The organism is Bradyrhizobium yuanmingense (assembly GCF_025200905.1).
Classification (GTDB): Bacteria; Pseudomonadota; Alphaproteobacteria; order Rhizobiales; family Xanthobacteraceae; genus Bradyrhizobium; species Bradyrhizobium yuanmingense.
Genome location: NZ_CP104173.1, coordinates 5,739,667 through 5,855,009, shown reverse-complemented (window position 1 = coordinate 5,855,009; position 115,343 = coordinate 5,739,667). Strand labels below are relative to the sequence as shown.

Sequence of the window (115,343 nt, the reverse complement as noted above, 5' to 3'; positions counted from 1 at the left end):
GCTCGGCACTGGTCGCTCTTTCTCTACTGATCCTTACCGCCTACTTGATCGACGGCGGCATCACCGGGCTGGTGATGCGGATGGTCAACAGTGCTGAGATGGAAATCCTGCTGGGTGCCGGGCATGAGGTATCTCGTATGTTTCGGATCAACGGGCTCGCCACCAGTCACTTGCAATTTGCTATCGCTGTGTTGATGGCAATCGCTCTTCTGCTCAACATTCTCATGAGAGGTGCGCACAAGTTGCTCGTATCGCTGACTCTGGCTGCGGCCTTGATCTTAACGATCGCGATTGCGCTGCTGGGGACCGATCCGATCAGCATCAAGCCCTCGACCCTGTTCCTGGTGTCGGCCTTCACATGCCTTGGCGCGGTGTTCTACCGTGAGGGATTGGTTCTGCGCACCCAGACTCCCGGCAGCATCGCTCTGGCGCTCACCTTCTTGGTCCTGCCACACCTGTTCGCACTAGGCTCCAACATCGATTATTGGCTGCTGGCTTCGATGGCCGCCTTGTTCTGGGTCCTCGCGGTCGTCGCTTTCCTGAGCCCACTTGCGCAACAGCGACGCAGCATCGCCACCCTACTGCCTCTGACGGTGTTGGCACAGTTGCTCACTGCATCAGTCGTAAATGGCGGCCTCCTCAAGCCGTTCCGTCAGGTGAAAGATCTGCGCACTTATACCGCTGTCACGACGATGCCAGGTGGTGGAAAATTGGTGCTCTCGCAATCCTTCCACGACTATCTGTCCACGGCTAGAGCCCAGGCTCGCGCGGCAGGCCTTGAAGTCGGTACCCCGGTGGTCGATCTCTCGGGCCGCTCGCCGGGCCTACTGTATGTGCTCGAGACGCGAGCGCTCGGTTTACCATGGTTGATCGGGACATTTCCCCGCGGTACGGGGAATTGGCTCGGTCTACCATCGTTGATCCAGGGATATCCCGGCACTAACGCTGTCGCGGTGAAAGCGCTCGCATTTGAGGACTGCATTGATCTGGCTAAAGCGTGGGTACTGATAGAGCCAGAAGGCCCGCGTCATCTTGAACAAGTCGGTGTCATGGCCTCCTTTGGAGCCGAGCAGGCGGACTACGTCGCCGCTACTACCTTCGAAACCCCCGTGAACGACGGGGAGTTTCCGAACTCTTACAAGCAGTTCTTGTTGAAGCCCGTGCGCCCAGCCGCGCTGGGGGAGCAATCCTGCCGGGAAGCCAGGCGACAACGACCGCATAGCCAGACATGGAGGCAATGGTGAAAGCAGTGATCCTCGCGGGTGGCCTTGGCACCCGAATTTCCGAGGAAACCGATCGTCGGCCCAAGCCCATGATCGAGATCGGCGGCAAGCCGATTCTGTGGCACATCCTCAAAATCTATTCGCACCATGGCATCAACGACTTTGTCATCTGCTGCGGCTATAAGGGCTATCTGATCAAAGAATACGTCGCCAACTACTTCCTGCACATGTCGGATGTCACCGTTGACATGACGAATAACCGCATGGAGGTTCACCAGCACCATGCCGAACCTTGGAAGGTGACGCTGGTCGATACGGGCGAGAAGACCATGACCGGTGGTAGGCTTAAGCGGGTTGCTAATTACCTGACCGATGACGACACCTTCTGTTTCACTTATGGCGATGGTGTGGGAGACGTCGACATAACCGCATTGGTCGCCTTCCACCGTCGCCAAGGTACGCTCGCAACTTTAACTGCTACCTATCCGCCTGGCCGTTTCGGCGCCCTCGAAATTGGTCCTGATCACCATGTCGCGACATTCAGGGAAAAACCCCGGGGTGACGGGGGGATGATCAATGGTGGCTTCTTCGTGCTCTCGCCGAAAGTGATCGACCTGGTGGTGAATGACTCCACTGCTTGGGAGCGCGAGCCGCTCGCAGCCTTGGCTGAGCAGCAACAGCTTTCGGCCTACCAGCACCACGGCTTCTGGCAGCCCATGGATACTCTGCGCGACCAGAGATTCCTTGAAGCGCTCTGGGTTGAGGGCAAAGCTCCATGGAAGGTGTGGGAGAAATGAGCACTTTCTGGGCGGGCAAGCGCGTTTTTCTCACGGGGCACACGGGCTTCAAGGGTTCATGGCTCGCGCTCTGGCTGCAACATCTCGGCGCCCGGGTGATCGGCTACGCCCTGGCCCCGCCGCCCGCAACACCTAGCCTCTTTGAAATTGCTCGCGTCGGGGAAGGCATGGAGACGATTCTGGACGACGTGACCGATTACGATCATTTGGCCAGCGCTCTTCATAGCGCTGCTCCCGATATAGTTATCCACATGGCCGCACAAGCGTTGCTACGCTATTCCTATGCCAATCCAGCTGAGACCTATCGCACCAATGTCATGGGAACAGTACACTTGTTGCAGGCCGTTCGGCAAGTGAACTCGGTCCGGGCCGTACTCAACATCACATCTGACAAGTGCTACGAGAACCGCGAATGGATCTGGGGCTATCGTGAAAACGATCGAGTCGGCGGATGTGATCCCTATAGCACTAGTAAGGCCTGTGCAGAACTTGTGTCCTCGGCCTTCCGTGACTCTTTTTTTCAGTCCGACAGCCATGTGGAACACGCTGTGGCGCTGGCCACGGCCCGCGCCGGCAATGTAATCGGCGGTGGCGACTGGGCCCAGGATCGCTTGATTCCCGATATTCTGCGCGCCGTTGAAGCGGGGAAGGTAGTGGAAATCCGCTCGCCGACTGCTATTCGTCCGTGGCAACATGTACTCGAACCCCTTTCAGGGTATCTTGCGTTAGCTGAGCGCCTGTTCATTGATGGTTCGGCCTTTGCTGAGGCCTGGAATTTCGGCCCGGCCGAAGCCGATGCCCGCTCGGTCGCTTGGATTGCGGATCGTCTGACCCGAATGTGGTCGCCTGAAGCCCGCTGGATCGTTACCGATGCTCCGCAACCGCACGAGGCCCACTATCTGCGGCTCGACTGCGCAAAGGCAGGCCAGAAGCTAGGTTGGCATGCGCGCTGGGACTTGTCCACCGCGCTGACCCGCATCGTATCCTGGCACAAGGCTTGGCTCGCTGGCGAGGACATGGCAGCGCGCACGCTCGCGGACATTATCGATTTCACGCGCGCTCGCCGAGATCGCGGCGATAGCGTGTGATGGACTTCGAAACACTCACGTTGTCGCCTATGGCGGAATTGGCCACTCCGGTTGTAGCGCAAAGCATTCTTCGTGCTGTCCGAACTTACATCGCCGCAGGCTATCACACGGGTGCGGATTGATGCCGAATGGTGATCGTTTTCGGCGCTAACCGCATTGCGCCTCTGGCCGACGTAGCTCCTGTTGCTGGCGTTGACCATCGGGATGTACTCGCTCTAAGTCGCCCGAGGGGATGCCTTCGAATTTTCAATCTGTTCTTCGCGCAAGAAAGGTGCCTGATGCGTTCCCAGGAAGCTCTGTCCAAGACTCACAGTGATCGACGATCGCCCCTGCCATTGATCACGATTGCAATCCCTGTCTGCAATGAGGCGGACAGTCTCGATGCTCTGTACGAGAGACTTTGCCGTTTGGGCGAAACGATGTCGGGGCGCTGCACACTTGAATTCGTTTTCACCGATAACCATTCAAGTGATCTGACTTGGACGAAGCTATCGCAGCTGGCGAGCAAGGACGCCCGCGTAAGGGCCATTCGCTTCAGCAAGAATGTCGGGTATCAACGATCGATTCTCGCCAACTATATGCATGCGCGCGGCGACGCCGTGATGCAGATCGATGCCGATCTCCAAGATCCCCCCGAGCTTCTTGTCGAGTTCTTTGACTTGTGGCAATTAGGCCACCGGGTTGTATACGGCATTCGCAGGGAACGAACGGAAGGCGCCGCGATCAATCTGTTTCGACGGCTCGGCTACTGGGCAATCGACAAATTGAGCGAGCACCCCATTCCTAGAAACGCGGGCGATTTCCGATTGATCGATCGCGCGGCCCTCGACGCGCTGACGAGAATGAACGTGCCGAGTCCTTATCTTCGCGGTATGATCGCCGGACTCGGGTTCGATCAGATCGGCGTTCCCTACAAGCGGGATCCTCGCACGCTCGGACAAAGCAAATTCAACGTCGCCCGAATAACCCAGTTAGGACTGGTCGCAATTATCAATCACTCTGTGGTTCCATTGCGCCTTGCGTCCTTTGTGGGAGCTGCTTCACTTGTGATCAGTATCATCGGCGGGCTTTATTTCATCGTCGAGAAGATCGTTCAGCCGGACTATCCGCGCGGGTTCGCAAGCGTTTACGTGCTGCTCTTGTTCGGGATAGGCCTTCATGCATCTCTGCTCGGTGTCGTCGGGGAATATGTGCTTCGCACCTATCTGATCTTGCGTAGCGAACCTCTCGCCATCGTCGAGCACGCCCTCAATTTCCGGACTGACGAAATCAGGCTTTAGCCATGGAGCATAGCTGCTTCTTTGTTCGACTGAATGAGTATTGTAACGGCTCTGCGCGGTTGGTTCGCTGCTTCCTAGCCATCTGGAACGCAAATTCGTCGCATTAGTTTATTGCTCAAATCTTAGAGAGTAGATGCTAGTCGCGAATGCAGGCGTGCAAGTGAGGTGGCCCCGGTTGTCTGAAACAGCAATTCCGCGTCGATAAGTGGAGCTTCTGCCAAAGTTAAGCTGCCGCGCGGACGGCAGCGGGTTGAGTAAACTTGATCCGGCGTGTTGCCGTCAAGGCTCGAATGCGGGCGCCGACCGTTGTAGAAGTCGATGTAGCCGCCGATCGAGGCGCGGGCGTCGGACATGGTGTCGTAGGCGCGCAGATAGACCTCCTCGTATTTGACGCTGCGCCACAACCGCTCGACGAAGACGTTGTCGCGCCAGGCGCCCCGGCCGTCCATGCTGATGGCGATGCCATGACTGGCGAGCAGCCCGGTGAACCCGGCGCCCGTGAACTGCGAGCCCTGGTCGGTGTTGAAGATGTCCGGCCTGCCGTGGCGGGCGAGAGCGTCCTCCAGCGTCTCGACGCAGAATGCGGCTTCCATCGTGATCGAGACGCGCCACGACAGCACCCGGCGGGTCGCCCAGTCGAGGACAACAGCCAGGTACACGAAGCCGCGCGCCATCGGGATGTAGGTGATGTCCATCGCCCAGACCTGGTTCGGGCGTGTGATCTCCATCCCGCGCAGCAGATACGGATAGATCTTGTGTCCAGGCTCGGGCTTGGTGGTACGCGGCCGGCGGTAGAGCGCCTCTATCCCCATCTGCCGCATCCGCGTTTTGACATGCCGGCGGCCGATCTTGCACCCCTCGGCAGCCAACAGGTCTCGCAACATTCGCGAACCGGCGAAAGGAAACTCCAAATGCAGCCGATCGAGCCGTCGCATGATCGCAAGATCGGCAGGCGGCACCGGACGCGGCAGATAATAGACACTGCCACCGCTGATCTTCAAAACTTCCGCCTGTTTCCTGATCGGCAGAGCTCACGGTCGATCATCGCTTTGCGCTCAGCAGGCCGGCTTTGCTGAGCGCGCCTTCTAAAAAATCGTTCTCCAGCGTGAGCTCCCCGATCTTGGCGTGCAGCGTTTTCACGTCCACCGCGGGCTCGCTCGGTCTGTTGCCACCGCCAGGACTAAATACCTCGGCCGCCGCTTCCTGAAGCTGGGATTTCCACTGCGTGATCTGGTTCGGGTGCACGTCGAAATGCTCAGCCAGCTGGGCCAGCGTCATCTCGCCCTTGATCGCGGCTAACGCCACCTTGGCCTTGAATGCTGGTGCGTGGTGCCGACGGGTTCGTCTGCTCATCGTCTCTCCTGATTCGCGCGACAATCTTGACCGCCGTCAGGCAGAAACTCCACTATCACCCTGTCCAGATTTCCGGAGCCGGCTCTCCGATCGCGCCGTTAGAGCCTAGTACGCAGGAGCGGGCGTACTTGGAGAGATAAGTTCGTCGTCATCGTGTAGCCCGCCGCTATCGGAGCGGTGACGCGCTATCCTGCGATGTGCAAATGGTCGGCCAAGCAAGTCTGTGGCTGCCGAACTTGGCATCCATGAACACACCGCTGGCAAGTAGCGCCGCCGATTTTTGAAGGATCGCTGTGATGGCCTGCTTGACGAGCTCACCCTGGCCGCCGCTCGACGTCGCGCGATCAACGACGAACCTTTTGCGAAGATCTAGGGCCGGCTCGACGAAAATTTTGACTGGGCGCTCTACGGGCCCATTGACATGTTTCCGTTTCTCTGCACCCGGAATGGCAACCAGCCCGTGCTGGAGGTCATCCGTTCCATTCTCCGGCCTGATCCAGGTTCAGTGTTTCGAGAGCGAGATGACTATTTGGGTTGAATTGTGCGGCCTCGATTTTGCGCTTTTCGCTAAGCGGGATCGGGTTAGGCTAAATCGATTTGGGGTTCCCAATCAGCCCCTTTCTGATTCACCATGCCGGCTGGACGGAGACCACCACGGATGGGCAAGCGTTAATCCTTGATCTTCGCAAGCGTACCGTGGCCTCGATTGAGGCCAGGCCGCCAAGCAGCTTGCGATCGCGATCAGCACGAGAATCAGTTGAATGCGGCGGATCGAGGAAACCGGCAGCTTAGAGCCAGGCCAGATGGGCGGTCACAAGCCGAAGCGGTTTCGCGAGACCCCGCGGTCTGGGCGAGCTCAGTGGACAAGGTGCCAAGGTCGCGTCGAAGCTGAGCGGCTGGTCTTCATCGACGAGAGCTGGACCAGAACTGAAATGGCTCCGCTGTGGGGATGGGCTCCGCGCGGGCACAGACTTCCGGCTGAGGCTCCTCACGGACGCTGGACCATGACCTTCCTGGCGGCCTTCCACGATCGGGTCGACGCGCGATGGCTCACAAAGGACCATCGATGGCGAGAGCTTTCGGACCTCTGTCGAGTTGTGCCCCTCCTTCGCCTTGGCGATATCGTCGCGTTAGATAACCTCCGCAGCCACAGGAGCAAGGCAGTTCACCAGCTCATCCGTTCGGTTGGCGCCAAGCTGTTCTTTCCTCCCAAGTAACGCCTGACCTGAACGATCGAAAAGTCTTTGCCAAGCTCAAGCACCTGCTCCACAAAGCTGCTGCGCGAACCGTCGACGCGGTCTGCGCCGCAATTGGCCACGCGCTCGGTGGCTTCACGCCCGAGGAGTGCGCCAAAATTCAGGCTATCGAACCTATCTAATGCTATCACGCTTTAGGCTGTGTGGACTCTTGGGATTCTCAAATCAGACGGAACGTGATTCAAGGCTTTCTTTAGGAGGCATCTTGGGCGTCATGGATCTGCTCGTTCTGAGCGATCCGCGATGGGATCGTATCTCTAGCTTGATCATCGGTCCGCCGGACCAACGTGGTTCTGGCCGCGACAATCGGATGTTTGTCGAGGGCGTGTTGTGGATCGTGCGAACCGGTTCGCCGTGGCGTGATCTGCCCGAAGCGTTTGGCGAATGGAACAGCGTATTCCAACGCTTCAGCCGGTGGAGCGCCAAGGGGGCTGGCTGCGCATGTTCGAAGCGCTCGCAGATGATCCGGACTTCGAATACCTGATCATTGACTCCACTGTCGTCCGCGCCCACCAGCACGCCAGCGGCGCAAAAGGGGGGCTCAAAATCAGGCCATCGGGCGTTCGCGCGGCGGCCTGACGACTAAATCCATATGGCTGTCCGCGGCTTGGGTCGCGTCACAGGCCCAGCCGCTCATCGAGGGGCTCGCAGCCGAGGTCGTGATGGGTGATGCCGCCTACGATTCCGATGCGTTGCGATCCGCGATTTACGCAAAAGGGGCCAAGCCGTCATTCCGAACAACCCCTCACGGGCCATCAAACATCCGCTCAACAAGCCTCTCTACGCCGAGCGTCACCTGATCGAATGCTGCTTCTCGAAACTGAAGCGGTTCAGACGTGTCGCCACGCGCTACGAAAAGACAGCGCGAAACTTTGCCGTCGTCGCTATCGCCGCAACTCTGCTCTGGCTAAGGTAATTGTCCAAACAGCCTAGTGTCGCGTGCTTCCAAAAAGCCAATTGCGTTGGGCCTTGCCCAGTTCGTCCAGTTCCGATCAACATGCGCGAGCTCATCGATACTTTCGATCTTGTCGAGCAGGCTCTCGGCCATTCAAATTCATCTGCCGAACATCGGTAGCTAGGTGCCGAAGACGCGTTAGGCAGGATTTCGCTTGGTTTTGCAAAGCCGCGGTTCGCGCGACCTTACTGTCAGCCGTGGCGCTCCTTGCGCGGCTGGATGGAATGTAGCCTACCGCCATCCTGCGGCGGGCTAATCTTTGTCGGCAGCAGGCGGCTGCCGATCGATTCGATCCAAGTAGACGACGTCCGATGAACCGTAAATTTCAGGATCGGATCGCGCCGTAGCTACAGTGTAAGACCGCCATCTATGACGATGGTCTGCCCTGTGATCATCGGTGCTCCAAATCCAAGATAGACGATCGTCTCGGCAATATCCTCAGGAACGCATCTGCGCCGGAGGGGAGTGCGTTCGATGGAGCTTTGCCTTTGCGCCTCCGTCCACTCGATCTGCCAGGTGCTGTCAACTGCGCCCGGCGCCACCGCGTTGATCCGGATCTCTGGGGCGAGACCTTGAGCAAGATGGCGCGTCATCGCGATGATACCGGCCTTGCTTGCGGCATAAGCCAAACTGGATCCTCGCGAGGTCAATGCTGACACTGAGGCCAAGCTTACGATCGCACCTTTTGATTGGCGCAATGAGGGTGCAGCCGCGCGTGTGCATCGAAAAAGTCCGATGAGGTTCGTGTCCAACACCGCCGACCACATCTCGTCAGTTATGAGGTCGAGCTCGGAAGACGAAATGGACTTCCGGGCTCCCGGTGTGCCAGCATTGTTAACGAGAAGGTCGAGCCCTCCCATCTTGTCGATTGCGGCGTTTACGAGCTCTGCTTCTTTCCCGTCGCCTATGGCGCCAGGGACGCTGAATACGTCGTAGCCATCAGCGCGGAGCTTTTTGACCTCCTCAGGCCCCCTTGGGTCCTCGGGAAGGTGATTCAGCGCAACTGTGCAGCCGGACTCCGTCAGCCGTTTCAGCGTCGCCAAGCCGATGCCTGACGCCGCACCGGTGACGAGCGCTCTTTTTCCCGACAGTTCGTAGCGGATCATAGTCTCTCCTTCATTGCTTTCTTTCAAAGCGAGCACGCTGGCGAGGCTAGGGGCTCGCGCTGGAAAATGAGCTCGCATTGACATAGTTTTTATATCATATAAAAAGCTCGCGCAACGCGAGCTATCTCGCGCCGGGCGGCAAACTTGATCTAGGCTAAATGGCCGATCCTGGGCCGTTTGAAGCGAACAAATGATGGGAAAAGATGAACAATTCAAAGTTGTCTAAGACGAGTTCTGCCCTCGGTGAGGCCCGCCGCATGACCGGAGGACGCTTCATCGCAGAGACCATCAAGGCGAAGGGTATCTCTCACGTCTTCTTCATGGATGCCGTTCTGCGGCGGGCGCTCACCGAGATGGAAGATCTCGGTATCAAGCGGATTCTCGGGCATTCCGAAAAGGGAATCGCGTATATGGCAGACGGCTATGCCCGCGCATTGCGTCGCCCTGCCGTCTGCATGGCGCAGTCGGTCGGAGCGGCCAATCTTGCCGCGGCGCTCCAGGAGTCATGGTTTGCCTACGCTCCAGTTGTTGCCCTGACGGGTCGCCACGCGGCCAACTACCAGTACCGAAACGCGTATCAGGAGCTTCCGCACGAGCCGCTTTACGCCTCGGTCACGAAGTTCAGAGGTCGAGTGGATGAGGTGGCACAATTGCCCCATCTCCTGCGTCAAGCATTTAGAGAGGCGACTACGGGTACCTCCCGCCCTGTCCATCTCGACATTACGGGCTATACAGGCGACATCGTTGGCGCCGCCGAATTTACAGCTAGCATCTTTCCTGAAGCGACTTTCGCGAAGGTGCCGGCTTTCCGTCCCTCTCCGGATGCGGAATCGATCAGCCGGGCTGCCGCCGTGATCGCACGTTCGGAACGGCCGGTGATTCTCGCGGGCGCCGGCTTGATGATGTCCGGCGCCGAAGGGGCTTTGAAGGCGTTCGTCGAGCACCACGGAATTCCCGTCGTGATGTCGCTGGATGCGAAGCACGCTCTTCCCGAGTTTCATCCGCAAAATGGTGGCGTCGCCGGGACCTACTCGCGATCGTGCGCAAACAGGATCCTGCACGAAGCGGACCTTGTCATGTACGTCGGCAGCGATACGGGCGACATGATCACCAATCACTGGAAGTTGCCCCGCCCCGAGACGCAGATTGTACAGATCGACATCGATCCGGCGGAGCTTGGTCGCAACTTCCCCGAAGCGATTGGCGTCCACGGTGACCCGAAGGCGGCTCTTGAGCGCCTTGGCTCGGAACTGACGTCCCGCGCGCGCGCAGGGTGGCTGCGAAAGGTTACTGATTACGTCGCCGAATGGCGGGCAGAAGCGGAGATCGCCCGATCCTCTGAGGCGACGCCGATCAAGCCGGAACGACTATGCCGGGAGATCTCGGACTGGCTTCCGAAAAACGCAATGCTTGTGGCCGATACCGGCTACGCATCGCACTGGAGCGGGACGCTCGTCTATCTCACCGATCCGGCTCAGGGCTACCTGCGTGCCGCCGGCTCGTTGGGCTGGGCGTTTCCTGCTTCGCTCGGTGTTCAATGCGCGATGCCAGATCGGCCTGTCGTCTGCCTAACCGGTGATGGCGGCTTCATGTATCATCTTCCCGAGCTAGAGACGGCGAGGCGGTATGGCCTGAACGTGATCACGATCGTGAACAACAATCATTGCCTGGGGCAGGGCCGCAGAAACATCGACATTGCCTACGAAGGAAGGAAGGGCAACAAAGAGGAGATCTTTGCTTACCGAGACACGGATTTCGCGCAGATCGCGCGCGATTTCGATTGCTTCGGTGTGCGGGTCGAGAAGCCCGGAGACTTGGCCAAGGCATTCGAGGATGCGCGCCGGTCCGGTAAACCTGGAGTCATCGATGTAGTGACGGATTTTGAGGCTCTCGCTCCCTTGCCGTGGAGCCCGCCCTCCGGAAGCTAGGCAGGTACTCCCCTGGTCCAGACATATCTTAAAGGGGCTCGGGCGGGCCCTTTTGCCTTTGGTGGCTCCCCACCGCTGTGGTACACGGACCTGCCTACATGAGGAGCAGGCTGACGTGAAGTCGCGGCACTTAGACGGGAACGAATAGAAAATGAGAAAAGCAGGATCTCGAGACGCAGAGCCGTCTGCTTCCTCACCCACGCTTCCCATGCCCACCGAACTTGATTGGTTACACGTTGGACGCGACAACTTACACGCGCGAGCATATCTGATGCTCCGCAAAGCTCTTATGGCTGGTCGCTTTCGGCCGGGCCAGCGGCTTCTTCTCAAACCGTTGGCCGAGGAGCTTGGCGTCAGTGTCACTCCTGTGAGGGAGGCGCTTTTGCGCCTGGCTTCCGAACGCGGCCTTGTTCCCCATCAGTCGCGCACGATGATGGTTCCAGTCCTGAACGTGGCTCGCTTCAGAGAAATTCGTGACATTCGAATTGAGTTGGAAGGTCGTGCCACAGAAGCTGCTGCGAACAATATCTCACGGAGGGAAATTATCCTGCTGGAAAAGATGCAGGAGCAACTTATGCTCGCAAGGCGGCAGCGCGACGTGCAGGCCGTGCTCGCAATCAACGAAGAATTTCATTTCCGGATCTACCGATCGTCAGACTTGCCTGTGGTTTGCGGACTGATTGAAAACCTGTGGGTTCAGATCGGTCCGCTTCTCACGCTCAATGATTTCAGTGCATCCACGACTGCAAAGGATCATCCACACCGATCGATCCTTGCAAGCCTAACGGCAAGAGATAGTGCGGGCGCCCGCCTTGCTCTCGCAAACGACATACTCTGGGCCAGCACATACCTCGAGAAGGCCGTTATCAAGCTGAATCAGCCAGCAGAAGACAAGAATGCAAAGCGAAGTTCGGTTTCGATAGTCGACGCAAACTGACGGCCACCTCCAGGCCGCTGTCAGACGTCATTGAACAACATATGTCGGACAGCACAGCACGCGAGGGTCATGAGTACAACGCGCACCGCGGCGCTCGAGCGCGTCCGGAGCAAATGGTTGGTCCTCCGAAAGTCATCCCATCGTCGGCATCACGAATTCGGCTCCGGCCCGAATACCGGTCGGCCACCTGGTCGTGATTGTCTTCAATTTGGTATAGAAGCGAATGCCTTCCGGACCATGCATGTGGTGGTCGCCGAACAGAGATGACTTCCAGCCACCGAATGAGTGGAATGCCATCGGCACCGGAATTGGTACATTGATGCCGACCATGCCAACTTGGATTTGGTGCGCGAACTCCCTGGCCGCGCCGCCGTCCCTGGTAAATATCGCTGTGCCGTTGCCAAATTCGTGTCGGTTGATCATTTCGGCTGCGTCATCGTAGGACTTCGCGCGAGCGACCGCGAGAACCGGGCCAAAGATCTCTTCCCGATAAATCTTCATGTCCGTTGTAACACGGTCGAACAGTGTGCCCCCGATGAAATAACCGTTTTCATAACCTTGACGCTTGAAGTCGCGCCCATCGACCACGAGCTCAGCCCCTTCCGCCACACCTGCATCGATATAGGCGCGCACCTTGTCCAGATGCTGCTTGGTCACCAAGGGCCCCATCTCGGCTTCAGGATCGGTGCCAGGACCGATATTCAGCGCGCGCACCTTGGGCGCCAGCTTTTGGATCAGGCGTTCGGCAGTGGTCTCGCCGATCGGCACAGCAACCGATATCGCCATGCAGCGCTCGCCGGCTGAGCCGTAAGCCGCGCCCATGAGGGCATCCACTGCCTGATCCATGTCGGCATCTGGCATGACGATCATATGGTTTTTGGCGCCGCCGAGTGCCTGGCAACGCTTGCCACGTCCGGTCGCGCTTTCGTAGATGTAGCGTGCAATTGGGGTCGAGCCGACGAAGCTCACGGCCGCAACATCGGGGTGGGTGAGGAGCGCGTCGACTGCTTCCTTGTCGCCCTGCACGACGTTGAAGACCCCTCGGGGCAGACCTGCTTCCTCCAGCCATTTCGCCAGGATAAGGGAAGCGGAGGGATCGCGCTCGGATGGCTTGAGAATGAAGGTGTTGCCGCAGGCGAGCGCAACGGGGAACATCCACATCGGAACCATCGCCGGAAAGTTGAATGGCGTGATACCGGCGACAACACCCAGCGGCTGCCGCAATGAATGGCTATCCACCCGCGTGCCGACGTTCTCCGTGATCTCCCCCTTCAAGAGCTGCGGTGCGCCGGTGGCGAACTCCACCACTTCCATTCCGCGCTGGACCTCACCCTTGGCATCCGAGAGCACCTTGCCGTGCTCGTCTGTGATGGCACTTGCAAGCTCGTCGAGCCTCTCTTCAAGAATGCGCAAAAAGCGGTTGAGAATGCGCGCTCGCCGCAATGGAGGCGTGTTGGCCCAACCAGGAAAGGCGCCCCGCGCTGCAGCAACCGCAGCTCTCACCTCGTCCGCTGAAGCAAGACCCAGCGTACCGGATTGTTGACCAGTTGCGGGATTGAACACCGGAGATGTCCTGCCGCACCCGCTTTGCACCAGTTCGCCATTGATAAAGTTCAAAATGGTTGCGGACACGCCGATGCTCCTCTGCGAAACGCTTGATCACACCTGTTATTAAGTGCATGGGTTTGCGCATCAACGACTGAATTCGCGGCTCCGTTGTGCAGAAAGTGTCGTCCATGGATTGGGAGAGGGTACGGATCTTCCTGGAAGTCGCACGTGCTGGTCAATTTTTTGAAAGCAGCAAAGCATCTGCGGCTGAACCATGCGACCGTTGCGCGTCAAGTCACAGCCTTGGAGAAGAGTCTCAACGTCAAGCTCCTTGAGCGCCATACTTCAGGCTGCGCATTGACGGCGGCAGGCGAATCCCTTGTGGCAGCAGCCGAACGCGCCGAAAGCGAATTTCTAAAGGTGGGCGGCAGCATCGCCGCTGCCGCTGAAGCAATCACTGGCACTGTGCGTGTCGGTGCACCCGACGGTTTGGGTAATTATTTTCTGGCGGATCGACTGGGCGCACTCGCCGCCAAACATCGGGGGTTAGTTATCCAACTCGTGCCCCTTCCACGCACCTTTTCCTTGTCGCGGCGAGAGGCCGACATCGCGATTACTCTCGACAGGCCAAAGCAGGGGCGATTAATCTTGTCGAAGCTGACCGATTACACGCTCAGCGTTTATGCGGCCGAAAGCTATCTGGTGCGCGAAGGCCGGATCGAGACGCAGTCTGACTTGACAGGTCGGCTGTTCGTCACCCATGTCGAGGACTTCGCATACAGCCAGGCCCTCGATTACGCCTCGGCACTTGGCACACTGATGTCGCGCCGATATGAGTGCGGCAGCGTATTCGCCCAAATGGAAGCCGTGAGAAGCGGCCACGGTGTTGGCATTTTGCACGACTATGCCGCCTGTCGTTATCCAGAGCTGAAGCGTTTGCTTCCTGACGTGCGCTTCGTACGAAGCTACTGGCTCACTTCTCATCCTGATACTCACGAAACGCGCCGGGTGCAGGAAGTTCATCGGTTCATTGTCGCGTCGGTGAAAGCCGTTAGAACCAGCTTCGCGTCGGACTAGCCGGAGTGCATCAACCGAGGCGCTGGCCGTGGTCTTCGGCTGGCCAAACATGCGTAGGTACACGGCGCAAGTTAGTCGCAGCTGGAAGAAACTGAAGATGCGCCCGAGGAACACGATATTTGTCCTCAACGCTCCGGATTGGGCGGCTTGAGTGCGAAGCGCTGGAGGGACAAACTCCCCAAGTTGCCGGCGACTGATTCTGATTGAAGATGTGGCCGAGTCGCAGAAACTCGCCAGTAGCAGCTGGTGTTCTGAGGCAGTACGGACCGGGACAAAACTGCATGCCGCAGGTTGGATGCTCACGATGGGCGAGGGCCATGTCTCTCCCCTCTTCGGAGCGCGCTCACCATCCCAGACGCAGACGACCCTACCGGTTGTTCTCATGACTGCGACGAGGCTACCGCGCAGTGGATACCCTTGAGAGCGAAGTGAGCGCTTCAGAGGATCACCATCAGGACAGTCGCCGAATTTCGGGAGGCAATCCGTCACATTCGTAAGCCGAACAAGCGGGCCGCTTTCGTTCACACAATCGGCTGTTGGTACGGGCCCGACTCTGACCGAAGCGGGCAAGGCGCAGTGTGATGTCGGCCTCGTGAGCTTTTTCGTACACGCCCACTCAAGTCGCTACAAACGACGATCTCGGCACTTCCCCGCGGCTCCCTGCGCGACCAAAAGTTATGCCGAGGTGCCGGGATAGCGATCCTCTTTACCCCGATCTCCGGCTGGATTTGAAACCTTTGTTGAGCCTGGCAAACTCGCAAAGTCGCTCGGCGGAGGCTTTCAGTCCGAGGTACTTTCGAGCTGTTGCAACCGTGGGTGAAACTGTTCAAATATAATGCAGCCTTGATGTCGCATCTTTCGGAACAACGACTTCCAGCAATGCGTGGTACTGCGTCGCATGACGGCGGATCTTGATCTTTCGATAGAGATCATCACCGTAACCGTGGGGGCGGGCCGATGGCCTAGCACTGAGTCCCCGCAATTGCCATCTCGGGCAGCAAGAACGTCAGCGGGCGCTCGCCATCAGCCGCAGTCTGTTCGCTGCGGCGGACCAGTTTCAAGCAGGATTGGCGCGCGCGCCGGTAAGACTTAGCCCGGCTGATAGCGATCGCAAAACAAAATTTGGCTGCCGTGGATCAGCTAGCGTACTTCGACCTGCTGATTGAGCCGACCTCAAGCCTCCTGAAAGCCCTTTGAGGAGTATGGCGGTCCTTTGCGTGGCAGCCTATGTCAACTCGGCTGATCGCAAATACCATATTGCTGCTGCCGGCATGACATCCGCACTCGTTCAAGATGATTTGGTCCAACGAAGTTTATACCATCAAGAGAGGGAGAGAAATTTCCTGAGAAGGCACGCCGGACCATGGCTGGTATGGCATGGTCGACAAAGCGGCGCCTACCAAAAACGACGTAGCCTTAGCTTCAGGGTATTAGATCCGTAGGAGGCCGATATGAGCCATGACACGATGGTGTGGCGGAAACCCACCAAACGTGGACATCGCGAGGTCGGACTCGAGCGCGGCTAAATTATGCTGACACATTAAGAACGAGTCGACTAACGCATTGAAAACTCGAGCTCCTGCGCTGAAAGAACGAGTCAGCTTTGATTTCAGGAACGAGTCATTTGGTCGTGTCGGACTTTAAGTCCGAGTCGTTTTCCGTAAGTAACTGGTTTTGCTTAAGTTCACTAACGCACTGGAGAAAGCTGCTCCAGTGCGGCTAAGCTACCGGAGGCTACGACCGCCACAGGCGACGGGGATGGCAACATCGCGCCGGCGATGTTCTGGCGCTTCACGCAGGCGTGCCCTGGCAGGTCTCGGCGCGCTGCACATCCTTCTCATGGCCGAGCATGACCTGCTCGCCGAAGCACTCCTCAGCGAGATTGTCGACAGCGCGGCGTGGCCGCGTGATCAGATGCTGGAAGGTGCAGGCGCGCTTGGCCGAATCCGCCCGGAAGGTGCGGCTGGGCTCGGCCTCGACCGACAGCGGCGTTTTTGTCGTATTCCGCCTTCATCAGCTCGGCGCGACAACGCGAGTCGGGCTTGCCCCTGCCGCGTCTGTCAGCTTGCCGCTTTTGCCACGGAACACATAGAGGTCACGGCCGTGCGGGTCGCGCCTAAAGGCTTCCTGCACCAGCAAGGCCAGCGAGTTCATACCGCGACGCATATCGGTGTGGCCGGTCGCAATCCACACCCGCACGCCCGGCGCAATGGGGATCACCGGAGGCGTCCATCTGCCAGCGCCGACACGGCGGCCTTCAGCGTCGCCGCGTCAACCGCACCCGTGATCCGCATCCGAGCCCCGGCCGCAAACTCGATCTCGATCGACCCGCCGCTGCTGGCCGGCGCGACTGGATAAGGCGTCAGCTCTGATTCCGCGACCACCACTGCAGGTACGAAGCCAGGCTGGGTGGCATCCTTCGGCTCAGGTCGAAACGACCGCCGCCATCGCAGCAGCAATGAGCGCGAAACGCCACACCGCCGCGCTGTCGCCGCGACCTGGCGCGCGCCTGCACGACGATCTTGAGCTTCTCGTCCTCGGAGCAGCGCCGCCGTCGGCCTGTGTCCACTACTTCGAGCCGTTCGACTTGGGCACTGCGCCTATCACTGTCCATAAGGACAGTTCTCAACAACACGCCTCATTCGGCAAGGCGGCCTTCACCGGCTTTCAATTACCCACATTTCCAGTAGTTGCGATTTCGGCGCCGAGTTCGATGTCTGTGAGTCTTGAGAGGCCGCGCCAGATGACAACATTTCCAGGCGGCGCATCGCCCGCCCTGGCCAGGTAGCCACCCAATCGTGCAAGTTTGGTAAGATAAAATGCAAGGGTTCCAGGGCGACATCGTCGATGGCTAGCGCCGCTGATGAGTCGATCGAGCAATGCGATCTCGGTGTCCGTCAATGCGAGCTTAGGTGACGCGTCTGGGGCGATGCGATTGAGCATGGTGAGCCAGAGGACGCGCCAACTGAGAATGCAGAAGACCGCCATTAGATTGGCAAGTCGCTCCGCGGTCCGGAGCTTTGAGTCTTCCGCCTTGCAGCCCGATTTCAGGATCTTGTGGAACACCTCGATTTTCCACCGCATGGCATACCAGTTAATCTTCTCAATTGCTTCGGAGCGACTGCGGACGGCTAGGTCTGTGATGAGCTTCCACTCAATCGGTTTACGGCCCTTTGGCGTACCGCGCTCGGTCGCGTGGATTATCGTCAGGTCGAGGGCTGGATAACGTTTCTGCTTGCCGATGGGAGGCAAGACCGCGATCCGCTTGAACTTTATTTCCAGCGCGACCTTCGTCGTCTCACCCTTGTCGTTGCGCACGTCGATGTAATGCAAGCCTTTGATGCTGGTCTCTTCTATCTCGGTTGCAATCGTATGACCGCCATCGCCTGCCAGCCGATCGACGCAGGCGCGGACAAGGAAGTGAGCGCCAAGCTCCTGCGTCAGGCAATACAATTCGTAGATGTCGCTTTCGCGGTCACCAATATGAATGCAACGCTCCGGCTGTCCGAGTCGCTCGATTGATTGCCTGAGATTGTCGAGCCAGCGAACGCTTTCCTTCTTCTCAATCGGAACGCGGGTCGGGTTAATCTTCTTCTTGAGCTGCGCCGTGCCTTTGAACTTTTTTCGTGTCCAGAACTTCACCGCCGCCAATCCCAGCGGCAGGCCCTCGATAGTCACGGCGAGACTGGAATGCATCAGCATTCCGCAGACCGTGTGATGGCGCCAACGGCCGTCCTTGTCCCGGCCGCTGTTGACGCTCTTGGTCAGGCCAATCGCGCTCGTGTTCGCGCGCTGGTAGGAGAATTCCGTCGTGTCCTGAATAAGGAGGATCGGGCCTCTACAATCATCGTAACGCGCGCGCGTGGCGGCGAAGTGACCGCTGAGGATGTTGGCCTCCTCCACGCGCTCGTTAGCGAAGAAGCGGTAGGCCGCCTTCGTGTTCGCCCAATCCTGGCACGCGAACGGTATGCTCCCGCCCATGCCGTCACCAATTTGCTTCAACAGCTCGCTAAATCGTTGACCGAGACGGGCATCCTTGAACGCTGTCTTGTCGATCTCGCGCTCCGTCCAATGGTCGACGGCACTTTCATCACCATCATCCGGGCCGGCCGAGCAACGACACGCCGCTCCGCTTGAACACATCAAGGCACCTCGCCGTCGCGATTCAGGTGCCCGACAATGAATCACAAGCGATTCATCCGATTCAAGATTTTTCGATCAGGACTACCACCATCGAATCAAGCATTTGTGGGTAATTGAAAGCTTCACCGGACGGATACCCTCAAAGGGAGGAGCGGTGGAGTTCGGCGCAATAGATAGCCCATCGCACCCTGTTCTGTGACGGCCAAGTCTACCTCGAAGGGGGATCACCGGTATATTTTGCGGTTGAACGAAATAATCGATCGTTCTCAGTTGAGGTAGGCAGCGCTGATCCTGCATCTAGCGAAACGGTCGGTCGTCACCTTCCTGGTCCTCAGCCGACCTTACGGAGCCACTTCGACGCATCGCTTCTTCAGCACAAAAGGTTGCGCCCACGGTTTGCCGCGATGTCATTGTAGAGATGATCGCGATGTGCCCCGAGGATGTTTTTTCTAAGCGCTTTCGAGTGGAGTGTGAGTGGTCGACTGAGGCGCTCTCGGTTAGATGCAACAAGGCCGCCTTTTTCATCTCACCGAGGAAGACCGCGGGATTCTTTTTTCCGTGGCGAATTCAGGCGCCATCGCATAGGGCCGTGGAGGGGCGCTCTCTCGGCAAATTGGCGGCATTACCGGCCTCGGCAATGTCGTGCGCTGCCAAGACGCGCTACGGTTTAGAAACCGTCGCTCTATCCGGCTGAGCTACGGGACCGCGAACCCGCGAGAGGCGGGTGCTCGACGCTTCATAGCAAAGCGGGCCTGGCATCGCCAGCCCTTTGCAGTCGAACGGTAACAGCGAAATCCGCTTCACCTGCTCGACAGGTTCGACGGAGTCGGACGGGGACCCTGATGACAACGGCGGGCGCTCATGCCGGGAACGGGTTAGATGTCAGCGCGTACCGATGCGTTGATGTCGCAGCAAGAAACCGCCAAAATGACTGCGTCCGTCGTTCTCCGTTGCGGCCGGTTGTCACCCGGTAGTGGTGCGATCTATGCCCCAGTTCGTGTGACATCTTCATCAGGCCAGAGTATTTTCACGAGATAGCCCGTATATAGCGATCAGGCATATGATCTCGCAGCGGGGGCGGCAGCAATTCGATCATAAGCCCCCCCGGATCAGAGCGCATCCCGGAGAGCGATCCTCCAACCGCTAAAGCGGCGATAATCTTTAGTCGTTCAGCTATCGATAATACGCCCGAGAAGGATCCGTGCAGTAATCCTTTGAGCTCCTTTGAGATACCTTGCAAGAACGGTGGATCGTCCGATCCAACGAGTACGGCCATCGATCGAGCATCAAACTTGGCGGCGCGGCCACAATGAAGGTAACGTCCCACGTGTCGAAAGCCGAAGAAAGACGGTGCGACGGTCGGTACCACGTCATGCCCGTGGACAAGGCGGTAGGTGCGCATTCCTAGTAACTGATCGTAGGCAGTCGCAAATTCCGCGTTTCCTGGACGTGGCATACCAAACGTATATACGGCTCGCACTCTTCCGAAATTAGTGACGTTGATCTTCTTGGCGCAGAGAACGGCCAGAGCCCCACCTAGGCTGTGTCCCGCTACAAAAATAGGCTTGTTGGCCTCGGAAGTTGACAATATTTCAGCGATCTGGTCCGTGACCGCTGCTGCTGCAACGGCGAAACCGTTCGCTACTCCAGTCGCGGTGACGCCGATATCAAAATTGGAAATCCAGTCAGCCAGTACGAGTGGGTCAGTTCCAGCAAACGTAATGATGAATGCGTCCCCGTGATCCAACACGATCACTTGCGTACTCGCCTTTGGTAGAACCGTAACGATTTCCTTAGAGAGAATGCCGCCGGGACAAACTTCTAATCCCCATCCCGCTGCAAGGCTGGTGACCTTCTCGGTTTCATCCGTCTCGTAGGCGAGCTGGCACGCCCAAGCCAAGGCTCTTGCGATTCCAAGGTCGAAGGCTTCTTGCGACGCACTAAACCTGTCGAATGCGTTCAATACGTACTGATCGCGCGGAAGCTTGGTGAGAAAGCTCATAAGCTACCCCTCATCTGAAGCTACCCTCATCTGATCGAAAGACGAACAGCTTGCCCGCCGCGTCACTACCAACTGCCATGCTCCGTCATAACTTGCGAACACGACCTCAGAGCCGCTAACTGTCTCGGCGCACGCAGAACCTGCACCACCATCAGTTGTCCGTCAATGTTTCCTTAGTAAGGCCAGCTTCTGAGAACGATCTGGGCACGACCTCAAAATGCCGTCGCGCCGGTGGTGAGTGAGACGCGGACGCTAGAGGAGATGCCGCGCAGCTTCAAGATCACGAAACCGCCCGATGACGAAGCGGCTTGTGGTCCTTGCTGTAGAGCGGTGCGATCTCACGATCGATCCGGTCCCCGTCGATCTTGGCGCCGAGTCGCACCAACTCGTGCTTCAGATTGATGATCTGATCCAGGCCTAGCGCGAAATAGATCGCCTTCCCCCGTCGTCTCCGGCTTCTCCGGTCCCATCGACCCCTCCGCTCTCGAAAGCTTGCGATCTCAAAACCGCAGCTCCGCCAAAACCGACTCTAACTCAACGGCTTGGCATGTCTTCACGGATGACTACTAACTGCCCGTCAGAGACAGGAAGCGATCGCCCGCCGAGAGGCTGGTGAAGTGCCAACCCGACATAGCGTGCTCATACAATGTCAGCCACAGCACACAGTTACCAATCGCGAGGGCGACGCTATTGACTTCCCCCTCATCGATCTTGCCCGGTTGGCCTCTGCGTCGTTGGCGATCTTCAACATTCAAGGCGCTGCGGCTTGGGCGTTGATACGTCCTTCGGAGTGGAAACCCCTCTCGATCAATGACCTATGCTGCTAGGGCCTCAATTAGTCGGCCGGCAACCTGTTGATCGTCGAGGTAGCCGACGATTCCATGACGGTTGCTCGTTTTGTTGCGAACCAATCCATAGTTCTCAATTTGTGGTGTGACGGCAAAATTCGACGCATCCAACGGAAATAGTGCAACAACATCTCGTTCGTCAAAAGCATTGTACCAATGCTTAACGGGTAAGGGGAAACGAAGAGGACGAAACTGGTCACGAATCGCCCGAATACCCAATGGGCTCCCGACTGTGAGGAGTAATGGCACCCGCAGCTTCCGCTGATCAGTTCTCAGGACGTTATACGCAACGACCGATCCTAAGGAGTGCCCCACTACGATGCTCGGTTCGTCCGTTATTCCAGCTGACACAATCTGATCGATCGTATCTCTAACCCGGTTTCTAGTGACGTAGAGAAATACGTCTCTTGTGAAAGCTTCAATTGCGCCTTGGCTCATACCCCCGCCGTGCTTATCAACGGCCTGGAGAATAGCCTGGACCCATTCCCAATTAAGCGGGCCCTTGGGCTTGGGGTTCTGGCCGTACTCGACGTCGACCTGCATATCAGTCACCCCCGACCGCTGACGGATCGCTTCGGCTACTTCAGCCTGAAAAGCAAGATATTCATCCTGCTCTGGAGTGCCCTTTGCGTGGATCTCTGAGGCGAGTGGAAGATTGAACTCGTCTACAAACTTTTGAAGGTCATCTCCGTAGAACGGGAAAGCCACGCTTAAGTCGTTCGGTAATGTTCGCCCGATTGCGGCAGCTCCTTGTCGCAGGGCTTGCAACCACTCCGATTTAAGCGTTTCGGGCTTCAGACCTTGTTGGCCGCGACCATGGACGAGCACTAGACGAATTTTACTGATCGATTGTGCGTAAGCGAGCGAACCGATGGTGGCTCCCATAGCAAGAAGCGCGAGTAAGCACCTTCGATCAATCATGCGTCCCTCACTCGACTCTTCCAATTTTCAATAGATCAGCCGCAATACTTACGCCTTCCGGTTCGAGCGTTGACCACAGCGCGGGACGAAGGTGATCGCGAAGGCGGTCGACTTCGGGCCGGATGCCGGCTTGAGTTACGCGAAGTAGGCCCCATCCTTGAGCTAGCATCGGGCAGAACGGAAACACCTCGCTTCGGCGACGGTCGGAGGACAGACGCCTAGATAGCATCGCGACGTCGAAAAGCCGAACTTGCAGATCTCCTCGCATGAAATCATCAACGGACCGAACCCGGTCGACTAAATCTGCTTGGTGATAGGCGTAAGCGGCATAGAGCCCAAGGGTGGGGTCAGCGCTTTTTCCTGCCCGGATTTTGTCGCCAAATTCGGCCGCTTTGCGGTTAGCGGTGTCGCGATCGCCGTCAATTCGGAAGACCCCGAACTGAGCTGCAGCCGCCACTGTGGAGCGCAACTTATCTATGAAGGGATTTGGAGGCTGGTCGTTTGCCAAGTAGCTGGCGCTAAGAATCTTTCCGGCTTCGATCACCAAGCTGCATGTATAACCACGAAGCGCGGCGAGTATCGAGCCTGACCCATCTGCAAATCTGATTGCGACGCTAGCGGCCGGCGCATCGCGAAAGCGTACAACGATTAAGCGACGTAGCGCATCGACTTGAGTTGTGGCGTTGTCCGCTGTTATTGCTTCGGACACTTGCGAGCCAGAGATACTGAAACCCGCCTCATGCGACCGGACACCAGCTATTGTAGGTGAAGTTGTAGTTTCCGCTGCGATTGAGCTCTGGACCCGTTCAAAGCTTACTGTCTCTTGATCAAGACTGCTCGGAATGCGGTTCAGGTAAAGACGCCGCGCGCTTAGGGGGGCGAGATCGGTACCAAGAGAGGCGAGCTGCCGCAAGGCGACGTCGCGAATAGTGGGCTCCAACGAGACAGTCTTCGTTGTTTGTGCTGTCGTCGGACGAATGGGCGCAATGTACGTGGAATCCGATGACAGCACCTGTGCATCGGGTTTTTGATGAAGGCGAAGAGCTTTCGCCTCGGCCCGTCTCATGACCTCAGCTTCAAGGTAGATCTTCAGGTTTCTGTTCGGAAGGACACGGATTCCTCCGACTGTCCTGACTAGCGATTCAACTGGTTCTTGGAAGGCGCTCAACAGGCAAGCTGTGAAGAGCCCCTCGAAGCCTGGAGCACTCTGCGAAACAGGAATTTCTGCTGCGGCCTGACCAGGAAGCGCGGCCAAAAACATGTCCACGTCCGCACGTACATTGCGGCTTATAGCCGTGTTCGGAAAAATCAAACTACCACGAACGCGGCTAGCATTGATGCTGTCTGGGGTCGAGCGGCACGCATCCGAAACAAAAACGACATTCGGAATGGCTGACTCGCGCGCGAGTACGAAACTCTCAGTGAGACTCACGGCCTCGTTGGGATTGTGAGGGGCCTGTGAAAGCATCCAGTACTCATTAAAGGAGTTCAAAAATCCATGTCCGGAAAAGTACACGATCATTTGGTCGAGAGTACCTCGACCGACAAACTCGGAGATGGCGTCGAAAATGGTCGCAGCAATTACTGGTCCGCTTTCATCGGTATAAAGCTTTGTCTCGAATCCTTCAGAGGAAAGCCACGAGCTTACTGCTTTTGCCCCCGAAGCCGCGGCGGACAGAACGGGCAAGTTTCCTGCGCGGTTTACCCCAATGATTACTGCCCCCCTGACCGCTGGTGGGGAGGGTTGAAGCAGCGCGGGAGTAGGGAACATCCCAGCTGCTGCGGCGACAACGCCTCGTGAGATAAAGTCTCGACGTCGCATCGGGGCGCTCGAACACTTTACAAGTAATGCGAGAGGTTAGCGCGCAATGCAAATTGATGCCAGCAAATACTTTTGCCGACACGCCAAGATCTCGCGCACCTGCCGCCTAGGTGTACGACCCTCTCTGCACCAGCCAGTCGCCCGTCCGGAAGAAGCGCTGTTGCGACCAACCGAGGCTCAAACGCCGTGATCGACGGCGACAAAATACGTTCCGGGAGTGTTACATACCGACTTGCGCAGCCATTGATTGTGCGCCATTCTGTGTTGGACTGATGCCGTCGTTACTTCGAAGTTCCGGGGGGCATGATGTTAGTCCAATGGAGGGAAACGTACGACCAAGACGATCCTGAAAAAGAACGCATCGCGTTCGCGGCGCTCGCCGTCGATATTATGCGGATGCAAGTCAAGACCAGAAAGCGCAGTGGCACCGGCGGGATCCAGCGCACCTTCCACGCCAAATCGATCCTCGCCGTCAAAGGCGCCCAACTTCGGTTCATCGATCGATTGCCTGCCGATCTGACCGCCGGATTCGCTCAGTCCCGAAAGGCCTATCCCACGATCGTGCGCTTCTCGAATGCGCATGGAGAAAGCCAACCCGATACCAGCAAGGACATGCGCGGCGTGGCCTTACGAATCGAAGTGTCGGCGGCGGAGCAGCACGATCTGCTGATGACAAACTTCCCGGTCTCGCATGCGCGCAACGCGGACCAATTCGTGAAGTTCGCCGTCGCGACCGCAGGAAATAGTCTCGACCGTATCGTCGGACTTGTCCGCCTCGTATTTCAGATCGGTCCAAGGGAGGTGGTGCGGATGGTCCGCAACGTCAGCGCGGCCCGCAACCGGACCGTATCGAGCCTGACGCGGGAGACCTACTGGAGCCGCGGCGCAATCTGCTGGGGCCGGACGCTGGCGGTCCGGTACCTTTTACGGCCAGTGCTGGCGCAGGAGCCGGACAAAACGCCGCAACCGACCGACGCAGAATACCTTCGGCGGGACTTTGCTCGCCGCCTTAAGGCGGACGATGTGACCTTCGATCTCTACATCCAGCGCTTCGTCGACGAGACGACGACGCCGATCGAGAACACCGCAGTCGAGTGGCTCGAGAACAAGGCGCCTCTGGAAAAGGTGGCGACGCTGACGATACCCAGGCAGGACACCGGCAGCGTCGACGCCCTCGCGACCGAACAGATGATCGACGACATGGCGTTCAATCCCTGGAACACCACCGAAGAATTCCGTCCGTTGGGAAATCTCAACCGCGCGCGCAAGGTGGTGTACGACGCCAGCGCCGCGCACCGCCTAAAGAATCGCTGGCAATCGGACATTCTGCTGCGCAATCGGATCTTCGGCACCGGCGCCTATGCCTTTCTCTCCTGGCTCAACCACTATGTCGTATGGCACCGCCTTCCGCTGCGGTTGAGCCTGCTCAACCTTGACGCAATCCGCCATACCCTTCGCTGGAAGAACCTTATCGACACGCAGCCGCGCGACGCGCCGCCGAAGGTGCGTTCCGTACCGCCGCCGATCCCCGAGCCGGAACGCACGGCGCGCAGCCACGATGGCAGATTCAACGACCTTTGCGATCCGGAAATGGGCATGTTGGGGGCTGCGTTCGGCCGCAATCTTCCGCCCGTCTATATGCCTGATCTGTTCAACGACCCGAATCCCGTCACTGTCAGCAGGGAATTGCTCACTCGCGAAACATTCATTCCGGCGAAGTCATTGAACATTCTAGCAGCCGCCTGGATTCAATTCCAAGTGCACGACTGGGTCAGTCACGCACGCCACAAGCCCGGCGAAAACGACGTGGTTGTTCCGCTTCCGCCCGGCGAGCCGCCATGGGCCAGCCGGCCGGACACCCCGGCCACGGCCGAGATGCGCATTTCCGGAAATCTGGAATTGCCGGCAGCGGCACCGGGCCAACCGCCAATCCTGTTCGCGAACGCCGCCTCTCATTGGTGGGACGGCTCCGAGGTGTATGGGCCGGACGCGAACAAGGCCAATATGCTGCGCGAGGACGTCAACGGCGTTAAGGGCGCCAAGCTGCGCCTCGACGACGGCTACCTGCCGGTCGACCTCGATGGCTTCGCGGTCACCGGCTTCAACGAAAGTTGGTGGCTCGGTCTGAGCGCGATGCACACACTGTTCGCCCGCGAGCACAATGCAGTGTGCGACGCCCTGCGTGCCGAATATCCCTACTTGAACGACGAGCGCGTCTATCAGACGGCCCGGTTGGTGGTGTCCGCCCTGATCGCAAAAATTCACACCATCGAGTGGACGCCGGCGATCCTAGCGACCAAGGCCCTCGAGATCGGGATGAACGCCAACTGGACCGGCCCGCCAACCAACGATTGGCTGACTCGGCTTGGCCTATGGCTGGTCGATTCGCATGCCCTAAAGGGCATTCCGAAAACCATGCCGGATCACCACGCGGCGCCTTATTCGCTGACGGAGGACTTCGTCACGGTTTATCGCATGCATCCGCTGCTGGCGGACCAGTACAAGTTCTTCGACTATGCCACCGGCAACCACATCGCCGACAAAAGATTCACCGAGATTCAGGGCAAGGACACTGATGGCATCATGCGAGCCACCGGACTTTCGAATGTTCTTTATTCTTTCGGCATCGCATATCCGGGCGCAATCACGTTGCACAATTTTCCGCGAGAGCTTCAGAAGTTCGTACACGACGGCGAAATCGTCGATCTCTCGGTCGTCGACCTAGTCCGCACGCGGCGGCGTGGCGTGCCGCGCTACAACGATTTCCGCGCCGGGCTGCACATGTCTCGGATACGCCACTTCGAAGATCTCACGCCTAATCCGGAATCGGTGCGCCGATTGAAAGCGGTCTACCGCAACAACATCGACCTGGTCGACACAATGGTCGGCCTGTTTGCCGAGACACCGCCCACTGGCTTCGGTTTCAGCGACACCGCCTTCCGTATCTTCGTCCTGATGGCCTCGCGCCGCCTGCAAAGTGACCGGTTCCTGACCGTCGACTTCAGGCCTGAGATCTACACCCCGCTCGGCATGGATTGGGTGGAACGCAACAACATGACCAGCATCATTCTACGCAACTGCCCCAACCTCGCGGGGCTGCTGCCCCGAACAGGCAGCGCCTTCGCACCTTGGCGTATCCGCTGAAGGAGGACCGCCGTGCCGGTTTCGCGCGAACGCCTTCGATGGCTCGTCCGGCCAGCGCTAGTGCTTTGCAACGCCGTTGCGGTACTGGCGCTTCTGGCCGTCAGCGCGCTGATCTGGCTCGAACGCGACTGGGCAAAGCCCGACACGTCGCGAGACCCCGAAGCGGCATTCCTGCACGGCTCGATCGGAACCGAGTTGATGCCGTTGCCTGTCGCCGTCGCGCTGCCAGTGTTGTTCCCGGAGCACTTCCTCGCTGACGGAGCACGCGGCGACTGGATCGAGCAGTTCGGCTTCATTCGTGGTGCCGGCGAAGACCTGAAGCAGGTTTTGCCGCTTGGCTTCGTCGTCTCCCGCTACCGGCCGGGCTCGGGAGCGCCGTCGCCGGTGCCCTTTGTCGGCTTTAGCTGCGGCCTCTGTCACGTCACTGCGATCCGCACAGCTGATGACGGTTCGGCGCGCCAAGTGCCGGGGCCGGGCAGCATTTCCCTCAATCTCTTCGCCTGGCTCGACGCATTCCAGGCGGCCGTTCTGGCGCGCCGGCCGCTCCTGCCCGGAGAAGCCGCTGACCCGGAACAGCCGCCGCCCTACCGGATGACGATTGCGACGATCCGCGAGGCCTATTCCGAGGCGAGCGGCCGCGATATGAAGCCCGCGGAGCGGCTGATGACGGCGCTCTGGTTGCGTCAGATTCGCGCGAGGCTCGAAACGGGTTTGCCGCGTTTCGACGAGCCACACGGGCATGGATTGTCGCGCGATCCGCAAGTGACGCCTACCGGGCCGACCCGTACCCAACCGTTCCGGACGATCGTACGCCAGGTCCTGCAAAGGCCGGGCAATGACATGCCGGTCTACACCAAGATCGCAACCGTCTTCTCGCAGGACCTACGGCGGCGGGCGCAGGTCGATGGTACGATTGCCAACCTTTATGCGCGCAGTTCGCTCGCTGCCTTGGCCGCCGGAGCGACTGTGGAGAATATGCGCAACCCGGAGGTCGTCCACAACATTCGTGCGGCAAGCGACTACACCCGCGCACTGCGCGCGCCGAGCTTTGCGCAGATGTTTCCCGACCATGTGCCGGGCGATCAGAGCCGCCTCGCGCGCGGTCGAGAAATGTACCAGGCGCACTGCTTCGGTTGCCACGGTGACCGCGACGATGCCGGAACCGGGTGGAGCAACGGTCCGAAAACTGATGAAGTCACCCCGGTCGGGGCGATCGGTACCGACCCAGCGCGTGTCACCTTCCGCCACTACGGATCCGTGCCAGAGCGCCTTTTCCGCCTGTTCGACCAGCATCACCCATTCCACTTTGCGCGCGAGGAAATCTGGCCGCAGCGCGGTGAAGAGCAGAACTCGGCGATCCGCGGCTATCTCAACGCGCCGCTGGACGGCGTGTTCCTGCGCGCACCCTATTTGCACAATGCTAGTGTGCTGACGCTTGCGGAGCTTATCAATCTCAAGCCGCGGCGCGCGGTGTTCTTCCGCGGACAAAATCTCTACGACCCGCTCAACGTCGGCTTCATCTCGCCCGACCAACCGGACGGAAGGCGCTACTTCCGCTTCGACACAGCGCAACGCGGAAATTCCAATCGCGGCCACGACTATCCGTGGGCGTACAACGATCCGCAACGCAACGTCGGAGATTTAGAGGCGCTGCTCGACTACCTCAAGACGCTTTAGGGAGCCGGCCCATGGACCCCGAACGCCCCGTTGACATCACTTTCGGCCAATTAACTCTCGCCTTTGTCAGCTTTGCCGCTGTGATTGTGTGGGCGCTGCTGCAGCCCGAGTTCGGTCCCGCGCTCGACCTTGGCCGCACCAAGCTGACCATCTGGGCGACGACCTTTCTGCTGACCCCGGCCCTCGTGCTCTACCTGTTCCGCAGCGCCGATCAACGTGTCGCCAATCTCGCTCACCTGTTCTGGTTGTTTGCCTGGCTCGCCTTTGTCGTGCACGCCTACTGGGCAGTGTTCATCATCTTCGATGGCGTCGCCGATACGTTCCGCAAGATGGGCATTCCGATCTCCAGCGTGAACTTCCTTCTGGTCGGCGTCTGGACGCTCGACGTGTTGCTGCTGTGGACCCTGCGCCGCCCGCGCAGCTGGTTGTGGAAAGCGCAGCTAGGCACGCGAGTGTTCGCGTTCCTCACATTCGCCGTCACCCTCGTCGCGCTGCGCGGTGGAACGGTGCGCATGCTGGGGCTCGCATTCGCTACCATCGTCATCGCCGCGCTGCTTCTGCGCGCATGGTCACACGTGCGTGACGACCGGACACAGCAGGCTTGATCTCTGCAGACAAGGACATCCGGGCTCGTCGGCCCGGCACCGCAAAAAATGGGGCGACGCGATGAACTGCGACCAGAAATCCGACCAGTCGGGGCTCGAGGCGCTGCTGCAGCGGCCGCTGATGGAAACCCTTTGGCGTCGCCGCACCCATCGGGTGAGCCGAGGAGCGTCGGTCAAGGCCGGTTCGATGAGCTACACGTCACCGCACAAGCCCGAACCGCTTTCGGAGCTCGAGGAGGCCGTGCTCATTGCGGTGACCGGCTGCACAGGACTGACTATGCCCGACCGTCCGTTCCAAGACCCGCAGAGCGGCGCGGTGATCATGGCCAAGCCCAATCTCACTATGGACGGCCGCTCCGCCGGCAGCCCGGACAACGCTCAGGGCACCCACTTCTTCCTGATCAACGACAGCGGGACATATTTCCTGCGCAACCTCCCCCCAACCGGGATGCCTTTCACCCGGGAAACTCTGCTGCAACACGCGCGGGCCGCCAAGGTCCGCGTGCTCGACATCCGGCTTGATGTGGCGGGGAAGCGCGATTTTCCAGCTTATCTCGATTCCAACCGGTTCCTATCGAACCTCCCGGGCACCACCATTCTGTTCCCCGTCGTCGATCTGTCGCACCAATACATCAATGGGTTGATGTACCTCTTGACGCAGCCCGACGGGGCCCGTCCCATGATCGTCGATGATCGCAACTTCTATCGAGCCGCCGGCGTGAGGCCCTGGATTAAGAAGGGCTTTCTGAACGAAGACCTCAAGGTGTCGCTCGGCCTGCTCGGCACGCTTCGCACCCAGATCGAGGCCGATCTGCTGTTGCAAAATCTCATGCTGGTTGCCGATGCGATGGGGCTTGGCGCCTGGATCCATGCCACGATCGGCCCGCCGGTGATGTTGGGCGACCCGAAATTTGCTGGTCAGTACGGCAAGATGCTGGGCTTCGATTTCGTCACCCCGCGATGGCGGCTGCTCGACCTTCTGCGTTGGCACGTGCCGTTGCCGAAATACACCGATTTGCGCGCCCATCCGGTCGGCCTTAAGGTCGGGGGTGAGTTCCTGATCAAGGCGAAGTGCCCACCTAACTACGAAACGATGTCGGACGCGGTAGAATCAGTCGTGGCGGCCAAATTCGGCCCGGCTGGGCTTTACAAGAATCGCAAGCTATTCGCGCGCATCTACAAGGACGGCTTCGGCGACAACTATCTCGACGAGGCTACCGAATACAGCGCCGACGTGATTGCCTGCGTGCGTGACATCTGCAACTACATCCACGACACGCACGGCCGGTTCCCCGCGCATTGCGACGCGATCCACGTGCCCGGCGTGTGGCTGCAGGCCCATCACGTCGAGACCGAATACTACGAGCGCTTCTTCCGCGACGGACTGACGGCCGCGCACCACGCTCATGATCAGATTTGGCACTGACCGTTTGCGCGCACATTGGCAAGACCAGCGTTCAACGCACTCTATGCCTGTCTGCACAATACGGTCGTGCCCTGCGCTGGGGCGTTTTCGTCGATGGGGGGCGCGAATGCATTGGCATGCGGATCGCGAAAGTTCCAATCAAGCTGGTATGCATCCCGGCATTCGCGAGGGACAATGGTGAGCACTTCGGCAAAGGAAGCGTTGACCCTGAAGGCGTTCCAAGCCTCTTGGCTGGTTGGAGACCGTTTCGGGAATCCGCCGCTTCGGAATACGGGCGGCTCTTGGTCCGGCTGACCACCACATGTCCTTCGCCACGATTTTAGTTTACAGCCGACCTTCCTGGACGAATGGAGGGGCCGGATGGATATCGAACGCAGGAAGTTACTCGCCGGTTCAACTTGCCTGGCCCTGGCCGGCTTGGTCGAACCCGCGTTTGCTTATTGCCGTTCCGTCACGGCTGAATGTCACGAGGAGCCTTCGTGGCATCCCCTGACCCGGTCACTCCTCGATCGTGCCCGGCGAGCCAACGCGACCGACGGACGAGCCAACGCGGCCAGCATCGAGCGGCTCATAGGTGACGTCGCAGGTGCGCATGGTTTGCGCTCAACCAAGGAGGAACGATGACCGCCGACCAGCCTCAGCTTAGCCGTGAGGAAGTTTTCGAGCAGGCGCACGTAAAAATGGCGGAGCGCATCGAACAGTACCAAGAGCGGATCCTCGAAGTACTGAGGGGGCACCTCGGTGCCGAGCAAGCCCTGAATGAGCTGCTCAGAGTAGGTCGCAGAAGGCGCAAAGGACGAACGTTTGCCGGAAAGATGGACGTGGCCAAGGGGGCCTATACGTCAAAGAAATGACGGAAGAGCTCTGGGCTCTCCTCAAAGTCGGCAACGAATTACGGAACGCCCTCGCGCACGGCCATAAACAGGGGACCGTCGAAAACAAGATAGTTGAGCTCCGTAAGGCATTCATTGCAGCGAGTACTCCTGAGCAAAAGAAGTACATCGAGGAAATGACCGAGAGGCAGCTGATCACGATGGCGTTTAGCCACTGCGCAAGCCACATGATCGCCGCTGCTGACCGGCTTGAGCGAGAATGAAAATAGTCGTTTTACTTTCGTTTCCGCTTACTCTGCGCAATGTACGCGGCGGCGCATTCCCCCACAATGAGGAGCAAGACGACGCAAAACGTCAGCGCGTCATGAACATTGTAGATGATTGCGGCCCAACCGATGGTCTTCAACTCAATACCTCAGAACGACGGTCTCGCTCGCTGTACGGGGTAATCGGAGGTCGCGTAGCTGTAGCCTAGAGCGGTCCGCTGATCCGGAAACCGCTCCAGGGCGATTAGTGCCAACTCCAGCATCCGAGGAAGTTTGTCGGTCGACTTCTCCCAAGTGATGATCGTCTGACGAGATCCCAGCCCTAACGCCATCCGCAGGGCATCTTGGGTGAAATGATTACTCTTGCGCCACTTGGGCAGGTCGGTGCCGATCATTGGGCACTTCCATTGTCCAGAAACTGGACGTCCAGTAATTGGACATTCCGCTGTGATGCGGTCATTGAGGCCTCCACAACTGCTGCGAAAAACTGGTTCGGCATCGTCAGATTACGCCGACAAAGTAAAAATCAACTTAACCGCTGCTTATTCCTTTTTCGGGAGGTATCCGCGAGGACGCGCCTGTGTCCTACAACGCGAGACGCATGTGATCGCGATCTCGCCGACAATAAGCAGGACGAGCGCCCCAAAGGTGTAAGCGTCATGTACGGAGTAAACGATTGCAGCCCAGCCGAGAGTCTTCATAGGACAATCCCCACGTACCCCGGCAAACCCCGGGCATGTGTTGGGATCATCCGTGCGCAACCTAGGCCCATTGCGCGTGGCGCACAGCGTGTGCACCGGGAAGATCAGTAAAACCGGCAGCGCGCCGGGCAGCTATTCGTGGGACCGCTCATCCCCATTCTCCCTCCTATTTTGACCGGAGGGCTCGAGCTTCGCCGCCACCGGGCTAGTGGGTCTGGCGAGTTCTAGGTTCGTATTTTTCGTATCGAGCCGATTCTTGGCAGAATCGTGGCGGCTCATGTGACGCCGGCGGCATAACGGAAGGCTCTGCCGTTCCGCTATCGACGCTAGTGTTCGTGAGACGGTTGGGTTGAGGGCGATGAGGGGCGGCTCAGTGCCGCCCCCCCTTTCGCCGACTTGATCACCGCGCTGTTGCGCGGTGATCCGCTTCTTGACCGACCCCGATGCGGACCGGGCGTCCCGCACGGTCGAGACTGATCAAGATGCTCCGCCTTCGGTTGATGGAGTTCTGCGATCGGATGAGCTCGACCGATCGGCCGACGCCACGTCCGAAGCTGCCGAGGTGCAAACGGAAGGCGAGCAAATTGAGCCAGCACCGGAGCCACCAAATGACGATGCAGCGACTATACAAGAAGCAAAGGTCTACGCTCGTGGACCAACAACAGAAATACAGGAAGTGAAGAGCGCACCGGCCACGACATATATGAGGGCTGACCCCGCGAGCGTAGCGGATCCCGACCGAGAGCGCTTCTATGACGCTGGCTACCGCGGCACGCTCCGCAGCATGGTCGACCATGTCGTCGATAAGGAAGGTCCGATCTATTTTGATGTCCTCGTTGATCGTATTGCACGTGCGCACGGCTTTATGCGACCCGGCGAGACAGTACAAAAGATTGTCGCCTCATCCTCGGCCGCAATCGCTTTCCGACCACGAAGGAAGGAGGGCGGGAAGTCATATGGCCGCAATCTTGCTCCATACCGGGACGCTGGGGGGCGCGATCACGGCGACATACCTCTTCCCGAATTAGCGGGTCTCGTAGGATTGTTGCGATCCGGAGGCTTCGAGGACACCGAAGAGATCATCCGGGGGCATGCAGGAACACTTCGGCGTGGGGCGCCTCGCCGCACCAACTCGCGAACGATTCGCAGCGGCGGTAGCTGCGACGAGAGCAGATACTCGCCTCGCTTCTTGGCGTGGAGGAGCCGCCCGAACCGCCGCTCAGCCAGGCCGAACCCGTACCATGGCGCGACATCAAAGTAGCGCACCCCGACCTCCCAGGTCGCTTCGAGCGTCATTTCGGCGTCCTTGTCCGCGTGCTTGTTAAACTCCTTGCCCAGCGAAACTCCGCCTAGTCCGAAGCGAAAGCGGGGTTGACGATCTGCTGCGCGCGATTGGGCATGACCGGATTGATCTTACTGAGGGGGGACTGGACAGAGCGGTGCCAAGTCGCCGCCGTTCCGGCAGGGCGACGCTACGTCGCCCGCGGGCTCGAGCCGTCAGATGTCCTTGGCGCTGTCGCCGCCAGTCACCTCATACTCGGCACCGGTGACCATGTTGGCGGCGTCGGAAGCAAGAAACACGGCGGCTGGGGAGATGTCGTCCGGCTGCAGCCAGCCGACCTTCAGCGGCACGGTCGGGGCGCGGTTGTCCCAAGGCCTGCTGTGGCGTGGGATGCTCTACTTTCTGTCCTTGCTCGCTCATTAATTCGCTGAGGCGCTTCTCGTAGCGGGTCAGCGAGGTGTCGACGAGACCTGGAATAAGCGCGTTGACCGTGATGTTGTGTTCGCCGAGCTCCATGGCTGCGGACTTCATCAGGCCAAGGATTCCCCATTTGGAGGCCGAGTAGCTCGAAGCGTCTTTGGTGCCGTGCTTTCCTTGCATCGACGAGAGCAGGATGAAACGTGAATTCAGCCATCGGCAACGGCAAGGGTTGCGCAGCCTGTGCCTTGTGTGCAAAGCCGCTCTTGTCGCGGAGATCGAACATGAACGCTGGGTGCGCAGCCGCACGCTGGCGGACGTCGTCCTCGAACGTTGCCGGCGCGAGCATATAGGCTATTGCTAGCCAGAGATCGCGCTGTCGTTCGGCGAGAGCACTCCCTGCCAAGACCGTGCGGGCCAAGGCCAGCAGGCGGTCGTGTGCCACCGGCAACTTCGCAGCCGCGCTCAGCATCTCATCGAGACGAAACGGTGATGCGTTTGGATAGTCCCGAAGCAACTCAAGAACGATGTCGGCCCGCGAGGAATCGAAAGCGGGTTCATTCAGAAGCTCATGCAGACCGTCCGCGAACTCGTGCCCCCTAGCGAGGCGAGCCCGCGCCACCTCAAGATAGGCATCGCGCACGAAGTCCGGGCGTCGCTCCATTAAGTCTGTGCGCCAGAGGAGAACCATCACATGCTCGACCCCGTCTCGCGGCTCATAGACCGGATGGGCGACATCGAAGACCAGCATGCCCTTAAGAAAATCATCCGACAGGCCGGAAAGACCCTGTCCGGCCGACATGCGCTCGTTCAAGCCCGCCGCCAGCACATACCACCAGTCAGAATATTTCTGCTCGGCAGCCGAGCGCACGATATCCGCGCAAGACGGCAAATCGTCGCGGGATAGCGCTGCTGCCAGCCCTTCTAGCGCGGCATCGGTCCTCTCTTCACCAAACCATGAGGCAACACGCGCACGGGGTGTACCCTCACGGTCCAGCTCATCATACCAGGCAAAACAGAACCGCATGATATGAAGCAGCCACCCCGCATGTAGGCCGCTCCGGATTTGCTCAAAATCGCGGTCGAAGTCCTGACGCTGCTTCTCGCGGTTCTCTTCGATATCCACGTCCTTCTGGCCGGTCCGCCCCTCGAAATACCGAGGCGGCAGGTTTGTCGCCGTTGCCCGCGTGCGGATGCCCGCCAGAGCCGCATCCATATCGGGCAAGGCGAAGAGCTGGTCAAAGATGCTGCTCCCATGCGGCTCTTTAGCCTGATAACATAGACTGAACGCGACCTCGCAGAGAAACATCCGGCGGTCGCTGTCCGGAGCCGCGGCGCGTAACTCCTCGAAAACAATATCGAGCAACGCATCCGGGTTCAGCTCGAACAAAATCGCTTCACGAAAACGATGCCAGGAGAGCCATTCGTTCTCATCCAGCGGCACCATCCGAAAGAAGTGGTGCGCCAGTTGCGTGAGCCGCTCGGGCGTCTCGCGCATGGCGGCGCGCAAGTCGCGCGCGCGGCTTTCGGTGTGGCCGCCCTTGAAAGCGACGCGCTTGCGGAGCCAAGCGATGGCTTGCTCCGGGTTGAATGGACCCGGCGCGCGCCAGGCGCGGACAAGTACACGCGCGTACAACGACCCGACTTCCCAGCCCCGCCGGTCGAAACGTTTGCGGTCATCATCCGAAGCCACAATGCCATCGAGCACAGCCGGGAGATCGGCGACCGGAGTATCGTCGGCAAGCTTCCAGAACATGGCGGAGCTGGCGGTTTCTTCACCCGTCGCGCGTCGTTGAGAAGCGCCACGACCTCTGCCGCGCCAAAGTGGCCACCGTAAAGCGCGCGAATAATTTCTGTCCGGAGGCGCAGATCGTTGGCGGTCTTGCCGAGCGCGCTGTCGAAGACCTGCTTGATGGCTGTTTCGCCATTCGAGCCATAACGCAGCAAGGCGGCAAGGGCGCGCGCGCGTTCGGCAAAAGGAGAGGCCTGCCGGGCGAGAACCGCGGCAAGGTCCGGGAGCATGGCCGGGATAGGCGTGCCGAGCGCAAGGCCATCGACGACGACGGAACGAACACCGAAGCCGGAATCCGGATGATTGAGAATGGCGCGGAATTCCCCGACCATATCGGGTCGCGCCAAGCCGCCGATGGATCTCGATTCCCAGTTACCCGAGCGGAACCACCGGTTCTCTTTCGAAAGCCTGTCCAGCGCCCGAACAAGCGAGGCGCAGGAGGATGGCGTCAGCGAAGCCGCATCGCCGTAGGTTAAGACACCATACGGGGCCGCCTCGATCAGCTCATCGGCCCGCTCAGGCAGGTGAACGGCGAGCCAGGCATGGAGGCCGCGCAACTCCGCTGCCGGATGTCCATCGACCCCCAGCAAGGCGACGACACGGCCAAACGGCAAGCCGTCGCGGACTCGCGCCGCTAGGAATTCAGCCGCGAGATATTCCGCCATCGTACGATGCGAGTAATCGACCGTCTCAGGCTCCTGCCCGGCGTCAAAGATCCGGCGGCCCAGGGCGGCCTGCACTTTCTCCGGCGGAAAGAAGGTGACTGACCGATAACCTGGAATGTCTTCCGCACCCTCCTGGTCCGTCAGGCTGATGGCATCAACATCGCTGATAAGCCGCGCGGCACACAGGGCGCCCGCGATCGGCCGGAGTCGGCGGCGGAGTAGGAGCCGCTGCCCCTCCGCGCGCGCTCCTGGTCAAACTCCTGAAGCAAGAGCTTGGTCGAGACCTCAAAGAGCGCTTTGCGCGTCGCCGGCCAGTTAATACCCGCCTTCACCGCGCGCCACAGCATGATGAGATTTTGCGGGTTCCCAAGAAAGTCATCCAACCCGCGTTCAGTCGCTTCCGTCAGAAACACATGCGCTTCGGCATCCGTCGCGCCCTGTGCAATAAGCACCGCCACCTGTTCCCGGTGCGACAGGTTTTGAAGCAGGAGAACGGGTGTCTCGCCGTGCTGCTCGAAATAGGGCTGAAGCGCCGCGAGGTCGCTTTCGCCGAGCCAATCCGCGACCCGGCAGGAGATTCGCACTTTAGCCGGATTTACCTCGAAGAGCTTAGTCACCAGGGCATCGATCGTATCCTGATCGCCGCGACCGGCCCGCTTTTCATCAAGGCCATCGATAAACAGCACCTGCCCCGTCAGCATAGGGGCCGGCGCGGCGAGAAAAGTCCGTGCCTTGAGAAACCGCCCGCGCTCGGCCGCGGCCGCCTCCTTGAAGACATGCGTTTTGCCCGCACCGGGGTCGCCCAGCAGCACAAGACTCGGCGCTGCGAGGAAATCGGTAAACGGGCGAGGCGCCGCATTCTGCGGTCGGTCGGGGTCGACGTTGGTTTGGCGAACGGTGCCGGTCATGCTTGTTGGCTTCAACTAGGCAAAAGCTCGTTTCCGGAACCCATCACTGTCAAGTCGCGCCGACACCCCGACTAAGGCCCATTCGAATCCTAGTCAAAATCTTCTCTTAAGGCTCCAGAACCCTCAGCGCAGTGGAAAAATCTTCTCCGACAGGCACAACTAGAGGTCGCAACAGCGCGGGCCGACCAACCGATTCGTTCTTATACCGTGATCGACTCGCTTTTAAGGTGTCGGCATATAATACCTGGCGTCAAAGCCCCCCCATCATCACGTATTTGATCTCGACATATTCTTCCATGCCGTGACGGGAGCCTTCGCGGCCTAGCCCGCTTTCCTTGATACCGCCGAACGGCGCGACCTCGGTCGTGATCAGACCGGTGTTGACGCCAACCATGCCGGATTCCAGGGCCTCTGCCACACGCCACACGCGACCGATGTCGCGGGAATAGAAATAGGAAGCGAGGCCGAACGGCGAGTTGTTGCACATGGCGATCACATCCGCCTCGTCCTTGAACCAGAAGACCGGCGCAAGCGGGCCAAAGGTCTCTTCGTACGCGACGAGCGCATCGGACCTGACATTGGCGAGCACGGTCGGCTCGAAGAAGCTGCCGCCGAGCGCGTGACGCTTGCCGCCGGTGACGATCGTCGCGCCGCCCTCGACCGCGTCCGCGATATGCTTCTCGACCTTGTCGATCGCTTCCATGTTGATCAGCGGCCCCTGCACGACCCCAGCTTCGGTGCCGTCGCCGATCTTCATCGCCGCCACCTTCTTCGCCAGTTTCTCGACGAATTCGTCGTAGATCTTATCTTGCGCATAGAGGCGGTTGGTGCAGACGCAGGTCTGACCCATATTGCGATATTTCGAGATGATCGCGCCCTCGACTGCCGCATCGACATCGGCGTCGTCGAACACCACGAAAGGTGCGTTGCCGCCGAGTTCGAGCCCGAGCTTCTTCACGCCGACGGCGGCCTGCTGATACAGGATCTTGCCCACCTCGGTCGATCCGGTGAAGCCGACGAAGCGCACCGCCGGATGCTCGCACAGCACCTTGCCGATCGCTGACGAGTTGCCGGTGAGGATGTTGAAGACGCCTTTCGGCACGCCGGCCTTTTCAGCCAGTGCCGCGAGCGCCAAGGCCGAGAGCGGCGTTTCATTCGCGGGCTTGAGCACCACGGTGCAACCCGCGGCGAGCGCGGGCGACACCTTGCGGGTGATCATGGAGCACGGGAAATTCCATGGCGTGATGGCGCCGCAGACGCCGATCGGCTGCTTGATCGCGAGCAGGCGCGCGTCGGGCCGCTGGGTCGGGATCGTCTCGCCATAGACGCGGCGAGCTTCCTCAGCGAAAAACTCGACATAGGCACCGCCGATATCGACCTCGCCGAGCGCCTCCGTCAGCGGCTTGCCCTGCTCGGAGGTGAGGATCAGCGCCAGGTCCTCTCGACTGGCGGCGATCAGCTCAAACCATTTGCGTAAGATGTTGGAGCGCTCCTTGGCCATCAGCTTGGCCCAAGCCGGAAACGCCCGTCTGGCGGCTTCGACCGCCTGCGTCGTCTCAGCCGTGCTCATGACGGGGACTTTTGCCAGTTCGACGCCATTCACGGGATTTGTCACCGCTCGTGACGGCGTGCCGACCCATGCGCCATCGATGTAGCAGGCCTCCCGCAGAAGCGCCGGGTCCTTGAGACGCTCGCGCAGGCTCGTCGAGGCTGGCTCGGCTCTTGCGGCGGCGGTCGAGGTCATCGCGTTACTCCTTGGGCTGTTGGATCCGAGCGATCCGGTAGGACCATCGATAGCGAAAAAAGGCCGCGCGAGATACCGCGCGGCCGAGTCAGGGAGGAAACGCCCCGAAGGGCACTGAAAGAAGCGCAGTGAGTGGATGAACTCGCTGGCAACCCCCACCTTGCACGAAACGTCGTCAAATCGCGCAAGGAGACATCGCATACTCGTTTCGTTGAGAGGATTGGCGGCGTTGGCTCGGATAACTTGCAGCTTTTGTGCGCAAATGGCGGTCAGCTTGCAGCAACTTCGATTTTGAAGCCGTCTTCACAAGAATGTTCGAGTTCGCGGGTTGCTCATCGGCGGTACCCTGAACATCGATCTGTGTATTCGCGCGTACGTTTGTTCGAGCTGGCTTCAGGTTTTGGAAATCAATCAAATTAGTCAGCGCCTCGTCACGAGCGGCAGGGAAACATACCGCTCGCGATTCAGCAGGATCGCTGTGCGCATTTTGGCAAGTGCGTAGCAAAACAAACAGACTTGAGGGCAAAATGCGCAAAGTCTCGATCGGATCGTTGGATACCTTCACCGCTTCGCGGCTGCCGTATCGGGCTGCGCGAGCAGCTGGCGCTGCTGGGCATTTCAGGGGTTATTGTCACAGGCGCAATCTGCCCTGTTGCCATGCTCTAGGCTAGCGGGGCGCAACGAGAGTGGAATGGGAGTAACGAATTCAAGCGTCACGTCAGAGCGCTGTCACAAACGTTACTGGAGTCCGGACAAGTTGCCCGCGAATTCGAGCGCAAGCCCAGTGAAGCGTTTGTAAAAACGCATGCGGCGAACAATGAACGCCAGCTCGCGGACTAAGCCCTGTCGAGGAGTTCGTGACTGATTTACACGAGCAGACCCCCGCGCGGCGAGGACAAAGATAGCGACCAGCTCGTGGACTGTGAGGCGGAACTTGAGACGGACGTCGGGCAAGCCAACCTTCCTCCCGAGGTAACCTCGTCAATCCTGATGCTCATCCGCGCCTACAAAGCGGAGTTCCTAGCGGACGTGGCGGTCTTGCAATGCGCTGACCAGATAGCAAGGCGAGCAGCCCCATGATCATGGTTGCTAGCGCAATTATCCAGATGGACTTCCGCCGAATGTGATCAGCATCGGCATCGTCGAGATGCGCAGCTTGGGGACATGGCTGAAGCGATCGAGAAGTTCAAGCTGCGAGCGAGTGAGGAGGCGCGGGCCGATCTCCATGCAATAACCGAACAGGATCGAGCGGCTGCCGATCAGCGCCGGGCCTACAGTTTTCGCCTTATAGCCGAATTCAAGGACGCAATTGGGCCGGTGATTGAAACGGTCTTTTCCGACTCCACGCAGCTCGAAGCGTCCGCGCGAACTCTCACCTGTTCGGCAGATCAAAGCCAGAAGCTCTTCGTCGAGGTGGCCGCCGCTTCGGAAGAGGTCTCCGCGAATGTTCAAAGGTCGCGGTCGCGACAGGCAAAATGACGCCGACGATTGCGGAAGTCCGCTCGCGGATTGGAAGGCATCCAGCACACCAAGCCGTTCGAAACGCGGAACTCAGTTGAGCGGCGGATGGCTAGACTCGCAGCCGCGGAGGAGCGGATTAGGAGTGTGGTCCGATTGATTGCCACGATCGCGCGGCAGACCAATCTTCTAGCGCTGAACGCGACAATCGAAGCAGCGCGCGCAGGTGATGTGGGCGGAGGCTTCGCTATTGTAGCCCAGGAAGCCAAGTGCCTTGCCTCGCAAACCGCCCAAGCAACTGTCGAGATTGGCGATAAGATTGGCGCCGTCCAGGCAGCGAAGCCGGGAGAATAGTAGGTCAGCGTCATCATCTCTCCCAGCTGCGAGATCGCCATGGCTGCGGTCGCCTCAATTGAGAATCGGAAGGCGACCGGGCAGACTGTCGCGCTTAACTTGCAGGAAGCTGCCGCGACTGTCCAGGTGGCCTCAAGCGCGGGCCGTCACGAACCTGGCAAGCGAAACGGGAGCAGCGTCGGTGCAGGTGCTCAAATCAGCTGAGCAATTGTCTGACGATAGCTCTCGGCTAAAGCATCAGCTCGATCACGTCCTCAGCGGGTTTCGAGCGGCCTAGCCTTGCGCACCAGGACAACATCATCTCGCCTCAGCAAGGTATGTTCCAAGCGGTCGCTGCTCTGGCGCTTTGAAGGTGTGAGGCATTCTGCGTAGGCTGCCGCCCGTCCGTTCTCAATCATTGGGCCCCCCACACACGATAAAGCCATCTTACCTGTGGGAATGGAAGCGAACCATTTAGTGGTGGGATCTTGGCCGCGCGGGCGCGGCCTAGTTTTGATCGGCGATGCCGGTGCTCGCAGAAGCCAGCCGGTCATGCCGTTGGCAGGTTCTTCCTTGGGTGATGCTCGCCAGTAAGGCGCAATGAAAGCGCGATTGCTTGCTGCCTCCGACAGCCGGGCTTTGCGATGCCGCCGATGTGCCGCCCACGAGTTAGGCGATGACTTTAGTGTGAGTCACGGTGCGCAATCAAAAGTCGGGTCCCGCAGAAATCCTGCGCATTTTAACTCACAGCGACCGATTCAAGGCGCGACGGCGACATCTCTTGCTAAAAGCGGACGTCGCGATCGCATTGATCATCGACAGGCAGCCTATGCTTTTGTCATGAATTTGTATCAGTCAATCGTTAGCTCAGCTCGGAGGCGAAGATCGTGCTTCAGGCGGTTAGAACCATCAGACGTGAGCATCGTGGGCCGTTCCCCCGATATCGCGACAATCGGCGTTACGCATCCAACAAGAAATTGCATCAACGACTATGTTTGCGAAGGAAACATTGCACCCAGAAAGAAAACGAGTACATTTCATTGACTGAAGGAAGATCACTCTTACGTTTTCAACGTCAGAGCGAAGTCATTATGCCGCAGTATAGTTCGGCAGCGCTGCTCGAAAAGAAACTTATCGATTGGACCAGGAAACGCCAACTCGACGATCGCTCAAGCGACCGGTGATGGAGGTTTTATCGACTGGATCACAGGATGAGGATAGAACGATGCATAATGCGAAAATCGATGACGCGTTCATTCCGCGGGCAAACATTCTTAAGCGCGCCCCTCGGCTGGGTGCCGAGATTGCGAACGTCAGACTTACGGCCGAAATGTCGCAGGACGTTCTCTGCGCCATCCGCCAGCTGGTGCGTGAACATAAAGTGATCTTCTTCCGCGAGCAGCAGCACCTTGACCACGCCGAGCACGAGCGCCTGATAAAAATGCTCCGCAATGTGGGCTCGCGGGCCATCTATCCAGATGACGATTGGCCCGCGAACATCACCCACCATGTCGATCCAGGACTATCTGTTTTACGGTCCGCGGCGATCGCTCCCGGTCGCCGCGAGACGGTCTGGTCGAACATGCGAGCTGCATATCTCGACCTTCCGCTGCCGCTGCGTAAGCTCGTAGACGACCTATGGGCTGTTCATGGTGAGGAGGCCGCGGAAGCGGCGGGCTCAGGAGCTGCCGAGGCAAACACGAAGTCTCCTCATGAAGGGTCCGTTCAAACGAACCCTGAGGTCGACCATCCGGTGGTTAGGAGTCATCCCGAGACGGGTGAGCGCATTCTCGCTCTCCGCAACTTCGGAGGTCGTTTCGTCGGATTGCAGAAGGATACCAGCCGAAAGCTCTTTCATCTACTCCAGTCCTATATTTCGGCGCCGGAAAATGCCGTTCGGTGGAGCTGGAAGCTTGGAGATATAGCGATATGGGACAACCATGCGGCCCAGCACTGTTGGGTCGATGACCGCCAGAAAGATGCAATACGTCATGACAATCTGCCTCGCGAACTATCGCGGAGCGTGAATGGACACGGCCACGCGCAACGTAGTAACCGGCTAAAGCCTGAGGCGGCGAGGGCTGCCTGAATCTCGTTCTGGGAGAAGAGGAAAGCCGAGCCTACAGTACGAGCGAGCGATGCCTGGCGTTAAGATCGCTTGCTGCGTCTGCAATAGACGGAGCCTATTTTGCGCGCCCAGGCCAAAGGCGCGCGTTGCTTTCGTGTTTCTCAATCGGTCATTACGGGCGGCGAGGGCCGCGCCGACGGCGACAGTGGGGATGATGTTTCGCCGCTCCGCCGCCTTGTCCAAATCGGTTCGAATATTCCGGGGCACTTACGACGAGAGGCTTCGGAGCATGACGAGTTAGTACGTCAATCGTTGCTCGGAGAGCGCAAAAAGACTGCCATCTCGGGGCTAAAATCGCCAAGATACAGTTTGCTTTGGCGTGATAATAATTGTCGGAGACTGGCCTAGCGTCCCGACCGCGGCCGTGAGCGCACCTGCAGAAGTCGACCAGGAACGATCAAAGTTCGCGGGTGCGTTGTTGTTGTTCTCAGGGACGGTATAAAGCTTTATCATGTTGACAGGGGTCTGCCATGACGTTGCGCTACGTAGGTACCAAGCGAGAAGGGGTGGGCGTTGGGTCTGACGCTTCGTTTGCCACTGCTAACGGCGGCTCTGTGACGCCGGACAATTCTTCATCGGAAATGACAGGATTGGTAAACAGGTCTGATCCAACGGATGTGTCGCGAGAGGACATAAGCGCAGATGGCCAAGCCCCTGCTCGATTAGTCCTCGTGAATACATCGCCTAAGTCAGACGGCGGCGTCTGACCCGTGAGTCCGAGCGCGTAGGCTCGGCCGGAGAGCGCTTGGATGCTTGAACGCACTTCTGTGTGCCGTCCTTGAAAAAGTCTGCGAACATATTTCCAATCATGATGTGGGAGCGCGCGCTCACGTCGCCTCAAAGATGTTGGAGGCCGCTGCTCGAGGCGAGACGTCGCGCGAACGCCTCAAGGAAATCGGACGTGAAGCTCTCACCGACGCGCCAACCATGTGACTCCATTCGCAAAAGGTGTGGGGTGTGAATTTCCAGGTCACCGTTCTGAAGATCCTGATAAGCTATCCGGACGGCTTCGCGGTGATGGCTGATCTCAAATTACCAATGGACCTGACTGGATCGATGCGCAGCACGCCGATTTCAAGCGGATGGCGGATCAGATCGTGGTTCTGACCACAAAGCTTGTGTCGTTGCAGCATCGAACCGTTGCCTTGACGTGCCCCGGCTCTGCCGCGCACCTCACTCAGTTTTGAGACCGGCGAAGAGAGTATTCCAGCCTTTTAAACCCGCAGGGCCGATTTCACTTGGAGGCACACCGCTCCCCCCGAGCAAGACTCCGACCAGCGTTGACAAAAAGCAATGGCTTTGGCGGGGTCGCTTCAGCAATCTGCGTTCGTCTTGCGGGCCTCGATCATGTTTGGCTGACGATTTCGGGCGTCATAGCGCGCGCAAAGGTAAAATAACGATCCCCGGTGAACCTCAACCAGCGATCAATCCTCCGCCGGAGACTCGATCGGTACGGCAAATCCGGCCTTTATGCGATCCAACACGACCATCGTCTTAAATCCCTTTATGTCAGGGTTCACGTAAAAAAACTTTCGGGTGAATTCCTCATAATCCTCCATGGTCCGAGCTGTAACGTATAGGACAAAGTCGGCATCGCCGGTGACATAGAAGCCGTTGACGACTTCGACTGACGATTTAACGGCCTTCTTGAATTTGTCGATTATGTCTGCGCGCTCGCGCTCCAGGCTCACAAGCACAAGCATTTGAATAGGTCTGCCTACTGCCTTCGGCGAAACGATTGAGATATCCGCCTCGATGATGCCTTCAGAACGGAGCCGCTTTAGTCGCCGTTGACACGCGGTCGCTGAAAGTCCAGCCAATTCGCCGACCTCCTCCGAAGTTACTCGGTGGTTTTTTTGGACGATCTCAAGGATTCGGGCATCGATCCGATCGTACTGCATAATCGGGCCCCAACCTTGAGGTGAATCTCACCGGTAAACGGCTTCGCGCCGCAGGAAATCCTCAAGAGGCTAGCGCAGGTTCCGTGTTATTTTCAACCAACGAGCAGGGGCGACCCCGCGGGAGCGATGTCAAGGTAACATAACACCGCTAGGCCGCTGCTTAGAGCACGTTGTTTTGACCGGAGTAGGCGGCGTCTCGAGTAGGCTCGCGAACGCGCCGCAAGCAAATTTGCTCGATACCGGCGCTGGAAGTCGTTCGCGGGAGATCTCGGTAGGTTTCGCGGTTGTTGCCCAAGCACGTGAAGACACTTGCAACATAAGCCGCTCAAGCGCTCTTGCGACAACGAGCGAGTTCGTTGGCCGGTGATAAGTTCCGTGGAGGCCCTCCGCTTAGATGGGTGCCGTCGATCGCATTCCCGAAATTGCCAAGACCGGCTCACCTCCATCTGAGAGCAAGAGACAAGAGCAGGACCATCGCACTTATGCAGGGAGCCGCGGCCAAGAGGAGAGACAGCGGAAGCGGACGAAATCGGTTTGGGCTACGCCCCACCTCGATCGAAGGATCGTGGCGAAACTGACGGAACCTCCAAGGTATGGCCACGCACGACTCCAGCTGTCCCGTCAATGAAAGAAACAGTTTCGAGCGCACCCTTACCAATCGCCAGTGACGACGAGCTTGCCAGCTCCGAGATGTGTTGTCCTGCAAAGCGATCTCGCAGTCGCGCCGAGTTGCCTTATGCGTCTGCTTCGCGTGACCATGCAAACTTGGCCCCCCGTTCTGGTTGGAATTGATCTCTCCGATCTATCGCGCTCTGGAGCTTACCTGGCGCTAGGGCGCTATATGGCGAATGTGATCGCCGAATTTCTGCGCTCCGCACGGGAAATCAACCGAATCGAGCTTAGCGGAACTGCAATACTGGCTCCGTAAATCCGTCACACGGGTTAAGTCGAATCCGTGTAGCCTTTGCCAATGCTCAGTAGGCGCGTTTGATCTTGAGTGGCTTGGCTCACCGCCCTGAGGGCACAAAGAATAAGTCTGGAACATACCTTGAGCAGCGATGCCATTGATGGTGCGACGGACATTGGGCAATCGCTCGCGCACGTAAAAGCGGCGAGCTGGGGCCGTGGTCTAAGCACATTGCTACGCGTGACACGCATGAACTTGCGGCACCCGTGGCAAGTCTCCTTGGCGATTGGCTCGACCGTCATTGCGACAACCTTGCAACTGCTCATTCCCCAGCTGCTCGGTAACGCCGTCGATCAATCCCAAGCCGCTGTGGGCGGCGGTGCTACAGGGGCTGCCGCGGGGCACGCTCTCTGGATTTCCGCAACCCTTCTGCTATTCGTCAGCGTGCTGCGCGGCCTCTTCACAATGATGCAGAACTATTTCTCCGAGGCAGTCGGCCATCACCTCGCCTACGAACTGCGCCTTGCATGCTACGAAAAAATCCAGCGCCTCAGCTTCTCCTTCCACGATCAAGTGCACTCGGGCGATCTGATCACCATCGGCATGCTCGACCTCGATGGTGTGCGGATGTACTTCTCGACAGCACTGGTCCGTGCAGTGCTCCTCACGATGCTGATCGGCATCGGGGCTTATATGCTGATCTCCACTGATCTGGTGCTCGGTCTTCTGGCGCTCAGCTTCGTGCCTTTTGTCGGCTGGCGCTCGTCCGTCACCCAGCTCCGGCTGCGCGGAACCTGGCTGGAACTACAGGAGCGGCTTTCGGTCCTCTCCCGCGTGATGGAGGAAAATCTCGGCGGCATCCGCGTTGTGCGCGCCTTTGCGAGCCAAGCTTACGAAATGCTCAAATTCGATCGCGCCTCCAGGAATGCGCTGGAACTTGCGCATCAGCGCATAGGCATTCGCGTGCGCAGCACCTCAGCCATGACCTTCTCGTTCTTTATTGCCATGGGATTGGTGCTGCTTGTCGGAGGAGGCAAGTTGATTGCCGGCGAGATCAGCGTGGGCAGGCTCACCACCTTTCTGACGTTCATGACGATCCTGCAGATGCCCGTCCGCCAGATCGGGCTAATGGTCAATGCGTTTGCACGCGCCTCCACATGCGGGGCGCGTCTTTTCGATCTCCTCGACGTCGAGCCCGCCGTTAAGGATGCGCCGGATGCACGGCCGCTGACGATTACCGAGGGCACGCTCCGCTTCGAGAACGTTTCGTTCGTTTACGCTGCGGCCGGGCGCTGGCCGATCCTAAAGAATGTGAGCTTCGAGGCGCGCAAGGGCGAGACCGTGGGCATCGTCGGCCCACCCGGCTCGGGCAAATCGACGATCGCGCATCTCATTCCGCGCTTCTACGATGTTACGGGCGGACGGATCACGCTCGACGGACAGGACATCCGCAAGATCACTCTGACCTCCTTGCGCAGACGCGTGGCGGTGGTGCAGCAGGATGCCTTCCTCTTCACCACCACCATCGAGAATAACATCGCATATGGCGACCCCTGGGCCAAGGAACAGCGGATCGAGCGGGCAAGCGAGTCGGCACAGCTCCATAATTACGTGCTCGGCCTGCCTACCGCTTACAAGACTGTGGTTGGCGAGCGCGGCGTATCGCTTTCGGGCGGCCAGCGCCAGCGGCTCGCGATCGCTCGCACCATGATGCTCAGGCCTTCGGTGATTGTCTTCGACGATTCCACGGCGGCGATCGATGCGGCGACCGAGCTACGCATCCGCTCTGCCATGCAGCGCTTCGCCAAGAATCGCGTGACGATCGTCATCGCCCACCGGCTGAGCTCGTTAATGCACGCCGACCAGATCCTCTTCATTGAGAACGGCGAGATCGTCGAGCGTGGCACGCATCACGAGCTTCTCGCCAAGGGTGGCCGCTACAACGCGCTCTATGAGCTTCGGGTGCGTCCTGGCGAAACGAGATTCTGAAGGACCGGCGCTCATGATCCAGCGGCGTGCAGGCGAGATCGAGGCCGACCGCAACGACGTGCTCGACAACGGAGGCCGTCCGCCCCGCGCTGTCGCCGGCTCGCAGCGCCTCGAAGAGAGATGTTCGGCCGCGCTTTCGACAAGGACATCCTCAAGCGTATCTGGGCGTTCGTTCGGCCCTACCGTCCGAAGGTGGCTGTCTCGGTCGCCGCGGTGCTGATCTTCACCGGGACCCAGCTCCTGATCCCGCTGATTATCCGCGACGCGATCGACTATGGCATGCGCCCGGGTGGCGGGGACCGCGCAGCGCTGACGTGGGCGGTAGCCGAGTTTGCGGCGGCGATCCTTATCAATTATGCGGCGAGCTACACCCAGGAGACTGTCGTCGGCCAAATAGCCGAGAACGTGCTCTTCGACATACGCCGCGCCATGTTCGGCCACCTACAGAGGGTTTCGCTATCCTTCATGGACAAGACGGAGGTGGGGCGGCTGATGTCGCGCCTCCAGGGCGACGTCAATTCCATGCAGGAATTCCTTGAAACTTGCGTGCTTTCGGTCGGCGATATCGCGCTGCTCTTCGGCATCGTCATCGTCATGCTGTGGCTCGATGTCCGCCTCGGCCTTTTGACACTCGCGGTGCTGCCAGTACTCCTCATCGTCCGCATCTTTTGGCTGCCGCGGGCCCGAGACGCATTTATGGCCGCCCACGAAACCAATTCGGTCGCCAATGGTGCGCTGGCTGAAGCCATCCACGGTGTACGGGCGGTTCAGTCCATGGACCGCCAGCGGGTCAACTTCATGCTCTACGACGACAAGGCGCGCACTAACCTGGAGAGGCATCTGAGGGCCGCCAAATATGCTCAGGTGATGGTGCCGATCGTCGACAGCCTAACCGGCCTTGCCATGGCCGTCGTCATCGTTGTCGGCGGTTCCATGGTCTTGAACGGGCGGCTCGATGTCGGGGTGGTAGTTGCCTTCCTGTTCTACATCCAGCGCTTCTTCGACCCGATCCGCGCTGACTCTACAGTATTCGGTCATGCAGCGCGCCATGGCCTCCGGCAAGCGGCTCACCGACGTGCTGGACGTCAAGATAGACGTTAACGACAAATCGGACGCCAAGGTGCTTTCGCCGGACATGGACTGCTCGGTAGAGTTCAGGAACGTTACTTTCGGCTACAATTCAAAGTACCCCGTGCTGAAGAAGGTCTCCTTCCGGGTCAATTCCGGCGAGACCGTTGCGCTTGTCGGCCCCACCGGCTCGGGCAAGTCTTCCGCCATGGCGCTCGTCCACCGCTTTTACGACGTGCAGGAAGGTCAGGTGCTGGTCGGCGGACAGGACGTGCGAGACTTGACACAGGGATCGCTGGGCCGACAGGTCTCGATGGTACTGCAGGAACCTTTCCTCTTCACCGGCACGGTCTTTGAGAACATCCGTTACCACAAGACTGAAGCCACGCGTGAAGAGGTGATCGAAGCCGCCAAGGCAGTCGGCGCGCATGACTTCATCATGAGACTTTCCGGAGGGTATGAAGCCCAGCTTGGCGAACGCGGCGGCAATCTTTCTCTGGGCCAACGGCAGCTGATCAGCTTCGCTCGCGCCCTCGTCGCGGATGCCAAGATCCTTATCCTCGACGAGGCCACTGCCAATATCGACAGCTACACCGAGATGTTGATCCAAAAGGCGCTGATCAGGCTACTGGAGGGGCGGACGGGCCTCGTCATCGCTCACCGGCTCGCCACGATCCGCGGAGCGGACCGCATTATCGTGCTCCAGTCTGGGCAGATGATTGAGAGTGGCAACCACGACCAACTGATGGCCGCAGGCGGTCTCTATTCCAAACTCTACAACCTGAACTACGCCTCTTTCGACGATATTCCAAGGGAGGAGCTTGAAGGCTCGGTACCGAGCGATTCGCAAACTTGAGATCCGACTTTGGTTCACTTTCCCTACTGGTGACGCCTGACGAGACGATGAGCCTCGCTCGGATCGAGCCTGACAATTCCAGCGCCCAGCCGCGGCCCTCGCATGCCTGCGTCGAGATACGCCATCCGGTTATGGCGGATTCTTTGAGGACGCGAGGCAGTTAGACTAGGGATCTCCACCGCGCCACTCCGCCCCGTGAAGGCGCGTCATCTCGTGATGAGCGCGTTTGATGAAGGCGCGCTCGAGCCAAGGGCCAGCACCGAGTGATGCGGCGAGTGCGAAGATGCAGCCGAAAAAGCTATTCACCAGATCTCCGGTAGCGCCGCCGGCAGCGACGGCGAGGAAAGTTCTTACTGGGGACGGTCGCACGGGCGGCGAAGACTCTCGTCCATTTTTCTCGCCATACTCTCGACCGAAGACCGCTCGAAAACGCAAGGGCTTTTTAGAGTCTCAGCCAATCCCTTCCAACTCTGCCAGGCATTTTTCGATGTTGTCCTTGGCTTCGTCCAGAAGCCTTTTCGTTTCTTCCAAACGCTTGAAATCGGGCTTCACCGGTCCGCCACTCACCGCACTCAGGTGACGGCAAATGGTCGTGAGATCGTTGGTTATGTCCTCAAGAACGAAAGCTACGTTTTCGAGCGGCACCAGCTCTGAAAAGAAGGTCTTCGATACAGCGTCGTCCTGGCCGGTCGGGCCGTCGAACTTCACCTCCACCAGGGGGACCAGGACATCGCGATCGTCACGAGCAGCTTTGCCCATACTCATGATCAGCGAGCTGAAGGTCGTTGAGATATATGTCAGTCGATCGACGAGAGCACTTCCATACAGCACCACAGAGCCGGGATCGCCCGCCTCATCCGCTTTCAAGGCATTGAGATCCTCATTCGACATGGTCATCCTCTTCGTACAGATGCAGCGCCCCTACGGGGAATGAGGCGGGTTTGGGACTGCTTGCCGCCTCGATGGCGTAAGAGCCGTGGGCTTCGGTCTTTTTTGTCTGGACGACGGTGACGGAAAAACCTTGGTATGAATTCTTAGTCCTCACCTTCATGTATTCGGGCGCTGCAGGTGCGGGTCCTTGAAAATGAAGCAGATAGTCTTCCATGGCGCGACGGAAGCCACTATCTCCGGCACTGAGCAGCCCAGCCGTATGGGGGGCGTGTCCAGAGTTCTGTATCGCCAGGTCAAAGGAGCGAAGAACCGCATCCACATTTGCCACCAGATAGTGAGGGTGAGCGGCTCCAGCTGGCGAGCATTTATCTCCCAGCACTGTGGGCACTTGGCTGCGCCTCTTCCCTTCGCGCTTTTCCAGCTCAAGCAAACCTTCGCGCGTCACAGCGAAATGAGCGAATTTTCCCTGTGCCGTTCGTTCCACAAATCGCGCGTTTATCATCAGCCGTAAAATACGGCTCAGATTGGCGTCTCTGAGTTCTAACTTCTTAGCGATCGCTGCCTTCTCCATCTGACGCGAGGGTGCGTCGCGGAGCAGTCGAAGGATTGCGACCACGTGCTGACGGTGCATGACCTCGCCTGGACGCACGAGCTTGGAGGTGTTGATCGACATTTGCAGAAGATCGTAGAATGCTCGGAACCGCTCCGCGTAGGCAGCATTCCTCGGCCCGAGCGTTGCGCTCGTCCGTCGCAGGATGTCGAACCACTCTCGCAGCTCTGGATCACGCCGGCGGCTCTCGAGCGCGTTCCAAATCCACGCGCCGAGGGTGGCGTAGAGCCGCTCCAGAGTTTTTTCGGATCCCTCTTTGAGCAATTCCGAAATGAGCCGCCTGGCCTCTCTGGCCGTTGCTTCGCCCGTCTCTATCTTTTCTAAGGCTACGTCAGGCATGGGCTAGACCTACATCACAACCGTTAACAACGTTTTACAACGCTTTACTCTGATTTTAGCCCCGAATCTAGGTGTCAAGAGCCCAATTGTAGGCAGTCCAAACGGTTTTTTGACCCAGCTGAAGGGCTGGAACCAAGTTGGGTTCTTTCAGGAGAGGTAAAATGGTACCTAGTCTTCCGTCGCTGAAGGCCGTGTGCGTGGGATGTTGCACCACGAAAGTTCGGGTGCCGAACCGCACCTCGACTTGGGCTGCCGTGGTCTGGTGGCCTTGCATGGTGCGGTCGTTTCCCATTGAGGGCACCAGCATCACATCGACATCGAGGTCGATGAATGGCGTCTCGCACACGTCGCAAAAATCAAGGCAAATGGCGACTCCGATTAACGCACCCTCGGTGGCAAGGACACATATGCGATCGCCAGCGATGATGTTTTCCGTGCCCCAATCATCGTCCGCGTAAGGGGCGATCTTGTCGTACGTCAGGCGCTCCTCACCATACCCGTCATAGATCCGGGCCCGGTTCACGATCCCATGGTCGCCTGCTTCGTGCCAAGTCCCGGGAATCAGAATTTCGGGCGGTTCGAGCTCATCAGCGACGTCACGTTCGCGGATAAGTTTGATGATTCTCTCCCGCAAATCCGGGGGAACGGTCAGCTCAGGCCAGACGACCGCGATGCAATTTTCTCGCAGTGCCTGGCCGATCTGCACCGCAATCGCTTCTCCTGCAGAAGGCGCCTCTATGCTGGCGACCGTGAAGCGCTTATCGTCTTCCACCGAAATGAATTCGGGATTGAGCTTCAGCGCCTTGAATAGGCAAGCTCCCATCTTCCACTTGCTCGCATTCCTCGCTGCACTATGCAAAGTCCGGGTATCGACCACGTGGACGGGGTAGCCCTGTATCAGTGTAGGTAATATCCGGTGAAAGAGCGTGCCTCGCTTTGAGTAAGCTTGCCCCCGTCGGGCAGGGCGCAATGCGCTGACGCCCTGCCGCGGAATGAACCAGCATCCGAGCTGCTCGAAGTGCCACTCACTTGGCGCCATCGGCCAGTGAGAGCGCCGCTCGGCAAGCACCCGATCGATTTCCCGTATGAGGCCGCCCATCCTCAAGGCTGCCAATTCGGGCGTCTCTTCTGATAGCGACCACGAAAGGTGGCCGTCTCCTATCGAGTCGGTGAAGGTTTCCCGCGCCTTCTCGATCCGCCTTTCCGTCAGATTTCGATAGGCCTTGTGGATGCTGCCGGGAGCACTGCGAAACAGTGCGTCAAGATCAACCAGAGCTTTCCTGAGCTCGTCCCGACTGGCATTCGTAATCGCCTCGTGCCCGCGAGCAAGCCCTTGGGCTGCCTTTTTCCAAACATCAAAGGCCTCTCTGTCAGTTCGGTTGTTGACGGGCTGGGGCAAATCTTCGTCCAAATCATGCAAGCAATATGTTTCTTCGATAGGCGCGTGCGGATCTGTTTGCAATCGGCTCGACACGTTGCTCACACCTCTTGGTGTCAATGCTGCTTGTTGTTCAGCCTGGCCTTCAATGACGCGGTCGCCGCGCGCGGAAAATCTGCGCCAGCAGGGCCGGGGACAACGAAAAGCTGCAATGTGCTCACGATGCTATTGACGAACCGATGCGACTGTTTATCAATCTGCGCGGGAGATCTGCGCGCTCAGCGACGCGGACGGGGGCGATCATGTGGAAATTCAGCCGCGCCGCGGCATGCGCTGGCATCTGCCTTGCCATGGGTGGATGCACGAGCCTTTACTACATTCATGATCCGCAGACCGGCGTGATCACAGCCGGTGAGCTGCCGTATTTTCTCAAGCCAATCAGGTGTGAGGTCGTGACCTTCTACCAGATCGAGCGCGAGAGGCGGAAGGAATACCTGAAAATCTACAAAACCCGGCCTGAAGAAGCGTTCGACAAGTCCGCTCATTTTGACATCGACCCCTTTCTCTATGGCACCTTCTTCCTGGAGTTGAAGGTGACCGATCCGGGCGGACTCGGATCCGGTACAGCATTCGACTACAAGCGGATTTTCAATGCGACAAGCAACGACGTTACTCATGTCGGTTCCACCGCTTCGGCTCAGGACACTTATGACCTGATCTGGTCATTCCTCATGAAGCAGAATGTCCAGCTTGCGTCCGATAACACTCCGGCCTCGGCCGGTTCGGCGACCTATGAACGTGGTTGCTATCGTGGAACGCCTATTGATCTGCCAGAGCTCGAGGCTCTCGCCGAGAACAAATTACCGGAGCGGGTCGCCTACAAGCGCATCATTGTCGATGCTTCAAACCCATTCGCGACGTGGTTGCGGGACAACGCTGTTCTCATCTCCGCTAACAATCTGACGCCCGCCATGCCGTCAGAGAGCGCGGAGCCTGCGCAAATGACCTACACCTTCTCGGTTCAGGTAACCGGCGGCGTCGAGGCAAAGTACTTCCTCACCTCGGTGCGTGGACCCCCGCTGCAGTCCAGGCTTCTGCCTCCGCGCAGCAGTTCAGCAATCTTGGGATTTAGATCAATGGTCCGAATGCGGTTCTCGCTAATTGAGCCAAGTCCGGCTCGGCTGGTTGTGCGGCAAAAACGCCGCCGCTCGGATCAAAGGACAACCCCATTTATACGGCGCCCTCGTCGGGCGGGGAGAAGTCGCAGGACTTCCCCAAGGGAGCGGGAGCTGGCGGTCGCCGTGCCGGAGGCGGACCTCGGACCAATGGTTTTATTGTGGCGCCGGTGCCCGTTTCCCGCCGAGCCCAACCCTACGCAGTAGGAAGCATGCTTCGCCTCTGGGTGCCCAGATTGATATTGCTGCTCGCGCTCTCGTTCTCTTTGAGCGCGAATGCTCAGCCTGCGCTTCCTTCGGGCGTGTCCGAAATGGAGTTGTACGGCACGGTCATTCGCGGCTCAAAATGGGACATCAAGGAAATCCCAGTCTGCTGGGAAAACCTCAAGGCGCAGGACAGCAAATATGCCGACCTCGTTCGGAAAGCCGTTGCCGAGACTTGGGAGACGGCAGCGAAAGGGGGCGTCCGGTTTTCGAAGAATTGGCCCGCCTGCACAGACGGTGCGCCTGGCGTTCACGTGCGGATAGCCGACGAGGGTGCTCACACGGACCTTGTCGGAAAATACCTCGACGGCAAGTCCTCAGGCATGACTCTCAATTTCAGTTTCAATCATTGGAGCAAAGGCTGCCAGGACAAACGAGAATTCTGCATTCGCGCGATCGCGGTCCATGAATTCGGACACGCGCTCGGCTTCACGCATGAGCAGAATCGTGATGATGCTCCGGAGCAATGTCGCAACGAAAAAGCGTCCGGCTCAGTCGGCGATTACAAAGTCACCAAATACGATCCCGATTCAATAATGAACTACTGTAATTCAGCATGGAACGGAAACGGACAATTAAGCCCACTCGATATCGCCGCTGTCAGGACGTTCTATCCGTCCTGACATTTTGCGCCCTTACCCTGATGTGCGCGCCGGCGCGAGCGGACCGTGCGGCGGTGCAGATTGCCGCGCGCTACAACGTCAGGACGGTTCACGTCCAGTTCGTTGGCCTGATGTTCAACGGCAAGCAAGAAGTCGGTGGCGGCTCCGGGCTACTGATCGGCGACAGCCTCGTGCTGACCAACAGCCACGTGATCGGACGCGAGGAGAACTACAAGACCCTCGAGGTTGATGCCCGGCTCGGGTCGCGCAATGCAAATCCGATAAAAGTCACTGCCGTGCATCGCGACGATACCCGAGATCTGGCCCTCCTCGAGTTGGCACAGCCCGCGGGAAACAGCGGGGGAGCCTCGCGGTGTCCGATGCCTGTGATCGACCACAATCAGCAAGCCCCGATGGGAACCCAGCTATATCTGCTCGGCTATCCTCTCGATCTGGATCTCAGCATATCGAGCGGCCTGATCAGCAACCAAACGAGCCCCAATGGCCGATGGCAGACCGATACGGTGATGAACGTCGGCAACAGTGGCGGGCCGGCTTTCAATGAGTTCGGTGCACTGCTTGGGATCGCGGTCGGCGGTATCGTCAAGTGGAATGAGGCACAGGTTTCGGGTGTCAACTTCATCATCCCCGCGACCCTGATTACTGCAAGCCCACTCTACAACATGATCGCCGCCATTCCCCAGCCCTCCGTTTGCTGGACGAAATGGGTCGACACAACGATCTCGTTTGAGAACTGGAGCAAGCTGAACTCCACGCATGTGCAGACACAGGCCAATGCCGGCGTGAAGATTCCCGAAATTCTGGCCGGAGCAATCCACACTCTTGTGCCCGAAGACCGCCGCCTCATCGTGAACGTGCCGGTATCGCAGCTCGTCGAGCCGAAGCAGATCGATCGCTCCTATACCGTTGACAAAACCAAGAACGATCACCCGGTCGTGTTTGCCGAGCACTCGGCGGACTATACCGAAAACTTCCCTGCTGAATCCGGCTACCGCATCACAGGATGCAAATGGCATGTCGAGACGGCAAATGGTGCAAGCAATATCGCTTGCGCCATTAACGACGGCGGAGCGCAGGCACGCTTCACCTATAAGCTCACCAGCGGGCCCGCTGTGGACAGGTACCGCGGATGGCTCGGGGCTACGGTCAACGTGTCTCAGGTTCTTGCGAAGTAGGTGTTTATAGATGGTCATGCTTGCATCGCAAATTCGGGCGTCGACCCGTCTGCATCGGATCGGAGAGGTTTGTCGACGTCTCCGCACCGTGCTCATCGTTTTGTTCTGCGCGCTCGCGACCGGTTGCGCCCACCAGGGGCCGGCCTCGCAGCCGCTCAAGCCGCATGTCCACAAGGCTCCCAAGAAACATGGGAACGCTCTGAAGAGATATGGCTACCGCTACGGCCCTGGGTACTACCACCATGTCCGGCACTATCATGGCTATCGGCCATGGCGGCCGACGACCGGTGAGGCAAGCGAGGAGGCGCCTCCCAACAAGAGCACCACCGGAGCCGAGGTGGTGGTCGACAAGTCTGCGATTAAGGGATTGGTGCCGGTCTACTTTGCCACCAACCGTGTTGTGACAGGCGGGCCAGGTCTGGAACTGAGCCAGATCTCGTATGGCCGGGCCGCTTCCAACACTTTTGGCTATGTGACGGTCAGCATTCCGGTCATTCACAAGATGGGCGAAGTGGAAATTCCTGGAACGAACTGGTGGGGAATTAAAGAGGCGGAGCAGGACGGAAAACACTTTCGAATTCAGAAGCTGCATCGGCTCTCACGGGAAGATTTTGCGGCCGCTATCGCAAATCCGGCAGATAGCCTGATGCTCTTTGTCCACGGCTATAACGTTGCGTTTAACGAAGCGGCTTTCAAGGCGGCCCAAATCGCTTTCGACGCCAACTATAAAGGTCGCGTGATGATGTATTCTTGGCCGTCCAAGGGTGGATGGAAGGACTATGACTACGACCGCGAGAGTGCTTTGTTTGCGCCGGATGGACTGTTTGACCTTCTCCAACTCGTCAAGAACGAGGGGAAGGTTTCAAGGATCATCGTAATCGCGCATAGCCTGGGCAGCGAAGTCGTCTTAGGAGCGTTGCAACAAGCTACGCTAAGCCAGACCAGGCTCGGGATTACCGAGTTAATTTTTGCAGCGCCCGACGTGGATCGCGACCTTTATCTGCAGCGGGCGAGCCAGATTAAGGCAGCCGCGGGCGCGGTGACCCTGTACGCGTCCTCGGCGGATCTCGCATTGCTCGCTTCCATGAAGAAAGCGCAATCCAAATCGCGGATGGGCTTCGTGACCAAGAGTGGGCCAACTCTCGTGCCCGGTATTGAAACAATCGATGTTTCCGCCGTGGGGAGCGAAATGTTCGCTCTAAATCATAGTACGTTCTCAACCAGCCGCGCGGTTCTCGATGACATCGGTCGGATCATTTCTTCTCCAGCGCATCTTAAACCTCCACAACGGACGCCGAGTCTGCGCTCGATGCCCGACGATTCCAATACGACTTATTGGATGTATCCCTATTGAAAATGGCACGCGGCTGTTGGCGAGGCCTTTGTAGGACATCAAAATTCGTTCAAGAACAACGTAGTTCTTGTGCGCATCAAGAACGCCCAATTATGACGTGTGATCACGCGCGCAACCGAGCGCAGGGGCGTCTACTTACTGGCGGATGGTCCCCAGCTCGAAAGCATCGACGAGGCCAGCTCGGGAATCATCCAAGGCCTTCATGCTTAAGCCCAATGGCAGGCGGTGACGCCCTGATCGTGGCGCGCGCGCGAGCGCGCCACCGAGATCGCGCGCTTGGCGGAGGGCATGCCGCCCGCCGCGGACGCTGTGCTGTCCCTGATGCCGGCGTGTCGGTACTCAGATTGGAGGGCGTCACGCTCAGCTTGGCGGCGTGACCGCGCTTGAGTGAACGAGGATATGTAAAGTACACGTGCCAGTGCGATCTGCACCTAGCCGTGCAGGACGGCTTGGCTGCGCATTTTGGGCAGCGCGATCTTAGACTCTAAGAGCTGTTTGCCCGCATTCTGCAGCCATTCTGAAACCTCAGGACTTGCGACGGCCCTTGCGGGATTCCGGGAGCGGGTCGTCGAAACCAGGCACGACCCGCATGTCCTCGGCCACGAGGCGAGCACCCTCCACAGAATGGAACGAGGCCCAGAGACCCTCCGGATATGGGCTGCGTCCCACGATCATAAGAAGAAATCCGGGAAGGTGATGTGTGGAGCAGCGGACGACCTCGGCAATGCTCGTCAGGTCATCCGGCGAGGGGGTCGGCGAGTCTTCGGGATGGGTATGCCAGTCGCCGACGTAGTCGAGCCCAAGAGCATGGTTCTCGAAGATTTCTTCCTGTTCGGAAGCACGATGCGGCCAGAACGAAAAGCGGCCGCGGCGATCCCGCAAGCGGGGCCCGGTGGCGGTGACGATCTCCCAGTCGGTGACCCGGACCCGCGCGAACAGTTGGCCGCCGGCCTCGCGATCAAAGAATCGACGTTGCCGGTGCGCATCGAATGTCGCAAGAGCTTGTGCTCCGATACGGACCGAGATCCGTCCGACCTTGAGCGTGAGATGCGCCTTACTCACGGGAACGTCCACTCGCCGCTAAACAAGCCGCCCCCGTCGTCCGGGTCCCCTCGCGCCGCCACCCAGTCAGGAGCGATCCTGGCTTCAGCTTCGTTGAATGCCGTGGCGTCCGCAAGCCAGGAACGCCATACCGGCCCGGTTTCGAGCTTGCGCAATGAGTCGATTGCGAGCCTAGCGACGAGACCTTGAGCGTGGGCGAGTTCGACCGCGCCGAACGTCGTCGACGCTCCTCCGCATTCAGGCGGCGGCGGCTTGCCGCCGGCGACGACGGGCAGACGGAATTTTCCGTCCTCGTCGAAGCCGTCCGCCAATCTCGCGCCGTGGCTTCCGACCAGGACAGCGTGAGCGGCGAGAGCGTGCGCCTCCATCCAGCCATACACGGCCGCACCCGTATGGCCGGGCTGCCTCAAGGCAAGTTCGACGGATGCGTCGGCCGCCCATTCGCCAGTGCAGCTCACGATCAGATCTGCCTGCCGCAGCGACTCGTGATGCTCGCGCGCGAACGCAGCGAACGTCATCTGGTAGCCCTTCACAAAGCCGACCATCGGCAGGGCGGCACGGATACTGTCGGCCAAGGCCTCTGCTTTTGCGTGCCCTACGGCGCGCCCGCCGAGCTCGTGCCGGCGGATGTTCTCCCATCCGAGTTTTTCCGGATCAACGAGGCTCAAGTGCTCGACGCCGGCCTGTGCAAGCATGCGGGCCACGCCGGATCCGAGGGCGCCACAGCCGATGACGACAACCTTGGCCGCCGACATCTCGCGTTGGACCCCTTCGGGCAATCGCGTCGATCCCGCATCCAATCGATCCGTGGGCAGACGCTCGATCTCGAAGCGCTCGAAGAGGGTTCGCCTAGGGTCCTCCGTGCGCTCGATGCCTTCGCGTATGGCGCGCCGCTTGATGGGGTACCCCGAGCCGTCAAGGGGCCGCCGGATCCGCAGGCCGCTATAGTGTTCGCGGCCCGACGGAGCAATCCCGGCGAGTACGACGAAGGCTTCCATCGGAGTGTTGGCCATTAATCGCGCCAATAGATCAGTGCCGCCCTGAGACCGCGTATGGACGAGCTCCCATACCTCTGCCGCGGTGTCGGGATAACGGCCGGGCGCGGGAAGGGGATCGATAGAGATCAACGGCGTCTCCTTCAGCCTCTTCGGCGCATTGCCGGTCAAATTAGCCCAAAACTTCCCAGCCTTATCCTTGCTCGGAAAGATGAAAACCCGCCCTTCCGTCCGCACGCCGCGAGCCAGCGTCGTTTTGCGCGCCCCTCCCAAGTCGGGCAAAACTTCAATCAGTAAGTCCCTTCGGTCTGCCCAAGTCAGCCAGTAGGCGCCGAAATCCTCGCGAAAGTCCTCGTCGTGCTGCCTGGTTTCGTTTTCGGTAAGAAGCTGCAAAGCCTCGGCGAGCGCCACTTGGACGGTGCGGACAGCATCGCTGGGCACCGCCTTGGAGCCCAGGCAGAGTTTACCGTCCTTCTCGATGTGTGGCTGAGCCTGCTCGCGCGCGAAGCCGACGAGATAGACCCGCGCAGCGCTGTAGGGAAAGTCCGCGTCGACCCCAACCTCGAGCTCCCGCTCACGCCATCGCAACCGCCAGCCTTCGACCATGCCCGGCCGTAGCGAGTCTGCGGGCACGCGCCCGAGAAAATCGTCTCCTAGCCCGATGAACCAGGCGTCGAGGCCCTGAGCTGTGGAGCCAGCCGCAGGGGTCGCTTTGAGCTGAAGGCTCACGCGTGGCGGTTCTCCTTCAGGGCATACCGGCTCTCACCTTGCTTGATCACGGCGGGGCCGCTTGCCTTCTCGACCTTCGATTTTTTGGAGGGGTCGGGCTGTTTGGAAAACCAGTCAGTGAAGAAAAAATTGTCCCACGCCTTCATCGCATCTTCGTGCTTGCAACCTGCCTCGTCGAGTACATCGAGATGCTTCAGGTTCTCGTCGATCTTCTCCTTGAGAAAGGCGGTCTTCGCGTCGCCGGATTCTGAGATGTTCTCGTCCAACACCGGGTGCCGGATGGCGTCGCTCAGGCTCAAGGTGAAGCTGATGTTTTTCATTGTCTGCCGGAAAGCACGGTCGTCGCGTCCGTCGTCCCGCGCAAAGTTGTCGCAGACGAGTTTCGAAATCGCGAACCCGCTCGCGATCTTGTTCGACCAGCCGTAGCGGCTGCGGGCGAAACCCTTGACGAGGCGGACGATCCGCACGAACTGACCATCGTTGCCGTTCGCCGTGGCGTCCGGCGATTTCTTCTTATTCTCATCCTTGAACCATTGCGTATTGGCGAGCGGATCGGATTTCCTCCACTTGTCGCCGGCCGCGATCTCAAACCACTTTTTCTCCGCGCCGGTGAAGGGATCCATCGTGCGGTTCTCGCGGTAAACGGGCACGTCGACGTGATAGCCCTCCTGTTTGTAATAGACCCGCACGCAGTTGTTCCGGGGCTCGGGCTGGTCTGCAAAACGCCCGTCCTGCAGCGCGTCGCTGACCATCTTCCTGGCGTCCTCGGGCGATTTGTCCTCGCCTTCATCGTTCTTCAAGCTGTCGCGCTTGAAGTAGACTCCGTCATCCACATCGTAGTCACCGCGATCGTGCTGGATCATTGTCCGCATCGCGTAGGACCCTTGCGTGCGCGACCCGATCGCCTTAGGACTTCCATTGCGGTCGAGGCCTGATTTGAGCCGGCCGCGATTGGTCTTGGCCTTGCCAAAGATGTCTGCTCGATCGTCTTCCGACATGCGCACTTCCGAGCGCTCGTAACCGGCAACCTGTTCGCTGCAATCCTTCACGTCGTCTCCTCCATCGTCACGCCGGCCTTGGGCATCTCGGGCAGGCTCATCATCAGCGTCTTCACCATCCGTCCTTCGGGGTTGTTCGGATCGTCGCAGGCGCTCTTGGTGAGGTCAGCGTCGTTGCTCGCCTGCTGGATCAGCCGGTTCACGGCTTCCTGGCGAGCGTCATCGAGCGCCAGAAATTTCATCATTTCGGCAGGCACGTCCTTGTTCGGGAAGCGCAACCTGCTTACGGGTCGTCCCAGTTCAGTTAGTTTATTGCCGATGAACCGCGCCATGTTGTCGAAAGCGAACTCCTGGGCGGTGATGCTAAGGCCCGCGGCCTCGGCCCCCATCTTCCAGCCGAGAATCGAGCGGTGCACTTTGCGCGCGGGGATGAGTTCGCCCTCCGGCCGCGAGCAGGTACCGAGTGAGAAGATCTCGATCGGCGCGCCCTTGGGGGCGCAGGCGAGCGCGTCGACCAGCCCCACCATGATGGGATTGTTCGCCCAGAGGCCGCCGTCCGCAAACACTTGTACGACGCCGTGGTCATTGTTGGGATCGTCAACCGCCGCCAGCGACCGGAAGATTGGCGCCGCGCTTGACGCCATGCAAACGTCGACCAGCCTGTAGTGATCGTCGCGCACTCCGCTAGCGGGCGTCTTCTTGAAGACCCACGAGCGATGGCTGCTCATCAGGATCGCCGGGATAGACAATGAGATGCCGCGCTTTCGGTAGACGTCCATCATGGTCGTATCCTTGAGCACGTCCGTAAGGGCCTTGCGCAGCACTTTGTCGCCTTTGCGAATGTAGCGTCCGCCCATAAACATGCGCCAGATGGCGCTGAGGGTGCCTTTGATCCGGTGCGGGAAGATCTGGCGACCGTGGTCGCGGTACATCTTGACGATCTCCCCCATTGGGCGGCCGACGGCGAGTGCGCAACCGGCGATGGCACCAGTGCTTGTACCGGTGATCAGATCGAAGCCTTTTCCGAGATCGAGGCCTTCTACTCCCCGCGTTCGCGCGAACTGAGTAACGAGGCGATCGAGGAACGCGGCGGTGTAGATGCCGCGCATGCCGCCGCCGTCTAGGCTCAATACCCGGTAGGGCTTGACATCGGCCGATCCTTCCGCCCCGGCTATCTCAGTACCTGCAACCACACGCGCGCCTATATGTCTCAAAGTTATCTCATGGATCTTTCGTTGCGCCATTTTGCGGAAAGGCTGAAGCCCACCGCAAAGATCTGACAAGCGCGTCTGGTTGCGGCACCGAACTGTCAGTTAAAAGCGCGCGGCCACACCGAACGGTTCTGGTGGAATCCAAAGACGTCAATAAAACTGGTGGTTGAAATGGCGGGACGCTCCCAGGATCGCAAGGGCCGGCGGTCCTAATTTTTTCTGCGCAAATACAGGATTGATGAATTGACTCCGGTTGGCTTTGGCCGGTAGAGCGATTCGTGCCGCGCTCCCTCGCGAATTAGGATCGAAGCTCCAGTTCAGGCCCGCAGGGGATCGATGGCGATCCCCTGAAGTCTCCCTCACCGTCAAGATCTTGGCTGCCCGCAAGGGCAGCAAAGCGATTCTCGCCGCTATTGTCAGGCTGAGCAAACCTAAGGGCATCTGATCTCAGTAGCTCTCAAAACTCTTTCGCGTCAGCAAAATTCAAGAAAAGCTAATGCTGTGCGGCGGCCGACCAGTCTTAATCCGCCAAGTGCTGCGCGCCAACTCGACGGTCGTTATCGCATCCACTTCATTCCCGGCACACCAAATTCGTCCCGCTCATGTGGAAGGCGCGCTCCTGGGCAGCGCTCTTCGTTGCCTATCAGATGGCATGCGCCCGCCCTATTCAAATATTTTGAAAGTTCGCACAATCTGCTTGGTGAATTTCATCAAAAATAGCCACCGGAACGTGGAATTCGAGCGTCAAGGAATGTCGTGCGGCAGTTGTCCTGTTTGGCTAGTCGAAAAAACATGAGGGACATGTAGAAGGTTCGAGATCGGCAGGGGCAAGCAGCATGATGCGAACGAGGCTTGGGATTTCCTCTTCCTCTCCAATCGAATTCGAGCCAGCGCGATCTCAATCCCAGCGTCAGTGTTAACGTTCTCTCCGCAATGCCCCTAGTACCCGACGCAATTCCGGGATCGCTGTGGCACGCACTATTCCTGCGCACTTGTGCAGATTAAGCTGACTTCTGTCGCCGAGCCCGCTTACATCAAGTGATTGGTCAGTCTGATTCTGGCGTCTCTCAGGACAGGCTGTGCCATCTCGCGTCGCGATCTCACCGACAACTCAAACTCGCAGGATATGCATTTGCAGGCCTTCATATTTTGGCGACGCAGACCGATCCAAGTTGCCACAGTTGGCAGAGAGTCGATCCGCACGGCCGCGGTTGCACCGAACAATGCGTGGAAGGACGTCAAAGTGAGAGAACACGACTATTCGTTCCATGGTGGACTGAACCGGGCCAAGGTCGGCCGATATCTGACGCTGATTGCCACCTCAGTATCCGGGACCGTTGTGTTGGTTCTTCTATCTGTGGTGGACGTGGCGAAGCGCTACGGGCTCAATGTCAACCTGCCGCCAACCATACTGTCTTTCGTCGGCGCGGGAATGGTATTCACCGTTCTCTATGGGACTCTCAATCGGTATGCATGGAGATGGCCCATTCTCAGATCTGCGCTGAAAGTACCCGATCTCGCGGGGAGGTGGTCTTGCGAAGGTCGAAGCCTCAAGCCCGATGGAAGCCTCGGGTACGCATGGAGTGCTACGCTCACCGTCTTTCAAACCTGGGACAAGATCCGGGTCAGGATGAAGACTGACCAATCGGGGTCCGACAGTATTGCCGCGGCCCTGATCTGCGATGACGCCGAAGGTTACAGACTGCTCTACAACTATCGTAGCGATCCAAACATTGGCGAAGTTGAGCTTCGAAGCCATTTCGGTTCATGCATGCTCTTATTTTCCAAGGATATCCAATCCGCAGAGGGAGAGTATTTCAATGGACATGGCCGCTTCACCTTTGGAAGGATGAGCCTGAGGAGGGATTATGGCAAGGGACATCATTAATCGATTAGATAAATTACGGCTCCGCCGGAAAGGCGTCGATCGTCTCGGGAGGCTCAATGAAGCCTCGCGTAAGGAAATCCTGTCAAAAAGCGCGGCTACGGAAAAATGGCAAACCAGAGCGCCGACGCAGGCCTACACGCGATACGCGCTCGGTGCGATGCAGGAAGTCGAGCCCGAATACACCAGGATCAGCATTGAAACAGCAGAGCGCGTCGGCAATCAGATCGCGAAAAGCATCGATACGCTCGAATTCCGGATCCAAGGCTCTGTTCCGCTTAATATTCACATTCGGGGAGTCAGTGACGTCGATCTCCTCGCGCTAGACACCGGATTCCTCGTCTTCCACTCATCGGGACCTTCGGCTAGCTCTTATAGCCCAACCGCACGCAGTTCGCTCGGAGTGCTGGATGACCTGCGTTCCTCGATCGAGAAGATCCTGCCGGGAAGCTTCCCAGCGGCCGACGTAGATACATCCGGCGGAAAGGCGATCGCCATTTCCGGAGGGTCGCTGGCACGACCGGTGGATGTCGTCCCCTCCCACTGGTACGACGCCTACCAGCAGTCTAGACAGCTCCACGAACGCGGAGTGGTCATTCTCGATCGCAAGGTGCCAAAAACGATCGAAAACTTCCCTTTCAAGCACATAAAGCTGATCGAAGATCGATGCAACTCGTGCCTAGGTGGGCTTAGGAAAGCCATACGACTCTGCAAGAATGTGAAAGCTGATGCGGTCGAGGAGGGTACAAAGATCAGTTTTTCCAGCTTTGATATTGCCGCGACCATGTACCACGCAGATCAGACTGCCCTGAAAATCGGATACCTATACGAGCTCCGGATCCTCGCGGAGGTGCAGCGGCATCTGGATTATCTCTATCACAATCCTGAAGAAGCAAAGAAGTTGCACGTGCCGGATGGCTCGCGCGTCATCTTCGATGCCAAGGAGAAGTACGAAGGCATGAAGGCGCTTTCCCACGAAATCGATGATCTCGTGAAGAACGTCGCCAAGGAGCAGCGGCCGCTATTGACATTTGGCCTGGGCGTTCCCTGGGGAGTAGCGCGGGACGCTATCGACTCGATTGAGATCCCAGGTTGAAGCCCGCCGCTGCTAAAGACGATCGACGCTGCCTCGTTTAAACCGCCAGACCGATCCTTTCGAAATCAGGTAAAGAGCCAGAACGCCTGGCACGAAAGATATCGCTGCACAGCTGTTGAACGCCGATCCCTCGTTAGGAGGTGTGGGTATTCCGGCAGGTGGTGGGAAGAGCCGATAGGACCATCCCGCGATGGTGCATCGCGAACCGTGATCCACAGCTACCATGATCGCTTCGTCGTGAATGGCTTCGTTGAGTGCGATTGCCGCCCTTACGATCTCAGCGAAATTGCCGTCGACGACCTGTCCGACCTCAGGAAGCAGGCAATCGGCGGGCTCGTCGGCGCCAATCTCGAAGGTGTTCCGGAAGCCGAACTGATCAACAACATCGGCTTCAAGCTCGCCACGCAAGCTTCTCGCGCGATCAGCAGCAGGCCGACGCAGTTCGAATTCGGCCAGGCGCTCGCCGTAAAGCCCGGGCTCGCGTTGTCGAAGCCCGGCATGCAGGCGATGTTGAACATCATGGAGCAGAACGCCAAGGACGATCAGGCACTGGCGGCTTTGGCGAACGATCCAGCCAACCGGCAAAACTGGACCGCGACCGTGCAGCGCTACTATGCCGATCATCCGATCATGTCGCCATTCGATCCTAGTAAGCCGCTCGGATCGTCTGACATCGCGAGGCTCGAAGCAGTCGCGCCTCAAGGCGCGCAGCCGTCGCTTTCAGCCGCCGTTGCCTCCGCGCCGCCTCCCGCGGCGGTTCAGTTTCTTCAGCAAAATCCCAATCTGGCGCCTGACTTCGACGCCAAGTACGGCTCGGGGGCGGCTGCAAAGGTTCTCGGAACGAAGTGATGGCGAACCCCTTCGACCAGTTTCACGCCGCGGAACAGCCCGCCAGCAACGCCTTCGATGGGTTCGATGAGAAGCCGAGCGTGGCGGCCGACGTCGGCAAAGCGGCGGTGACAGGCACTGCCAAGGCCGCGATCAGCATCCCCGGCCTGCCCGGTGACGTTCAGAAGATGAGCGATTCGGTTGTCGACCGGATCATGCTCGGCGTCGCCCACAAGGCGATCGACTGGACCGGCTATGGTCCGCAGGCTGGCGCGCCAGAGCGCGACCGCTTTGACACGCTGTGGAATCAGATCGGCAGCCATTCCAATCTGCCGACGAGCGCCGACATTCAGGGCGGCGTCGAGAAGGTCACGGGGCCGTTTCCGAAGTCGCAGACGGTGGCCGGCAAGTTCACCGAAGCGATCATATCGAACGCGCCAGCGGCGGCGATCGGCGGTGGCGGCGTGGTCGCGCGTACCGCGAATGTCATCGTGCCCGCCGTCATGTCAGAAGGCGCCGGCGAGCTCAGCGCCGGGTCGAAATTTGAGCCGCTGGTGCGCGTGCTCGGTGGCCTGTTTGGCAACGGCGACCGGCGCCGCCAGATCCCGCACGACGGCGCCGGAGCGCACCGTGCGCGAAGCGACCGCCGGCGTAACGCCCGCCGATTCGACACCGCTGCGGATCTGCAGCGCCGCGCCGCTACGGTCGGCGTGCCGATCTCCGGGCCGGAGGCGGTGCAAGCGGCGACGAACGGCGCGACCCGGCTTGGCGACGTTCAGCGCGTCGTCGAGAATTTCCGCGGGTGGCGGGGCGCCGATGGTGCGCTTCTACTCCGAGCGCCCCGGGCAGGTTGAGGGCGCGGTCGATCGCACGCTCGACACCATCGCGCCGGCGAGCGCTCAGCCGTCCACCCTTTGCCCCCGTGCTGCTGAGGCAGCGCAAGGCGAGCTCGACGCCGTCAATCGCAGCATCAACACGGTCACGCGCCCGGCCTATCAGGCGGCAGAGGCGCACGTCATCGATCCGGCAGACTTCGCGCCGATCGCGGCCGATCCGGCGTTTCAGGCTTCGCTGCGCCGATTGCGCAATGACGAAGTGCTGGGCCCGACCTACGCCCGCCAGCCGGACAACTCGGTTGCGGTGATCGACGCGGTGACGAAGGACATGCGCGCCCGCGGTGTGGCGTTGGGCAACGCGGCCAATCCCGATTTCCAGCCGCAAGCGGCGGGCGTGTACGGGACGGGGCGGCCCAAGCCAGGGACATCGCACGCGGCCCGGCACGGGGCGGGGTGCAGGCGTATGACGACGCGCTGGGGATGCAGGAGCAGGCCAGGCGTCAGAACCTGCAGCCGCTCGAGCAGCGGGCCGTTAGGTCGTGTTGCTGCGGCCACCGACACGCAGGGAGTGACCAACCCCGTGCTTCCGGCGAAGCCTCTGACGGGCGGCGAAGGCGAGCTCGTGGATGCGATCATGCGGATTGAACGGCAGGAACCCGGCCTCGGTGCCTCGCTGGTGCGTCAGCGCCGGCGGATCAGTACGACACGAGCGCCGGCCGCCTCGTCGGCGGCGAAAATCAGTACGGCGGCGCGCGTTTTGCCAAAGACGTCGCCGGCACGCCGCAGGCCGAGACGAACCTGAACGCCGTTACCGATGCGCTTCGTGTCGGGCCGTGGCAGCCCCGGCGGCCCGCCGCCGTCGTCTCTGCGTGATCTTGTCGAAGTGCTTCGCGCGACCGGAATGCGCAAGCCACAGGGCAGCGCTACGGAGTTTAACCGCCAGATCACGCACGATCTGGAAATGCCACCGTTGAGCGCAGAAGCCGCTGCCGCAGTGAAATCCGGAGGGTTGACGATCCCGCTCAGCATTCGGGACCGCGCGCGGCGAGCGTGGCTTGGTCGTGGTACCAGCCAGTTGTCGGATATGTTCCTGGCGCCGGATAGCGTTGAACAGATGCGTGGCGTGGCAACGCGTGCCGCTGAAGCAGCAACTGCAGATGCGTTGCTGCGCCAGTTGGTCATGACGCCCACCGAGCTAAATCGCTAAACAATTCCGTGGAGATAGCACCATGTCAGATCCGACCGACTACACACCGAGTTACAGCTTCAGCGGCTTCCGGGCGAGTAGCCCAGTTACCCCGCTGCCGGCGTCCAAGCTTGATGACGAGCTCGCGAGGATCTCAGAGGCGGTCAACGACCACGCAGACGCGATCAACGACGTCCGACGATCCGACGGTGCGTTGAAGAACAACATTGTTGCCTACGATAGCCTGTCGCGTTCGCTGCAGCTGACGTTCGACCCAACAAACGGTGAAGCAGTGGCCGCACCTATTGCCGTGGCGCAGGCCGCGGCGACCGCCGCCAGCGGCAGCGCAACATCGGCGGGCACGAGCGCGGCAGCGTAGGCCGCGGCGGCTGCTGCATCGGCAGGGTCGGTCAATCTGTCGCTGTACCTGTCCAAGGCGGGCAACTTCGCCGGGCTCGGCAATAACGACACCGCGCTTGCGAACGTCGGCGCAGCGAAGAACGATGGTTCGAATTTGACCGGCCGCTTGGTGGCTCAGTTGCCGGGCTACACCGTCGCCGATTTCAACAGCGCGCGCTCGAACGGCTGGTACGCTGCGAATAGCAGCGCTGCGAACGGTCCTTATGCGGACTTCTGGCTGAAGAAGTTGTGACGCTGTTCGGCCTCTATAACATGCAGGTCGCCTATCCATTCGCGCAGGCAGCGTTGAGCGGGACGTCGGGGTTACGCTGTATCGTCGGTTCTCTTACGACTCTGGCGGTGCCGCGGCTTGGACTGCATGGGAGAGCGTGGGTCCGGTCCCTGTCGGCGCTGTGATGACGTTTCCGGCAACTGTCGCCCCGGCCGGTTTTGTGAAGGCAAACGGTGCGCTGCTGTCCCGCGCGGCTTTCCCGGCGCTGTGGGCCTACGCGAATGCGTCCGGCAACATCGTGGGCGAAGCGTCGTGGGCGAGTGGTAACGCAGGCGCGTTTTCGAGAGGCGGCCTGTCGACCACATTCCGCATTCCCGACGGTCGCGGGGAGTTTATCCGCGGCTTTGATGACGGCCGCGGGGTCGACGGCGGTCGCGTGCTCAGCGCGAACCAGGCTGACACCCTCAAGGATCACGCGCACCCCTACAATTCGCCTGCATTCGGGTCAGGTACGGGAACGACGCCAAACTACTTCTATTCAAGCTTCGCAAGCGCGACCACGGGGAGCCCTTCGCCCGGAGCTGCATCCGAGACCCGGCCGCGGAACATACCGCTCCTAGCCTGCATTAAGTTCTGAGGCGGAGCATCGATTATGGAGATTTGGGACTACGATCGCGTCACGGGCGCGCTGTTGGGCCAAAGCGTTGCTGATCCAGATCCAGAGCAGGGTGGACGCTGGTTGATTCCGCTTTCGCGACCACGATCCGTCGACGGCGGGTTGGCGGGTCATGGCTCTTGGCGGATCGAGTTGAAGTCGAACGAAGATATTCGTCAGCGCCTTGCGCCGCAGCTCGCTTATCTCGCCGCCGTGATAGGCGAGTGGTGGCAGCGTGCTGGCTTAGACCGGGAAACTGCAACGAATTTGGTGCTTGAGACCGCCGAAACAACAATAAAGCAGGTCACCGACGACGAAGAGCTGCACGCGGAGACTCGTGCTCTGGTGAAGGATATACTTGGATCTCAACGGGCCAACTGAAAGCCGGTTGGGCATCCGTCTGCAGGAGGAGTTTTCGGTTGCTGCGCTTGACGGCGACGCAGCGCTTCTGCAATCTCAGGCGTGGCGCATAGACCAGCGTATAGCTGCGCTGCGGTGGCGGGATCGAAATCAAGCCGTTCGAGCATGAAACGAAACTGGAACCAATAGTTAGCTAGTTGCACGTTGCTTGCGATTGCTGATTCAAAATCGTTCTGCTTGAAAACAAAGATGAGGCTCCGATCGAGTTCGGGGGCTGAGGGTGAGCCTCCCGATCGTGCATTCCTCATGGTCTCCCGGACATCTGGAAGCATGTTTTGTCTGGGATCGAACAGCAGTATAGCGTCGGCTAACCCTGTAACATCCACCCAAGGTCCAGTGAGCGATCTTGTCCCTCATGGCTTGACGGGGCTTCGACAAGTGTTGAAGCACGCTCAGAAGCTTCCTGTGATCCTCGCTAAGTACCTCGCTAGCGATGGCATTGATCGCCTGAGATTTTGCAGTTTGGGTTCGGAGTGCGAGAAACAGGGTTGATCCGAGGTCCTTTGGTCCACCTATCATTGTGATGAATGTGCTCGACAGTTGACCATGATGCTATTACTTCGGCCGCTGAGACTGCCAAATCAGGGTGCCTTTGAAGCCTGCGGTCGCCGATGTTTGCGAGATTGATGCTGCCCGGAAGTTTTGGGAACGTCGAAAGAGGCTGAGGCATGGCGGGTCCTTCAAGTCAGACAAAACTGAGTTGCTTGCAGATGCATGGGAGCGCTTCGAGCGCACTGCGGAGGTGGCTGGGACGAGCCTGCCGTAGGCTCGTGCTTTGGTGCAGGATACACTTGGACTTCAACGGAGCTGCTGAAATCGGCGCTAAGATCGGTTGCGTCGGGACTTTTCGGCCCAGGCAAGCAGAGCGTCCACGTTGTCCGTCGGATTGGAACTTTTACCGTATGCCTCGATGGCTCGTGCTGAGATCATGATAAATTCTGCGTTAGCCGCGTAACGTCGCGCCTTTCAACCTCCCCGTCTCGGTTTGCTAGAGTTGACCAAGTCCCGTGTAAAATCCTCGATCTGGCCGTCACGATGGCCTCAACAAACTCGTCAACAGTCACCGGCAGGATTGCATCGAATTGAGATGGGCCGTCGACCCCGAACAGCGATTTGAATCCTTGAAGCAAGCGTTTGCGGCTTCCCTTTCGCGCTCTCTGCGCAAAAGAGGTTCTCGATCGCCGTCTCCATTTTTGTGATTGCAACGGAATCGAGCGGTTCCGAAAGCCCCTCATGAAACCAGAAGAGGGCGTCGCACCATCCTTGCTCCAAAAGCGGAAGTAAACTCGGCTCGTCTTTGAAGCGGCCGATGATCCTGCCCATGTTCTGGATATCTGCGGCGGTCTGCTGCAAGAGCTCGCCTAGAATTGGCCCTGGCATGTCGAAAGATTGGCGCGCCCTCCAGCCATGCGACCAGAATCCCGTCGAATCGGATACCAGAGAAAGCTTGTGATCGAACATGGTTCGACCTGTCAGACGGGAAATGTCTCGCCCCAGCGGATCTCGAGTGACGGTTTGCAGTGCGCCAAGACAGAGATCGACGGTCATTTCCGCAACCTCCAGCGAACGTTCTTTCTCCCTGCCTGTCACGTCGACAACTGCGATCCAATCTGCACGATAATCTGTTTTCCACCGCTCGAGGTTCACGGGCTGACCGTCCGCATGCAACTTCAGTCCGAATGTCTGGGTCGCGAAGTTGTCCATATGCACAAAGGTCACGGGGCCGATCTCGAAAGAATCGGCCGTCTGAGATGAAATCTTGCACGGGATGAAGTGTGTTTGAGGACCTGCTTGCGACAATAACTAAGCGCCTATCTCGTTCTTCAACCAGTCGAGACCCGGGACCCGGGCGTCGTCGCGTTTCCATCTGTTCCTTAGAAGGTCAGCGACGTGGTCGGTCAGTACGCCAAGCCCGACTTGTTTCATGTAACGATCGTCCGATCGCCGTATGCCTCTGATCAAGAGTCGGAGTGACAACAGCCCTGAACGATTGAACCCGACGCATCTCAGGTCCTCCATACCAAGTGACCATGCGTAGATGTCCTGCGTTTCTATCCAATTGGCCATCGGCGTGTTGGGCGGCAAGTTGCGCCACGGGAGTGGCAGCTCGAAAATACCGGCCCAAGCGTTGACTAGGCATGCTGCCGGGTCTGGAGCCGCGCGCAGCTTCACTCGTCCCACCCGATTGCCTCCGTCTCAGGCGACCACCGCATCCTTTAACCCCGTTTCATTGCCTGGTTCTTGACCTTACAGCGATTTCGGCGGCCGGCACGACAGGCTCTCGGTCAGCAGCCCGCGCGTCCGACCAGTTTGCGCGGGGCGGCTTCCAGATCGGGCGTTGGGGCGCATCTGGACGCGTTTTATGTCGCGGCTGATATTCCTTGTCCGCACCTCCAGAAAGGTGAGCCGAAGTCGCAGGTGGTACGAAACAGGGCTGGCCCGCGGCCGGCATCGACCTGTGAACAATGTGTGGCCTGCGGAATTTCCGCATGGGGGTGAGCCAATTATTCTCGTATGTTGATTGTCAACGTCCGCCAAAGGAAGGGGGCGGTCCCCCGCGAAGAGCACCGCCCCAAACCGACCCTTTACGGATCGTTCGCCTTGGAAGCCGCCGCACCCTAACGGGTCGGCGGCGACCATAGGCAGAGCCGCACGGACCACTGCCTGACCTGCAATATAGCTGGGATCAGTTGCTGGGCTGTCCCGCGCCCCTTAGCCATCAACATCTTTTCTTTTCGGTGAGCGCCTTAGCAATTTTACTGGCGGTCGGTTGGCTGGTGCCTAGGCCAAAAGCCGCGATTCGGGTTGATGCCGAGTTCGATCAGACAGCTTCAACCCTTAGGCCGCTCCATAGTTAGGGAATCGCTAACCGTTTAACCTCATGATCTTGAATACATAAACCTAGATGTTCTTGATTTGTTCAAAAGATCTGATACGCTCCTCCTTCGCTTTGGCCTCCTGAAAGCGTTCGCTCTCAAAATGGTGGAATTCGACTCTGTTGATTCGACGCCGCAGCGGGGGGTAGCTAGGGTTTGAACTATGAACCTTCTTGCAAGAATGAACGATGGGCCGGCCGTACGGTCAATCTCGCCGCGGAGGGAGCTGGGGGCTTACGAAGCGCTGGGGCTCGAGAAGGGGGCAACTTTCAAGACGATCGCGGACAAGTTCGCGTCAGATCCCACGGCCGTGCCATCTGACTTCGTTTCTGGGGCGACCGCGGACGCACGCGCATCCGAAGTTTTAGCCGCGCTCAAGAAGGCCGGCGTGTCTAGATTTGGTACCCGGTTGAATCTCACGGGCAACTATCCTCTGAAGCTGCGAGATGCGCGGCATCCGGTCGAGATGCTCTATTTCCAAGGAGCTTGGGAACTCGTCGAGACGCGGTGCGTCGCTGTTGTGGGCAGTCGCAATCCAACCGAAGACGGGAAGTTGCGTGCAGGGCGGTTGTCGCGCGCCTTGGTCGAGCGCGGCTTTACTGTCGTGTCAGGGCTCGCGACCGGGATCGACACCGCAGCTCATACGGCCGCGATCGAGGCGAAGGGCCACACCATCGCGGTAATCGGAACGCCGATCGGGACCTACTATCCGAGGGAGAACGAAGCGCTCCAGCGCAAGATTGCGGAAGAGCATCTGCTCATTTCTCAGGTGCCTGTGCTTCGATATGCCAGCCAGCACGTTCCGCAAAACAAGCTGTTTTTTCCTGAGCGCAATGTCACGATGAGCGCTCTCACGGAAGGAACGATTATAGTCGAAGCGAGCGACACCAGCGGGACCCTCACGCAGGCCCGGGCAGCGCTGCAGCAAGGACGTAAGCTTTTCATTCTCGATTCTTGCTTCAAGCGGGGCGACATCACGTGGCCGGCGAACTTCGAGAAGCGAGGCGCGATCCGTGTGCGCGATCTCGCCGACATCTGGGGCGCGTTAGGTGATGGCACGCCTGCTCCAGCAAATTGACGAGACCAACCGGCGAGACCATTGGTACCTCGACGAGGGGGATGATTGTCACTACCTCTACGAATACACGGCTGGCCAAGGATGGCGGGGAGGTGAGACGAACCAGCTGATCCACAATCTCCAGAAGAAGCGCGGTGACGGCGGGTATCACTACAAAGCGCCAGCGATGGCCAGATGCGCACGCGACCTTTCGTCGGTTCTGAGTGCAGACTGGCTGGCACTGGCAACGCTGGTGCCAATACCGCCGTCGAAAATCAAGACCGATCCTAATTACGACGATCGAATGGTGCAGGTGTGCCGCGGCATTCGCGCGCCAGCACCAGCAGATGTCCGTGAGTTGGTGGAACAGATCGCTTCGACCGACACCTTCAAGGGTGGACACAGGAAGTCACCGGCCGAACTTAAGCAGAATGATAGGATCGCAGAAGAGCGACTGCCTAACCTGCGCGGTATCGTCGGCATTTTCGATGACGTCCTCACGACCGGCTCTCATTTCAAGGCCGTCAAGGAGCTGATTTTGGAGCGCGCTCCCCAGGTCCGGGTCATCGGCCTTTTCGTCGCTCGACGCGCGATTCCGAATCCGTTTGATGAAGTTTCGATCGAAGATCTTCTGAAGTGAAGGCGACCTAAGTGCTGACCGCGCACCGCCTGACGGGCTGCTATTTGAGCGCCGAAGCACTGGCCGCTTGTGCGTGCGTCCGAGCTATCAGGACTTATAGGCAACCGATCCTCGACCACCTGAACAACATCGTGAGGCCATCACTTCGCAATTTACCGCGGCTGACCAGACGTTTGTCGCAGCTCAGGGCACCGCGGTCGGCGTTGATGATGCGCGCCAAGCTGTCATGTTGGCCGCGCGTCAAGTGCTGCCGAGCTCCACCACTTCTCCGATTTCGTCCTGAACAACGCGATGCCACCGCTTGCATTTCAAGCGTGCCGCTATTGTCCATTCTGCAAAACGTTTTCGATGCCTGGCTGACGGTTGCTCGATCGGCCGCTGCCTCCGATCGGAAAATTTTCGCCGTTTGCCTCGCTCGGCGAAGCAATGTCACCGGTCGGCGGCTAGATGGTCACCAGTTCGGCGAGCTTGGCCGCGACGTCGGCCATCGGCATATCTGCAGTGTCAAGCGTGAGCGCGCGTATTTCCTCGGGTGTGTATAGCTGAGTTGAACCGGCTCTCGACCAGCGCGGCTACGGCTGGACCCGCCGCCGCTGCTTCGGCCACCTCCGCTGCTCGCCGACGAGGAGTAGGGCGGGGGCGAATACGACAGGGGTGAATACGAACTGTAACTGCTGTAGCGGCGGCCCCAGCTACCGCGACAAGCTTGACACGAAGCTGCAGCGCTCGCTGAGCGATGGCCTTCCACGGTGCCGTGCATCTTGCCATGTGACGCCTCTGCCTCGTCCGCTGCCCGCGACTCGCTACACGCGATAAACATAGCACGCGAAGCGTGTGATGATCGTCGTCAGTCGGCAGATCATGGCTGCGGTGGACAAGATTGCCAAGACCGGCAAGCGCGGTGCAGCCAAGGACTTGCGCAAGCACGTGCATACCTTTCTCGAATGGTGTGTCGGCGAGGGCTACGTTGAGCACAACGTACTCGCGCCGGCTATCGCGTGCCCAAGGAAACCCGGGCGCAAAGGGTCGGACGTCGAACGAAGGGGCGCGCTCTGACTGATGAGGAAATCATCAAGGTTTGGGATGCATCAGGCAAGCTCGGGGCTTTCGGTCTCCTGGCACGCATATATCTGCGCTGCGGCCCGCGCCACAGCGAGCCTACCATGATCGAGTGGCGAAGCACATCATGGACGACCGGATCACGTTCGATGCGGCGTGGACCAAGATGGGGCTGCACCACGATGTGCCGCGCACTCATCTGGTTGACGAGGTGCTCACGGCCGCGAAACATTTTCCAGCGGGCAACCTCCGACTATGTCTTCCCGTCGCCAAAGACCGGCGGCCAGATGTCCGGCTTCACCAAGATGGTCAACCGCCTGGTCAAGGAAGCGAGCGTCGCCAAATTCACCATGCACGACTTAAGGCGCGGCTTGCGCACCATCATGTCACGCTGTGGCTACGACAACGAATCCAGCGTCTATGTGTTGGGCAAAAACCTAGCGGAATCGATCAGGTCTACAATCACGACGAACAGTGGATCATCCGCAAGATGGCCTTCGAAGCTGCTCATGACTACATTGCGGAGTTGGTCGGCGCGAAACGGGTCGGCAAAATCGTGCGCCTTCAGCGGACGAATCCACTTGACCCGATCAAGGCAGAGCTCCTCGGCCGTCTCCGTGAGCTTTATGCGGCTGAGGCGCCGTAGAGGTCTTGTCGCACTTGGCCAGGTAGTCTCGCACCGCGTCGACACGATAGAGTGGCCGGCCATCCACGTAGCGCCATTTTAGCGGGGGGTTCGGATCGCGCCGCCACTGCTCCAGCGCGCCAGGCGTGCGCCGGATGACCGCGGCCGTCTCTAATGCCGTCAAATTGGAGCTACCGGGCAGCGTATCGATATCGAACGTCGCGGGCGGCGGCATGCCACGGTTCTTGCGTGGCCGCTTCGTAGCGTGCAGCTTCTTGCCACCGTCTGGTACCCCTAATGCCTCGATCGGAGTCTTACCTCCCATGCCTGCGCCCGAACCGTGACCCCCTGAGGCAATAGAAGCGCAGGGTTCTCCAGGAACAAAGAGATCTAGAGCTTAAGCATAGCTGCCGGGTAGCTGTGGCGTGCAAAAAAGACGAACTGCATCCATTTGCTGAGAGGTGATGGGGGCTTGCCCTTTCTCGTCAAACGCACCCCTGTTTCTGGAAGATGGTCTTGATCGAATCCTTGTTGCGGAATTCGTATTGCTGCATCGACGGATTGTAGAGCAGTACCCCGCTTCCCGAGTTGCGGAGAATGTTGCGGTCGAGGCAGTTGCCCTCTTTGTCCTGAATTGCCTGCAAGTGAGACGGTTCGGCTATTTGACTTTTAATCCAAGCGTGGCCTGCGTTGTTGGAGAATACGAAAAGCCCAACGAAGGCTGCTATTGCCAACTGCCGGGCAGGCAGGATCGCGAACTTGTATCCGACCCAAAAGAAGTAAAGCAGCACTGCTTGGAAGATAATCGTCGGGATCATCAGGATGGCAAAGTCGACCGCGTTTATGGCGCCCAAGACGCTGTCCACCACCCAAAACAGACACAGTGCAATCAGGTAGGCGATCCAGAATTTCTTCCCCTGAAGATGGTATTCCAGAACGATGGGCTCCAGAATGTCTTTGGCCCGTTGTCGAAGGTCATACCCGAACACGTCAGCAAGGAAACTAACGATCGTCCACATGATCGTATAGGCGATGAACAAGCCAAAGAAATATTGGATCATCGGCAAGTTCGTTTGGATCAGATCGGTGAGAGAGAAGAACTCAACGAAGTTGCCGGGAATATTCCTAAAATAGGCGGCATTGAACGCTGCAATCGTACAAACATAAAGCAAGGTCAGAAGGGTAAGCATTTCCCCGAGACCGATCGACCGCAGCGGCGCAAAGACTGCTTGGTAAGAGTGGGGGTCAGCCTCGACTAGATCTCTGCCGTACCGAGGAATTACCTCGCCGTATTCGACTTCGTTTTTCCCGTCATCGTAAGCTTTGGCCATAGCCGTTTCCCCCCCCGGAAAGTGGTCCTCCAGATATAAGTGCTACCCTAAATAGCACAAACCCCATGGAGGAGGCCTTCGAGCGTCCAGCGGGCTTCTAGGCCCTGTTTAGGAGATTTTAGAGGGTCGGCGGATTGGCCGGTGCCGTGCTGTAGGCGCTCCACCCGTTGAGCCAGGCCTTTCTGCCGCGACCCCATTGGTGTTCGTGTTTGCCGCTTGGTCAATGAAGCCAGTTGTCTCGATCGTGTCGCAGACCTGAGCGAGAAGCGTTAGGAGTCCGGACGGAGGAGACACCTTCGTTATGAGAATGTTTTTCGAGAATGTTTTTCGAGCTTCTAAAAGATTTGACGACGGGTACGCATGAGCAAGCGACCTTTAAATGCGTCGTACGACTCCTTCGAAAAAGGATCGCGAATCGCTTGTTGTTTAAAGGATTCGAACCGTCAAGGCTCGGAATCGTATCCACAGAATCGTGCGAGTCGACTCCCTAGGAATCGGCATCGAGTCTGGATTTATCGACGCTTTTGGCGAATCACGGCCGAATCGATGATAGGACTGACGATCGATTCTGCGAGTGGAATCAAGCTGATGGAACGAGACAACAAAATGTACATTGACTCGAAACCAAAGCCATATTTGGTTAGGGGTACACCTAGTCGAGTGATTTGAGACAGCAATGTCTGATTCTTAGATCAGGTGCAATTTCGTCAACCGCTGGAAAGGAGGGAGCCATGAACTGGCTTCTTTGCTGGAAGGTGGTCCTGGCGGCATCGATGACTATCGTGGCGATCAACGCCGGCATGATGGTCTTCGAAACGGCTCGGGGCGTCTACCACGAATGGAAGACACCCCGAGATAATGTCGGCAAGTAGGTCCTCCAGGACCACGCCCCTCAGAGTGTCAGCTCTGGGGGGCACCCTGCCGGGGCCAGCATACTATGATTCGCGGGTTTTCCCGTCAAATCTGTGCTCACTTTCGGTCACAGGCCCTTGATTCCATTACAACTTTGGTTTCGGGCCTGATCGCGCCGCAGCGGGTTTAGCAAGCTTTCCGCGCCAAATACCGCGCAATTATCCCCACCAAATCGCACGCTCACGCACACGTGCGGTACACTTCAAACATGGACGAATTCAGCGAGCTATTCGCGCTCATAGACGATCACCTCTCCGAATACGAAAACGGATCGACCACAATCTCCGACGAGATCGAATTTTCGATGTCCGAAACTGTCAATCAAATCGGGGTCAAGTACACCAACGGCTCGGGCGCACATCCTTTCCGACGATCTTGAGTTTTCAGTCCTTATCGAAATCCTTTTGTTTGATCTGAGCCAGATTCCTCGATGATCTCGTCTTGGTCACCCGCCTGTTTTGCTGCGATGCGGTGCTGCCCGTCCTTCGTTAGGGAGGCCAGGGGAAGCTTCTGGCGGCGGATCTTTCTCACGCAGAAATCAGATGCTTGAGGTTGCCCTGGATTCGCGAGGCGAGCTCATCCTCTTCGAGGCCAAGCAGGCGCGCGAGCGATGCAAGCGTTTGCGCGACATCGCGCGGACGCATGTTTCCCAGTTCACCCTTCACAAAGGGTCCATCGGTCTCCGTCAGCAGCCGGTCGTGCGGAAGATCCGCCACCAAAGCCACATGGCGGTCGTTCTTCAGCATCTCGAAGTTGATGGAGAAATAACAGCCAAGCTCGATCGCACGTTTGGCTTCCGCCTTGGTACCGGTGAACCAGTGCAGGACCGCGGCACCACCGCCGCGCGGCAGATGCTGCTCCAGCATGTCGAGCACCGGGGTTGCGGCCCGCACACTATGTATGGTGAGGATCTTGTCGCCCGATGCCGCGCACCGGCGCAGGATGCGCTCGAAGACTTGCTTCTGCCGATTCAGGGAGCGATAGAAACGCGGGCCGGCGTCGAGACCGACTTCTCCCACATAGCGAGCATTGGGCAGGAACTCCTCCCAGAGGGCAATCTCTGTTGCGTGTGTCGCGACGAGCTGCGGATGCAATCCCAGCGCTGTCCTGACATACCGCGTCCTCGATGCCAGTTCATGATTGCGCCGCCAATCAATGAAAATCGACCAAGCGCTTTGACGTCACGAAGAGGCTGGCCGGAATCATCCGTTTGAGGAATGCGCGGTTGGCACAGCCCGCCACCATCTGGCTGCCATGCCGCTGGCCCTGATGGAGATCGCGGATCGAGGCCTCATCAACGGGTCGCGCTTGCTGCGCTTAAAGCTCTTCGGGCTTGCTCGATCCCCAGCTCCGCCGGTGTCCATCATGCTGTCATTTGCCCTCACACCGTAACGTGGCCAACACACGCGACATTCAGGTCGCGAGCTTAGGCCGATAGAATTCCCCGGTCGTCATCATCGCCCAGACGATCCGGGCCAACTTGTTGGCAACGGCGATGGCGACGACCATCGGCCGACGCCGTTCAAGCAGGGCTTCGATCCAGCCGCCTCCAACCCGGGAGCGTGCCTTTGGGTACCGAACGACGTTGCGTGCTCCGATGACAAGCAAGTGCCTGAGATAGGAATCGCCCTGTTTCGTAATCCGGCCGAGTCGATCCTTCCCGCCGGTGGAATTCTGCTTAGGCGTCAGGCCAAGCCAGGCCGCGAACTCCCGCCCGGAGCGGAACATTGTTGCGTCCGGTACAGTCGCGGCGAGAGCCGTGGCCGTTATGGGACCGATACCGGGAATTGAGGACAGCAACTTCGCCATCGGATTTACTCGCAGGATCTGAGCTAGCTCGCGCTCGATGACCTCGACCTGCCGGTCCAATTCCTTCAGTTGGTTCACAAGGACGGCTAGTGCGATACGGGCGTGAGCCGGCAGCGTCAGTTCCTTCGTCATCTAACAAGTTCACCAGACCATCCACCCGTTGCCGGCCTTGCCCGACCATGATTCCGAACTCAGCAAAGTGAGCCCGAATCGCGCACCGCTGTCATGGTTCGTTGGCGGACCAACAAGCCTCTTGCACGATGAAGCATCAAGAAGCTCTGGTTCTCGGCGCTCGTGATGGGAACGAACCGCATATTGGGACGACTGACCGCTTCGCAGATCGCGGCCGCGTCAGCGGCGTCATTCTTGGCTCCTCTTCGCACGTAGGGTTTAACATAGGCTGGCGGGATCAATCTCACATCGTGTCCAAACTGCCGAATCTCCCGCGCCCAGTGCAGCAGTTGCGCAGGCCTCAATGCCAATTAGGCAAGGTGCGAGGCAGGAGAAGAACGACACGATCTCGCCTCGCCGGAGACGTTGGCGACCGGCCATTTGGCCTTGGCCATCAACTGCATGGATGTGAAATACGTGCTTCGAAATGTCCAACCCAATTGTGGCGGCTTCCATTGGTCAATTGCTCCTGTTAGCGGGTTCGTCCATTCGCCAGTATATCGCCGGCGCCGAGGGAGTGGGGCGGTCTTCCCCCATCAACGGCCGGCTCCGGGATGAATCGCTGAACGAGACGCTGTTCGCGTCGCTGGCTCAGACCCGCGTCGCGCTCGGATGCTGGCGCGGCGATTATAACTACACACGACCGCACTCACAGCTCGGATGGAAGACACCCTCCGAGTTCGCCTTCACCTGCCACCCGCGCCGGGATCTGGCGCTGCGCTATGCCGATGGCTCCACGCCAGCTCCCGTCGCTACCACCGCCCAACTGGGCAAATCCAATGGCTTGAGCGAACTCAGAACTGGATAAAATCTGGGGGCAAGGTCAATTTCTCAGATCGCCTTTCGTGTACGAACTCATGGAAGACGCGGTGAACGATTGCTAGTTCGTGGGGAGGTCCAGGCCGTAGCAAGACCCGGTCTACTTTGCAGATTCTTTCGCTGGCCGCGCTCCATGATTCCTTTTGACCGGCCATCGTCATCAATCAGCTCTCTGCGCAGTCCTTATCGTAGTTGTCCGTCCTGTCTGACCCAAGAGAGGAAAGTCGGCAATCCTTATCGTCTTTGTATGCTCTGATCAAATCAGCAACGGTGCGAGACATGGCAAGCGCATATAGCGCCATGAAAGATTATACTCAGCCCAATTCAAACGGCCCACCATTTGAAGGGTCTGTTTTCTAGTCACCAAGTGATACGTCGAGTGCCGCAACGCGTTCAAATGTTGCATATGCGGAAGAAGCAGATGCTGCGCCTTTGGGAGGGGGAAGTCACCATTTTGTAGATATGTCAATTTTCCTAAGCCCCGGTCGAAGCCTTTGAGGCCCCCGGGATTAGAAGCCCCCGGCTAAAGTATCTGGCTGATGCGGAGCTTCTTTACCGTTAGAAGTTGCGTCGCTAGACTGCCTTGAAAGCGCATTTGTTATAAAACTAGGGCCTTGGCTCTCATGCCGCCTATACTGAAGAGCGTCGATCTTACAAAATCCTACCCGTATTACCGAGCATATTCTTGGCGATGGGTTCGGGTCTTATTAGGAAGCCTTCTGATCGCAAGCTGGGTGTTTGTAGCTTCTTGGCTCGTCATCTGGTCGCTGATAATTCATCAGGCACAAAGCGATCAAGTGGAGAATGCGGTCGGGGGAGGTGTCGCTTTCTCATTGTTGTTGCTCCTACTAATTCTTCCTGTGCAGGTGGGGGCCAGAACCGTCAGGAAAACGTTAGATACCAAATGGAGGCGCTACCATCTCGCGGCTACCAAGCAAGCTGAGGCGGACGCAATTATCAAAGGTCAGCTAGGACCAGTGATTTCGGTAACAAAGATGGCCCAAAAAGATGCAATTCTATTTCTCGCCGCTAACCCGCTCAATTCAACAGTGCTCAGATTAAGTGAAGAAGCGCGAGAAATCCGCGACGAGCTAGAGCGAGCAAAACTTCAGGACAAATTTGTTTTTCACGAACGCGGAGCCGTACGTCCGAAAGACTTTAGCCGCACTTTGATTGATCTAGCGCCGCGTTTTGTTCATTTCTCAGGGCACGGCGGCCCTTCGGGCGCCATATACTTAGAAGATGATGTCGGCCAAGCCGCGCCTGTGTCCGCCAAAGCTCTGCGAGCATTGTTTCGCGCCACTGGGGGCCAAGTTCATTGCGTGCTCTTGAACGCCTGCTACTCGCGAGTTCAAGCAGAAGAGATTTTTAAGTGCGTGCCATATGTTATCGGGATGAAGAAGGAAATTGGTGACGCTGCGGCCATAGCATTCGCTCGCGGCTTTTATAGGGGGATTGGAGCCGGGCGAGAGGTTTCAAATGCATTTGAAATCGGAGTCGCTGAGATGCTTATGTATGATCTTCCAGAAGAGCTAACACCAGACCTTCTCAAGAGATAGCAATTTTACCAATTGCGAGTGGCCGAACGCCTTCACCACGGCCGCTTACGCCCTTATTACTAGGCGAACAAGCAACCCGCTTGCCGCCCGCACGACTGTCTAGAATTCCCACGGCATTCTTGGCCAGGAGAAGTGCCGGGTCCGTCATTTGCAAAGCGCACGAGTCACATCGTGCCGCGGCACGAACGATTTTGCGCTGTTGAGCTCGTCTACGCTTCCGGGGCAGGCCTGATCCGGCGGAGGAGGGAATCGGCATAATTCTCACGTTCGCGCTTAAAGCGTTCTTGATGCGCTTGGAAACGTTCAACGCGCTTCTTGATCTCTTCGCGTTCACTATCGCCATAATCTGGCGCATTGACACGAGCCTCTTCCGTGGCTTTCCCTAGCAAAGACTTGGGCCGCTCGACCTGTACCTTCAACGATTCGGTGAAGTTCGTCGTTTGAGCAACGAGTGCGTCGAGCTCCTTCTTCCAATTATGCATTAGAGCTCCATGCGGCAGAGCCGCGCTGATCAGATAGATTGATCCTAGGGCTGCGCCGCCCATTGCGTCTTGGGCTTGCTAATCTTCATCCGCTTCCCCAAAAAAGGCCGCCCACAATACTGCCGGCGGCCCTCCGGGTTAAAATGCCATCGTGAGTGAATGCAGTCCAGCCCCGGTCGCAAGATATTAGATCCAAAACGCATCGCTTTCCAGTTTTTCCGTCAAGTGTGCCTAACGCGGGCGCTCCGGGTTCACTTGCAACTGATTACGGCCGCCGTCGATCAGATGATGTGCAAGTGTCCGTACTTACGCTCAGTCAGACGGCCCGAGCAGGGAATGTTGGAATTCGCCGCCCGAGCGGCGCAGCCTGAGCCTACTACTACCGTTAGGTTGCACGATCAACGCGTTGAAATTCGTCAAAAGCGAGCTACTTGACGCCGAATTGAAGCGTCGCGCGGTTACACGTCGCCCTTCTTAGCCGCGCTCAAAAGGCGTTTTCCTTCCTCGCCGCGCAGGCGTTCCGATTGTCCGCCTCGAGCTATCGGCTGTGATATCGATTTCAGAACGGTTGCGCAATGGACGGGACTCCTAAGCTTGCAGGGACATGCTTCGTTGAGCCCGAACCACGTAATCACCCTTGGCAAAGCCAACTTACACGATCCTCACGTTCGAGCCGATCTGAAACCAGCGTTGCCCGCTATGAGAATACTGGGCCGATCCATGTTCTCGATCCGAGATCGCGAGCATCCAAGTTCGGCATCTCATTGGTCAAGTCGTGCCGCTCGGCGGGGCCGATTTCCGGACCTTCTGTCCCGAAATCCGACTGTCGGGTCAAAGGGGCGCCGCGTAGCGGATGGATACTGTTGCCGAGATTCCTCGGGCTGTCAGCGCAAGATCGAGGAGGTAGCCACGCAACCTGGTGCTCGTATTCGAAATTCGTACGCAGGTTGCTTCATTTTGCAGGATTTCTGCAAATTCTGTCGCATTATCTTTGCGTCGAGACGTTTGTCGGTGTGCTAGATTTCGCAACGAAACGCTCGGCAGACGCCGTGTTCGTCCTCTGTGGCAGGAGTGTCGCGCGTAAAGGGTGAAGAAGCGAATCAGGTGATGTTCGGTACGTGTCGCTGGTTAGTCGGACGGACCGCAGATGCGGCCCGGCTTCTACAGCGGGATTGTAATGAATCTTTCGCTGAAGGTGCGGTTTGCGGGCGCGCGGTGGTGCTGAACGAAGTTGGTATGCTCCATCATCCTAACGATTAACGGGCGTCTCCCTTGAGACCGTGAAATCCATGCACCGAAAGCTGTAGGAGCGCGCCTCGAAGGCGCCAATTGACGAAGACAGGAGAACGAAGATGACTAAGGCGCTCCATTTCAAGAGCGAGGACATGGTGTTTTCGCCAATGCATAGCGAGGCTGGGGGCCATGCGTCCTGCTGCCAATTGGTTGGTCCTGAAAACAGCAGGACGATTGATGCGGGAATAGCTATTTACGACGGTTGTTCAATCGAGCGCACCACTAACTACGATGAGGCCGCTGTCGTGCTGAGCGGCACCTATCGAATCCTCACGGGGGAAGCCTATAGCCGTGTCATTGAAGCTAAATTCGGTGACGTGATTTGGCTTACCAAGGGAACTCGGCTGAAGTACCAGGGCAATAAAGCAAAGGTGTTTTACGCGCGATACCCGGTCGATTGGCGCACGCGTACCGAGTCTGTGGAGGGTGTAAAGCCGCTGACGGAGGTCTATCATTTCCGAAGCACCGATATGATGTATTCGCAAATCCAAATCTATGCTGGCGGATTTGCATCTACCTGCAGCCTGGTCACTCCAGAGATCAGTAAGACCATCGCTGCCACGATCGCGACCTACAACGACGCCTCCGCCGATTGGACGACTGAATATGACCAAGTCTCGATTTGTCTTGGTGGGGTGCTGCGCATTCGCACTGGCGAGAACTACAGTCGTGCGATCGATGCGAAATTCGGAGATGTCGTGTGGCTTCCTAAAGACACTAGGCTGAAGTACGAAGGCGAGAAGGGAATCATGTTTTTCGTTCCATATCCGGTAGATTGGCGCTTTCGAAGTCAGCCAAACAGGCCGAAGCCCTGGCCTGCATCGGTCCGCTAAAGTGAACGTCAGCAGCAAAGCGTTGGTTGATGACGTGTGGTTGCTGGTGCGACCTGGCCGGTTGAGGAGGAAGGCGGCCGCGCGTTGGATGAGACGTCGGTCGGACCGATGCTCATGCGGGCTGCTGCGGCGGCATCCGGTCAAGTTTGGACGGAAGTCGAGCCCGCATTGCCTTCCGCAGCGGTAGTGGCCACAGGTGCTCTTTACTGAAGAACTTGCGCAGGCCGTCCAGCACTGGACGACCCGCCATGCACCAGGGAAGATGAACAGGAGTAAGATCGGCATGTCGCAGCGGCTGCAAATCGATACGGGCACAGGGGAGCTGTTGGCGGAAATTCGCGACCAGGTGGCGGTAATCACCCTCAATCGACCGGAGGTCCGGAACGCACTGTCCAGCCGTTTGAGCGGCGCATTGGGTAAGTTGATCAAGCGCTGTGACGAAGATTCGCAAATCCGGGCGATCCTTATCACCGGCGCAGGAGCGGCCTTCTGCGCGGGCGGGGATGTAAATGGGATGAACCAAAGTTCGGCTGCGGCCGAATTGACTTTCGATCAGCGTGTTTCTGACTTGCAGTTCAACCAACGAGCCGTGTGGGGCGCACTGGTTGGCGCCAGGAAGCCGACTGTCGCGGCCATTCCGGGCGCTGCCGCAGGCGCCGGCCTTGCGCTTGCGCTCGCCTGTGACATCCGCGTTGCCGCACAGTCAGCTATTTTGATCACGGCTTACGCGCGCGTCGGGCTGTCCGGCGATTGTGGCATAGCCTGGCTGCTCACGCGACTGGTCGGATTCTCCCGCGCGCGCGAACTTATGTTCTTGTCGGAGCGGGTGGATGCACGTCGCGCGGAATCGCTCGGCCTCATCAACCAAAGTGTCCCCGATGCGGAGTTGCAGGAGAGAGCGTTTGCGCTCGCGGCCACCCTCGCGAGGGGGCCGACGTTTGCTTTTAGTTGCATGAAGAGCAACCTCGATCACGCTTTAAATGCCGAATTCCTGGAATCGATGGATTTCGAGGCCGAGAGCCTGATCCGGACGGAACTAAGTCTTGATCACAAGGAGGGCGTCCGCGCATTCGCAGAGAAGCGCAACCCCGTGTTTCACGGACGGTAAGCAGCACGTTGCATCAAGTGATGGGCGTGCTCGCACATGGCTTGCTTCGGGCCCTCGAATACGCGCGTGTATGTCTCCCAATTTGTGGGAAAGTGCAGCTTGGGTGCGCAAGGTGCAAAGCGCCGTCCATAAAGCTGGCGAGGGCAAGATTCGAGAGGAGGGAGGCGGCGGCACGCTGACTGCTGCGGCGGTGATCATGGGCGAGGGGGAAATCTTCGCCGAAAAACTGCTAAAGGGGCCGTCCATAAATCCGGCGCTGCGGGTCGAGATTAAGCTCGAAGAGCCTGCGGCATGCCTGTAGCTTTTGGCTTCTGCCCGTCTGAATGTGCATCCTCGCGGTTCTGAGCTGCTGGAGAAGGGGTTACCAATGAAGCATTCAAATCTGTCTGGCTTTCTTCGGAGCATCAAGTCAATAGAGCACGGCGAAGGACCTCGGGTGCCGAGCGAAGCGTTTCAACGAGCCGGAATGAATCGCAGAACTCTCCTGCAGTTTGCCGCTGCCGCCATGAGCATTCCCGCGGTCGCTAGGTCGACCGCCGCTTTCGCCAAGGACAAACTGTCCGGTAGTGGAGAGGTCGTCGTGTTCTCTTACGGGGGGACCTATACGAAAGCTTTGCGTAAGGCCGTATTCGAGCCATTCACACAGGCGACGGGAATCTCTGTGGTCGACGTGGTGGCCGACTTCGCCGAACCCCAAGTCAGGGCCATGAGCGAAGCTGGACGGGTCGACTGGGACGTGGCCATGATCGACGCACAGAATTATCCGGCGATGGACCAGGCTGGCATGTTTCTGCCTATCGATTATGGTCTGTGGGACGATGAAGCACTCAAAGGTACATCGCAGGATGCGCGGATTAAAGACGCGGTGGTCGCATTCCGGTCTGTAACAATGATTGCCTATGACCAGCGCGCATTTCGGAAGGGCGGACCAAACGACTGGCAAGGGTTCTGGGATCTCAAAGCATTCCCCGGCCCACGTGGACTTGGCCCTAACGCGAGGCACAACCTCGTGTTCGCACTTCAAGCTGATGGCGTCGCCAAATCAGAACTTTGGCCGCTGACAGACGATAAGATCGAAAGAGCGTTGAAAAAGCTTGATCAGATCAAGTCGCAAATACCGAAATGGTGGGTCGCGGGAGGGGAGCCGGTCACCTTGCTCATGAACCGCGAATACGCGGCAACAAGCTGCCCGGACGGTCGCGCCATCGGGGCAATTCGCCAAGCCGCTCCTCTTCGTATTGTATGGGATGGCGGAAACCTAAACTACATCTACTGGACTGTGCTCAAGGGCGGTCCCAACAGCTCGAACGCGCAGAAGCTGATAGCGTTTGTCAATCGAGCGGAGATCGCCGCGGCCTACACAATGGGCGTCGGCTACCCAGGACCCAATACGAACCAACTTAAATTTTTGCCGCCTGATCTTGTCCCGAACCTCAGTCTCTACGAGGAAAATGCATCGAAGCTCGTGCTTCAGGATAACGCTTGGCTCGTCGCCAAACGTCCCGACGGAAAAACGAACATAGATTATATCCAAGAGCGGTGGCTGGCTTGGCGATCATCATAGTGTCGCCAGCTGAACGCGCGGCGTGAGCTTAAAGGCCCTTAAAAGCGTAGCCTTGGATGCATCCGTCTGGCCTCGGCTTTCAGGGAGAGTTTTTCGGCTGGCCCGTCTTGAATTGCCAGCTTTCGTCGCGCGAGTTCTCGGTTGAAGAGTGGCAAACAGCGCTTTGCGGGTCTGGGATTATAAACCCCGTGATGAACGTTGCCGGTTGCCTCGATGAGCAGTTCAGGCGTGTGCCGTAGTGTTTTCGGGCGGGCGTCTCAATGTTGATTTTTCCTGCCGAACTCCTGCGTTCTAGGCAAAAAATTGAGTTTTTCCGTACCAGCGGCCGCCGAACTTGGCGATTTCCTTCGCCGATCGACGTTATCTTTGAGAGCGAACCGTGCTCGGCAATAACGTGGGTCATCAAGCTAATATGACTAGAAACACCAACGGCATTTTGTCGGATGTCGAGCGCAAGGCGGTCATCGAGCTGCGGCACGCCATGCACCGTGAACCTGAGCTTTCCAATGCGGAATGGAAGACTCAGGAACGGATTCGTGGCGCATTGAAGCAATTCGGGCTCACCAATGCCAAGACCTTCCACAATACCGGTCTTTTTATTGATATCGAGGGCACTGGCTCCGGCCCAAAGCGGTGGGTCGCAGTGCGCGGCGATATCGACGCCTTGCCCATCCACGAAACGCGCGCAGATCTGGCCTACCATTCTCAAATTGATGGAGTGATGCACGCCTGCGGTCACGATGTGCACGGTTCGATCGCACTAGGAGCTGCGCTTGCTTTCCACCGGCTGCGCGCTAGTTTTGCTGGTAAGGTGCGCGTGTTCTTTCAGCCGGCAGAGGAGGCAGAGCCCCTCGGTGGCCGTACAGTCCAGGATGAGAAATTGCTCGATGGCTTCGACAAGGCCGTCGGATTCCATGTCAGTCCCGATATCCCTGCGGGTATGTTTGGTGCTCGGGAGGGAGCCGTCACCAAATCTGCCGACCAGTTCAAGCTCATTCTCACCGGAAAGATGGCGCATGGCGCATCACCCCATAAGGGTGTCGACGCGATTGCGATCGCGGCTGCCTTTATCAACGAGGTGCAGAAGGTGGTCTCGCGCGAAATGCCGGCCGATGACGGTGCTGTCGTTACGATCGGTACCATCCATGGCGGCGAGGCAACGAATATCATCTGCCCCTCAGTGGTCATGGAAGGTACGATCAGGACCCGCAGTCCGGAGCGTCGAACTCTATTGTTCCAGCGCATCCGGGAAGTCGCGGAAGGCGTTGCGGCGATGCACCGCGGCGCCGCAGACTTCGTGGTCCGAATGGGTGAGCCCGTGGTCGTCAATGATGCAGAAATGGTGCAGCGCTTTCGTAGGGCCGTTCATGAGAGAGCCGGGCAAGAGGCCTTCTTCACCGGGAAGAAGGAAATAGCAGGAAGCGATGACTTCGGCTTTTACTCGGCTTGCGTGCCTTCGATCTATTTCTGGTTAGGGACGCGCGCACCTGGTAACGAATCGCATGTGCATACCCCGACGTTTGGGGCATCCGATGAGCTCATTATCCCGGCTGCCGAGCTCACGGTAAGCTATATCCTCGATCTACTTAATGCTTGACGTCGATTTCGACGTCAAGAAGGCCCATGCAGCCGGTCTGGCGATCGCAACTAGCTCATGACCAATACATTGCAAACGTCGCGCCTGCTCGCTCGCCAATTTGTTCGTCGCTCTCCTACCGGTCACTCTGTTGAACGAGCCAAAGCCGCGGTGGCAGATCAAGAAAAGCCGATCGCCATCGCGGAGGTGGGACCTATGCTGAGGCCAGCTCAAGTCAATCGATCGTGGGGCCGGCCATTACTTGGCCTCTTTGAGTAAAGGGATCTCCATGATTGGCCTCGCTGCAATTGAGGATGCGCGCACTCGCATCGCGGAGCACATCCTCTCAACGCCGCTCGTAGGTTCGCCGACACTGTCAAAAATCTGCGGTGTCACGGTTAAGTTAAAGCTCGAACATCATCAGGCTACCGGCAGCTTCAAGCTGCGCGGCGCCACAAACGCCCTGCTCAGGCTCACGAAGGCCGAGCGGGAGCGGGGCATCGTGGCGGCCTCGACCGGTAATCACGGCCGAGCGCTGTCTCATGCGGCTCGCATGCTCGGCTCGCGTGCAACCATCTGCATGTCAGGGCTTGTGCCGGAAAACAAGATCGCCGAAGTCCGGCGCCTCGGCGCAGATGTACGCATTATTGGACGTTCCCAAGACGAGGCGCAAAAGGAAGTGGAGCGCCTTGTGAATGAAGATGGGCTCGTCATGCTGCCGCCATTCGACCATCCGGACATTGTTGCCGGACAGGGGACAATTGGGCTGGAAATCGTTGAGGCGCTGCCGGACGTAGCCACTGTGCTTGTGCCCTTATCCGGTGGTGGCTTGGCCGCCGGCGTCGCCGCAGCGGTCAAGGCCATGAGGCCCCATGCGAAGGTCGTAGGGCTTACCATGGAACGCGGCGCGGCGATGAAGGCCAGCCTCGATGCGGGCCGGCCCGTACTGGTGGAGGAGTTTCCAAGCTTGGCCGATTCTTTAGGCGGCGGCATAGGCCTCGACAACAAAGTGACCTTCACGATGTGTCAGGCGTTGCTCGATGATGTGGTGTTGCTTAGCGAAGGTGAGATTGCGGCGGGCATTCGTCACGCGTACGAGCATGAACAAGAAATCCTGGAAGGCGCCGGCGCTGTTGGAATCGCTGCGCTGCTATCTGGCAAGATCCCTCCATTGAGCGGGCCGGCGGCACTGGTGCTCTCCGGCCGCAATATCGATATGAAAGTGCATCGCAATGTCGTAAACGGCCTCGCCAATCCTTTTGAGCAGGAGAATTGATGCCAAGAATGAAGGTGCTCACCGAACGCGAGCTCAGAAATATTGTTCCTCTCGACATGATGGCAGTGCAATGTGTCGAAGGCGCATTCTCTTCGCTCGCAACAAAGACTGTGGCGATGCCCCCCATTTTGAGGCTCGATATTCCCGAGCACCGGGGGGAGGTCGACGTCAAGACGGCTTACGTGCCGGGTCTAGAGACCTTTGCCATCAAGATTAGCCCAGGCTTCTTTAACAATCCACAGATCGGGTTGCCGAGCACGAACGGCATGATGGTGCTGCTTTCCAGTAAAACTGGTCTGGTGCAGGCTCTCTTGCTTGACAATGGCTATTTGACAGATGTGCGAACGGCCGCCGCGGGCGCCGCTGCTGCAAAATATCTCGCTCGTAAGGACGCTTCGGTCGCAGCGGTCCTGGGCGCCGGAAATCAGGCCAGGTTGCAATTGCAGGCGCTTGCTCTGGTTCGACCGATCCGCGAGGCACGTATTTGGGCGCGCAACGCTTCAAAGGCCAAGATGGTAGCGCAAGAACTCTCTGCGCTTCTTAAATTTCCTGTAGGCGCATATGATGACGCCATGCAGGCTGTGGCCGGCGCGCACATCATCGTAACCACAACGCCAGCCGACAAACCAATTCTGCAATCATCGTGGCTCGAACCTGGACAGCACGTAACTGCTATGGGTTCTGACGCTGAACATAAGAATGAAATAGAGCCAGCAGCGATCAAGCGAGCCGACCTCTATGTCGCTGATAGCCTCAAGCAGACACGACTTCTTGGCGAGTTGCACCATGCCATCGCCCTAGGCACTGTCCCTGAGGATGCCAAGTTTCCGGAACTCGGAGAAATTGTAGCTGGCCTAAAGACTGGGCGTACGAAGGACGCGCAGATCACAGTCGCCGATCTGACCGGGACTGGTATCCAGGACACTGCTATCGCTTCATTGGCGTTTGCACGATCTGTAGCTGCGAAAGCCGGCTCGGAATTCGAGAGTTGATGAATCTCCGGGACAAAATAGATCTCTGACACCACCTCAATCGATCGGATCCAATGGAGCTACGTTAATGGCAATCAGCAAAGGACCTCAGGCGTTCCCGCGGACGGAGTTTCTGCGAAGGCTCGCGGCCGTGAAGTCTGAAATGAAACGTCGCGAAATCGACGCACTCGTCGTCTCCGATACATACAACATCACCTACCTGACGGGTTACACCGCCAACTCTGGCTATGTCCCGCAAGCGTTAGTGGTGTCTCTTCATGAGGAGGAGCCCACCTTCATTCTGCGTCGCCAGGACGCTCCAGCTGCCATCCATCAAACGTTCATGGATCGTGACAAGATCATCGGTTACCCAGAAGCGCTCATTGGTAATCCGACGATGGATGGTTACGACAAGGTAATCAATTTTCTCAACGAAATTGGCGCTGCAAATCGTGGCATCGGGCTTGAACTAAGAGGCCTTTCGGCACAAGCTGCGGAAAAGTTCAGAACGCGGCTGCCCAAGGCCAAGATCGTTGATTGTACAAATGTCGTGACCTGGATTCGCATCGTCAAATCCGATCTCGAGATAGCCGTCATGCGAGAAGCGGCCGCCATTTCGGATGCAGCAATCATGCGTGCCGCCGATGTCATACGGCCTGGTGTGCGAGAAGCGGACGTGATCGCCGAAATCATGGGAGCGCTGGCCCGCGGTGCCAATGGCAAGCCCGGAACGACAAGATTTCCGAACGTCAGCCTGTGCTCCTCTCCTCGAACCGGAACCCCCCATATCTCCTGGAGCGAAGACGTTTTTCGTCAGGGTTCGCAAATCAACCTCGAGCTGGGCGGGGTGCGACATGGGTATTGCGCCGGGATTATGCGCACCTTTTCGATCGGCGCGCCTTCTGAGCGTTTGCGCCGGGTCCACGAGGCCGAGATGGAAGGTCTCGAGGCTGCTCTCGATGTGATCCGGCCGGGATCGACCTGCAGCGATGTTGCAAACGCTTTCAATCGTACCATCGAAAAGCACGGGCTCAAGAAGGACTCTCGATGCGGCTACGCCCATGGCATAGGCTGGTTGGAGCCGACCGCTAGCTTGCAAGATGGAGATAGGACAGAACTGAAGCCGAACATGACCTTCCATTTGATGCTGGGCAACTGGATCGATGAAGACTTTGGCTACGTGCTCAGCGAGACCTTTCGGGTGACGGACTCCGGCGTTGAAGTGTTGACCAAGGCTCCGCGGAAACTTTTCGAACTGTAATTGAACGGTTCTGTAACAATACTGTCGCAATCGAACTGGCGGGTCGGCAGGAGGGCGGTGAGCATTGCTGCACCGTCCTCGCCTGGCGGGACTTTGCATCCGCGCTCTCCAACCTTCCGCCTTAGACGGACAGGTGCTGGTGCATGGAATCTGCTTCCGCGACCGAAGCACGTGCATGTAGTTGTGCGGGGAATTCGCTCTTCACCGGCTTATCAAGCCTGTGGCTCTACCGCACGTGCTCAACTCTGTTGCCCGCTCCTCTCAGCAGGCTCCAGCATGTGAGATGAAACCACTTTTGGATGGATATGGTAAGAAGATCCTCTGCGTTTTCCGGCCGCAGCTAAACTGCAGTGCCGCTCGGATCGGGATGACCTTCCTCGTTGGCCGCCCGCGCGTCGTCCGGACGGCCTACAAGCGTAGCAGTCACGCGACAGATGCGAGTGTCAAGCGGCATAGGGTCGTGATGTCGTAGATGGGCAGCTTCGTCACACGACGCATGGTGGGCGCAACTAGCGGAAAAGCCGTGCACTCAAACAGAATCGCAGCAATCGCTGGATGCTCATTTCGAAGCCGCGCGACACACGCGCCGACTTCGCGTTCAATCACGCTGGCCTCGGTCTGCGGGGTTGGACGTTCATCTCGTTCTGCCACATCCCGCCTCCTTCGATGCCAACAACAACCGCGACCTTGGACGCAAGGTAAGCCTCCGAGGGGAGACGCCTTGCGGCGGGCTGGCCTGATGGTTGAGAACTGTACGTATGGACAGCCATACGATCAGTACGCTGAATCGACTTGAAGTGGTCGATACAGGCCGGCGGCGGCGTTGGTCTGAGGAGGAGAAGGCGCGGATTGTTTTGGAGAGCCTATCCGAGCCTCGCCTGGTAGCGGCGACAGCGCGGCGATACGGCTTGTGGCGTTCTCTATTGGTGACTTGGCGAAGAGCCTTCGCGGCGAACCGGACCAAATCCGAAGCTGGCTTTGTCAGGGCAGTTATAGCCGAGGGTGGGCCCGTGGCGTCGGTGGCGGCCTCGTCGGAGAGCGCGACAGCACATTCAACAGAGCGTCGGATTGAGATCGAGCTGGCTGGCGGGCGGCGCGTCATTGTCGATACGGGTGTCGACGTTGAGGCGCTTCGCCGGATCATCGAGGCTTTGGATCGGCGATGATTCCGGTTCCTACGGGAGTTCGGGTGTGGCTGGCGACGGGCCACACCGACATGCGCAAAGGCTTCGCCTCATTGTCGTTGCAGGTGCAAGAGGTGTTGCGCCGCGATCCCCTCAGCGGTCATTTGTTCTGCTTCCGCGGGCGCCGAGGCGATTTGTTGAAGGTGATCTGGCACGACGGCCAGGGAGCATGCCTGTTTACGAAGAAACTCGAGAGAGGTCGTTTTGTCTGGCCGTCGTTGGCCGATGGCGTGGTGTCGATATCGCAGGCGAAGATGAGCTATCTGTTGTCCGGCATCGACTGGCGCAATCCCCAAGAGTCCTGGCGTCCGACGAGCGTGGGCTGAGAGTTTGTCGTTTGAGTTTGGTAGCGGATGTGATTCCATCTGGTTATGGACTCCAGCGCCGACGAGCTGCCGCCTAATCTTGCCGCCGCGCATGCAATGATCCTGGCTGAGCGCGCAGCCAGGCTTGCGGCGGAGGCCAAGCTTGCTGAAGCGGCCAATGCCCAGGCGAAGCAATCGAGTACCGAAGCTCTGATCGCCCACCTCAAGCTCGAGATCGAGAAGCTGCGGCGGACGCTTTATGGCACGCGCTCGGAACGGGCGGCACGATTGCTCGATCAGCTGGAGCTTGAGCTTGAGGAGCTCGAGGCGGCCGCAACTGAGGATGAACTTGCCGCCGAGAAGGCGGCGGGGAAGACGCAGACGGTACGCTCGTTTGAGCGCAAGCGGCCTCTGCGCCAGCCCTTTCCCGATGACATCGAGCGAGAACGCGTGGTCCTGCCGGCCCGACGCAATGTCCCTGCTGCGGATCGGCCCGGCTATCGAAGCTCGGCGAAAGCGTGACCTCGACGCTGGAGGAGATCCCGCGCCGGTTCAAGGTAATCGATACGGTGCGGGAGAAGTTTAGTTGCCGGGACTGCGAGGCGATCACGCAGCCGCCGGCGCCGTTCCATGCCACGCCGCGGGGCTATATCGGACCCCAGCTTCTGGCGACGATCCTGTTCGACAAATTTGGTCAGCATCAGCCGCTGAACCGACAGAGCCAGCGCTTCAAATGCGAGGGGATCGACCTGTCGGTCTCGACGCTGGCGGACCAGGTGGGCGCCGGAGCCTTTGCGGTCAGGCCGATCTTTGAACTGATCGAAGCCTATGTGCTCTCCGCCGACAGGCTCCATGGTGATGACACCAAGATCCCGATCCTGGCGAAAGGGAAAGCAGATACCGGCCGGATTTGGATCTATGTCCGCGACGATCGGCCATTTGGCGGGCGAGATCCGCCGGCGGCGTTGTTTTACGCCTCACGCGATCGGCGCGGCGAGCATCCCGCGCGGCATCTTCGGAACTTCGCTGGGATTCTGCAGGCCGACGCCTACAGCGGGTTCAACGCTCTGTTCGATCCCGGACGCAAGGCGTCGCCTGCCACGCCCGCCTTCGGCTGGGCACACGGTCGGCGGGCATTCTTCGAACTGGCCGATATCGCCCAGAACGCGCGCCGCGGACGATCGGCGACGGCGATCTCGCCCGTTGCGCTGGAAGCGGTTCGTCGGATTGACCAGCTGTTCGAGATCGAGCGCGACATCTATGGGCTGAGCGCTGAGGAGCGGTTGCAGATCCGCCGGGAAAGAAGCGTGCCACTGTTGAAAGACCTTGAGTCTTGGCTGCGGGCGGAATCTGCCCGGCTCTCGCGTTCGTCCAACGTGCTTAAGCCGATCAACTATCTGCTCAATCGTTGGGAGGGCTTTGCCCGCCTTGTTCACGACGGAAGGATCTGCATGACGAACAATGCTGCGGAGCGAGCGTTGCGCGGTTTTGCTCTGGGAAGAAAGGCATGGTTGTTCGCCGGTTCTGATCGTGGCGCGGATCGAGCTGCCGTGATGGCCGCGCTTATCATGACGGCGCGTCTCAACGACATCGACCCGAAAGCCTGGCTTGCCGACGTCTTCGCGCGCATCGCCGATATCCCGCAGAACCGCCTGCATGAGTTGTTGCCCTGGAACTGGACGCCTCCTGCTCCGACACCTTCCGCCCAGGCGGCGTAGCCATGCACGTCAACAAGGTTTATGCCGTCTTCACCATCAGTCGCGTCGCCAAGGACCTCGGAGAAGACGAGGACTGGCTCTGGGAAGTGGCCAACGGAATGGACACAGAGGATGGCGTCATCTGGGTTTACGGCATAGGTGACGACCAGGTTATGGCGTTCACCGACTTCGGCATCGAGAACCTGACCGAGCTCATCAGGATGCACAAGGAAGACCCTGAACTCCTCAAGCGCTTGAATCGGTGAGCCCCTGTCCGCGGCCTAGCTCGGATGGATATGACGCAAGTACAAAAAGCCGCCGATGTTCTGAGACACGCTCAGTCATTTGCTCGATAGAAGGGTCGAGATGGCGCTTGACATGCAGTAACCAGGCTGATGACGGGGCACTTCCGCATTCACGCCTGAAGGCCGGATCGCCGTCACTGTTAATGAAGAAGTGGCCGTTGAATATATAAAACTCCGAGCGCGCTTTTTTCGGCGAGAACGCCCAATTTAGGTAATATGTCGCCGAACCGAGGCGATGCTTTTCGATATGACATCCAAACGCCTCCCCTCTGTCGGAATCCTCAAGCTTGAACAAAAGTTCACGCCTGGCGCTTCTCTCCGAGTGCTTCGGCCTCATGGATCTCTGGGATGCCATAGGCGAATTCTGGTTGAAGACCTATCATGCTTTCCAACAATACCCGCGTGGGCGGAATCGGCCGCGACTGGCTGCTTGAGGCGCGCGAGATCAAGACGAGGATTTCGTCTTAGCTCAAGTGGTCAATATCGGGCAGGCTTTCTACCGCTAGCCGCGGATTGAATGCTCCCGGAACCCGAGCTGCGGCGGCGTCGGCTCAAAAAACTTACATTGTGAGATTCGCTCGTTCCGCGCGAGAGACGTCCACTCGCGCCGGTAATCGACGGCTCCATGAAACAGCTGATTGCTCCAACCGCGACGGGGCGGTCATTGGGGTGGTCCTCCCCGGCGTGGCCGTTCCGACCGACTCCCCGCCCACGCGAGCGAGGACCAGATGTCCGTAACGCTTATGCGGCTCCTCCTAAAAGACTTCGCATCTTCGACTTCGAGGTTGAGAGTTGAAGAGTTGTCTACCATCCTGGTCGTGCGCAGTGTGCTACGTCGATGTCAGGAATCCGACGACCCGCAAAGTCGGTCCTGGTCGCGGGCCCCTAGCCTCGCGCGCCTTCTCTTCTCAGGCAGGTCGCATAGCGATTTCGCGAATGGCACGCAGGTTGCTGGAATGAGGAGTACCGCAGCCAGGCCTTCGCAATGACTTATCGTCAACATGCCGATGCAACCCGCTCGTTCATCCTCGTCAATGCACTAGCGCGACTCCGAAAAGCCAAGAGCGCTGAAGGTGCTGGCCGAAGTTGGTAGATGTCAAGCTCGCAAAGTGAGGAGAAGGTGGGATGATTTCTGAGGTGTTTGTTACCTGTGCGGTCACAGGGTCCGCTACGCCGAGGCAAAAGAATGTGCCGATAACCCCAGAGGAGATCGCAGACTCGACAATCGAGGCGGCGCGAGCGGGAGCGGCGGTGGTGCACCTACATGTCCGTGACCTCGAGACCCGGAAGGGCTCGAGGAATCCGGCGCTCTATCGGCAGGTCGTAGAGCGCATTCGGAAGTCGAACGTGAACCCGGTTATCAATCTGACCGCAGGGCCAGGCTGTTCAATCGTGCTCGGTGGCCCGGAGTCTCCGCTGCCTTTGGCCGCGGGAACGGACATGCCAGGCGCGATTGAAAGGCTTGTGCATGTCGAGGAGCTGCGTCCAGAGATCTGCTCCATCGATTGCGGCTCGATGAACTGGGCTGGCGGAGAGCTGGTCATGGCTAACAGTTCGGGCATGCTGCGTGCCATGACGAGGCACGTACAAAAACTTGGTGTCCGTCCTGAGCTTGAGGTGTTCGATACCGGCCATCTGATGGAGGTGCGCGACTTGGTCAAGGAGGGGTTTGTCGACGATCCTCCGCTCATTCAGCTGTGTATGGGAACCCGCTATGGTGCGCCGGACGATCTGCATACCTTGTTGGCGCTGGTGCACCAGCTACCGCCCCGTGCCATCTACTCGACTTTCGCGGTCGGGCGGATGTCGCTTCCGTGGGTAGCCTTGGCGCCTTTGGTGGGCGCGAACGTGCGCGTGGGATTGGAGGATAACTTATACCTCTCTCACGGACGGCTGGCGACTAACGAGGAGCTTGTACAGCGCGCTATTGAGATTCTCGACCGCATGGGTGTGCGGATTATGGGCGCAGATGAGGTGCGCGAGAAGCTCAAGCTTAAGGTCCAAGCCTAGTAATTAAGGTAAAAGCTCATGTCGGAAAACTCAAAAGGTCTGCCCGAGGGACTGCCGCGAGCGGTCGGATTGCTCGGAGGCGGTGTCATCGGCGGTGGGTGGGCCGCACGGTTCCTCCTCAATGGAGTGGATGTGCGGCTCTATGGACCTTCGCCCAGTGCGGTCGAGCGGGTGCGAAGAATGCTGGCCAATGCGCGGCGAGCATATCAGCGCTTGACCGAGGCCCCGTTACCGGCCGAGGGAGCGATGACGGTAGTGGATTCGGTTGAGGAGGCGGTGCGTGAGGTTGATCTCGTGCAGGAGTCTGTGCCGGAGCGCCTGGAACTCAAGCAGCAGCTGCTTGCCACGGCGAGCAGTGCGGCGGTCCCTGGCACCCTGATCTGTTCGTCGACCTCGGGGTTTCGGCCATCGTTGCTGCAGGCGGAGATGGATAATCCCGAGTGTCTCCTGGTCGCGCATCCGTTTCAACCAGTGTACATGCTCCCGCTGGTTGAATTGTGCGCTGGACAGCGTACGGCGCCCGAAATGGTTGAGCGGGCAGCAGCCATTTTCCGGGCCGTCGGGATGCACCCGCTCGTGGTGCGCAAGGAGGTGGATGGATTTATTGCGAACCGGCTCAATGAATCGATCTCTCGTGAGGCGTTGTGGCTCGTGCACGATGATGTAGCCACTCTCGGAGAAATTGATGACGCGATCCGCTTCTCTTGGGCGCTCCGTCGAGCGGCTATCGGGAGTCACCGCGTGGTCAACGGAGCCGCCGGCATGCGCGACACCATCGAGCGTTGGGCCTTCAAGTGGCCGTGGTCGAGGATCACGGACAAGCCCGAAATCGACCGTGCCTTCATCGACAAAGTAGCCGAGCAGGCGGACGCGATTGTTCAAGCCGACCCGCTTCCAATCCACCCTGAACAAAAGCGCGATGATTTGCTCGTGGCCGTGCTGCATGCGCTACGCTCACAGGATTACGGGCCCGGAAAGACATTGGCGTGTTGGGAGCAGAGATTGCGCGATCGCGCTCCGGGGCCCAACTAACCCGCTGCCAGTGCCCCTGTTATCGATCTGTCCGTCTGACAGAAACAGCCAGACACTCGGCGAGCCCGAAACTTTCAACGGTCCTCCGCAGCGCGAATCAGCTGCAACAGCACTTGTGAACGTCTCCGCGACCGTCGCATTAATGAGGACCGGCTCACCAGTCGCGTGCTCAGTGAGCAGGGCGTTTCGCTGCCGTCGCGTCGTCGCTGCACTTGCATTCGATCAACGCCAGTCTGCGCCGCTATCTCGAGAGGCCTGATTCATCGAGTCCGCGGCGAGCCCAGCGTCCGGGAGTCGCCCTAAGAGCCGCGCGCTGACGATCCGAAGCGACAGCTACCGGCTGCTCGCTGAGCGAAAAAGGGGCCTCGTCAAGCCTCCGCCGCTGAATGCCCTTCGGTCGGCTCCGCCTCAGCGCGTGCCGGTCATCGGCGGAGGCAAACCTTCAGCCGACATCATGAACCCGAAGACGGGGTCAGTTGTCGTCGCGTCCGACTGCCGACTCGACCCGTCTCCAACCCTGGTCGCGATCAATAGAGTCGTCTCTCAAAGCACTCCGTCGACCGACGCTGAACGAAGGGTTGGAGATCCACTAGAGTAGGTAGTGCCTCGCTCGCTGATAATGATCTACCAGTTAAGCGGGAGGCAAGTCATCCGGGCCGAACTCTGGGAAAATGGCAATAACGCCGTTGGCTCCGGAGATTGCAGCTTTAGCCAGCTGATCAAATGAGGCGTTGTGTTCGTGGGCCGATCAGTCCGCTTTCCTCCTGAAACTACGCAAGGTTTGTTTCCCATGACATTCCCTACCGAATTGACACAAGATCAGCTGCACGAGCACGTAGCGAACGCTTTGCGCAAAATCGAGACGCTCGAATCCGAGTACGAGACGATCACGGTCGTGGAGCTGGTTTCAATGAGAGCGAGAACACACGGCTCTACAACCGCAATCGACGTCTTCGACCGAGGTGAGCGGGCGACTTACTCCGAGATCGACCGATTGTCCAACAAATATGCGCATGCGCTGCGTGTGTTTGGCGTACGCAAGTTCGACCGAATTGGAGTGATGCTGCCAAATTGCATAGCATTCCCAATCTTATGGTTCGCAATCGCCAAGCTCGGTGCCGTGATGGTTCCGATCAACATGCGTTATACGTCCAGGGAGATCGAGTACGTTCTTAGTGATACGCAGGCTAAGTTTGCCGTCGTTGACGAATCTGTTACTTCTGTGTTTTCAAGGATGGAGCCTTGGCCGAAAGATCTCGCCAAGGAGCGCATAATTCACGTTGGTCAGCTTTCGGACGGAAAAGCTACTGCCCTTGACCACCTGCTCAAGGGCGTCAATGATTGTCTGGTTATGGAGGATGTCCGACCCGACGACCTGTTGAACATCCAATATACCTCAGGGACAACGGGCTTTCCGAAAGGTTGCATGTTAACGCACGACTACTGGTGCGTGAATTCGTATCAGGGGGCGTGCGGAGACGGGCAGCCGTACCAGCGATATCTTGCCGCGCAACCCTTCTTCTATGGCGATCCGCAAGCATATCTTGTGAAGTCTTATCGACAGGGCGGGACGCTCTACTTGGCTCCGTCAATAAGCTCGACGCGCTTCATGAGCTGGGTCAAGCAACACCGCATTGAGTGGTGCACGTTTTTCGAACTCGTTGCGCGCCAGACCGAGGCCACCGACGAAGATGGAGCTACATGCCTGAAGCAGAGCTTGACATGGGGGTGCAGTCCGGATTCGCAACGCAAACTCCGGAAGCGGTTTGGAGTGCGTACCCAAGATGCTTATGGAATGACTGAAATCGGGTTTGGCACACAAATGCCGAATGAGCTTGCTGAGATCGCTGGGACCGGTTCGGTAGGGATTCGTGCACCATTTCGGAACCTGCGGCTAATGAACGATGGGAGCCCCACCCCGGTCGGTGAAGTCGGTGAGCTCTGGGTGAGTGGTCGCGGAATACTCAAGGGCTATTGGAATAGGCCCAACGCCGCCTCGTTCGAAGGCGAATGGTTCAAGACGGGGGACCTGCTGCGGCGCGACGAGTTCGGGTTCTATTGGCTGGTAGGACGCACGAAGGACATGATCCGACGCTCGGGCGAGAATATCGCTGCGCGCGAGGTGGAGGCTGTCATCCGTGAGATCCCCGAGGTTGCGGATGTGGCCGCGGTTCCGGTTCGCGATGCGAAGCGCGGCGAAGAAGTCAAGATCGTTGTGGAGTTGAAAGAAGGTCTTACGCCAAGCGATCTGCTCGTTGATCAAATTCTCAAACATGCTCGTGCTAATCTTGCCGTGTTCAAGGTGCCGCGGTACATCGCCTTTATTCCATTGCTTCCTAGGACGACTTCCAGCAACAAAGTACTGAAACGTGAGCTCATTGCGGTAAGCGATCCTCTTGCCGGCGCCTACGACGGTGAGCAGCAACGCTGGCGTTGAAGCTGACTGTTCAGACTGGTCTGCGCACTCGCGCCATCTCAGCTTCCTCTTGCCCATCGGGACAATTCGCTAAGCATGAGCCTTCCCCGCCATACCAGCCATACGAGCACGTCCATCGCTGGGATATGGGTGCGGCGTCAGTAAGAATACGCGTGAGGTAACCGTCCGGTGAGGCTTTCAATTACCCACAAATTCTACTCCGACCATAGCGCCTAGCGCGATGTCGGTGAGGCGTGACAGTCCGCGCCACATGACGGTATTGCCAGGCGGCGGATCGCTGGCGCGGGCAAGATAACCGCCGAGCCGGGCGATCTTGATCACATAGTGCGAGAGCGTTTTTCTTGCTTTTTGGTTTGTCAAGACCCGCCAACTTTCGATGCAAAAGAGCGAGATCAGTTGGGTCAGACGCTGGGCGGTCCTGAGCTTCGACTCCTCAGCTTTGCAGCCCGATTTGAGGATCTCGTGGAACACCCCGGACTTCCATCTCAAAGCATACCATTCGAACTTCTCGATCGCGTCGGTGCGGGAACCAACGGGCAGGTCAGTGATCAGCTTCCGATTGATCCTATTTCTGTTTTTCGGCGACCGCCCTTCGGCATGGATCACGGTCAGGGTCAGAGCGGGATAACGCTTCTCCTTTCCGATCGTCTCAGGACGCGAATCTTGCGATACCTGAGTTCAAGAACGGCCTAATCGGGATCGCTGTAACTATCTCTGACTTCGATGCGATGGAGCCCTTTGACGGCGGCCTCGTCCATTTTGTCGGCGATTGTGTAATCCCCATCTCCAACCAGGCGGTCGACGCAGGTCCTGATCAGGAAATGAGTTCCGATCTCGTGTGCTGCGCAGAAGAGCTCGTATAAGTCACTCTCGCGATCACCGATATGAATGCATTGTTCAGGATGATCCGAGAGTTGCGTAGACTGCTTGAAAGCCAACGACCGGACGCTTTTCTTTTTCTCGATGGGAATGCGGGTCGGATTGATCGCCTTCTTAAGTGCTGCCGTCCCCTTGAATTCTTCCGGGTCCAGAACTTAACGGCCGCGACCCCCAGCGGCACCCCTTCGATCCTAACCGCGAGGCTCGAATGCATCAGGTTGCCGCAAACCGTGTGCGGTCTGAGGCGGCCCCCTTGTCCCGTCCACTGTTTATGCTCTTGGTGATGCCGATCACTTCTGACTTCTCGCATTGATAGCTGAACTCGGTTGTGTCGTGCAGCTTAAGAATGACGCCTTTCAGCGGCGGCGGCACGATCACGTGTCGATCGGAAGTGACCGGCCGGAATGTCCGCTTCGCTGACCCGCTCAGCAGAGCAGAAGCGATAGCCTGCCTTGGTATTCGCCCAATCCTGGCAGACGAGCGGGATGCTTTGTCCGTTGGCGCTTCCAATCTGCGTGAGAGTTGCGGAATCTGCCGCCAAGCCGCGCGTCCCTAAACTCGCATCCACTACTCTCGATCAATACAATTCAGCTTCCAAGGACCGCAAAACCGAGTGTCCCGCCGTTGTAATCGAGGAAGGCGCCGCTATTGATGCTGTGGACGGCTCCTCCACGGGCACGAGAGTGCCAAGGTGTGGGCGCCGTTTGAGGCTCCCACGATTCGGAGGAGCAGCCCTATGCAGCCAATTTCGACCATCGGTCTGGATATCGCGAAGTCAGTCTTCCAAGTGCACGGCGTTGATGCAGCTGGCCAGGTGATCATCCGCCGTCAGTTGAAGCGCCGGCAAGTCCTGACATTTTTCCAAAAGTTGCCGCCATGCCTGGTGGGGATCGAAGCTTGCGCATCATCGCACCATTGGTCCCGTGAATTGCAGGCCTTGGGACATACGGTGCGATTGATGCCTCCGGCCTATGTGAAGCCCTACGTCAAGCGGCAGAAGAACGACGCTACGGACGCGGAGGCGATCTGTGAAGCGGTGACGAGGCCCAACATGCGGTTCGTGCCGACCAAGACAGCCGAACAACAGAGCTGCCTGATGCTTCACCGAGCGCGCCACCTCTTCATCCGCCAGCAGACTGCCGTGATCAATTCAATCCGCGCCTATCTCGCCGAGTTCGGGATTGTCGCCCCTGTCGGGCGCAGGGGTGTCGAGCAACTGCTGGAAGTCGTCGCCGATACAGCCGAAGACCGAGTCCCGGAGGGCGCCCGGATGTGTCTTGCTGCTCTCGGTGGTCAATTGCGCGCGCTGAAGGCCCAGATCCTGGAGTTCGACCGACGCATCATCGCCTGGCATCGATCAAGCGCGACGAGCAAGCGGCTGGACGCGATCCCTGGCGTTGGGCCGGCGCTGGCAACAGCTCTGGTCGCGAGCATTGCCGATCCTAGAGCCTTCCGATCGGGACGAGACTTCTCGGCCTGGGTTGGGCTTGTACCGAAGCAGAGCTCGAGCGGGGGCAAAGACAAGCTTGGCAGCATCAGCAAGCAGGGCGATCGCTATTTGCGTAGCCTGTTCACGGCTGGCGCGCTCGCCGTAATCCCGCTACGCCAAGATCCATGGCACCGATCATCGGCCATGGCTCACGCGATTGTTGGCCCGCCGGCCCACCAAGGTCGCGGCCATCGCGCTTGCCAACAAGCTCGCCAGGATGGCCTGGGCGATGATGGCGAGGAACGAACGCTACCAGGAGCCGGCCGCGCTGGCGGCCTAAACGAGATCGCGCCGACATCGCCGGCGTGACGTAACGGTTGGGAGGGCGAACAGCACGTAATGCAGCGCCGGTCGATCCGGCGATCAGGACAAACCATACGGGCCACGGCATCTTCGAATGCGTGCTTTTGATCGGGACCTGATCCGCGGAGGGCATTATGGCCAGCGGTCATGTGAACCGCACAAACAGGCCGAACACATGGCTGCTCCGACCAACGCCGCAAAGTGAAGATTCTCCTTGCCAACCCGGAGCCGTCCACACATGGCCCTTGTTAACTCCGCAATTCGGGGCTTGAGACAGAGCACACTGCCGCGCGCCGCAGCTCCAAGCTTGTGAAATCAAACGGTGTTTTTTCAGATCCGCCTGGCCGTAACAGAGGTTAGATGTTTTTAATAGCGTGAGCCGAGCCTATTTCCGCGAATCTTGTAGAGACTATCGGGCCGCAAAATTCAGAGAAGTCCTTCGAAATGGACATCAGGGGCGCCCGGCTCGTGATTTCGTAGATGGGGAGCTTCGTATGTTTACACAGCGTCGATGTCACCCCGACGCAACGTGGTCACGTCCCCAGTGATGGTGGAGCTCCTTAGAGCAAGCCGTCCGCACGAGCGCCCTCACATAGTGCCGTAGTGGTGGACGGCTTGGCCGTGGTCACCGGCAATCGCCGGTAGGGGCGGGTTACTGACACCAACCTGATTCGAGGAACCACCGATGACGGACCTGATGATTAACCTTCGCGCGCTCGAGCCAGGCGCCGACCCTTTGCGCGAGATGATCGGCTTTGCTGCCCGGCGGCTGATGGAGCTGGAGATCAGCGGCTGACCGGCGCGGCATACGGCGAGAAGAGCGCTGAACGCCTAGCCCAGCGCAGCGGCTACAGTGAGCGAACCTCGGAGGCGCGCGCCGGCGCGGTCGAGTTGCGCATCCGCAGCCTGCGGAAGGGAAGCTGCTTCCCGAGGTTTCCTGCGGCCGCGCCGAATGGGCGAGAAGGCGCTGACCGCGGTCATCCAGGAGGCGTACGTGCAGGTGTCGACCCGCTCGGTCGATGATCTGGTCCAAGTGATGCGAGTGAGCGTAATCTCCAAGAGCCAGGTGAGCCGGCTGTGCGGAGGGATTGACAAGGGCGAAGGCCTTCCTCGCCCGCGCGATCGAGGGCGACTGGCCGTATTTGTGGATCGACGCCACCTACGTGAATTCGCCAGCAGGGCCGCATCGTCCCAGTCGCAGTGTTTGTTGCCGTGGGCATCAACACTGACGGCTGGCGCGAGATTCTCGGCCTGGACATCGGCCCATCCGAGACCGAGATGTTCTGGACCGCGTCCTTGCGAAAGTTCGCCCGCGGCGACTAGCGCGGTATCGGCCTGGTGATCTCGGAAGCCGATGCGGGCATCAAGGCTACCGTCGCCAAGGTGCTCAACGCCACCTGACAGCGCTGCCGTGTGGAGTCATTGAAAAGGCGCAACTGGCTGATTCGTTCTGATCGGCGATTCGCGATCGGCGAAGCAAACAAGATGCTTGGCGCAAGGAGCGGGATCAGTTTGAGCTCTGAGCACGTGCTGGCGCAGGTCGATCTTAAGTTCGACCTGTCCTGACTGAGGGAAGAAGTGTCCGACTACTATTGCGCGAAAAAGGGTCGGCCAGGCATCAATCCGGAAGACGGGGTAGGCTGATGCTCGAGGTCTGGTCCGGCATCGCACACCATCGCATGCTGATACGCGAGGTTCAGGTCAACACCGCGATTCGCTGGGTTTGCTTGGAATAGTCTGCACGAGCAGCTATGGCACCATTCCAGCCTGACGCGCATCCGCCATCGCAGGTGCGAAGATCGATTCCGTAATGATCTTCAAACGCACCGTCGAGGCCTGCCTGAAGGCCAAGATCGCAACAGCCGAAGTGGTTCCTGTCGATGATCGCTGATCCGCGCCAATGTGAGTTGGGACAGCCTCACCGAGCAGCATGCGATGGATGTACTGAGCGAAAATCAAAGCGACGATGAAAGCGACGAAGGGAGAAAGGGTCGGCAAAGCGGCAAATACAAGAATATCTGTACAGCTGATCCCGATGCGACAATGGCCACGAATGCACGAACCCACGGTTCGAGCCTGCTTACGAGCAGCACATGGCCGTCGATGTCAATGTCTGGTGTCATTCTGCATGTCGCAGTCGCGACTAGACAAACGAACAAAGGGGAGCTGCATCGAGCCCGCCGCCGTTGCGAGCGATGGAGTAAGGCAGGATCCACGGCTCTATCAGCGCCACCGCTCAGAGGGCTTCCACGGCGAAGTCGAGACCTGGTACTGACTGGCGCGCGCCATTCGGCGTGGTGTACCGAATATGAAGATCCAGGCCCACCTGACGGCCGCCGCCATCAAGCTGAAGTGGCTTGCAGCCGCTCTCCTTGCGCTTATTCTGCCTTGGATTGTCCCTTATAGCGCTTTGCGGTTTCAGATCGCGCCCTAGCGCGGGTTTTATCGCGAGGGACATAACGGGGCCGCTCGCTGCATCGCGCGAAATCTGTTGACCTATTCTTCAGCGACCCCCGCGTGCAGTTCATCTGCAACGCGCTGACGCGTGCCGTCAAGAACAGGCGGCGCGTCGTCTCCGCCTTCATCGTCACCGCGTTTGCCAGGACGATGCAGAGGCAGCCAAGGCGCAAGGTCGGCGACCAGCTCCGTCCCAACGGCCTAAGCTCGCCGTGCGTTCACGCTGGTCGCAGGGGAGCCCGGTGGATGGTGAGCCGTGCCAAGGCTGCACGCGATCGCAAACATCCGCGGTGAATCTGTGTCCGTCGGTGCCTCGCGTAGATGTCGACCCGATCCTCTCGTGAATACTCCGGTAATAGCCCAAGCTCTGAAAAACGTCGCATAGCAACGCTCAGGCGCTGAATGACGGCGTCCGCGCCGCGATATCGCGCAAAATCAGATTCCGGGGACTGCTACTAGTTGTCTTGAATGAATCAGTAGCCCGATCCGTCTTGCTGCTGGCCAAGTTTTACCCGGAGGAGAAGGTGGGATGATTTCTGAGGTGTTTGTTACCTGTGCGGTCACAGGGTCCGCTACGCCGAGGCAAAAGAATGTGCCGATAACCCCAGAGGAGATCGCAGACTCGGCAATCGAGGCGGCGCGAGCGGGAGCGGCGGTGGTGCACCTACATGTCCGTGACCTCGAGACCCGGAAGGGCTCGAGGAATCCGGCGCTCTATCGGCAGGTCGTAGAGCGCATTCGGAAGTCGAACGTGAACCCGGTTATCAATCTGACCGCAGGGCCAGGCTGTTCAATCGTGCTCGGTGGCCCGGAGTCTCCGCTGCCTTTGGCCGCGGGAACGGACATGCCAGGCGCGATTGAAAGGCTTGTGCATGTCGAGGAGCTGCGTCCAGAGATCTGCTCCATCGATTGCGGCTCGATGAACTGGGCTGGCGGAGAGCTGGTCATGGCTAACAGTTCGGGCATGCTGCGTGCCATGACGAGGCACGTACAAAAACTTGGTGTCCGTCCTGAGCTTGAGGTGTTCGATACCGGCCATCTGATGGAGGTGCGCGACTTGGTCAAGGAGGGGTTTGTCGACGATCCTCCGCTCATTCAGCTGTGTATGGGAACCCGCTATGGTGCGCCGGACGATCTGCATACCTTGTTGGCGCTGGTGCACCAGGTACCGCCTGGGGCCATCTACGCGACCTTCGCGGTCGGCCGGATGTCGCTTCCGTGGGTAGCCTTGGCGCCTTTGGTGGGCGCGAACGTGCGCGTGGGATTGGAGGATAACTTATACCTCTCTCACGGACGGCTGGCGACTAACGCGGAGCTTGTACAGCGCGCTGTTGAGATTCTCGACCGCATGGGTGTGCGGATTATGGGCGCAGATGAGGTGCGCGAGAAGCTCAAGCTTAAGGTCCAAGCCTAGTAATTAAGGTAAAAGCTCATGTCGGAAAACTCAAAAGGTCTGCCCGAGGGACTGCCGCGAGCGGTCGGATTGCTCGGAGGCGGTGTCATCGGCGGTGGGTGGGCCGCACGGTTCCTCCTCAATGGAGTGGATGTGAGGTTATACGATCCCGCGCCTAATGCACTTGAGCGTGTGCAGGAGATGCTGGCAAACGCGCGGCGGGCGTACCGGCGGCTCACATCGGCTCCTATGCCGACCGAGGGCTCGCTCACGTTGGTCAAGTCGGTTGAGGAGGCGGTGCGTGAGGTTGATCTCGTGCAGGAGTCCGTGCCGGAGCGACTCGATTTCAAGCAGCAACTGTTGGCTGCCGTTGGTCGAGCGGCGACGCCCGGGACATTGATCTGCTCATCGACATCAGGGTTTCGGCCATCGTTGCTGCAGGCGGAGATGGACAATCCCGAGTGTCTCCTGGTCGCGCATCCGTTTCAACCAGTGTACATGCTCCCGCTGGTTGAATTGTGCGCTGGACAGCGTACGGCGCCCGAAATGGTTGAGCGGGCAGCAGCCATTTTCCGGGCCGTCGGGATGCACCCGCTCGTGGTGCGCAAGGAGGTGGATGGATTTATTGCGAACCGGCTCAATGAATCGATCTCTCGTGAGGCGTTGTGGCTCGTGCACGATGATGTAGCCACTCTCGGAGAAATTGATGACGCGATCCGCTTCTCTTGGGCGCTCCGTCGAGCGGCTATCGGGAGTCACCGCGTGGTCAACGGAGCCGTCGGCATGCGCGACACCATCGAGCGTTGGGCCTTCAAGTGGCCGTGGTCGAGGATCACGGACAAGCCCGAAATCGACCGTGCCTTCATCGAAAAAGTGGCCGAACAGGCCGATGCGATCGTTAAGGCCGACCCGCTGCCAGTTCACCCTGAACAGAAACGCGATGACTTGCTCGTGGCCGTGCTGCACGCGCTTCGCTCACAGGATTACGGGCCCGGAAAGACATTGGCGAGTTGGGAACAGGGTTTGCGCGATCGTGCGCCCCAGCCGCTGACCGATGGCTCGGGCGCTGTGCTGACGCCGACATTGGAAATGACCTCTGACTGGCTCGATCGAAACGGCCATGTGTCAGAGACGCGCTTCCTTGAACTGTGCGGTATGGGTTGCAGCAGCGTGCTCAAGTATGCCGGTAGTAATGACGAATATCGCTCAAAGTATGGTAAATACTTCACGGCTGAGACCCACCTGACGCACCTGAGAGAACTTTATGCCGGCGATTGTGTTCAAGTGGTGACACAGGTCCTCGGCATCGACGACAAGCGCCTCCATCTTTTTTACGTGATCATGCGTGAGGGCGATGAGCTGCCGGCCGCTACCGGCGAGCAGATCCTGATCCATGTTGATGCCCAAACCGGACGAGGCGGGCCCGTCAAGGGCAACGTGCGGGAGCGCCTGATGGAGCTTGCCAGGCTGCACGCCGAGCTGCCCCGTCCGGAGCGAGCCGGCGCCAGTATCCGGATGCACCGCTAGGCTGCTGGAGCAGGGGTGGGTGTCATGCGCGATCGTAACATAAACATTCTCCGCGGAAAGGAAGGGCACGACGTCGAGCCGCAAACTGTTGACGAACGCAGCGTCCGTTGGCTTAGCGCCGGCAGATCGGGTGTCAATGGGGAGGCAGGACGGCGACGAATCCGATGTCGCCATTGAACCGTGTGGAAAATAGACCTGAGCTACCGAAGAGAGAGGGAGAAGAGGCCAGTACAGATAAGTAGTTGCGGATCGCATGATCCCGTGAACTCACTACGTAAATGTTGGGCAGAGTTGCCAGCGCCCAACTGTAACCCTTTGTTAAGGGATAGATCGCTGTGTACGGGCAGCATTGTCTCCGTGTATGTCTGCCCTGGAGAATCGATAACACCACGTGCATTAGATGAACGATGACCGTGGACGTTTTTGGGCAATCGAAAAGGACGGGGGATGGTCGAGTCCGATCAAAAGTGTCAACCGACGGGATGGTCGCTTGAGGGCCGGGTTGCACTGGTAACTGGAGCGGCCGGAGGTCTTGGAAGAGCCATCGTGAATGAACTGCGTGAACGCGGTGCCAACGTGTATGGTGCGGACGTCACCGGTGAGGAGCTCATTCACGCCGATCTTTCCACCGCGAGTGGGAATCGAGATATGGTTGCGCATGTACTTGCAGTCGCCGGACGTCTCGATATCCTTGTATTGAACGCTGGATGTCAGTTCATGGCTCCTCTCGATCAGTTTCCGGACGCCGAATGGGAGCGTCTTCGCGGCGTGATGCTGGACGGACCATTTTTCGCGGTAAAGGCTGCGTGGCCAACTCTAACAAAGTCCGCCGGCGGTCGCGTTGTTGTCACTGCATCAGTCTCAAGTTATGGGGGAGCGCTGCAGAAAGTTGCTTATACTGCCGCAAAACATGGCGTTCTCGGTCTCGTTCGCGTTGCTGCGTTGGAGGGCGCTATACATGGCCTCACCGTAAACGCGGTCGCGCCGGGCTGGATGGATACCGGGATAATGCGAGGTCAACTAGAAACTCAGGCCGCACTGCGAGGATTAAGCACCGACGAATGCATCGCGGCTTTCCGCTCCTGGCAACCAGGTAATCGCTTCATCGAAGTTCGTGAGGTCGCGGCAACGGTGGGCTTTCTTGCCAGCCCTTCTGCTTCGGGAATAAACGGTGAGTGCGTTATGGTGGATCTGGGCGCAACTGCACGGTGACAACCGGCATTATGAACGATGGCTGTGGTCATCTGCTGTTCATGTTCGCACAGGAGGAGCTGCCGGAAGCCGCCATCGACGAAACTTTGATTACCGCGTTTCCTAACCGATCTCAACTCAAAGCGTGGCGCAGTGCGAATACGCGTCTGACCATCACCCGATCCTTTTCCAGATTCGGGTCCTTCGAGGAGCCGGCACATGCTGCGTCGCGCGCTCGCTATCGATTCCGCGTGGCGTTGCGGGCATTTCGGCGGCTAACGATCTCGTCGATGCAGCCGCGATAGGTTGCAAGATCATCGAAGTCGACAGTTCAGCGCAGCAGCAAGGCGTCCGCAATTGCTCGCTTGAGATGATGGTGGGGTCCTTCGATCGAGCCATTCTCGTGGGCAATGCCTCGATTGTTGCGGGAAGGCCGCATGCCGTAGTGGGCATAAATCGTATCGCTGCGTCAGCTCGTCCTGTGCATCGCGATCGAGATTGCAGAAGCGGCCGAAAGGCTGTCAGTCCGATGCTCCCGCGGCGCCCCACCGAGGCGATCACAGGGGATTTGGCATGCCTTCGGTCAGGGCAACGAAGCTCGCGCCCCCAGGCACGACGTGGGCGTGCTCGAACCCGCAACAGGCCAAACGGAAGTGATAGAGATGACGATCCAACGGTGCGCACGCAATCGTACCACCCAATTCGCCCATGTCCGTGAAGTCGGAGAGGCCGAGCTGGCCAAGCTCGTGAGTTTGGCGGAAGATCACCTCCTGCTCCTCGCCGTGGATCGCCCGCCAGGCACCGATGCGTCGTTCCAGGGTACGACGGATACCGGTCCAGAGATCAGGAGGACGTCGTAACATCTCCTCAACGACCGCCACCGGGCGTAAGCCAGATGCCGACTTCAGGATTGGGACGATCTCAGTCTCGAATACTTCGCTCGATGGGGCCGGTTGTCGCCGGCCGGGGGGGAGCCGTCTTTTGCAATGGAGTCGGGGATCTCTCTCGATCCGATTAGCGCTAGACGCACTCAATGACGCCTTGGCTGCCGCCACTGGCGGGCTATCGGTCTGACGGTACTTCATGTAAAGCGTCATCTGGTGATCTGCGATGTGGCGGCCGGGCAAGCGAGTGATTCCTCTTGGCGGAAGAACCACTGCGTAACCTGCCGGCCGCGATCACCGGTCGGGGCGGTCACTCTCGGATCGCGCCGACGCTCGACTCGCAGCCCCGGTCGGGCTACGCGCTCCCTACGTCACAGCCCAGCGAAACTCTATCATCTTGATTGACGCCCTTTCCGTCCTGATCGTCGCGCGACATCGCGGGCACGACCAACAGTCCGGACAGAGACCACGTCTTGTGATTCTAGTCGGCGGTGGGCGCCGATGATTCTCTCGCCGACGATGTGACCACGGCGCAGGCGCGCCGAGCGAGCGGCCCGATTGGCCGGGGAGGCAGAAGCCCAGGCGGGGATATTGCTGATCGAGCAGCTTAAGCTCACGATCAAGAAGCTGCGGCACGAGCAGTTCGGACAGTCCCCCGGTGAGGCGCGTTGCTGGACCAGCTCGAGCTACAGCTCGCCGACCCGGCGGAGCACGCGGCGCAAGGCGAGACGGCGGCGCAGCTGGCAACCAAGCGATTGCGTGCCATCCTTCGAGCGCCGCGAGCCTGGCGCCGGCCGCTGTCGGAGCATTTGCTGCGGTAGCAGCTCGTCATCCCGGTGCCTGCGACCTGCCGATGCTGCGGCGACAGCCGATTGCGCAAAGATTGGCAAGGACTTAACGGACACGCTGGAACTCGCTCCGCGTCGGTGGAAGGTGATCCAGCACGTGCCCGAGAAGCTCGCCTGCCGGGCCTGCGAAGCGATTACCCCGCCGTCGGCTCCCTCGCATCCGATTGGGCGCGAGCGTGCAGGGTCCAAGCTGCTGGCCCATGTCCTGTTGGCCAAGTACGGCCTGCACCTGCCGATTCATCGTGAGAGCGATGTAGCGTGAAGGCATCGATCTCGACGCGCCGCAGGCGCGGGGCTTGACGGCGAAGGTTCGGACCAAGCGATCATCGTAAGTGCCGTGATGTCGGATTTGCTCATTAGCGCGCTGCTCCTGGAACCGCGCCCGAGGCGAACTGGCCCATTGCGGCCGTCCACTCGACCGGCCGCCGCCATTGAACGCCGGCGTTTCTGATGGCGAGAGACAGCAGTTTGAGTGCTGCTTCTTCGGTCGGGAAGCTGCGGCGGGTCTTGATCATCTAGCGCAAGCTGCGATGCACCGCCTCGACCGCATTTGGTGGTGTAGATCATTTTGGGGATGTTGGCCCAAACGCGAAGAACGGCACCGCGTGCTCCCTAGCATTGCGCCAGATTTGGCCGATTGCGGGGTAGCGCTTGGTCCATTCCGCCTCGAACTCGGAAAGCCGCAGCAACGCCGCCTCGATGCTCTCGGACAGATAGATCGCCTTGATCGAGGGAAGGATCGCCTTGCGGTCCTTCCAGGAGACGCAAGCGAGGCTGTTGCGGATCAGGTGTACGATGCAGGTCTGCACCAGCGTTTGCAGAAAGACCGAGGTAATGCTTCCGGGACGCCCTTCCGTCCGAGGGATCAGCATGTCGTCGACGCCCCGTGTCTTGAGCTCGTTGACGACCCACAGCCAGAACTTGGCGCCTTCGGGCTGCTCGATCCAGAGCCTGAGTAAGTCCTTCTCGCTGTTGTAGGCCAGCGCGACATAAACCGCATTCTTGACCAGTCCCTTCTCGCGAGTTTTCACGCGCATTGCATCGAAAGATACGATCAAGTGGATGGTGTCGAGCGGCCAGCTTTGCCATTCTCGCACCTCCTCGAGCACGGCGTCAGTGACCCGGCTGATCCAATCCGCGAAACCTCGGTGCCGTAGACCTCGGCTAGCGGGTCTTGGATATCCAGACCGTGGTGCGTGGGCGTACAGGCTCAGGATCTTGTCGCCAGAGCATCGAACCGTGTCCATCCCTTGGCGATCAACTGCGGCTTGAAGCTGCCGGCGCGGTCGCCCGGCACCGCAATCTCGATCGCGCCGTCCTCGGTGAGAATTGTCTTCGAGCTCGTCCCGTTGCGGTTGCCGAGCCCCGGCCGCCAGGATCGCGCTTCTGGTAGCCAAAATGCTCCGTCAGCGACCCACTTCGCACAGCGCCTCGTCGGATAAGTCGTAGGTGTGC

At 58.9% G+C, this 115,343-nt stretch carries 91 protein-coding genes and 14 pseudogenes (1 of these 105 running past the window's edge); 65 read left to right on the top strand and 40 right to left on the bottom strand.

What is annotated here, in order from left to right:
* From N2605_RS27210 to N2605_RS27195, 4 genes are all read left to right on the top strand, one after another.
* Window positions 1–1,244, top strand: the 3' portion of a protein-coding gene (locus N2605_RS27210; RefSeq protein WP_260343850.1) for a hypothetical protein. It extends 646 nt beyond the left edge of the window; 1,244 of the gene's 1,890 nt are visible here — the last part of the coding sequence; its start codon lies beyond the left edge, outside the window; it ends in the stop codon at window positions 1,242–1,244.
* Window positions 1,241–2,020 (top strand): glucose-1-phosphate cytidylyltransferase, encoded by a 780-nt coding sequence (rfbF, locus tag N2605_RS27205; RefSeq protein WP_260343849.1) that lies wholly within the window; start codon window positions 1,241–1,243, stop codon window positions 2,018–2,020. The genes N2605_RS27210 and rfbF overlap by 4 nt, the downstream gene beginning before the upstream one ends.
* Window positions 2,017–3,108, top strand: coding sequence for a CDP-glucose 4,6-dehydratase (gene rfbG / locus N2605_RS27200; RefSeq protein WP_260343848.1), 1,092 nt, complete (start codon window positions 2,017–2,019; stop codon window positions 3,106–3,108). The genes rfbF and rfbG overlap by 4 nt, the downstream gene beginning before the upstream one ends.
* A gap of 128 nt (window positions 3,109–3,236) precedes the next feature.
* Entirely contained in the window at window positions 3,237–4,388 is a 1,152-nt protein-coding gene (locus N2605_RS27195; RefSeq protein ID WP_260343846.1) for a glycosyltransferase family 2 protein, read from the top strand.
* A 254-nt stretch (window positions 4,389–4,642) separates the two neighbouring features.
* Here the strand turns inward: N2605_RS27195 and N2605_RS27190 are convergent.
* Window positions 4,643–5,741 (bottom strand): annotated as a pseudogene (locus N2605_RS27190) (IS3 family transposase); the annotation flags it as partial.
* Window positions 5,742–5,809: 68 nt separating this feature from the next.
* On the opposite strand from N2605_RS27190, the pseudogene N2605_RS27185 reads away from it, so the two are divergent.
* The 3 genes and pseudogenes from N2605_RS27185 to N2605_RS27175 form a co-directional block, all read left to right on the top strand.
* Window positions 5,810–6,111 (top strand): annotated as a pseudogene (locus N2605_RS27185) (helix-turn-helix domain-containing protein); the annotation flags it as partial.
* 391 nt (window positions 6,112–6,502) lie between these two features.
* A complete protein-coding gene (locus tag N2605_RS36580) occupies window positions 6,503–6,958 on the top strand; it encodes a transposase (RefSeq protein WP_425248818.1) in 456 nt (151 codons plus the stop codon).
* A 244-nt stretch (window positions 6,959–7,202) separates the two neighbouring features.
* Window positions 7,203–7,913 (top strand): annotated as a pseudogene (locus tag N2605_RS27175) (IS5 family transposase).
* 386 nt (window positions 7,914–8,299) lie between these two features.
* Here the strand turns inward: N2605_RS27175 and N2605_RS27170 are convergent.
* Window positions 8,300–9,058 (bottom strand): SDR family NAD(P)-dependent oxidoreductase, encoded by a 759-nt coding sequence (locus N2605_RS27170; RefSeq protein WP_260343845.1) that lies wholly within the window; start codon window positions 9,056–9,058, stop codon window positions 8,300–8,302.
* A 257-nt stretch (window positions 9,059–9,315) separates the two neighbouring features.
* Here N2605_RS27170 and N2605_RS27165 point away from each other — a divergent pair, with 257 nt between their 5' ends.
* Entirely contained in the window at window positions 9,316–10,986 is a 1,671-nt protein-coding gene (locus tag N2605_RS27165; RefSeq protein ID WP_260343842.1) for a thiamine pyrophosphate-binding protein, read from the top strand.
* Between the two features lie 271 nt (window positions 10,987–11,257).
* Window positions 11,258–11,923 (top strand): GntR family transcriptional regulator, encoded by a 666-nt coding sequence (locus tag N2605_RS27160; RefSeq protein ID WP_260343840.1) that lies wholly within the window; start codon window positions 11,258–11,260, stop codon window positions 11,921–11,923.
* A 132-nt stretch (window positions 11,924–12,055) separates the two neighbouring features.
* Here the strand turns inward: N2605_RS27160 and N2605_RS27155 are convergent, their stop codons facing one another.
* Window positions 12,056–13,555, bottom strand: coding sequence for a CoA-acylating methylmalonate-semialdehyde dehydrogenase (locus N2605_RS27155; RefSeq protein WP_260343838.1), 1,500 nt, complete (start codon window positions 13,553–13,555; stop codon window positions 12,056–12,058).
* Window positions 13,556–13,699: 144 nt separating this feature from the next.
* Here N2605_RS27155 and N2605_RS27150 point away from each other — a divergent pair, with 144 nt between their 5' ends.
* On the top strand, window positions 13,700–14,548 hold the full coding sequence (locus tag N2605_RS27150; RefSeq protein WP_311735334.1) for a LysR family transcriptional regulator: 849 nt from the start codon (window positions 13,700–13,702) through the stop codon (window positions 14,546–14,548).
* A 968-nt stretch (window positions 14,549–15,516) separates the two neighbouring features.
* On the top strand, window positions 15,517–15,714 hold the full coding sequence (locus N2605_RS36575; protein WP_425248869.1) for a hypothetical protein: 198 nt from the start codon (window positions 15,517–15,519) through the stop codon (window positions 15,712–15,714).
* A 602-nt stretch (window positions 15,715–16,316) separates the two neighbouring features.
* Here the strand turns inward: N2605_RS36575 and N2605_RS27145 are convergent.
* The 7 genes and pseudogenes from N2605_RS27145 to N2605_RS27115 form a co-directional block, all read right to left on the bottom strand.
* Window positions 16,317–16,628, bottom strand: a pseudogene (locus N2605_RS27145) (isocitrate lyase); the annotation flags it as partial.
* Entirely contained in the window at window positions 16,562–16,768 is a 207-nt protein-coding gene (tnpB, locus tag N2605_RS27140) for an IS66 family insertion sequence element accessory protein TnpB (protein ID WP_260343836.1), read from the bottom strand. The gene tnpB (N2605_RS27140) and the pseudogene N2605_RS27145, both read right to left, overlap by 67 nt.
* 447 nt (window positions 16,769–17,215) lie before the next feature.
* The gene (locus N2605_RS27135; RefSeq protein WP_260343833.1) at window positions 17,216–18,691 is read right to left on the bottom strand and encodes an IS4 family transposase; all 1,476 of its coding nucleotides are present in this window, start codon (window positions 18,689–18,691) and stop codon (window positions 17,216–17,218) included.
* A gap of 1,027 nt (window positions 18,692–19,718) precedes the next feature.
* Window positions 19,719–20,693: a lipase family protein gene (locus N2605_RS27130; protein ID WP_260343832.1), complete on the bottom strand. Its 975-nt coding sequence runs from the start codon at window positions 20,691–20,693 to the stop codon at window positions 19,719–19,721.
* A 304-nt stretch (window positions 20,694–20,997) separates the two neighbouring features.
* Window positions 20,998–21,163: pseudogene (locus tag N2605_RS27125) on the bottom strand (IS5/IS1182 family transposase); the annotation flags it as partial.
* A 345-nt stretch (window positions 21,164–21,508) separates the two neighbouring features.
* On the bottom strand, window positions 21,509–22,462 hold the full coding sequence (locus tag N2605_RS27120; protein ID WP_260343831.1) for a lipase family protein: 954 nt from the start codon (window positions 22,460–22,462) through the stop codon (window positions 21,509–21,511).
* 7 nt (window positions 22,463–22,469) lie between these two features.
* The gene (locus tag N2605_RS27115) at window positions 22,470–24,149 is read right to left on the bottom strand and encodes a caspase family protein (protein ID WP_260343829.1); all 1,680 of its coding nucleotides are present in this window, start codon (window positions 24,147–24,149) and stop codon (window positions 22,470–22,472) included.
* 438 nt (window positions 24,150–24,587) lie between these two features.
* Between N2605_RS27115 and N2605_RS27110 the strand changes: the two genes are divergently transcribed.
* The 6 genes from N2605_RS27110 to N2605_RS27085 all read left to right on the top strand — a co-directional run bounded on the left by N2605_RS27110 (window position 24,588) and on the right by N2605_RS27085 (window position 32,232).
* The gene (locus tag N2605_RS27110) at window positions 24,588–27,428 is read left to right on the top strand and encodes a peroxidase family protein (protein ID WP_260343826.1); all 2,841 of its coding nucleotides are present in this window, start codon (window positions 24,588–24,590) and stop codon (window positions 27,426–27,428) included.
* A 12-nt stretch (window positions 27,429–27,440) separates the two neighbouring features.
* Window positions 27,441–29,105: a c-type cytochrome gene (locus N2605_RS27105; RefSeq protein WP_260343825.1), complete on the top strand. Its 1,665-nt coding sequence runs from the start codon at window positions 27,441–27,443 to the stop codon at window positions 29,103–29,105.
* Between the two features lie 11 nt (window positions 29,106–29,116).
* Window positions 29,117–29,710, top strand: coding sequence for a hypothetical protein (locus N2605_RS27100; protein WP_260343824.1), 594 nt, complete (start codon window positions 29,117–29,119; stop codon window positions 29,708–29,710).
* A gap of 61 nt (window positions 29,711–29,771) precedes the next feature.
* Complete coding sequence (locus N2605_RS27095; protein WP_260343823.1) at window positions 29,772–31,136, top strand: hypothetical protein; 1,365 nt, start codon at window positions 29,772–29,774, stop codon at window positions 31,134–31,136.
* A 620-nt stretch (window positions 31,137–31,756) separates the two neighbouring features.
* Window positions 31,757–31,990: a hypothetical protein gene (locus tag N2605_RS27090; RefSeq protein ID WP_260343822.1), complete on the top strand. Its 234-nt coding sequence runs from the start codon at window positions 31,757–31,759 to the stop codon at window positions 31,988–31,990.
* Window positions 31,987–32,232, top strand: coding sequence for a hypothetical protein (locus tag N2605_RS27085; protein ID WP_260343821.1), 246 nt, complete (start codon window positions 31,987–31,989; stop codon window positions 32,230–32,232). The genes N2605_RS27090 and N2605_RS27085 overlap by 4 nt, the downstream gene beginning before the upstream one ends.
* A gap of 152 nt (window positions 32,233–32,384) precedes the next feature.
* Here the strand turns inward: N2605_RS27085 and N2605_RS27080 are convergent, their stop codons facing one another.
* The gene (locus tag N2605_RS27080; protein ID WP_260343819.1) at window positions 32,385–32,630 is read right to left on the bottom strand and encodes a helix-turn-helix domain-containing protein; all 246 of its coding nucleotides are present in this window, start codon (window positions 32,628–32,630) and stop codon (window positions 32,385–32,387) included.
* A gap of 1,009 nt (window positions 32,631–33,639) precedes the next feature.
* Between N2605_RS27080 and N2605_RS36570 the strand changes: the two are divergent.
* A pseudogene (locus tag N2605_RS36570) lies at window positions 33,640–33,765 on the top strand (DUF3320 domain-containing protein); the annotation flags it as partial.
* Window positions 33,766–33,935: 170 nt separating this feature from the next.
* Here N2605_RS36570 and N2605_RS27075 read toward each other — a convergent pair.
* The 3 genes and pseudogenes from N2605_RS27075 to N2605_RS27065 all read right to left on the bottom strand — a co-directional run.
* Window positions 33,936–34,232, bottom strand: coding sequence for an aldo/keto reductase (locus N2605_RS27075; RefSeq protein WP_260343818.1), 297 nt, complete (start codon window positions 34,230–34,232; stop codon window positions 33,936–33,938).
* Window positions 34,233–34,433: 201 nt separating this feature from the next.
* On the bottom strand, window positions 34,434–34,568 hold the full coding sequence (locus N2605_RS27070; RefSeq protein WP_260347549.1) for an SDR family oxidoreductase: 135 nt from the start codon (window positions 34,566–34,568) through the stop codon (window positions 34,434–34,436).
* 118 nt (window positions 34,569–34,686) lie between these two features.
* Window positions 34,687–34,944, bottom strand: a pseudogene (locus N2605_RS27065) (SDR family NAD(P)-dependent oxidoreductase); the annotation flags it as partial.
* Between the two features lie 385 nt (window positions 34,945–35,329).
* Between N2605_RS27065 and N2605_RS36430 the strand changes: the two are divergent.
* On the top strand, window positions 35,330–35,542 hold the full coding sequence (locus tag N2605_RS36430; protein ID WP_260343817.1) for a hypothetical protein: 213 nt from the start codon (window positions 35,330–35,332) through the stop codon (window positions 35,540–35,542).
* 470 nt (window positions 35,543–36,012) lie between these two features.
* On the opposite strand, the gene N2605_RS36425 is transcribed toward N2605_RS36430, so the two are convergent.
* The 4 genes from N2605_RS36425 to N2605_RS27040 all read right to left on the bottom strand — a co-directional run bounded on the left by N2605_RS36425 (window position 36,013) and on the right by N2605_RS27040 (window position 40,309).
* Window positions 36,013–37,167 (bottom strand): hypothetical protein, encoded by a 1,155-nt coding sequence (locus N2605_RS36425; protein WP_260343816.1) that lies wholly within the window; start codon window positions 37,165–37,167, stop codon window positions 36,013–36,015.
* 65 nt (window positions 37,168–37,232) lie between these two features.
* Entirely contained in the window at window positions 37,233–38,000 is a 768-nt protein-coding gene (locus N2605_RS27050) for an NACHT domain-containing protein (protein ID WP_260343815.1), read from the bottom strand.
* A gap of 250 nt (window positions 38,001–38,250) precedes the next feature.
* On the bottom strand, window positions 38,251–39,744 hold the full coding sequence (locus tag N2605_RS27045; protein WP_260343813.1) for an NAD-dependent succinate-semialdehyde dehydrogenase: 1,494 nt from the start codon (window positions 39,742–39,744) through the stop codon (window positions 38,251–38,253).
* 175 nt (window positions 39,745–39,919) lie between these two features.
* Complete coding sequence (locus N2605_RS27040) at window positions 39,920–40,309, bottom strand: hypothetical protein (RefSeq protein WP_260343811.1); 390 nt, start codon at window positions 40,307–40,309, stop codon at window positions 39,920–39,922.
* Between the two features lie 599 nt (window positions 40,310–40,908).
* Here N2605_RS27040 and N2605_RS27035 point away from each other — a divergent pair.
* From N2605_RS27035 to N2605_RS27015, 4 genes are all read left to right on the top strand, one after another.
* Window positions 40,909–41,223: a hypothetical protein gene (locus N2605_RS27035; protein ID WP_260343809.1), complete on the top strand. Its 315-nt coding sequence runs from the start codon at window positions 40,909–40,911 to the stop codon at window positions 41,221–41,223.
* Between the two features lie 135 nt (window positions 41,224–41,358).
* Complete coding sequence (locus N2605_RS27030; RefSeq protein WP_311735332.1) at window positions 41,359–41,556, top strand: methyl-accepting chemotaxis protein; 198 nt, start codon at window positions 41,359–41,361, stop codon at window positions 41,554–41,556.
* Between the two features lie 1,204 nt (window positions 41,557–42,760).
* Window positions 42,761–43,624 carry a TauD/TfdA dioxygenase family protein gene (locus N2605_RS27025; RefSeq protein ID WP_260343807.1) on the top strand — a complete coding sequence of 288 codons (864 nt, stop codon included), beginning with the start codon at window positions 42,761–42,763 and terminating at the stop codon, window positions 43,622–43,624.
* Window positions 43,625–44,620: 996 nt separating this feature from the next.
* On the top strand, window positions 44,621–44,770 hold the full coding sequence (locus N2605_RS27015) for a hypothetical protein (RefSeq protein WP_260347548.1): 150 nt from the start codon (window positions 44,621–44,623) through the stop codon (window positions 44,768–44,770).
* Window positions 44,771–45,087: 317 nt separating this feature from the next.
* Here the strand turns inward: N2605_RS27015 and N2605_RS27010 are convergent, their stop codons facing one another.
* Window positions 45,088–45,564 carry an Lrp/AsnC family transcriptional regulator gene (locus N2605_RS27010; protein ID WP_260343805.1) on the bottom strand — a complete coding sequence of 159 codons (477 nt, stop codon included), beginning with the start codon at window positions 45,562–45,564 and terminating at the stop codon, window positions 45,088–45,090.
* 1,048 nt (window positions 45,565–46,612) lie between these two features.
* On the opposite strand from N2605_RS27010, the gene N2605_RS27005 reads away from it, so the two are divergent.
* Both N2605_RS27005 and N2605_RS27000 read left to right on the top strand, forming a co-directional pair.
* Complete coding sequence (locus N2605_RS27005) at window positions 46,613–48,460, top strand: ABC transporter ATP-binding protein (RefSeq protein ID WP_260343804.1); 1,848 nt, start codon at window positions 46,613–46,615, stop codon at window positions 48,458–48,460.
* A gap of 13 nt (window positions 48,461–48,473) precedes the next feature.
* Window positions 48,474–50,384, top strand: a pseudogene (locus N2605_RS27000) (ABC transporter ATP-binding protein).
* Between the two features lie 450 nt (window positions 50,385–50,834).
* Here N2605_RS27000 and N2605_RS26995 read toward each other — a convergent pair.
* The 3 genes from N2605_RS26995 to N2605_RS26985 form a co-directional block, all read right to left on the bottom strand.
* Entirely contained in the window at window positions 50,835–51,275 is a 441-nt protein-coding gene (locus N2605_RS26995) for a hypothetical protein (protein ID WP_260343803.1), read from the bottom strand.
* Window positions 51,265–52,224, bottom strand: coding sequence for a winged helix DNA-binding protein (locus N2605_RS26990; protein ID WP_260343802.1), 960 nt, complete (start codon window positions 52,222–52,224; stop codon window positions 51,265–51,267). The genes N2605_RS26995 and N2605_RS26990 overlap by 11 nt, the downstream gene beginning before the upstream one ends.
* Before the next feature lie 67 nt (window positions 52,225–52,291).
* Window positions 52,292–53,698, bottom strand: a complete 1,407-nt coding sequence (locus N2605_RS26985; RefSeq protein ID WP_260343801.1) for a carbon-nitrogen hydrolase family protein — start codon at window positions 53,696–53,698, stop codon at window positions 52,292–52,294.
* A gap of 206 nt (window positions 53,699–53,904) precedes the next feature.
* On the opposite strand from N2605_RS26985, the gene N2605_RS26980 reads away from it, so the two are divergent.
* From N2605_RS26980 to N2605_RS26965, 4 genes are read left to right on the top strand one after another with little or no spacing between them, the layout of a single operon-like run.
* A complete protein-coding gene (locus N2605_RS26980) occupies window positions 53,905–54,984 on the top strand; it encodes a hypothetical protein (protein ID WP_260343800.1) in 1,080 nt (359 codons plus the stop codon).
* A 5-nt stretch (window positions 54,985–54,989) separates the two neighbouring features.
* Complete coding sequence (locus tag N2605_RS26975; RefSeq protein WP_260343798.1) at window positions 54,990–55,664, top strand: M12 family metallopeptidase; 675 nt, start codon at window positions 54,990–54,992, stop codon at window positions 55,662–55,664.
* A 53-nt stretch (window positions 55,665–55,717) separates the two neighbouring features.
* Entirely contained in the window at window positions 55,718–56,839 is a 1,122-nt protein-coding gene (locus tag N2605_RS26970; RefSeq protein WP_260343796.1) for a S1 family peptidase, read from the top strand.
* 10 nt (window positions 56,840–56,849) lie between these two features.
* The gene (locus tag N2605_RS26965) at window positions 56,850–58,193 is read left to right on the top strand and encodes an alpha/beta hydrolase (protein ID WP_260343793.1); all 1,344 of its coding nucleotides are present in this window, start codon (window positions 56,850–56,852) and stop codon (window positions 58,191–58,193) included.
* Window positions 58,194–58,718: 525 nt separating this feature from the next.
* On the opposite strand, the gene N2605_RS26960 is transcribed toward N2605_RS26965, so the two are convergent.
* Genes N2605_RS26960 through N2605_RS26945 form a run of 4 tightly spaced genes read right to left on the bottom strand, consistent with a single transcriptional unit; the run spans window position 58,719 to window position 63,086 of the window.
* Window positions 58,719–59,255, bottom strand: a complete 537-nt coding sequence (locus tag N2605_RS26960) for a Mov34/MPN/PAD-1 family protein (protein WP_260343792.1) — start codon at window positions 59,253–59,255, stop codon at window positions 58,719–58,721.
* Entirely contained in the window at window positions 59,252–60,979 is a 1,728-nt protein-coding gene (locus tag N2605_RS26955) for a ThiF family adenylyltransferase (RefSeq protein ID WP_260343790.1), read from the bottom strand. The genes N2605_RS26960 and N2605_RS26955 overlap by 4 nt, the downstream gene beginning before the upstream one ends.
* Entirely contained in the window at window positions 60,976–62,028 is a 1,053-nt protein-coding gene (locus tag N2605_RS26950) for a nucleotidyltransferase domain-containing protein (RefSeq protein WP_260343787.1), read from the bottom strand. The genes N2605_RS26955 and N2605_RS26950 overlap by 4 nt, the downstream gene beginning before the upstream one ends.
* Window positions 62,025–63,086, bottom strand: coding sequence for a patatin-like phospholipase family protein (locus N2605_RS26945; RefSeq protein ID WP_260343784.1), 1,062 nt, complete (start codon window positions 63,084–63,086; stop codon window positions 62,025–62,027). Before N2605_RS26945 ends, N2605_RS26950 begins: the two co-directional genes overlap by 4 nt.
* Window positions 63,087–64,320: 1,234 nt before the next feature.
* On the opposite strand from N2605_RS26945, the gene N2605_RS26940 reads away from it, so the two are divergent.
* The 9 genes from N2605_RS26940 (at window position 64,321) to N2605_RS26900 (ending at window position 70,686) form a co-directional block, all read left to right on the top strand.
* Window positions 64,321–65,076, top strand: a complete 756-nt coding sequence (locus tag N2605_RS26940) for a Cap15 family cyclic dinucleotide receptor domain-containing protein (protein WP_260343782.1) — start codon at window positions 64,321–64,323, stop codon at window positions 65,074–65,076.
* A complete protein-coding gene (locus N2605_RS26935; protein WP_260343779.1) occupies window positions 65,057–66,169 on the top strand; it encodes a nucleotidyltransferase family protein in 1,113 nt (370 codons plus the stop codon). The genes N2605_RS26940 and N2605_RS26935 overlap by 20 nt, the downstream gene beginning before the upstream one ends.
* A gap of 207 nt (window positions 66,170–66,376) precedes the next feature.
* Window positions 66,377–67,018, top strand: a complete 642-nt coding sequence (locus N2605_RS26930) for a hypothetical protein (RefSeq protein WP_260343778.1) — start codon at window positions 66,377–66,379, stop codon at window positions 67,016–67,018.
* Window positions 67,018–67,851 carry a hypothetical protein gene (locus N2605_RS26925; RefSeq protein WP_260343777.1) on the top strand — a complete coding sequence of 278 codons (834 nt, stop codon included), beginning with the start codon at window positions 67,018–67,020 and terminating at the stop codon, window positions 67,849–67,851. The genes N2605_RS26930 and N2605_RS26925 overlap by 1 nt, the downstream gene beginning before the upstream one ends.
* Window positions 67,814–68,635 (top strand): hypothetical protein, encoded by an 822-nt coding sequence (locus tag N2605_RS26920; RefSeq protein ID WP_260343776.1) that lies wholly within the window; start codon window positions 67,814–67,816, stop codon window positions 68,633–68,635. The genes N2605_RS26925 and N2605_RS26920 overlap by 38 nt, the downstream gene beginning before the upstream one ends.
* A gap of 99 nt (window positions 68,636–68,734) precedes the next feature.
* Window positions 68,735–69,040: a hypothetical protein gene (locus N2605_RS26915; RefSeq protein WP_260343775.1), complete on the top strand. Its 306-nt coding sequence runs from the start codon at window positions 68,735–68,737 to the stop codon at window positions 69,038–69,040.
* 22 nt (window positions 69,041–69,062) lie between these two features.
* Window positions 69,063–69,398 (top strand): hypothetical protein, encoded by a 336-nt coding sequence (locus tag N2605_RS26910; protein WP_260343774.1) that lies wholly within the window; start codon window positions 69,063–69,065, stop codon window positions 69,396–69,398.
* A gap of 436 nt (window positions 69,399–69,834) precedes the next feature.
* Entirely contained in the window at window positions 69,835–70,287 is a 453-nt protein-coding gene (locus N2605_RS26905) for a phage tail protein (RefSeq protein WP_260343773.1), read from the top strand.
* Between the two features lie 15 nt (window positions 70,288–70,302).
* The gene (locus tag N2605_RS26900; RefSeq protein WP_260343772.1) at window positions 70,303–70,686 is read left to right on the top strand and encodes a hypothetical protein; all 384 of its coding nucleotides are present in this window, start codon (window positions 70,303–70,305) and stop codon (window positions 70,684–70,686) included.
* Here N2605_RS26900 and N2605_RS26895 read toward each other — a convergent pair.
* Both N2605_RS26895 and N2605_RS26890 read right to left on the bottom strand, forming a co-directional pair.
* The gene (locus tag N2605_RS26895; protein WP_260343771.1) at window positions 70,671–70,973 is read right to left on the bottom strand and encodes a hypothetical protein; all 303 of its coding nucleotides are present in this window, start codon (window positions 70,971–70,973) and stop codon (window positions 70,671–70,673) included. The genes N2605_RS26900 and N2605_RS26895 overlap by 16 nt on opposite strands.
* Before the next feature lie 805 nt (window positions 70,974–71,778).
* Window positions 71,779–72,444: a hypothetical protein gene (locus N2605_RS26890; protein WP_260343770.1), complete on the bottom strand. Its 666-nt coding sequence runs from the start codon at window positions 72,442–72,444 to the stop codon at window positions 71,779–71,781.
* Window positions 72,445–73,764: 1,320 nt separating this feature from the next.
* Here N2605_RS26890 and N2605_RS26885 point away from each other — a divergent pair.
* From N2605_RS26885 to N2605_RS26870, 3 genes and pseudogenes are all read left to right on the top strand, one after another.
* On the top strand, window positions 73,765–74,679 hold the full coding sequence (locus tag N2605_RS26885; RefSeq protein ID WP_260343769.1) for a DNA-processing protein DprA: 915 nt from the start codon (window positions 73,765–73,767) through the stop codon (window positions 74,677–74,679).
* Entirely contained in the window at window positions 74,654–75,298 is a 645-nt protein-coding gene (locus N2605_RS26880; protein ID WP_260343768.1) for a hypothetical protein, read from the top strand. Before N2605_RS26885 ends, N2605_RS26880 begins: the two co-directional genes overlap by 26 nt.
* An 852-nt stretch (window positions 75,299–76,150) precedes the next feature.
* A pseudogene (locus N2605_RS26870) lies at window positions 76,151–77,003 on the top strand (tyrosine-type recombinase/integrase); the annotation flags it as partial.
* A gap of 464 nt (window positions 77,004–77,467) precedes the next feature.
* Here N2605_RS26870 and N2605_RS26865 read toward each other — a convergent pair.
* A complete protein-coding gene (locus tag N2605_RS26865; RefSeq protein WP_260343766.1) occupies window positions 77,468–78,313 on the bottom strand; it encodes a hypothetical protein in 846 nt (281 codons plus the stop codon).
* 731 nt (window positions 78,314–79,044) lie between these two features.
* On the opposite strand from N2605_RS26865, the gene N2605_RS26860 reads away from it, so the two are divergent.
* Entirely contained in the window at window positions 79,045–79,185 is a 141-nt protein-coding gene (locus N2605_RS26860) for a hypothetical protein (protein WP_247551758.1), read from the top strand.
* Window positions 79,186–79,752: 567 nt separating this feature from the next.
* On the opposite strand, the gene qatD is transcribed toward N2605_RS26860, so the two are convergent.
* Window positions 79,753–80,319, bottom strand: coding sequence for a Qat anti-phage system TatD family nuclease QatD (qatD, locus tag N2605_RS26855; RefSeq protein ID WP_260343762.1), 567 nt, complete (start codon window positions 80,317–80,319; stop codon window positions 79,753–79,755).
* 319 nt (window positions 80,320–80,638) lie between these two features.
* Window positions 80,639–81,661 (bottom strand): annotated as a pseudogene (locus N2605_RS26850) (IS110 family RNA-guided transposase).
* Window positions 81,662–81,743: 82 nt separating this feature from the next.
* Between N2605_RS26850 and N2605_RS26845 the strand changes: the two are divergent.
* Window positions 81,744–82,013, top strand: a pseudogene (locus N2605_RS26845) (integrase core domain-containing protein); the annotation flags it as partial.
* A gap of 745 nt (window positions 82,014–82,758) precedes the next feature.
* On the top strand, window positions 82,759–83,583 hold the full coding sequence (locus tag N2605_RS26840; RefSeq protein ID WP_260343761.1) for a CHAT domain-containing protein: 825 nt from the start codon (window positions 82,759–82,761) through the stop codon (window positions 83,581–83,583).
* Window positions 83,584–83,792: 209 nt separating this feature from the next.
* On the opposite strand, the gene N2605_RS26835 is transcribed toward N2605_RS26840, so the two are convergent.
* A complete protein-coding gene (locus N2605_RS26835) occupies window positions 83,793–84,065 on the bottom strand; it encodes a hypothetical protein (protein WP_260343760.1) in 273 nt (90 codons plus the stop codon).
* A gap of 1,352 nt (window positions 84,066–85,417) precedes the next feature.
* On the opposite strand from N2605_RS26835, the gene N2605_RS26830 reads away from it, so the two are divergent.
* From N2605_RS26830 to N2605_RS26760, 15 genes are all read left to right on the top strand, one after another.
* A complete protein-coding gene (locus tag N2605_RS26830; RefSeq protein WP_260343759.1) occupies window positions 85,418–86,191 on the top strand; it encodes a hypothetical protein in 774 nt (257 codons plus the stop codon).
* A 283-nt stretch (window positions 86,192–86,474) separates the two neighbouring features.
* A complete protein-coding gene (locus N2605_RS26825; RefSeq protein WP_260347500.1) occupies window positions 86,475–87,299 on the top strand; it encodes an enoyl-CoA hydratase-related protein in 825 nt (274 codons plus the stop codon).
* Between the two features lie 103 nt (window positions 87,300–87,402).
* Window positions 87,403–87,600, top strand: coding sequence for a hypothetical protein (locus N2605_RS26820; RefSeq protein ID WP_260343758.1), 198 nt, complete (start codon window positions 87,403–87,405; stop codon window positions 87,598–87,600).
* A 165-nt stretch (window positions 87,601–87,765) separates the two neighbouring features.
* Complete coding sequence (locus N2605_RS26815; RefSeq protein ID WP_260343757.1) at window positions 87,766–88,863, top strand: extracellular solute-binding protein; 1,098 nt, start codon at window positions 87,766–87,768, stop codon at window positions 88,861–88,863.
* Between the two features lie 379 nt (window positions 88,864–89,242).
* Window positions 89,243–90,460 carry a M20 metallopeptidase family protein gene (locus N2605_RS26810; protein ID WP_260343756.1) on the top strand — a complete coding sequence of 406 codons (1,218 nt, stop codon included), beginning with the start codon at window positions 89,243–89,245 and terminating at the stop codon, window positions 90,458–90,460.
* A 268-nt stretch (window positions 90,461–90,728) separates the two neighbouring features.
* Window positions 90,729–91,715, top strand: a complete 987-nt coding sequence (gene eutB, locus N2605_RS26805) for a hydroxyectoine utilization dehydratase EutB (RefSeq protein ID WP_260343755.1) — start codon at window positions 90,729–90,731, stop codon at window positions 91,713–91,715.
* A complete protein-coding gene (eutC, locus tag N2605_RS26800) occupies window positions 91,715–92,707 on the top strand; it encodes an ectoine utilization protein EutC (protein ID WP_260343754.1) in 993 nt (330 codons plus the stop codon). The genes eutB and eutC overlap by 1 nt, the downstream gene beginning before the upstream one ends.
* A 67-nt stretch (window positions 92,708–92,774) precedes the next feature.
* Window positions 92,775–93,947, top strand: coding sequence for a M24 family metallopeptidase (locus N2605_RS26795; RefSeq protein WP_260343752.1), 1,173 nt, complete (start codon window positions 92,775–92,777; stop codon window positions 93,945–93,947).
* A gap of 758 nt (window positions 93,948–94,705) precedes the next feature.
* Window positions 94,706–95,113 carry an IS66-like element accessory protein TnpA gene (gene tnpA, locus N2605_RS26790; RefSeq protein ID WP_260343751.1) on the top strand — a complete coding sequence of 136 codons (408 nt, stop codon included), beginning with the start codon at window positions 94,706–94,708 and terminating at the stop codon, window positions 95,111–95,113.
* A gap of 23 nt (window positions 95,114–95,136) precedes the next feature.
* The gene (gene tnpB, locus N2605_RS26785) at window positions 95,137–95,457 is read left to right on the top strand and encodes an IS66 family insertion sequence element accessory protein TnpB (protein ID WP_482151220.1); all 321 of its coding nucleotides are present in this window, start codon (window positions 95,137–95,139) and stop codon (window positions 95,455–95,457) included.
* Between the two features lie 45 nt (window positions 95,458–95,502).
* Window positions 95,503–97,154 (top strand): IS66 family transposase gene (gene tnpC, locus N2605_RS26780; RefSeq protein ID WP_260343749.1). Its coding sequence is split into 2 segments (ribosomal slippage): window positions 95,503–95,899 and window positions 95,899–97,154, totalling 1,653 coding nucleotides; the frame shifts between segments, so codons are not numbered across the junction.
* 2 nt (window positions 97,155–97,156) lie between these two features.
* Window positions 97,157–97,399: a hypothetical protein gene (locus N2605_RS26775; protein WP_260343748.1), complete on the top strand. Its 243-nt coding sequence runs from the start codon at window positions 97,157–97,159 to the stop codon at window positions 97,397–97,399.
* A gap of 1,164 nt (window positions 97,400–98,563) precedes the next feature.
* The gene (locus N2605_RS26770; protein ID WP_260343747.1) at window positions 98,564–99,448 is read left to right on the top strand and encodes a beta-keto acid cleavage family enzyme; all 885 of its coding nucleotides are present in this window, start codon (window positions 98,564–98,566) and stop codon (window positions 99,446–99,448) included.
* Window positions 99,449–99,466: 18 nt separating this feature from the next.
* On the top strand, window positions 99,467–100,480 hold the full coding sequence (locus N2605_RS26765; protein WP_260343746.1) for a 3-hydroxyacyl-CoA dehydrogenase NAD-binding domain-containing protein: 1,014 nt from the start codon (window positions 99,467–99,469) through the stop codon (window positions 100,478–100,480).
* 790 nt (window positions 100,481–101,270) lie between these two features.
* A complete protein-coding gene (locus tag N2605_RS26760; protein ID WP_260343745.1) occupies window positions 101,271–102,917 on the top strand; it encodes a class I adenylate-forming enzyme family protein in 1,647 nt (548 codons plus the stop codon).
* A gap of 177 nt (window positions 102,918–103,094) precedes the next feature.
* Here the strand turns inward: N2605_RS26760 and N2605_RS26755 are convergent, their stop codons facing one another.
* The 3 genes from N2605_RS26755 to N2605_RS26745 all read right to left on the bottom strand — a co-directional run bounded on the left by N2605_RS26755 (window position 103,095) and on the right by N2605_RS26745 (window position 104,364).
* Window positions 103,095–103,523 (bottom strand): hypothetical protein, encoded by a 429-nt coding sequence (locus N2605_RS26755; RefSeq protein ID WP_260343743.1) that lies wholly within the window; start codon window positions 103,521–103,523, stop codon window positions 103,095–103,097.
* Window positions 103,524–104,009: 486 nt separating this feature from the next.
* Entirely contained in the window at window positions 104,010–104,174 is a 165-nt protein-coding gene (locus N2605_RS26750; protein WP_260347547.1) for a hypothetical protein, read from the bottom strand.
* Window positions 104,137–104,364, bottom strand: a complete 228-nt coding sequence (locus N2605_RS26745; protein ID WP_260343742.1) for a transposase — start codon at window positions 104,362–104,364, stop codon at window positions 104,137–104,139. The genes N2605_RS26750 and N2605_RS26745 overlap by 38 nt, the downstream gene beginning before the upstream one ends.
* 168 nt (window positions 104,365–104,532) lie before the next feature.
* Between N2605_RS26745 and N2605_RS26740 the strand changes: the two are divergent.
* Both N2605_RS26740 and N2605_RS26735 read left to right on the top strand, forming a co-directional pair.
* Window positions 104,533–105,565 (top strand): annotated as a pseudogene (locus N2605_RS26740) (IS110 family RNA-guided transposase).
* 708 nt (window positions 105,566–106,273) lie between these two features.
* A pseudogene (locus N2605_RS26735) lies at window positions 106,274–106,986 on the top strand (transposase); the annotation flags it as partial.
* Window positions 106,987–107,337: 351 nt separating this feature from the next.
* On the opposite strand, the gene N2605_RS26730 reads toward N2605_RS26735, so the two are convergent.
* Entirely contained in the window at window positions 107,338–107,655 is a 318-nt protein-coding gene (locus N2605_RS26730; RefSeq protein ID WP_260343740.1) for a hypothetical protein, read from the bottom strand.
* A 919-nt stretch (window positions 107,656–108,574) separates the two neighbouring features.
* On the opposite strand from N2605_RS26730, the gene N2605_RS26720 reads away from it, so the two are divergent.
* The 3 genes from N2605_RS26720 (at window position 108,575) to N2605_RS26710 (ending at window position 112,177) form a co-directional block, all read left to right on the top strand.
* Window positions 108,575–109,459: a beta-keto acid cleavage family enzyme gene (locus tag N2605_RS26720; protein ID WP_260343738.1), complete on the top strand. Its 885-nt coding sequence runs from the start codon at window positions 108,575–108,577 to the stop codon at window positions 109,457–109,459.
* Window positions 109,460–109,477: 18 nt separating this feature from the next.
* Window positions 109,478–110,965 carry a 3-hydroxyacyl-CoA dehydrogenase NAD-binding domain-containing protein gene (locus tag N2605_RS26715; protein ID WP_260343736.1) on the top strand — a complete coding sequence of 496 codons (1,488 nt, stop codon included), beginning with the start codon at window positions 109,478–109,480 and terminating at the stop codon, window positions 110,963–110,965.
* Between the two features lie 546 nt (window positions 110,966–111,511).
* Window positions 111,512–112,177 (top strand): SDR family oxidoreductase, encoded by a 666-nt coding sequence (locus N2605_RS26710; RefSeq protein WP_260343735.1) that lies wholly within the window; start codon window positions 111,512–111,514, stop codon window positions 112,175–112,177.
* 159 nt (window positions 112,178–112,336) lie between these two features.
* Here the strand turns inward: N2605_RS26710 and N2605_RS26705 are convergent.
* Window positions 112,337–113,283 (bottom strand): annotated as a pseudogene (locus tag N2605_RS26705) (IS21 family transposase); the annotation flags it as partial.
* Between the two features lie 348 nt (window positions 113,284–113,631).
* Here N2605_RS26705 and N2605_RS26700 point away from each other — a divergent pair.
* Window positions 113,632–114,150 carry an IS66 family transposase zinc-finger binding domain-containing protein gene (locus N2605_RS26700; RefSeq protein ID WP_260343732.1) on the top strand — a complete coding sequence of 173 codons (519 nt, stop codon included), beginning with the start codon at window positions 113,632–113,634 and terminating at the stop codon, window positions 114,148–114,150.
* 94 nt (window positions 114,151–114,244) lie between these two features.
* Here N2605_RS26700 and N2605_RS26695 read toward each other — a convergent pair whose 3' ends face one another.
* From N2605_RS26695 to N2605_RS36565, 3 genes are read right to left on the bottom strand one after another with little or no spacing between them, the layout of a single operon-like run.
* Window positions 114,245–114,403, bottom strand: a complete 159-nt coding sequence (locus N2605_RS26695; RefSeq protein WP_260343731.1) for a hypothetical protein — start codon at window positions 114,401–114,403, stop codon at window positions 114,245–114,247.
* A 48-nt stretch (window positions 114,404–114,451) separates the two neighbouring features.
* Window positions 114,452–115,135 (bottom strand): IS256 family transposase, encoded by a 684-nt coding sequence (locus N2605_RS26690; protein ID WP_260347499.1) that lies wholly within the window; start codon window positions 115,133–115,135, stop codon window positions 114,452–114,454.
* Complete coding sequence (locus tag N2605_RS36565) at window positions 115,099–115,191, bottom strand: hypothetical protein (protein ID WP_425248868.1); 93 nt, start codon at window positions 115,189–115,191, stop codon at window positions 115,099–115,101. Before N2605_RS36565 ends, N2605_RS26690 begins: the two co-directional genes overlap by 37 nt.
* Window positions 115,192–115,343: the final 152 nt, after the last annotated feature.

Excerpts from the sequence above, each read along its gene's own strand:
- N2605_RS26935 (WP_260343779.1), top strand. The coding sequence starts at position 65,057 with ATGGCAAGGGACATCATTAATCGATTAGATAAATTACGGCTCCGCCGG.
- N2605_RS27195 (WP_260343846.1), top strand. The coding sequence starts at position 3,237 with ATGGTGATCGTTTTCGGCGCTAACCGCATTGCGCCTCTGGCCGACGTA.
- N2605_RS26825 (WP_260347500.1), top strand. The coding sequence starts at position 86,475 with ATGTCGCAGCGGCTGCAAATCGATACGGGCACAGGGGAGCTGTTGGCG.
- N2605_RS26915 (WP_260343775.1), top strand. The coding sequence starts at position 68,735 with ATGCGCAAGCCACAGGGCAGCGCTACGGAGTTTAACCGCCAGATCACG.
- N2605_RS27095 (WP_260343823.1), top strand. The coding sequence starts at position 29,772 with ATGAACTGCGACCAGAAATCCGACCAGTCGGGGCTCGAGGCGCTGCTG.
- eutC (WP_260343754.1), top strand. The coding sequence starts at position 91,715 with ATGCCAAGAATGAAGGTGCTCACCGAACGCGAGCTCAGAAATATTGTT.
- N2605_RS27035 (WP_260343809.1), top strand. The coding sequence starts at position 40,909 with ATGGCTGAAGCGATCGAGAAGTTCAAGCTGCGAGCGAGTGAGGAGGCG.
- N2605_RS26690 (WP_260347499.1), bottom strand. The coding sequence starts at position 115,135 with ATGGACACGGTTCGATGCTCTGGCGACAAGATCCTGAGCCTGTACGCC.
- N2605_RS26980 (WP_260343800.1), top strand. The coding sequence starts at position 53,905 with ATGTGGAAATTCAGCCGCGCCGCGGCATGCGCTGGCATCTGCCTTGCC.
- N2605_RS36580 (WP_425248818.1), top strand. The coding sequence starts at position 6,503 with ATGCGGCGGATCGAGGAAACCGGCAGCTTAGAGCCAGGCCAGATGGGC.
- N2605_RS27080 (WP_260343819.1), bottom strand. The coding sequence starts at position 32,630 with ATGATCGGCACCGACCTGCCCAAGTGGCGCAAGAGTAATCATTTCACC.
- N2605_RS26720 (WP_260343738.1), top strand. The coding sequence starts at position 108,575 with ATGATTTCTGAGGTGTTTGTTACCTGTGCGGTCACAGGGTCCGCTACG.
- N2605_RS27135 (WP_260343833.1), bottom strand. The coding sequence starts at position 18,691 with ATGTGTTCAAGCGGAGCGGCGTGTCGTTGCTCGGCCGGCCCGGATGAT.
- N2605_RS27090 (WP_260343822.1), top strand. The coding sequence starts at position 31,757 with ATGACCGCCGACCAGCCTCAGCTTAGCCGTGAGGAAGTTTTCGAGCAG.
- N2605_RS26880 (WP_260343768.1), top strand. The coding sequence starts at position 74,654 with ATGGCACGCCTGCTCCAGCAAATTGACGAGACCAACCGGCGAGACCAT.
- N2605_RS26965 (WP_260343793.1), top strand. The coding sequence starts at position 56,850 with ATGGTCATGCTTGCATCGCAAATTCGGGCGTCGACCCGTCTGCATCGG.
- N2605_RS26975 (WP_260343798.1), top strand. The coding sequence starts at position 54,990 with ATGCTTCGCCTCTGGGTGCCCAGATTGATATTGCTGCTCGCGCTCTCG.
- N2605_RS26715 (WP_260343736.1), top strand. The coding sequence starts at position 109,478 with ATGTCGGAAAACTCAAAAGGTCTGCCCGAGGGACTGCCGCGAGCGGTC.
- N2605_RS26885 (WP_260343769.1), top strand. The coding sequence starts at position 73,765 with ATGAACCTTCTTGCAAGAATGAACGATGGGCCGGCCGTACGGTCAATC.
- N2605_RS26945 (WP_260343784.1), bottom strand. The coding sequence starts at position 63,086 with ATGCGCGGCATCTACACCGCCGCGTTCCTCGATCGCCTCGTTACTCAG.
- eutB (WP_260343755.1), top strand. The coding sequence starts at position 90,729 with ATGATTGGCCTCGCTGCAATTGAGGATGCGCGCACTCGCATCGCGGAG.
- N2605_RS36430 (WP_260343817.1), top strand. The coding sequence starts at position 35,330 with ATGCTCGACCCCGTCTCGCGGCTCATAGACCGGATGGGCGACATCGAA.
- N2605_RS27170 (WP_260343845.1), bottom strand. The coding sequence starts at position 9,058 with ATGATCCGCTACGAACTGTCGGGAAAAAGAGCGCTCGTCACCGGTGCG.
- N2605_RS26765 (WP_260343746.1), top strand. The coding sequence starts at position 99,467 with ATGTCGGAAAACTCAAAAGGTCTGCCCGAGGGACTGCCGCGAGCGGTC.
- N2605_RS26835 (WP_260343760.1), bottom strand. The coding sequence starts at position 84,065 with ATGCATAATTGGAAGAAGGAGCTCGACGCACTCGTTGCTCAAACGACG.
- N2605_RS27100 (WP_260343824.1), top strand. The coding sequence starts at position 29,117 with ATGGACCCCGAACGCCCCGTTGACATCACTTTCGGCCAATTAACTCTC.
- N2605_RS26920 (WP_260343776.1), top strand. The coding sequence starts at position 67,814 with ATGGTGCGCTTCTACTCCGAGCGCCCCGGGCAGGTTGAGGGCGCGGTC.
- N2605_RS27120 (WP_260343831.1), bottom strand. The coding sequence starts at position 22,462 with ATGATTGATCGAAGGTGCTTACTCGCGCTTCTTGCTATGGGAGCCACC.
- N2605_RS26865 (WP_260343766.1), bottom strand. The coding sequence starts at position 78,313 with ATGGCCAAAGCTTACGATGACGGGAAAAACGAAGTCGAATACGGCGAG.
- rfbG (WP_260343848.1), top strand. The coding sequence starts at position 2,017 with ATGAGCACTTTCTGGGCGGGCAAGCGCGTTTTTCTCACGGGGCACACG.
- N2605_RS27160 (WP_260343840.1), top strand. The coding sequence starts at position 11,258 with ATGCTCCGCAAAGCTCTTATGGCTGGTCGCTTTCGGCCGGGCCAGCGG.
- N2605_RS26775 (WP_260343748.1), top strand. The coding sequence starts at position 97,157 with ATGCACGTCAACAAGGTTTATGCCGTCTTCACCATCAGTCGCGTCGCC.
- N2605_RS27130 (WP_260343832.1), bottom strand. The coding sequence starts at position 20,693 with ATGAGCTTTCTCACCAAGCTTCCGCGCGATCAGTACGTATTGAACGCA.
- N2605_RS27075 (WP_260343818.1), bottom strand. The coding sequence starts at position 34,232 with ATGACGCTCGAAGCGACCTGGGAGGTCGGGGTGCGCTACTTTGATGTC.
- N2605_RS26990 (WP_260343802.1), bottom strand. The coding sequence starts at position 52,224 with ATGCCTGACGTAGCCTTAGAAAAGATAGAGACGGGCGAAGCAACGGCC.
- N2605_RS26770 (WP_260343747.1), top strand. The coding sequence starts at position 98,564 with ATGATTTCTGAGGTGTTTGTTACCTGTGCGGTCACAGGGTCCGCTACG.
- N2605_RS27010 (WP_260343805.1), bottom strand. The coding sequence starts at position 45,564 with ATGCAGTACGATCGGATCGATGCCCGAATCCTTGAGATCGTCCAAAAA.
- N2605_RS27085 (WP_260343821.1), top strand. The coding sequence starts at position 31,987 with ATGACGGAAGAGCTCTGGGCTCTCCTCAAAGTCGGCAACGAATTACGG.
- N2605_RS26895 (WP_260343771.1), bottom strand. The coding sequence starts at position 70,973 with ATGAGGAATGCACGATCGGGAGGCTCACCCTCAGCCCCCGAACTCGAT.
- N2605_RS26860 (WP_247551758.1), top strand. The coding sequence starts at position 79,045 with ATGAACTGGCTTCTTTGCTGGAAGGTGGTCCTGGCGGCATCGATGACT.
- N2605_RS26925 (WP_260343777.1), top strand. The coding sequence starts at position 67,018 with ATGGCGAACCCCTTCGACCAGTTTCACGCCGCGGAACAGCCCGCCAGC.
- N2605_RS26995 (WP_260343803.1), bottom strand. The coding sequence starts at position 51,275 with ATGTCGAATGAGGATCTCAATGCCTTGAAAGCGGATGAGGCGGGCGAT.
- N2605_RS27110 (WP_260343826.1), top strand. The coding sequence starts at position 24,588 with ATGATGTTAGTCCAATGGAGGGAAACGTACGACCAAGACGATCCTGAA.
- N2605_RS26760 (WP_260343745.1), top strand. The coding sequence starts at position 101,271 with ATGACATTCCCTACCGAATTGACACAAGATCAGCTGCACGAGCACGTA.
- N2605_RS27050 (WP_260343815.1), bottom strand. The coding sequence starts at position 38,000 with ATGACCGGCACCGTTCGCCAAACCAACGTCGACCCCGACCGACCGCAG.
- N2605_RS26695 (WP_260343731.1), bottom strand. The coding sequence starts at position 114,403 with ATGATCAAGACCCGCCGCAGCTTCCCGACCGAAGAAGCAGCACTCAAA.
- N2605_RS26900 (WP_260343772.1), top strand. The coding sequence starts at position 70,303 with ATGGAGATTTGGGACTACGATCGCGTCACGGGCGCGCTGTTGGGCCAA.
- N2605_RS26905 (WP_260343773.1), top strand. The coding sequence starts at position 69,835 with ATGACGTTTCCGGCAACTGTCGCCCCGGCCGGTTTTGTGAAGGCAAAC.
- N2605_RS27045 (WP_260343813.1), bottom strand. The coding sequence starts at position 39,744 with ATGACCTCGACCGCCGCCGCAAGAGCCGAGCCAGCCTCGACGAGCCTG.
- N2605_RS26795 (WP_260343752.1), top strand. The coding sequence starts at position 92,775 with ATGGCAATCAGCAAAGGACCTCAGGCGTTCCCGCGGACGGAGTTTCTG.
- N2605_RS27165 (WP_260343842.1), top strand. The coding sequence starts at position 9,316 with ATGACCGGAGGACGCTTCATCGCAGAGACCATCAAGGCGAAGGGTATC.
- tnpA (WP_260343751.1), top strand. The coding sequence starts at position 94,706 with ATGGACAGCCATACGATCAGTACGCTGAATCGACTTGAAGTGGTCGAT.
- N2605_RS27025 (WP_260343807.1), top strand. The coding sequence starts at position 42,761 with ATGCATAATGCGAAAATCGATGACGCGTTCATTCCGCGGGCAAACATT.
- N2605_RS26815 (WP_260343757.1), top strand. The coding sequence starts at position 87,766 with ATGAATCGCAGAACTCTCCTGCAGTTTGCCGCTGCCGCCATGAGCATT.
- N2605_RS26830 (WP_260343759.1), top strand. The coding sequence starts at position 85,418 with ATGACTAAGGCGCTCCATTTCAAGAGCGAGGACATGGTGTTTTCGCCA.
- N2605_RS26910 (WP_260343774.1), top strand. The coding sequence starts at position 69,063 with ATGTCAGATCCGACCGACTACACACCGAGTTACAGCTTCAGCGGCTTC.